The 112512-nt window shown below is 71.5% G+C and carries 105 protein-coding genes, 2 tRNA genes, 1 pseudogene and 1 riboswitch (1 of these 109 only partly in view); of the genes and pseudogenes, 34 read left to right on the top strand and 74 right to left on the bottom strand.

Going from position 1 to position 112512, the window contains the following annotated elements:
- The 3 genes from KBX26_RS11635 to KBX26_RS11625 all read right to left on the bottom strand — a co-directional run.
- Positions 1-237: the 5' end (the start) of an LLM class F420-dependent oxidoreductase gene (locus tag KBX26_RS11635; protein WP_210865418.1), read on the bottom strand. 693 nt of this gene lie to the left of the window's left edge; 237 of the gene's 930 nt are visible here — the first part of the coding sequence; its start codon is at positions 235-237; its stop codon lies off the left edge, out of view.
- A gap of 66 nt (positions 238-303) precedes the next feature.
- The gene (locus KBX26_RS11630; protein WP_210865417.1) at positions 304-1341 is read right to left on the bottom strand and encodes a hypothetical protein; all 1038 of its coding nucleotides are present in this window, start codon (positions 1339-1341) and stop codon (positions 304-306) included.
- Positions 1341-1610: a hypothetical protein gene (locus KBX26_RS11625; protein WP_030330347.1), complete on the bottom strand. Its 270-nt coding sequence runs from the start codon at positions 1608-1610 to the stop codon at positions 1341-1343. The genes KBX26_RS11630 and KBX26_RS11625 overlap by 1 nt, the downstream gene beginning before the upstream one ends.
- A gap of 535 nt (positions 1611-2145) precedes the next feature.
- Here KBX26_RS11625 and KBX26_RS11620 point away from each other — a divergent pair.
- Entirely contained in the window at positions 2146-2577 is a 432-nt protein-coding gene (locus tag KBX26_RS11620) for a carboxymuconolactone decarboxylase family protein (RefSeq protein ID WP_210865416.1), read from the top strand.
- A gap of 145 nt (positions 2578-2722) precedes the next feature.
- Here KBX26_RS11620 and KBX26_RS11615 read toward each other — a convergent pair whose 3' ends face one another.
- Positions 2723-3271 (bottom strand): TetR/AcrR family transcriptional regulator, encoded by a 549-nt coding sequence (locus tag KBX26_RS11615; RefSeq protein WP_030330349.1) that lies wholly within the window; start codon positions 3269-3271, stop codon positions 2723-2725.
- A 222-nt stretch (positions 3272-3493) separates the two neighbouring features.
- On the opposite strand from KBX26_RS11615, the gene KBX26_RS11610 reads away from it, so the two are divergent.
- Positions 3494-4918: an aldehyde dehydrogenase gene (locus tag KBX26_RS11610; RefSeq protein WP_030330350.1), complete on the top strand. Its 1425-nt coding sequence runs from the start codon at positions 3494-3496 to the stop codon at positions 4916-4918.
- A gap of 46 nt (positions 4919-4964) precedes the next feature.
- The gene (locus KBX26_RS11605) at positions 4965-6404 is read left to right on the top strand and encodes an MFS transporter (protein WP_030330351.1); all 1440 of its coding nucleotides are present in this window, start codon (positions 4965-4967) and stop codon (positions 6402-6404) included.
- A 230-nt stretch (positions 6405-6634) separates the two neighbouring features.
- On the opposite strand, the gene KBX26_RS11600 is transcribed toward KBX26_RS11605, so the two are convergent.
- Positions 6635-7654: an aldo/keto reductase gene (locus KBX26_RS11600; protein WP_030330352.1), complete on the bottom strand. Its 1020-nt coding sequence runs from the start codon at positions 7652-7654 to the stop codon at positions 6635-6637.
- Between the two features lie 172 nt (positions 7655-7826).
- Here KBX26_RS11600 and KBX26_RS11595 point away from each other — a divergent pair, with 172 nt between their 5' ends.
- The 3 genes from KBX26_RS11595 (at position 7827) to KBX26_RS11585 (ending at position 10082) form a co-directional block, all read left to right on the top strand.
- The gene (locus KBX26_RS11595) at positions 7827-8294 is read left to right on the top strand and encodes a GNAT family N-acetyltransferase (protein ID WP_210865415.1); all 468 of its coding nucleotides are present in this window, start codon (positions 7827-7829) and stop codon (positions 8292-8294) included.
- A gap of 9 nt (positions 8295-8303) precedes the next feature.
- Positions 8304-8783 carry a hypothetical protein gene (locus tag KBX26_RS11590; protein WP_210865414.1) on the top strand — a complete coding sequence of 160 codons (480 nt, stop codon included), beginning with the start codon at positions 8304-8306 and terminating at the stop codon, positions 8781-8783.
- 75 nt (positions 8784-8858) lie between these two features.
- Positions 8859-10082: an MFS transporter gene (locus KBX26_RS11585; protein ID WP_210865413.1), complete on the top strand. Its 1224-nt coding sequence runs from the start codon at positions 8859-8861 to the stop codon at positions 10080-10082.
- Positions 10083-10088: 6 nt separating this feature from the next.
- On the opposite strand, the gene KBX26_RS11580 is transcribed toward KBX26_RS11585, so the two are convergent.
- Both KBX26_RS11580 and KBX26_RS11575 read right to left on the bottom strand, forming a co-directional pair.
- Complete coding sequence (locus KBX26_RS11580) at positions 10089-10487, bottom strand: HD domain-containing protein (RefSeq protein WP_210865412.1); 399 nt, start codon at positions 10485-10487, stop codon at positions 10089-10091.
- A gap of 29 nt (positions 10488-10516) precedes the next feature.
- Entirely contained in the window at positions 10517-11692 is a 1176-nt protein-coding gene (locus KBX26_RS11575; protein ID WP_210865411.1) for an epoxide hydrolase family protein, read from the bottom strand.
- 125 nt (positions 11693-11817) lie between these two features.
- On the opposite strand from KBX26_RS11575, the gene KBX26_RS11570 reads away from it, so the two are divergent.
- Both KBX26_RS11570 and KBX26_RS11565 read left to right on the top strand, forming a co-directional pair.
- Entirely contained in the window at positions 11818-12762 is a 945-nt protein-coding gene (locus KBX26_RS11570) for an RNA polymerase sigma-70 factor (protein WP_210865460.1), read from the top strand.
- Between the two features lie 82 nt (positions 12763-12844).
- On the top strand, positions 12845-14032 hold the full coding sequence (locus tag KBX26_RS11565; protein WP_210865410.1) for an NAD(P)/FAD-dependent oxidoreductase: 1188 nt from the start codon (positions 12845-12847) through the stop codon (positions 14030-14032).
- 30 nt (positions 14033-14062) lie between these two features.
- On the opposite strand, the gene KBX26_RS11560 is transcribed toward KBX26_RS11565, so the two are convergent.
- From KBX26_RS11560 to KBX26_RS11545, 4 genes are all read right to left on the bottom strand, one after another.
- Positions 14063-14365, bottom strand: a complete 303-nt coding sequence (locus tag KBX26_RS11560; RefSeq protein WP_210865409.1) for a hypothetical protein — start codon at positions 14363-14365, stop codon at positions 14063-14065.
- Positions 14366-14517: 152 nt separating this feature from the next.
- Positions 14518-15402, bottom strand: coding sequence for a hypothetical protein (locus KBX26_RS11555; protein ID WP_210865408.1), 885 nt, complete (start codon positions 15400-15402; stop codon positions 14518-14520).
- A gap of 40 nt (positions 15403-15442) precedes the next feature.
- The gene (locus KBX26_RS11550; protein ID WP_210865407.1) at positions 15443-16162 is read right to left on the bottom strand and encodes a hypothetical protein; all 720 of its coding nucleotides are present in this window, start codon (positions 16160-16162) and stop codon (positions 15443-15445) included.
- A 94-nt stretch (positions 16163-16256) separates the two neighbouring features.
- Positions 16257-19028: a BTAD domain-containing putative transcriptional regulator gene (locus tag KBX26_RS11545; RefSeq protein ID WP_210865459.1), complete on the bottom strand. Its 2772-nt coding sequence runs from the start codon at positions 19026-19028 to the stop codon at positions 16257-16259.
- Between the two features lie 147 nt (positions 19029-19175).
- Here KBX26_RS11545 and KBX26_RS11540 point away from each other — a divergent pair, with 147 nt between their 5' ends.
- Together KBX26_RS11540 and KBX26_RS11535 are read left to right on the top strand one after the other, a co-directional pair.
- Positions 19176-19796: a dihydrofolate reductase family protein gene (locus tag KBX26_RS11540; protein ID WP_210865406.1), complete on the top strand. Its 621-nt coding sequence runs from the start codon at positions 19176-19178 to the stop codon at positions 19794-19796.
- 117 nt (positions 19797-19913) lie between these two features.
- Entirely contained in the window at positions 19914-20345 is a 432-nt protein-coding gene (locus tag KBX26_RS11535; protein WP_210865405.1) for a hypothetical protein, read from the top strand.
- An 11-nt stretch (positions 20346-20356) separates the two neighbouring features.
- Here the strand turns inward: KBX26_RS11535 and KBX26_RS11530 are convergent, their stop codons facing one another.
- Positions 20357-21064 carry a uridylate kinase gene (locus KBX26_RS11530; RefSeq protein WP_210865458.1) on the bottom strand — a complete coding sequence of 236 codons (708 nt, stop codon included), beginning with the start codon at positions 21062-21064 and terminating at the stop codon, positions 20357-20359.
- Positions 21065-21168: 104 nt separating this feature from the next.
- Between KBX26_RS11530 and KBX26_RS11525 the strand changes: the two genes are divergently transcribed.
- The 3 genes from KBX26_RS11525 (at position 21169) to KBX26_RS11515 (ending at position 23305) form a co-directional block, all read left to right on the top strand.
- On the top strand, positions 21169-21810 hold the full coding sequence (locus tag KBX26_RS11525) for a hypothetical protein (RefSeq protein WP_030330367.1): 642 nt from the start codon (positions 21169-21171) through the stop codon (positions 21808-21810).
- 107 nt (positions 21811-21917) lie between these two features.
- A complete protein-coding gene (locus KBX26_RS11520) occupies positions 21918-22709 on the top strand; it encodes an alpha/beta fold hydrolase (RefSeq protein ID WP_210862647.1) in 792 nt (263 codons plus the stop codon).
- Between the two features lie 35 nt (positions 22710-22744).
- A complete protein-coding gene (locus tag KBX26_RS11515) occupies positions 22745-23305 on the top strand; it encodes an AAA family ATPase (RefSeq protein ID WP_210865404.1) in 561 nt (186 codons plus the stop codon).
- Positions 23306-23352: 47 nt separating this feature from the next.
- Here KBX26_RS11515 and KBX26_RS11510 read toward each other — a convergent pair.
- The 4 genes from KBX26_RS11510 to KBX26_RS11495 all read right to left on the bottom strand — a co-directional run bounded on the left by KBX26_RS11510 (position 23353) and on the right by KBX26_RS11495 (position 25985).
- Positions 23353-23429, bottom strand: a tRNA-Ile gene (locus KBX26_RS11510).
- A gap of 121 nt (positions 23430-23550) precedes the next feature.
- Positions 23551-24789 (bottom strand): FAD-dependent oxidoreductase, encoded by a 1239-nt coding sequence (locus KBX26_RS11505; RefSeq protein WP_210865403.1) that lies wholly within the window; start codon positions 24787-24789, stop codon positions 23551-23553.
- 124 nt (positions 24790-24913) lie between these two features.
- A complete protein-coding gene (locus KBX26_RS11500; protein ID WP_030330371.1) occupies positions 24914-25183 on the bottom strand; it encodes a LysR family transcriptional regulator in 270 nt (89 codons plus the stop codon).
- A gap of 379 nt (positions 25184-25562) precedes the next feature.
- Complete coding sequence (locus KBX26_RS11495; RefSeq protein ID WP_156057403.1) at positions 25563-25985, bottom strand: hypothetical protein; 423 nt, start codon at positions 25983-25985, stop codon at positions 25563-25565.
- A gap of 283 nt (positions 25986-26268) precedes the next feature.
- Here KBX26_RS11495 and KBX26_RS11490 point away from each other — a divergent pair, with 283 nt between their 5' ends.
- The gene (locus KBX26_RS11490; RefSeq protein ID WP_210865402.1) at positions 26269-26475 is read left to right on the top strand and encodes a hypothetical protein; all 207 of its coding nucleotides are present in this window, start codon (positions 26269-26271) and stop codon (positions 26473-26475) included.
- A 121-nt stretch (positions 26476-26596) separates the two neighbouring features.
- Here KBX26_RS11490 and KBX26_RS11485 read toward each other — a convergent pair whose 3' ends face one another.
- From KBX26_RS11485 to lxmK, 18 genes are all read right to left on the bottom strand, one after another.
- A complete protein-coding gene (locus KBX26_RS11485; protein WP_081883761.1) occupies positions 26597-27892 on the bottom strand; it encodes a helix-turn-helix domain-containing protein in 1296 nt (431 codons plus the stop codon).
- A 309-nt stretch (positions 27893-28201) separates the two neighbouring features.
- Positions 28202-29413, bottom strand: coding sequence for a glycosyltransferase family 4 protein (locus tag KBX26_RS32970; RefSeq protein ID WP_210865401.1), 1212 nt, complete (start codon positions 29411-29413; stop codon positions 28202-28204).
- A 5-nt stretch (positions 29414-29418) separates the two neighbouring features.
- The gene (locus KBX26_RS11475; RefSeq protein ID WP_210865400.1) at positions 29419-30054 is read right to left on the bottom strand and encodes a GPP34 family phosphoprotein; all 636 of its coding nucleotides are present in this window, start codon (positions 30052-30054) and stop codon (positions 29419-29421) included.
- A 56-nt stretch (positions 30055-30110) separates the two neighbouring features.
- Complete coding sequence (locus tag KBX26_RS11470) at positions 30111-30965, bottom strand: ABC transporter permease (RefSeq protein ID WP_030330377.1); 855 nt, start codon at positions 30963-30965, stop codon at positions 30111-30113.
- Complete coding sequence (locus KBX26_RS11465; RefSeq protein WP_030330378.1) at positions 30962-31885, bottom strand: ABC transporter ATP-binding protein; 924 nt, start codon at positions 31883-31885, stop codon at positions 30962-30964. Before KBX26_RS11465 ends, KBX26_RS11470 begins: the two co-directional genes overlap by 4 nt.
- Positions 31882-33033: a nucleotide disphospho-sugar-binding domain-containing protein gene (locus KBX26_RS11460; RefSeq protein ID WP_210862395.1), complete on the bottom strand. Its 1152-nt coding sequence runs from the start codon at positions 33031-33033 to the stop codon at positions 31882-31884. The genes KBX26_RS11465 and KBX26_RS11460 overlap by 4 nt, the downstream gene beginning before the upstream one ends.
- Positions 33034-33086: 53 nt before the next feature.
- A complete protein-coding gene (locus KBX26_RS11455; protein ID WP_030330380.1) occupies positions 33087-33398 on the bottom strand; it encodes a transcriptional regulator in 312 nt (103 codons plus the stop codon).
- Complete coding sequence (locus KBX26_RS11450) at positions 33395-33871, bottom strand: hypothetical protein (protein WP_210865399.1); 477 nt, start codon at positions 33869-33871, stop codon at positions 33395-33397. The genes KBX26_RS11455 and KBX26_RS11450 overlap by 4 nt, the downstream gene beginning before the upstream one ends.
- Positions 33872-33881: 10 nt before the next feature.
- Positions 33882-36473 carry a pitrilysin family protein gene (locus tag KBX26_RS11445; RefSeq protein ID WP_210865398.1) on the bottom strand — a complete coding sequence of 864 codons (2592 nt, stop codon included), beginning with the start codon at positions 36471-36473 and terminating at the stop codon, positions 33882-33884.
- A 9-nt stretch (positions 36474-36482) separates the two neighbouring features.
- On the bottom strand, positions 36483-37379 hold the full coding sequence (locus tag KBX26_RS11440; protein ID WP_210865397.1) for a hypothetical protein: 897 nt from the start codon (positions 37377-37379) through the stop codon (positions 36483-36485).
- Complete coding sequence (locus KBX26_RS11435) at positions 37376-38011, bottom strand: flavoprotein (protein ID WP_051708268.1); 636 nt, start codon at positions 38009-38011, stop codon at positions 37376-37378. The genes KBX26_RS11440 and KBX26_RS11435 overlap by 4 nt, the downstream gene beginning before the upstream one ends.
- Positions 38008-38973 carry an LLM class flavin-dependent oxidoreductase gene (locus KBX26_RS11430; RefSeq protein ID WP_030330385.1) on the bottom strand — a complete coding sequence of 322 codons (966 nt, stop codon included), beginning with the start codon at positions 38971-38973 and terminating at the stop codon, positions 38008-38010. The genes KBX26_RS11435 and KBX26_RS11430 overlap by 4 nt, the downstream gene beginning before the upstream one ends.
- Complete coding sequence (locus KBX26_RS11425) at positions 38970-40739, bottom strand: ABC transporter ATP-binding protein (protein WP_030330386.1); 1770 nt, start codon at positions 40737-40739, stop codon at positions 38970-38972. The genes KBX26_RS11430 and KBX26_RS11425 overlap by 4 nt, the downstream gene beginning before the upstream one ends.
- Before the next feature lie 24 nt (positions 40740-40763).
- Complete coding sequence (locus KBX26_RS11420; RefSeq protein WP_081883762.1) at positions 40764-41780, bottom strand: methyltransferase; 1017 nt, start codon at positions 41778-41780, stop codon at positions 40764-40766.
- A gap of 85 nt (positions 41781-41865) precedes the next feature.
- Positions 41866-42054, bottom strand: a complete 189-nt coding sequence (locus KBX26_RS11415; RefSeq protein ID WP_030330388.1) for an LxmA leader domain family RiPP — start codon at positions 42052-42054, stop codon at positions 41866-41868.
- A 71-nt stretch (positions 42055-42125) separates the two neighbouring features.
- Positions 42126-42308, bottom strand: a complete 183-nt coding sequence (locus tag KBX26_RS11410; RefSeq protein WP_030330389.1) for a hypothetical protein — start codon at positions 42306-42308, stop codon at positions 42126-42128.
- A gap of 102 nt (positions 42309-42410) precedes the next feature.
- Positions 42411-43370, bottom strand: coding sequence for a T3SS effector HopA1 family protein (locus KBX26_RS11405; RefSeq protein WP_210865396.1), 960 nt, complete (start codon positions 43368-43370; stop codon positions 42411-42413).
- The gene (gene lxmK / locus KBX26_RS11400) at positions 43367-44449 is read right to left on the bottom strand and encodes a class V lanthionine synthetase subunit LxmK (protein WP_030330391.1); all 1083 of its coding nucleotides are present in this window, start codon (positions 44447-44449) and stop codon (positions 43367-43369) included. The genes KBX26_RS11405 and lxmK overlap by 4 nt, the downstream gene beginning before the upstream one ends.
- 529 nt (positions 44450-44978) lie before the next feature.
- On the opposite strand from lxmK, the gene KBX26_RS11395 reads away from it, so the two are divergent.
- A complete protein-coding gene (locus KBX26_RS11395) occupies positions 44979-46127 on the top strand; it encodes a class I SAM-dependent methyltransferase (RefSeq protein WP_210865395.1) in 1149 nt (382 codons plus the stop codon).
- An 18-nt stretch (positions 46128-46145) separates the two neighbouring features.
- Here the strand turns inward: KBX26_RS11395 and KBX26_RS11390 are convergent, their stop codons facing one another.
- Positions 46146-48263 carry an MMPL family transporter gene (locus tag KBX26_RS11390; RefSeq protein WP_210865394.1) on the bottom strand — a complete coding sequence of 706 codons (2118 nt, stop codon included), beginning with the start codon at positions 48261-48263 and terminating at the stop codon, positions 46146-46148.
- 158 nt (positions 48264-48421) lie between these two features.
- Positions 48422-48494, bottom strand: a tRNA-Asn gene (locus KBX26_RS11385).
- 297 nt (positions 48495-48791) lie between these two features.
- Between KBX26_RS11385 and KBX26_RS11380 the strand changes: the two genes are divergently transcribed.
- Entirely contained in the window at positions 48792-49196 is a 405-nt protein-coding gene (locus KBX26_RS11380) for a hypothetical protein (RefSeq protein WP_030330394.1), read from the top strand.
- A gap of 64 nt (positions 49197-49260) precedes the next feature.
- Here the strand turns inward: KBX26_RS11380 and KBX26_RS11375 are convergent, their stop codons facing one another.
- The 22 genes from KBX26_RS11375 to KBX26_RS11270 form a co-directional block, all read right to left on the bottom strand.
- Positions 49261-50268, bottom strand: a complete 1008-nt coding sequence (locus KBX26_RS11375) for a sugar phosphate isomerase/epimerase (RefSeq protein ID WP_210865393.1) — start codon at positions 50266-50268, stop codon at positions 49261-49263.
- Positions 50269-50480: 212 nt separating this feature from the next.
- Positions 50481-50984, bottom strand: a complete 504-nt coding sequence (locus KBX26_RS11370; RefSeq protein WP_210865392.1) for a sensor histidine kinase — start codon at positions 50982-50984, stop codon at positions 50481-50483.
- 301 nt (positions 50985-51285) lie between these two features.
- Positions 51286-53400 (bottom strand): ThuA domain-containing protein, encoded by a 2115-nt coding sequence (locus KBX26_RS11365; RefSeq protein WP_210865391.1) that lies wholly within the window; start codon positions 53398-53400, stop codon positions 51286-51288.
- A 75-nt stretch (positions 53401-53475) separates the two neighbouring features.
- Positions 53476-56334: a PQQ-dependent sugar dehydrogenase gene (locus KBX26_RS11360; RefSeq protein WP_210865390.1), complete on the bottom strand. Its 2859-nt coding sequence runs from the start codon at positions 56332-56334 to the stop codon at positions 53476-53478.
- Between the two features lie 217 nt (positions 56335-56551).
- Positions 56552-57619 carry a polyprenyl synthetase family protein gene (locus KBX26_RS11355; RefSeq protein WP_210865389.1) on the bottom strand — a complete coding sequence of 356 codons (1068 nt, stop codon included), beginning with the start codon at positions 57617-57619 and terminating at the stop codon, positions 56552-56554.
- The gene (locus KBX26_RS11350) at positions 57616-59031 is read right to left on the bottom strand and encodes an alkaline phosphatase family protein (protein WP_030330400.1); all 1416 of its coding nucleotides are present in this window, start codon (positions 59029-59031) and stop codon (positions 57616-57618) included. The genes KBX26_RS11355 and KBX26_RS11350 overlap by 4 nt, the downstream gene beginning before the upstream one ends.
- Positions 59028-60227 carry a metabolite traffic protein EboE gene (eboE, locus tag KBX26_RS11345; protein WP_210860194.1) on the bottom strand — a complete coding sequence of 400 codons (1200 nt, stop codon included), beginning with the start codon at positions 60225-60227 and terminating at the stop codon, positions 59028-59030. Before eboE ends, KBX26_RS11350 begins: the two co-directional genes overlap by 4 nt.
- Positions 60227-61084, bottom strand: coding sequence for a TatD family hydrolase (locus KBX26_RS11340; protein ID WP_030330402.1), 858 nt, complete (start codon positions 61082-61084; stop codon positions 60227-60229). The genes eboE and KBX26_RS11340 overlap by 1 nt, the downstream gene beginning before the upstream one ends.
- A 1-nt stretch (position 61085) precedes the next feature.
- Positions 61086-61694, bottom strand: a complete 609-nt coding sequence (locus KBX26_RS11335) for an EboA domain-containing protein (RefSeq protein ID WP_210865388.1) — start codon at positions 61692-61694, stop codon at positions 61086-61088.
- Between the two features lie 20 nt (positions 61695-61714).
- The gene (locus KBX26_RS11330) at positions 61715-62641 is read right to left on the bottom strand and encodes a sugar phosphate isomerase/epimerase (protein WP_210860189.1); all 927 of its coding nucleotides are present in this window, start codon (positions 62639-62641) and stop codon (positions 61715-61717) included.
- Complete coding sequence (locus tag KBX26_RS11325; protein WP_210865387.1) at positions 62638-63615, bottom strand: SCO3242 family prenyltransferase; 978 nt, start codon at positions 63613-63615, stop codon at positions 62638-62640. The genes KBX26_RS11330 and KBX26_RS11325 overlap by 4 nt, the downstream gene beginning before the upstream one ends.
- On the bottom strand, positions 63599-64762 hold the full coding sequence (locus tag KBX26_RS11320; RefSeq protein ID WP_030330406.1) for an inositol-3-phosphate synthase: 1164 nt from the start codon (positions 64760-64762) through the stop codon (positions 63599-63601). Before KBX26_RS11320 ends, KBX26_RS11325 begins: the two co-directional genes overlap by 17 nt.
- 639 nt (positions 64763-65401) lie before the next feature.
- Entirely contained in the window at positions 65402-66577 is a 1176-nt protein-coding gene (locus KBX26_RS11315) for a Gfo/Idh/MocA family protein (protein ID WP_374224275.1), read from the bottom strand.
- A gap of 54 nt (positions 66578-66631) precedes the next feature.
- Entirely contained in the window at positions 66632-67684 is a 1053-nt protein-coding gene (locus KBX26_RS11310) for a substrate-binding domain-containing protein (RefSeq protein ID WP_030330408.1), read from the bottom strand.
- 97 nt (positions 67685-67781) lie between these two features.
- Complete coding sequence (locus KBX26_RS11305) at positions 67782-68909, bottom strand: ABC transporter permease (RefSeq protein ID WP_030330409.1); 1128 nt, start codon at positions 68907-68909, stop codon at positions 67782-67784.
- Positions 68906-70414 carry a sugar ABC transporter ATP-binding protein gene (locus KBX26_RS11300; protein ID WP_030330410.1) on the bottom strand — a complete coding sequence of 503 codons (1509 nt, stop codon included), beginning with the start codon at positions 70412-70414 and terminating at the stop codon, positions 68906-68908. Before KBX26_RS11300 ends, KBX26_RS11305 begins: the two co-directional genes overlap by 4 nt.
- Before the next feature lie 312 nt (positions 70415-70726).
- On the bottom strand, positions 70727-71905 hold the full coding sequence (locus KBX26_RS11295) for an ROK family protein (protein WP_030330411.1): 1179 nt from the start codon (positions 71903-71905) through the stop codon (positions 70727-70729).
- A gap of 296 nt (positions 71906-72201) precedes the next feature.
- On the bottom strand, positions 72202-73227 hold the full coding sequence (locus KBX26_RS11290; RefSeq protein WP_210859094.1) for a YihY/virulence factor BrkB family protein: 1026 nt from the start codon (positions 73225-73227) through the stop codon (positions 72202-72204).
- Positions 73228-73291: 64 nt separating this feature from the next.
- Positions 73292-74101 carry an ABC transporter permease gene (locus KBX26_RS11285; protein WP_030330413.1) on the bottom strand — a complete coding sequence of 270 codons (810 nt, stop codon included), beginning with the start codon at positions 74099-74101 and terminating at the stop codon, positions 73292-73294.
- 33 nt (positions 74102-74134) lie between these two features.
- Positions 74135-74923, bottom strand: coding sequence for an ABC transporter permease (locus KBX26_RS11280; RefSeq protein WP_051708273.1), 789 nt, complete (start codon positions 74921-74923; stop codon positions 74135-74137).
- A 331-nt stretch (positions 74924-75254) separates the two neighbouring features.
- Positions 75255-75446 (bottom strand): DUF397 domain-containing protein, encoded by a 192-nt coding sequence (locus tag KBX26_RS11275; RefSeq protein WP_210865386.1) that lies wholly within the window; start codon positions 75444-75446, stop codon positions 75255-75257.
- On the bottom strand, positions 75437-76225 hold the full coding sequence (locus KBX26_RS11270) for a helix-turn-helix transcriptional regulator (protein WP_210865385.1): 789 nt from the start codon (positions 76223-76225) through the stop codon (positions 75437-75439). Before KBX26_RS11270 ends, KBX26_RS11275 begins: the two co-directional genes overlap by 10 nt.
- Positions 76226-76492: 267 nt before the next feature.
- Here KBX26_RS11270 and KBX26_RS11265 point away from each other — a divergent pair, with 267 nt between their 5' ends.
- Complete coding sequence (locus KBX26_RS11265) at positions 76493-76729, top strand: hypothetical protein (RefSeq protein WP_030330417.1); 237 nt, start codon at positions 76493-76495, stop codon at positions 76727-76729.
- A gap of 97 nt (positions 76730-76826) precedes the next feature.
- Here the strand turns inward: KBX26_RS11265 and KBX26_RS11260 are convergent, their stop codons facing one another.
- Entirely contained in the window at positions 76827-77366 is a 540-nt protein-coding gene (locus KBX26_RS11260; RefSeq protein WP_051708274.1) for a hypothetical protein, read from the bottom strand.
- A 244-nt stretch (positions 77367-77610) separates the two neighbouring features.
- On the bottom strand, positions 77611-78543 hold the full coding sequence (locus tag KBX26_RS11255; RefSeq protein ID WP_210865384.1) for an ABC transporter ATP-binding protein: 933 nt from the start codon (positions 78541-78543) through the stop codon (positions 77611-77613).
- A gap of 195 nt (positions 78544-78738) precedes the next feature.
- On the opposite strand from KBX26_RS11255, the gene KBX26_RS11250 reads away from it, so the two are divergent.
- Positions 78739-81072 (top strand): TRAP transporter fused permease subunit, encoded by a 2334-nt coding sequence (locus KBX26_RS11250; protein WP_282102189.1) that lies wholly within the window; start codon positions 78739-78741, stop codon positions 81070-81072.
- A complete protein-coding gene (locus tag KBX26_RS11245; protein ID WP_210865382.1) occupies positions 81069-82088 on the top strand; it encodes a TAXI family TRAP transporter solute-binding subunit in 1020 nt (339 codons plus the stop codon). The genes KBX26_RS11250 and KBX26_RS11245 overlap by 4 nt, the downstream gene beginning before the upstream one ends.
- Positions 82089-82097: 9 nt before the next feature.
- Here the strand turns inward: KBX26_RS11245 and KBX26_RS11240 are convergent, their stop codons facing one another.
- Both KBX26_RS11240 and dnaG read right to left on the bottom strand, forming a co-directional pair.
- Positions 82098-82634, bottom strand: coding sequence for a hypothetical protein (locus tag KBX26_RS11240; RefSeq protein ID WP_030330422.1), 537 nt, complete (start codon positions 82632-82634; stop codon positions 82098-82100).
- Positions 82635-84537, bottom strand: a pseudogene (gene dnaG, locus KBX26_RS11235) (DNA primase).
- A gap of 113 nt (positions 84538-84650) precedes the next feature.
- Here dnaG and KBX26_RS11230 point away from each other — a divergent pair.
- On the top strand, positions 84651-85856 hold the full coding sequence (locus KBX26_RS11230) for a low temperature requirement protein A (protein ID WP_156057408.1): 1206 nt from the start codon (positions 84651-84653) through the stop codon (positions 85854-85856).
- An 8-nt stretch (positions 85857-85864) separates the two neighbouring features.
- Here the strand turns inward: KBX26_RS11230 and KBX26_RS11225 are convergent, their stop codons facing one another.
- The 3 genes from KBX26_RS11225 to KBX26_RS11215 all read right to left on the bottom strand — a co-directional run bounded on the left by KBX26_RS11225 (position 85865) and on the right by KBX26_RS11215 (position 88508).
- Positions 85865-86713, bottom strand: coding sequence for a siderophore-interacting protein (locus KBX26_RS11225; RefSeq protein WP_030330425.1), 849 nt, complete (start codon positions 86711-86713; stop codon positions 85865-85867).
- Positions 86714-86728: 15 nt separating this feature from the next.
- Positions 86729-87994: a deoxyguanosinetriphosphate triphosphohydrolase gene (locus KBX26_RS11220; protein WP_210860063.1), complete on the bottom strand. Its 1266-nt coding sequence runs from the start codon at positions 87992-87994 to the stop codon at positions 86729-86731.
- 160 nt (positions 87995-88154) lie between these two features.
- Positions 88155-88508 (bottom strand): VOC family protein, encoded by a 354-nt coding sequence (locus KBX26_RS11215; RefSeq protein WP_030330427.1) that lies wholly within the window; start codon positions 88506-88508, stop codon positions 88155-88157.
- Between the two features lie 253 nt (positions 88509-88761).
- Here KBX26_RS11215 and KBX26_RS11210 point away from each other — a divergent pair, with 253 nt between their 5' ends.
- A complete protein-coding gene (locus KBX26_RS11210; protein ID WP_051708281.1) occupies positions 88762-89262 on the top strand; it encodes a roadblock/LC7 domain-containing protein in 501 nt (166 codons plus the stop codon).
- A gap of 43 nt (positions 89263-89305) precedes the next feature.
- Here KBX26_RS11210 and ppdK read toward each other — a convergent pair whose 3' ends face one another.
- Positions 89306-92014: a pyruvate, phosphate dikinase gene (gene ppdK, locus KBX26_RS11205; protein ID WP_210865381.1), complete on the bottom strand. Its 2709-nt coding sequence runs from the start codon at positions 92012-92014 to the stop codon at positions 89306-89308.
- A gap of 317 nt (positions 92015-92331) precedes the next feature.
- On the opposite strand from ppdK, the gene KBX26_RS11200 reads away from it, so the two are divergent.
- Both KBX26_RS11200 and KBX26_RS11195 read left to right on the top strand, forming a co-directional pair.
- Complete coding sequence (locus KBX26_RS11200; protein ID WP_374224268.1) at positions 92332-94083, top strand: beta-N-acetylhexosaminidase; 1752 nt, start codon at positions 92332-92334, stop codon at positions 94081-94083.
- 969 nt (positions 94084-95052) lie between these two features.
- Positions 95053-95715 carry a C39 family peptidase gene (locus tag KBX26_RS11195; protein ID WP_210865380.1) on the top strand — a complete coding sequence of 221 codons (663 nt, stop codon included), beginning with the start codon at positions 95053-95055 and terminating at the stop codon, positions 95713-95715.
- An 897-nt stretch (positions 95716-96612) separates the two neighbouring features.
- Here the strand turns inward: KBX26_RS11195 and dusB are convergent.
- The 4 genes from dusB to KBX26_RS11175 form a co-directional block, all read right to left on the bottom strand.
- A complete protein-coding gene (gene dusB, locus KBX26_RS11190) occupies positions 96613-97785 on the bottom strand; it encodes a tRNA dihydrouridine synthase DusB (RefSeq protein ID WP_030338204.1) in 1173 nt (390 codons plus the stop codon).
- Positions 97786-97849: 64 nt separating this feature from the next.
- Positions 97850-99229: a glycine--tRNA ligase gene (locus KBX26_RS11185; RefSeq protein ID WP_030338202.1), complete on the bottom strand. Its 1380-nt coding sequence runs from the start codon at positions 99227-99229 to the stop codon at positions 97850-97852.
- Between the two features lie 116 nt (positions 99230-99345).
- Positions 99346-99825, bottom strand: a complete 480-nt coding sequence (locus tag KBX26_RS11180; RefSeq protein ID WP_030338200.1) for a hypothetical protein — start codon at positions 99823-99825, stop codon at positions 99346-99348.
- Between the two features lie 24 nt (positions 99826-99849).
- Positions 99850-100191 carry an antibiotic biosynthesis monooxygenase gene (locus KBX26_RS11175; RefSeq protein ID WP_030338198.1) on the bottom strand — a complete coding sequence of 114 codons (342 nt, stop codon included), beginning with the start codon at positions 100189-100191 and terminating at the stop codon, positions 99850-99852.
- Positions 100192-100220: 29 nt separating this feature from the next.
- On the opposite strand from KBX26_RS11175, the gene KBX26_RS11170 reads away from it, so the two are divergent.
- The 8 genes from KBX26_RS11170 to KBX26_RS11135 all read left to right on the top strand — a co-directional run bounded on the left by KBX26_RS11170 (position 100221) and on the right by KBX26_RS11135 (position 104734).
- Positions 100221-100478, top strand: a complete 258-nt coding sequence (locus tag KBX26_RS11170) for a hypothetical protein (RefSeq protein WP_030338196.1) — start codon at positions 100221-100223, stop codon at positions 100476-100478.
- Positions 100479-100532: 54 nt separating this feature from the next.
- The gene (locus KBX26_RS11165; RefSeq protein WP_030338195.1) at positions 100533-101474 is read left to right on the top strand and encodes a metal ABC transporter substrate-binding protein; all 942 of its coding nucleotides are present in this window, start codon (positions 100533-100535) and stop codon (positions 101472-101474) included.
- Complete coding sequence (locus KBX26_RS11160; protein WP_210865379.1) at positions 101471-102232, top strand: metal ABC transporter ATP-binding protein; 762 nt, start codon at positions 101471-101473, stop codon at positions 102230-102232. The genes KBX26_RS11165 and KBX26_RS11160 overlap by 4 nt, the downstream gene beginning before the upstream one ends.
- Before the next feature lie 3 nt (positions 102233-102235).
- The gene (locus KBX26_RS11155) at positions 102236-103102 is read left to right on the top strand and encodes a metal ABC transporter permease (protein ID WP_030338190.1); all 867 of its coding nucleotides are present in this window, start codon (positions 102236-102238) and stop codon (positions 103100-103102) included.
- A gap of 42 nt (positions 103103-103144) precedes the next feature.
- Positions 103145-103444 carry a metalloregulator ArsR/SmtB family transcription factor gene (locus KBX26_RS11150; protein ID WP_030338189.1) on the top strand — a complete coding sequence of 100 codons (300 nt, stop codon included), beginning with the start codon at positions 103145-103147 and terminating at the stop codon, positions 103442-103444.
- Positions 103441-103839, top strand: coding sequence for a Fur family transcriptional regulator (locus KBX26_RS11145; protein ID WP_030338188.1), 399 nt, complete (start codon positions 103441-103443; stop codon positions 103837-103839). The genes KBX26_RS11150 and KBX26_RS11145 overlap by 4 nt, the downstream gene beginning before the upstream one ends.
- A gap of 109 nt (positions 103840-103948) precedes the next feature.
- Positions 103949-104557 (top strand): hypothetical protein, encoded by a 609-nt coding sequence (locus KBX26_RS11140; protein ID WP_210865378.1) that lies wholly within the window; start codon positions 103949-103951, stop codon positions 104555-104557.
- A gap of 9 nt (positions 104558-104566) precedes the next feature.
- Positions 104567-104734: a hypothetical protein gene (locus KBX26_RS11135; protein ID WP_167337361.1), complete on the top strand. Its 168-nt coding sequence runs from the start codon at positions 104567-104569 to the stop codon at positions 104732-104734.
- A gap of 75 nt (positions 104735-104809) precedes the next feature.
- Here KBX26_RS11135 and KBX26_RS11130 read toward each other — a convergent pair whose 3' ends face one another.
- The 4 genes from KBX26_RS11130 to KBX26_RS11115 form a co-directional block, all read right to left on the bottom strand.
- Entirely contained in the window at positions 104810-106807 is a 1998-nt protein-coding gene (locus KBX26_RS11130; RefSeq protein WP_210865377.1) for an acyl-CoA dehydrogenase family protein, read from the bottom strand.
- A 104-nt stretch (positions 106808-106911) separates the two neighbouring features.
- Entirely contained in the window at positions 106912-107415 is a 504-nt protein-coding gene (locus KBX26_RS11125) for a DUF6328 family protein (RefSeq protein WP_030338176.1), read from the bottom strand.
- 119 nt (positions 107416-107534) lie between these two features.
- Positions 107535-108284 carry a sugar isomerase domain-containing protein gene (locus KBX26_RS11120; RefSeq protein WP_030338174.1) on the bottom strand — a complete coding sequence of 250 codons (750 nt, stop codon included), beginning with the start codon at positions 108282-108284 and terminating at the stop codon, positions 107535-107537.
- Positions 108285-108313: 29 nt separating this feature from the next.
- The gene (locus tag KBX26_RS11115; RefSeq protein WP_210865376.1) at positions 108314-109135 is read right to left on the bottom strand and encodes an alpha/beta fold hydrolase; all 822 of its coding nucleotides are present in this window, start codon (positions 109133-109135) and stop codon (positions 108314-108316) included.
- A 107-nt stretch (positions 109136-109242) separates the two neighbouring features.
- Positions 109243-109347: riboswitch (TPP riboswitch) on the top strand.
- A 73-nt stretch (positions 109348-109420) separates the two neighbouring features.
- Here KBX26_RS11115 and KBX26_RS11110 point away from each other — a divergent pair.
- From KBX26_RS11110 to KBX26_RS11100, 3 genes are all read left to right on the top strand, one after another.
- Positions 109421-110008, top strand: a complete 588-nt coding sequence (locus KBX26_RS11110) for an ECF transporter S component (RefSeq protein WP_030338170.1) — start codon at positions 109421-109423, stop codon at positions 110006-110008.
- Positions 110009-110122: 114 nt separating this feature from the next.
- Positions 110123-111553, top strand: a complete 1431-nt coding sequence (locus KBX26_RS11105; RefSeq protein WP_030338169.1) for an ABC transporter ATP-binding protein — start codon at positions 110123-110125, stop codon at positions 111551-111553.
- Positions 111550-112350, top strand: coding sequence for an energy-coupling factor transporter transmembrane protein EcfT (locus KBX26_RS11100; RefSeq protein WP_030338167.1), 801 nt, complete (start codon positions 111550-111552; stop codon positions 112348-112350). Before KBX26_RS11105 ends, KBX26_RS11100 begins: the two co-directional genes overlap by 4 nt.
- Positions 112351-112512 lie beyond the last annotated feature (162 nt).

Below are 112512 nucleotides of genomic sequence, written 5' to 3'. Positions count from 1 at the left end.
GAAGGTGGCAGCGGTCATCAACGTGCCGAGCCGGATGCGGCTGGTCTCCCGGGCCAGGCCGGCGAGCGTGGTCCACGCGTCGGTGGGGCCGGGTTCGCCGCTCACGTCACCCATCATCAGGTAGTGGTCGGAGCGGAAGAACGCGCCGTAGCCAGCGTCCTCGGCGCACCGGGCGACGGCGAGCAACTGGTCGTAGGTGGCGCCCTGCTGGGGCTCGGTGAAGATCCGAAGTTCCATGATCCGAGCATAGGGTTCCCCGGTCGGCCCGGCCGGCGCTATGCCGACCGGACCTCCGGCGTCAGCTCAGACGTACGGCCGTTTGGCGTACGCCTCGCGGAGCGCCGCCAACCCGGGCGCCTTCGGCGTCAGGGTGCCCCAACCGGAGTTGAAGTAGTTGGTCCGCACGATCCGTGGTCCACGCTCGGCGTTGAGCTGGGCGATCGCCGCCGGCACGGTGGCGATCCAGGCGGCCTGGTTCGGGATCTCGGCCACCCGCACCCCCCACTCGGCAATGATCACCGGTCGGGACAGCGCCACCGGGCCGAGATCGGCCACCGCCCAGTCCTTGGTGCGACGGAACCGGGCCAGCGCGGTGTGGCTGGCGTTGGTGGCGTACGCGTTCCACTGCAGATAGTCGAGGCGGGACATCAGCGACTCCGGGTGGGTGCGCTGGAAGCATGCCCTGTCGAAACCGCCGAGCCCCACCGAGAAGGTCGTGCCGGCCGGCAGCGTCCGCGCCTTGAACCACGTGAGGATGTAGTTCATCGCCTGCACCGCCCGCGCGTCCGACTCGGCCCAGCTGTACGCCTTGCCGTCCTCGGTGGTGCCGAACTCGTGGTCGGTGTCCAGTTCCGAGGCGAGCTGGATGTTCACCCCGAAGCCGAGCGTGCGGTACTGCGACAGCGCGCGGGCCAGCAACCCGTCGCACTGCCCCTTGATCACCTGCCCGTACCCGTACGCCCTCGGCCAGGTCGTGCCGGGTCGCTGCTGGATGGTCATCGTCGGTGCCGGCACGGTGTAGCTGGTGCCGTCCACCGAGAAGCTCTGCGTTCCGTAGTTCGGGGCGCCGTAGTGTTTCAACTCCAGGACCATGTTCATCTGCACACCGGCCTTGCCCAGGTTGACCAGCCAGGGCCGGTTGTAGCCGGGGAAGATGTAGCCGTCCGCGAGGCTGCGGTACTGGGTGAGTGACCGGAAGTTGCCGCCGGCCATATCGGCGGTCGGATCGGCGCCGCCGGAGAGGTAGTAGCCGCCGAGCACGGGTTGGCCCAGGCTGTAGTCGGCGGCGGCCGTCGCGGTGTTGCCGGCGGCGTCACGGACCTGGACGGTGACCCGGGGCATCACGCCACCGACCGATACACGGCCACGGAGCCGTTGTCGGAAACCCGGGTCCAGGTACGCCCGGAGTTGTCGGAGACGGTCACGGTGAGCGGGTCGATGACCGCCGTGACCTTGACCGGCGCGCTGCTGTTGCCCTGCGCGTCGGTGACCACGATGGTGACGGTCAGCGGTTTGGTGTCGGCGTCCGAGTAGGTCACGGTCAGCAGCATCTGGTCACCCGGCGCGAAGACGGATGCGTTCAAGGCTGCGGTCGCGGTGGGAGCGGCCATGTCGGGCCCTTTCTGGCTCGGTCGCCAGGGCTCGGCGCGCGGTCGAGCGACGCCGGACCCCGGCGGGGTCCACGGTGCGAAAGGCCGGCGGGGCACGGGGGCGGCGGCACGGCCGGCGGACGGCGTTGCCTGACAGCCGACGGTGCTGACGTCCTTGTCCCGGTGGGCGGAGGCACCGCTGCGGGCGCCCGCAGGGTGTCGGTGGCAGCCTCGGCCTGTCGTACGCGCGATCGGAGCGGCAGCTGTGCCGTGACCGTCGCGGCTTCGAGGCCGGGCTGGGTGAGGGCGGCACCGGTACGGACGATCTTGTCCGAACCGGGCCGGAGGATCGGGATGTGGCCCGCCACCCGTCTACCTCCACCTGCCCCAAGAGTGCTCTACCAGGGGCTTTACCGTCTTGTCCGAATTGCGACAAGGCTCCGGTGGGGCTCGGCGCGACGGTTACTCGGGCGGCGTGCCGCGTACGGCCCTTCAGTCACGTTTCGAAATGCCAGATATCGTCTACTTCGTCCTTGTGCATGGAAGAGTGAGCACCATGACGACGAATCATCCGGCATCTGCGGCGACAGACCCGGGGTACGCCGCCGCGCTGGACACGGCTGAGCGTCTGCTGGGCTTCCGCTTGGAGCGCTTTCTTGGCGCCACCCCTGGTGAGCCAGCCAACGGCGCAGACTTCAAACGGATCGCGACGATGCACGCCTTCGGCGACGTCTGGCCGCGCACCGAGCACCTGGATATACGGACGCGGGCACTGGTGTCCGTCACCATCGCGGCGACGCTCGGTGTCCTGGAGCCCCTCCGTGGTCAGCTGCGCATCGCGCTCAACGCCGGCGCCACGAAGGAAGAGATCGCCGAAGTCTTTCTTCAGGTCGCGGCCTACGCTGGCGTAGCACGCGCGTTCGACGGCTACCAGGTCGCCGCCCAGGTCTTCGCCGAGAACCCCGAGCCCTCAGGCCCTGGTAAGTAAGGTCCCCCGCAGGACCTGATCACCCACCGCCGGGACCGTTACGCGGAAAGGCTCGTTGGGCGGCTGAACGACGAGGTGAGCGAGCCCACGCCGTGCGGGGACGGACCCCAGCGACCCATCCGTGCAGACGCTCAGTGTCTGCCCGTCAGCTTCGCCCGACGCCGCGCAACAGCGCGTCGACGACCAGGTCGGCGGCGGGTGCGGCGGCCAGGTCGGGAAAGTTTTCCGCGGTGGCGTTCACAAGTTGGTCCAGCAGCGTCCTGACCCAGCCCGGTGGCAGGTCGGCGCGGAGTAGCCCCTCGTCGGTGGCGCGCTGGATGAACCGGTCGAGCCGCTCGCCGAGTTGCTTGCTCCGGGCCGCGGCCTCGACGTCCATGTTCATCATTGGCTTGAGGACCTGGATCGACCACCGCCGGATGACCGGGATGATGCCCTCCACATAGCGGTGCAGGGCCACCGCGACCGGTGCCTCCGTCAGCCGGGCGTCGTCGAGCGCGCGCTCGGAGGCGTCGAGCTTGGCCTGGTAGACCCCGGCGAGCAGGGCCTCCCGGGTGGCGAATCGGCGGTAGACGGTGCGCCGGTCGACGCCGGCCGTGGCAGCGATCGTGGCGATGCTCGTGGCCGGATCCTGCGCGAGCAGCCGAGCACCCACGTGGAGGACCGTGTCGAGGTTACGGGCTGCGTCGGCTCTCATAGTGCCGTCAACTCTACCCCTGTGTGGCAGGTCACGCGGCTAGTTGCACACGTCGATGGCGAAACCAGAGGTAAGTGCTACGGTTCTGTGACAGCTAGACGTACGACGCGCCACATCGTTGTGCCCCTGATGATCGCGGCGCGGAACGCGTACGCGGCGGGGGCGGCAGTCCGGACGCCGATTACGAACCGGAACAAAACCTGCAATAAGGGAGTAGTCACTGTGATCGTTCACGACAAGCTCTACGTTGGTGGCCAGTGGGTAGCGCCCGCCGAGGGCGGCCTGCTCGACGTCCACTCGCCACACGACAAGTCGCTGGTGGGGCGGGCCGCCGAGGCCTCACCGGCCGACGTCGACCGAGCGGTCGCCGCCGCGCGGAAGGCCTTCGACGACGGGCCGTGGCCCCGGATGACGCCGCGGGAACGCCAGGCGGTTATCGCTCGATTCAACGAACTACACGCGGCGCGGGCCGACGAACTGGCCGCATTGATCACTTCGGAGAACGGCTCCGCGTCGTGGTTCACCCGGTGGACGCTGCACGCACTGGCGGAGCAGACCGGCGCCTACCTGAGGGCCGCCGAGGCCTTCGGGTGGGAGGAACGGGCAACCGAATCCGGCCCGCTGATCCGACGCGAGCCGGTCGGTGTGGTCGCCGCGGTCATCCCGTGGAACGCCCCGCACCAGTCGGCACTGGTGAAGATGATTCCGGCGCTGCTGGCGGGCTGCACGGTCATCCTGAAGGCGTCGCCCGAGACCGCGCTGGACGCGCTGGTGCTGGGCGAGATCTTCGAGCAGGCTGGGCTGCCGGAGGGCGTGGTCAGCATCCTGCCGGCGGGCCGGGAGACGAGCGCGTATCTCGTCGCGCACCCCGACGTGGACAAGGTCGCCTTCACCGGATCGACCGCCGCCGGGCGCACGATCGCGTCCGTGGCGGGCCAGCAGCTCAAGCGGGTGAGCCTGGAGCTGGGCGGCAAGTCCGCGACGGTCATCCTGCCGGACGCGGACCTCTCGGCCGTGGTCGAGGGACTCAAGTTCCTGTCGTTCGGCAACAACGGCGAATCCTGCGTCGCGCACACCCGCATCCTGGCCCCGCGCAGCCGCTACGAGGAGGTCGTCGAGGCCGTGAAGACCATGACGGAGAGCCTCGTCGTGGGAGACCCCGCCGACCCGGGTACGTGGATCGGCCCGATGGTCCGCGCCGACCAGCAGCAGCGGGTCCGGAGCTACATCGAACTCGGCATCTCCGAGGGGGCGCGTCTCGTCACCGGCGGTCCCGAGGTGCCGGAGGGGCTCGAGGGCGGTTACTACGTACGGCCGACGGTCTTCGCCGACGTCGACAACGGCATGCGCATCGCCCAGGAGGAGATCTTCGGACCGGTCCTCGTCGTCATCGCGTACGAGGACGAGGACGACGCGGTACGCATCGCCAACGACTCCCCGTACGGGCTCGGCGGTGGGGTGTGGACGGCCGACGTCGAGCGTGGCCTGGCGCTCGCCCGCCGGATCCGTACCGGCTTCTTCACCGTCAACGGCGCCGACCCGGGCTTCGACGCGCCCTTCGGCGGCTACAAGGGCAGCGGTATCGGCCGCGAGTTCGGAGCCGTCGGCCTGGCCCAGTACGTGGAGCACAAGACCATCGCGGTCTGAGCAGGACCGCTGTCTGCTCCCGACCACCGAGAACTGGAGTCTTTTCGTGGCTCGGACCACCACCCGTACCCCCTACCGGATCACATTCGCCGTCCTCGCGGCCGGCGCCGGTTTCTTCGCGATGCTGCAGTCGCTCGTCAGCCCGGTGCTGTCGACGATCCAGCACGACCTGCACACCTCGCAGAACACCGTGACCTGGGTGCTGACGGCGTACCTGCTCTCCGCGTCGGTCTTCACGCCGATCCTCGGACGGATCGGTGACATGGTCGGCAAGGAGCGGATGTTCGTCGTCTCCCTGGTCGCGCTCATCGCCGGCTGCCTGCTGGCCGTCATCGCACCGAACATCGGCGTGCTCATCGTGGCCAGGATCGTGCAGGGTGTCGGTGGTGCCGTCTTCCCGCTGTCGTTCGGGATCATCCGGGACGAGTTCCCGGCGGCCCGGAGCACGGCGGCGATCGGGGCGATGTCGGCCCTGCTCGCCGCCGGCGGGGGACTGGGCACCGTGCTCGCCGGGCCGATCGTCGGCGCCTTCGGCTATCGGGGGCTTTTCTGGATCCCCATGGTCGTGCTGATCGCGACGGCCGTGGCGGCGCACTTCCTCATACCGGAGTCGCCCGTACGGACGCCGGGCCGGATCAACTGGCTCGCCACCGTACTGCTGTCCGGGTGGCTCGTCGCGCTGATGCTGGCGGTCAGCAAGGCCCCGGCGTGGGGTTGGACCTCGGGTAGGGTGCTCGGTCTCCTGCTCGTCGCGGTGCTCGTCCTCGCCTCCTGGGTGATCACCGAGACCCGTTCGACCAACCCGCTCATCGACATGCGGGTGATGCGCCTGCCGACGGTGTGGACCACCAACCTGGTCGCGCTGCTCTTCGGCGCGGGCATGTTCGCCATCCTCGCGTTCCTGCCGCAGTTCGTGCAGACCCCGACGGTCGCGGGCTATGGGTTCGGGGCCAGCGTCACCGAGGCGGGGCTGTTGCTGGTGCCGATGCTCGTCGCCATGTTCCTGACCGGCATCGTCAGCGGCCGGATGGAGCGGATTCTCAGCGGTAAGGCACAACTCGCCGCGGGCTCCGCCTTCAGCGTGGTCTCGTGCGCCCTGCTCGCCGTGGCCCACGACGCACGCTGGCAGATCGTGGTCGCCTCGTCCGTGTTCGGGGTCGGCATCGGCCTGGCGTACGCGTCCATGACGAACCTGATCGTGCAGAACGTCTCGGCCGCGCAGACCGGTGTGGCGGCGGGGATGAACGCGAACATCCGGACCATCGGTGGATCGATCGGGGCGGCCGTGATGAGCAGCATCGTCACCGGCCACCTGCGTCCGGACGGTCTGCCGTACGAGTCCGGGTTCACCCACGGGTTCGAGATGCTGACCGTCACCTCGCTCGCGGCAGTGGTGGCGGCGCTTGTCGTGCCCGCCGTCCGCCGAGCGTCCCGCACGGGCGAGAGCGGTGTGGCACCGGCCCCGCTGGTCGCGCGGCGCCCGTAGGCGAGGGCGCGTCCGACCAGCGGGCGGCGGACACAGCGACCAGGCGGCTCCACCGACCCACGTACGCCTCGTACGTGTCACCGTTCGCCCACACCGGCTGCACCATCCCGGACCGATACGACAGGCCAGGGGCCGTCGGTGCTGGCGTTCAGTCGAGATGGTCGGCGGGGCGGTCTGGAGCAGCCAGACCAGCGGCGGGACCAACGGCGCCGCCCACCGCACCCGTTGGCTCAGCGACGCCGCAGCGCCGGGTCGAGCAGGGCGGGCGGGGTGTCGAACTTCTCGCCTGCGGCGAGGTCGACCCCGGGTGCGACGATCGCGTCGATCGCGTCGAGCACGTCGGCCGGGAGCACGGTGTCCGCGGCGGCGAGTTGGGCGTGCAGGTGGTCGATGGTGCGGGGGCCGATGATCGCGCTGGTCACGGCCGGGTGCGCGGTGACGAACCCGAGTGCGAGCTGGATCAGGGTGAGCCCCGCCTCGTCGGCGACGGTGGCCAGCTGCTCGACAGCGTGGAGCCGGGCCTGGTTGGCCGGGATGCTGAGGTCGAAGCGGGCGGGCAGGATCGCCGAGCGGCTGGTGGTGATCTCCCGGCCGGCGCGGATCGCGCCGGAGAGCCAGCCCGAGGCGAGCGGGCTCCAGGCGAGCACGCCGAGCCCGTACTGCTCGGTCACGGGCAGGACGTGGGCCTCGATCCCCCGTTGCAGGATCGAGTAGCTGGGCTGCTCCGTGACGTACCGGCCCAGGTGGTGCTCCCTTGCAGCCCATTCGGCCTGCACGATGCGGTACGCGGGGAAGGTCGAGGAGCCGAAGTAGCGGATCTTTCCCGCCCGTTGCAGGTCGGTCAGCGCCGACAGGGTTTCCTCGTCGCTGGTGGTCGGGTCCCACCGGTGGATCTGGTAGAGGTCGACGTGGTCGACGCCGAGGCGGCGCAGGCTGTTGTCCAACTCGGTGACGAGCCAGCGGCGCGAGCTGCCCCGCTGATTGCGCTCGTCGCCCATCGGCATGCCGGCCTTCGTGGCCAGCACGATGTCGTCGCGACGGCCGGCGATGGCTTTGCCGACCAGTTCCTCCGACTCCCCCTGGCTGTACATGTCGGCGGTGTCGATCAGGTTGATCCCGGCCTCCAACGCGGCGTCGACGATCGCCGTCGCCTCGCCCTGGGTGGTGTGCCCCAGTTTGCCGAAGTTCATTGCGCCGAGCACGAGGGTGCTGACCTGGACGCCGGTGCGCCCGAGGGTGCGGTACTGCATGACTGTTCCTCCACGGAAGGGTGAGGTGACACTGGCCCACCGGCTCTGACATCCTGAGCAAGTGGAACCACGTTCCGCTACGAACGATACGGAACGCTGTTCCGTTTGACAAGTGACGGAGGCGACGGCGGGGTGGCCGGCGAGGGCGCCGGGCCGCGACAACTTATTGATCATGGCGGACTGGGAGCTTCGGCCGGCTTCGGCGACGGACGTCGAGGCGGTGGCCGAGTTGCGGGCGGTGGTGCTGCGGGCCGACCTGGAGCGGCTGGGGCGGTACGACGACCAGCGGGTGCGGCAGCGCCTGCGGGACGGCTTCGCGCCGGCGTACACCTGGGTTGTCGAGGTGGACGGCGCGTTCGCCGGCTGCGTGGCGCTGCGACCGGACGGGGACGCCCACTGGCTGGATCACTTCTACCTGGCTCCGCGGCTACAGGGCGGCGGCATCGGCACGGCCGTGCTGCGCGAGTTGCTGGAGCGCTGCGATCGCGACGGCACCCCGGTTCGCCTGAACGTGCTGCGGGGCAGCCCGGCCCGACGGCTGTACGAGCGGCACGGTTTCACCGTCGACGCCGAGGATCCGGTGGACGTCTTCCTGGTCCGCGCGCCCAGGATGATCAGCGACGAGGGCTTGTCAATGTAATGTTGACAGATGACGTCGGAGCTGGATCGGCTCGCGGAGGTGCGCGCCGCCCGCGCTCGCCTGGACGAGCAGGAGCTGGAGATCATCGATCGGGCGCGCCACGACGGTGCGACCTGGGCGCAGATCGCGACAGCCCTCGGCCTCGGCAGTCGACAGGCCGCCGAGCAGCGGCGACAGCGGCTGGTGGCGGCGCGGTGGTCGCGGCGGCAGCAGCTAGACCTCCGGCTGCCTCCGCAGGTCGCGGCACTGCGGACGGCGGTCGCCGACCTTGCCCGGTGGATCGGCGCCGATCAGCGGTGGGACAACCGTTTTCGCCGCGCGGCTCTGGTCCGGAGCACTGTGGAGACCGCGTTGGATGCCGCCCCGGGCTCGCTGTACGCGCTGGCAGTGCACCTCGCCACCGACCTCACCGAAGCGGGCGAGCGACTGCCCGCGCCCGCCCGAACCGCGGCAACCACGATCAATGCCGCCTTGTCAACGGAGCGTTGACAGGATCGAGCAGCATTGCGCGCACTCAGCTCACGCTTGAGGATGTGAGTCACCTCGACTCAACTCGGAGCGCTCATGCGTCGCAACGCGAGCCTGTTCGTGGCGATCTCCCTGCTGTCCGGCTTCGGCAGCAGCGCGATGTCACTGGTCAACGGCATCTGGATCCTGGACCTCACCGGCTCCACCGGCCTCGCCGCCCTCGCCGGGCTCTGCGTGTACGCCCCGGTGCTCGCCGGGCCCTGGCTGGGCGGCCTGCTCGACCGGGTGCCCCGGCGACCGCTGGTCATCGCCGTCAACCTCCTGTTGGCAGCCGCCCTGCTGACCCTGCTCACGGTGCGGGGGCCCGGGCAGACCTGGCTCATCTTCACCGTCTCGTGCGCGTACGGCGTCAGCTACGTGCTGATCGACGCCGGCGAGACGGCGCTGCTGCCGTCGGCGCTCGCACCCACTGAACTCGGCGACGTCAACGGGTGGCGCTCCAGCGCGCAGGAGGGCATGAAGCTCGTCGCTCCCCTCGCCGGGGCCGGCCTCTACGCGTGGCGGGGCGGTCCCGCCGTCGCCGTGCTCAGCGCCGCGATGCCGATCCTGGTCGCCGTCCTGTACGCGGTGCTCCGGCTGCGCTGGACGCCCGCCGACCAGCGGATCGAACCCGGCGGCGGCCCGCGTACCGGATTGGTGGCCCTGTTCGGAGAGCGGGCGACACGTCTGCCGGTCGTGCTCGCCGCGGTGTCCATCGCCATGTCCGGCTTCACGACGGCGGGGATCTACGCGATCGTCGTGACCGAGCTGCGGCTGCCGACGACGTTCCTCGGTGTGCTGGCCAGCGCGCAGGGGGCCGGTTCGATTCTCGGTGGCCTGATCGTCGGCCGGCTCATCGCGGCCCGGGGTGCCGTTGCCGTCGGTGTCGCCGGCACGGCGCTGTTCGCGCTCGGCTGCCTGGCACGTTGCCTGCCGTGGTGGCCGGCGACCGTCCTCGGGGCGGTGGTGGCCGGCGTGGGCCTGCCCGCGACCCTGGTCGCGGCCGTCACCGCCGTGCAGACCCACACGCCGGCGGCGCTGCTGGGACGGGTCGCCGCGACGGCCAACACCGCGATGTTCGGACCGCTCGTCGCGGCGATCCCCCTCGGCTCCGCTGCCGTGCACCTGGGCGCCCGCCCGCCGCTCATCGTCGCCACGGCGATCTGCCTGACAGCAGCGGTGGCCGCCACGGTCACCCGTCGGTCGACGGCGCGCGGCCAGACGCCGACCATGCCCGCCCCGCCGCACCGGAAGGCCGGAACGAGCCCGGCGAGCCGCTGACCGCTGTCACCCGCGTACCGGATGGGTTGCCTGGAACGCGAGCCGAAGGTCCGCGTCGGCGGCGATCCGGTCGAGGATGTCGTCCAGGTCGAGGAAGACCGACTCGTATCCGGCGGGCTCGTGCGCGGACCCGGGACCGGACAACTCCTCCGGGTGCCGGACCTTGCCGACGTCGTGGGTGGCGGCCCCGAAGAGCACCGCCTCCCGGTCGAACGGGAGCTGCGGGAACCGGACCGCCACCGCGTCGGTGAGCTGCGCGGCGACCTCGTGCACGGCCCGCAGGTGCGCGGCGAGACGCGGCGGCGCGTGCAGGGTCTCCAGCAGGGCGACGACCTGCTCGGGCAGGGGCCGCAGCGGCGGGCCCGCGGGGGCGGTGAGGGCACGGCGCAGCGAATCGGACGTCACCGCAGCAAGGGTACGACCAGCACGCTCGATCACGTGATCGCAGCACCTGCGCGCAACGGCCGGAAGAAGGCGCGCAGGTCGGCGATCAGCAGCTCCGGCACCTCGAGCGCGGGAAAGTGCCCACCGCGATCGTGCTCCTTCCAGTACCGGAGGTCCGGATAGCGGCGGGTCACCCAGCGCCGGGACGGCCGGGGCAGCTCGGCGGGAAAGATCGAGGCACCGACGGGTACGCGGACCTGAGTGGCGTCTTCGCCGCTGATCCACCCGGACACCCGGTCGATGCTCTCCGCGTACAGGCGTGCTGACGATGCCGCCGTCCCGGTCAACCAGTACAGCGTGACCTGGTCCAGGATCTGGTCCCGCGTGAGGCCGGCGGAAGGGCCAGCGGGGTCGGTCCAGCTGATCAACTTCTCGCCCATCCAGGCGCACAGGCCGGCCGGCGAGTCCAGCAGGGCGTACCCGACGGTCTGCGGCGCGGTGCGGTGGGCTTCCGAGTACGCCGAGCTGGACACGCCGCGTCGACGCAGGTGAGCCAACGCTTGGCGCTCGGCATCGGTGAGGTCCTCGGCGGCGGCCGGGTCCGGTCCCGCGAGCGGCGGTACGAGGTGAACGCCGGCCACGTGCTCGCCGTCCAGTGCCCCGAGGAGGCTGGAGACGCTGGTGCCCCAGTCGCTGCCGGCGGCTCCGTACCGGGTGTAGCCGAACGCCGCCATGATCTCCGCCCACGCGGCGGCTATCCGTTCGATGCCCCACCCAGGGCGGATGGGTTTGCCACTGAAGCCGTACCCGGGCAGCGACGGGATCACTACGTCGAAGGCGTCCTCGGCGGTGCCGCCATGGCTCAGTGGGTCGGTGAGCGGCTCGACCAGGTCGACCAGCTCCAGCACCGAGCCAGGCCAGCCGTGGGTCAGCACCAGCGGCATCGCGCCCGGGTACGACGACCGGGCGTGCAGCACATGGATCGTCAAGCTGTCGACGGTGACGAGGTACTGCGGGACCGCGTTGAGCCGCGCCTCGGCGGCCCGCCAGTCGTACGACTCTGCCCAGTACCCGCAGAGGCTCCGCACCTCGTGCAGGGGTATGCCGTGTGTCCAGCCGGACGCCGTCGCCGCCTCGGGCCAACGCGTACGCGCCAGCCGAACACGCAGGTCAGTCAGCTCCGACTCCGGCACGTAAATTCGATAGGGCTCGACGTCGACGGGCATGCGGGTCCTTAGCTGCCGAGCGGTGCTGACGGCGACACCGGAAGTCCTCAGTCTTCCATGATCGACGCTGTCGGGTACGCCGTCGATCGGCCGGCGAGGTCGCGGGCGTGGTTGACTATCGAACCATGCCGCTCAGTCCGGACGAGGTGGAGCTGTTCGAGCGCTCCAGGGCCCGCCTGGAGGCGATCGCCTATCGCCTGCTGGGCTCGGCCAGCGACGCGGAGGACGCCGTCCAGGACACGTTCCTGCGCTGGCAGGCCGCCGAGCGGGAGCACGTCGAGACGCCCGAGGCATGGCTGACGAAGGTCCTCACCAACGTGTGCCTCAACCAGCTCACCTCGGCGCGGGCCCGGCGGGAGACCTACGTGGGCACCTGGCTGCCCGAACCGGTCCTCGCCGGGGACCGGATGCTCGGCCCCCTCGACACCGCCGAGCAACGCGAATCGGTCTCGATGGCGGTGCTCACCCTGCTGGAGCGGTTGTCGCCCAACGAGCGCGCGGTGTACGTGCTGCGGGAGGCGTTCGGCTACTCGCACGGTGAGATCGCCGAGATCCTCGGCATCACCGAGTCGAACTGCCAACAGACCTACCGGCGCGCCAAGCAACACGTCAGCGCCGAGCGGGCCCGCGCGGAGGTCGACCGGGCCACCGCCCGGAAGATCGTCGCGGAGTTCCTCACGGCGGCGAACAACGGCGAGATCCAGCGGCTGGTCGAGTTGCTGACCGACAACGTGACGAGCACCGCCGACGGCGGCGGCAAGATCCCGGCCCGGTCCGCGCCGATCGTCGGCGCACTGGCCGTGGCGAAGTTCCTGCGCGGCCTGTTCAAGCCCGCCGACGTCAAACGGGACCTGGTCGGCGGCAGCCCCGCCCTGCACGTCGCCACCGCCAACGGCGCTCCGGCGGTGGTGGTCGTGGTCGACGACCGGGTCATCGGCGTGATGTTGCTGCAGGTGACGCCCGAGGGGGTCACCGCCATCCACAACCAGGTCAACCCCGACAAACTCGGCCGCGCCAGCCGGCAGTGGTCCGTCTCCGAGCACGAGGATCCCGCCCTGCACGTCTGGTGATCCAGCTCATAGCCCGCTCCTGTCAGGAATCGGGGCGCTGTCCGGTTCAGGAAGCGACCACCACCGAGACAGGAGTGCCACCATGAAGCACCGCATCGTCGTCCTCGGAGCGGGCTACGCCGGAGCCATGGCCGCTGGGCGCCTCGCCAAGCGGTTGCACCCCGGCGACACCGAGATCACCGTCGTCAACGCCGACGCGGATTTCGTCGAGCGGGTCCGCATGCACCAACTCGCCATCGGGCAGGACCTCAAACCCCGCCCGCTGAGCGAGATCTACGCCGGCACCGACGTCACGCTCCGGTTGGCGCGGGTCACCGCCGTCGACGCCGACCGCCGGACCGTCGCGCTCGCCGACGACCACGGCACCGACGAGATCGCCTACGACACGCTCGTCTACGCCCTCGGCAGCACCGCCGCCGACCATGGCGTCCCCGGGGTCGCCGAGCACGCGTACGACATCGCCGGCAGGCCGTCGGCGCTGCGGTTGCGCGACCGCCTCGCCCACCTCGCGGCCGGCGGGACCGTGCTCGTCGTCGGCGGCGGCCTCACCGGCCTCGAAGCGGTCACCGAGATCGCGGAGGCCCGGCCGGACCTCCGTGTCGCGCTCGCCGCCCGCGGTGGTCTCGGTGATTGGCTCAACGGCAGGGCGCAGCAGCACCTGCGCGGCGTCTGCGACCGGCTCGGCATCACCGTGCACGAGCACGCCGACATCGCGCGGGTCGAGGCGACCGGCGCGCTCACCCGCGACGGTCGGGAGATCCCGGCCCAGGTGACAATCTGGACGACCGGCTTCGCCGTGCACCCGATCGCCGCCGCCACGACCCTGGCGGTCGCAGAGACCGGGCAGATCATCGTCGACGACAGCATGCGGTCGGTCTCCCACCCCGAGGTGTACGCGGTGGGCGACGCCGCGATCGCCGCGGGACCGGGCGGCAAGCCACTGCGGATGTCGTGCGCCTCGGGCATCCCGATGGCCTGGCAGGCCGCCGACGCCATCGCCGCGCGGCTCACCGGTCGGACGAAGTTCCCCAAGGCCCCGCTGCGCTACTTCAACCAGTGCATCAGCCTCGGCCGCCGCGACGGCATCATCCAGTACGTCACCGCCGACGACCGGGCCAAGCCGGCTCTGCTCACCGGGAAGCTGGCGGCCCGCTACAAGGAGATCGTCTGCGCGGGCGCCGCCTGGAGCATCTCCCACCCGGTGCTGTACCCGGTCCGCCGCCACCGCGTCGTCGCGACCCGATCGGAGATCCGCACCGGCGTGTCCTGACCCGGTCGCGGACTCCTCGGCGGAGGCTACTCACTCCTCCGGCTGTTGATCCGCCCCACCGGACTCAGCCTGGCGCCCGGCCAGCCAGACGGCGTGCTCCTTGAGCAGGTATCCGATCCAGTAGACCGCGAAGAGGATCAGGAAACACGCGAAGAACACCCCCGAGACGATGCTCGCGATGATGAGTGCTTCCCGGCCGTCGCCCGCCCCGTGCGCGGCGAAGGCAACCAGGCCCAGCACGAAGAAGAGGACCATGTAGAGCGGCAGTGTCGAACTGTCCGCCGGGTGGGACGAGCGGGACGGCCACGGGAGGCGAGGGTCGCTGCTGATCACTTGAGGAGTATCGGGGCACGCCCGGTTCGCGGCTGTCCCTGCCGGACACGCGCTGGCGCTGTCGCCGGTGACCAGCAGCCGCGGGCATGCGGTCCCGCTCCGCCTCGACCGGTGGGGTCGATCCGGAGCGGGACCGTCCGACGGCCTACCCGTCAGAACCCGCCCCATTGCCGGGCCGAGCATTTCCAGGTCTTCCCGCCATCCTGCGAAACGCAGAACACCAGGATCTTGCCGAGGATCGGCAGGTTGAGGGTGAAAAGGTGCCCCTTGGTCTTCGCGTACACGACACCGGACTTCTCCGCGATGTCCGCAAGCGCCCACCCGGGATCCGGCCCGTCCACTGTCGCCACCCGCCGCAAGGACTCGACGTCCTTGCCGTCGAGCAGTGCCTTGATCTCATCCGCCGACGGCTCACCCTCGCCGACCAGGGTCTCCACGGTGTCCGGGCCGTCGACGGCGACGCCGTTGGCCTTCTCGAAGGCAGCCTTCGTCTCGCCGATCGTGGTGCCGCCGGCCAGGTCGAGGGTGAGGATCAGGTCGCCCGTCCGGCGCGACAGCAGGCATTCCCAGATGGACTTGCCCGACGCGACGCACATCGTCAGGCACCACTCCCGGCCGTCGGGGGCGGACGACGCGAAGAGCAGTGAGGTCGCCGTCGGGCTGTCGCCGGTGCCGTCGTACGTCCCGTCGGCGAGGTCGGCCATGGTCGTGCCGAGGACGCCCCGGCTGCCCGCAATCGTGCCGACGACAGTGACACCGTCGACCTCCTTGCCGGTGGCCAGCGCTTCGAGCTCGTCGCCGGTGAGGTTCCGCCCGCCGGTGTCGACGGCCAGCACCTTGTCCAGGTCGCCGACGGGCCGGCCGGTCAGCTCCTCGAACCGTTGCAGCATCGTCCCCGGCGCACCGGGGTGGTCGGTGATCGTCGTCCGGGCCGCACCGTCGGCGGCCTGCGACGGCGCGTACGAGGCGGTCAGCCCGACGATCAGGGCGGTCGTGACGACGGTGACGCGCCTGGTGATGTCCCGCAGAGTTGTCATCTTCTTCCCCTCACTGTCTCGATGAGCACTGTCGGTCGGGCTACCAGCGGCACGTGACGATGTCGCCGACATCGTTGGGGGATCCCCAGTCGCAGTGGTCGTCGATCCACTCACCGATCTCGCCGATCGTGTCGACGATCCAGGCGAACACCGACTTGATCGCTCCCCAGAGGCTGAAGTAGACGACTGTCGTCTCGGGTGTGCCGCCGGCCTCGTCGATGATCTCCTTCGTCGACATGGCGGCGTCCGGCTTCTCGACGATGTCCAGCACCCGTACGCCGGTGTCGTCCTTGCCCGCCAGCAGCGCCGCGACCTGCTCCGGGGTCCGCTGCTTGCCGTCGTCGACCGCCACGATCGCGCGGTCGACGAACACCTCCCGGCTGCCGCTGACGGCCTGGGCGATGCCGGCGATCTCGCCCACTGTGAGGTCGTTGCCGAGCGCCGGGCCGGTGAACCGCCGGACCGACACGGCACCGGCGGGGTCGACCTGGATCTCACCGGCCGTGATCATGTCGTCGGCCGCGAAGGGCGCCCAGCCGAACGTCCACAGTCCGCCGACGCAGCGGAACGCGCCGTACTCCTTGCCTTCGGGCGCTGTCTCGGTACGGACGGTTCCGCCGCGTTCGTCGACGTGCTGGACCAGGCAGTCGGCGCCCTTCCGCGGCGGCTTGACGGTCTGGGCCACGGCGGCGGAGGACATGGCCAGCACCGTCGCGCTGGCCACCCCGATCACCGCGAGGCGGTGTGCCAAAAGACTCATCGAACGCTCCATTCCTGGTGCGGAAGAAACTGGTGTCCGAAGAGTGCCGGGCCGCGCTGAAGCGGCCCGGAAACGGCGCTGAAAGCGGGGTACGTCAGTGCAGTCGACTCGCGTCGAGCTGGTCGAGGTTGGCGCGGATCGAGTCGGCGTCGGCATCGCCGAGTTCGTCGAGGATGGTCAGGGCCCGCCGCCAGGCGGCACGGGTGGCACCGAGGTCACCGAGCGCCCGGTGGCTGCCGCCGAGGTTGACGTACGTGCTCGCCTCGGCGTACCGGTCGTGGACCTGCGTGAAGAGTTCGAGGGCGTGCTCGTAGCAGGCGATCGCCCGCCGGTCGTCACCGAGCTGGTGGTGGGCGTGGCCGAGGCTGTCCCAGGTGTCGGCCTGCCCCTGGACGTCGTCCACCTCCTGCAACATCCGCAGCGCCTCACCGCACGAGGCAAGGGCGCTGTGGTAGTTGCCGAGCAGCGCCTCCTGCCAACCGACCGCGTTGAGGGTGTAGCCCTGACCCGCCCGGTTCCCCGCCGACCGGAACAGGGCCAGCGCCCGCCGGGAGTGGGTGAGCGCCTGCTGGTGCTGGCCCTGCCGCTCCGCCAGCTGACCAAGGTTCAGGCAGGTGTGTGCTCGTCCGGCGTCGTCGCCGACGTCGGTGAACAGGTCGAGCGCCCGCCGCAGGTGGTCGTCGGCCTCGTCGTACCGTCGGAGCCGGGAGCAGGCGAGACCAAGGCTGCGGTGCGCGTGGCCCTGCCCGGCCTGATCCCCGATGCGGGACGCGGCGGCCAGCGCGATCCGTTGCGTGCCCAGCCAGTCCTGCCAGTGCCCCTGCCGGTGCAGGAAGCCGGCCATGGCCCAGGCGAGCCGCCAGGCGTGCCCCTCGAACCCGGACCGCGCCGCGAGCGGCACCGCGGCGAGCAGGACGGGAACCTCGGTGCTGAACCACGCCCCGGCGGCCGACCGGTTCCGGGGTCGTTCCGGCAGCACGCCCGCGCGGGGCGGCGGGAGACTGATCGCGCTGAAGTGCGGGTGCAGTGCGAGGTCGGCGGCGTGCGCGGTGTGCAGGCAGTGGTCGAGCAGCCGGTGCACGGCGGCCCGCTGCTCGGCCGGCGGCTCCGCCTCGTCGGCGAGGCTGGCCGCGTACGCGCGCAGCAGGTCGTGGAACGCGTAACGCCCGTACGTGTGCTCGGTGAAGAGATTCGCCCGGGTCAGCTCGGTGAGCAGCGGACCGATCGCCGGCCCGTCAGCGCCGGCCAGGCTTGCCACGGCCGGGGCGGACACGTCCGGGCCGGGATGCAGGCTCAGCAACCGGAACAGTCGGGCAGCGGGTGGGCTGAGCGTCCGGCACGACCAGGAGAAGACCGCCCGGACGTCGGTGGCCTCGTCACCCGCGTGGAAGGCGTCCAGGTCGCCCAGCTCACCGGCGACGGCGGCCAACGAGAACTGCCGGTTGGTGGCGGCTCTGGCCGCCACGATGGCCAGGGCGATGGGTAGCCGCGCGCAGCGGTCGGCGATGTCGTCAGCCGCCGCGGGTTCGGCGGCGACCTGACGCTCGCCGAGCCGACGGACCAGCATGTCGCGGGCCTCGCCAGGGCTCAGCAGATCGAGGGGCACCGGCTGGGCGCTTTCGGTGACGACCAGCGGGATGAGCTGGTCGCGGCTGGTGACGATCGCGAGGCAGTGCGGTGAGCCGGGCAGCAGCGGCCGGACCTGTTCGGCGTCGCGCGCGTTGTCCAACACCACCAACAGGCGCTTGCCCGCGAGCGTCGTGCGGTACAAGCTCACCATCGCGTCCGGGTCGCCGGGCATCCGTGCCGCCGGAACACCGAGCGCCTCCAGGAAGCCGTGCAACGCCCGCGCCGGGTCGGTCGGTGTGGCCGCCGGGTCGAAACCCCGCAGGTTGACGTAGAGCTGCCCGTCGGGAAAGCGTGTGGCCGCGCGGTGCGCCCAGTGCACGGCGAGCGCTGTCTTGCCGACGCCGGCGGTCCCGGAGACCACGACGGCACCGCCCCGCTCGACGAGCGCGTCGAGGGCGGCCAGCTCCGCGGTGCGCCCGGTGAACGTCGGTACGGGAGGAGGCAGCTGCGCCGCCACCGGCGCCACAGCGGCAGCGGCGGGTGCGGGCGCGGCGATGGCGGTGTCCTGGCGCAGGATGGCGCACTCCAGGTCCCGCAGTCGCGGACCCGGGTCGATGCCGAGGTGCTCCCGCAGGTTGTCGCGCAGCCGTCGGTACGCGGCGACCGCCTCGCCCTGCCGGCCGTCGCGGTACAGGGCGAGCATCAGCTGAGCGTGCAGGTGCTCGTCGAAGGGGTGCTGTCGGACGAGCCGTTCCAACCCGGGAAGGAGCCCCGCGTGCTCGCCGACGGACAACCGGGCCTCGACGAGCGACCGTTCGGCCTCCAACCGCAGGCGTGCCAGGTGTTCCGCCTGCTCCTCAAGCCACGCCGACCCGGCCACGTCGGCCAACGGTGGACCCCGCCACAGCGCCACCGCCGCCGTCAGGTGCTTCACCTGCTCGTGGCCGTCCGTCGACCGCCGGGCCAGCTCGATGAGGCGTTCGGCGACCTGCACGTCGGTGGAGTCCGGCCCGGTGTCGAGCAGGTAACCGGGCTGGCGCGCCACGATCGATCCCGGCTCGCCGAGCACCCCGCGCAGATAGGAGACGTGACGCTGCAACGTGTTCGCCGCGGTGGCCGGCAGGTGGTCGCCCCAGACCACATCGATGAGCCGGTCGACGCTGACCACCCGGCCCACGTGCAGCGCCAACGTCGCCAGCACCGCCTTGCGGCGCAGGCCGTTCACCGCCTGCGGACTGCCGGCGACGACCACCTCCACCGGCCCGAGCAGCCTGACGCGCACGCCAGTGCCAGCCATTGAGATCACCAGGTCAGGCTATTCCTGAGCCCAGCGAGCTCGGTCTGTTCGTCGCGCACTGGACACGATCCGCTGTCGAGCCCGGCAGCACTCGGCCCACGCGTCGTAGGCTGACCACTCGCCCCTGAGTCGTCGATGGAGAGCGCAGTGACCACACGCAGCGGCAAGGTGATCGCCGACCAGACCATCTCCGCCGACGGGTACTCGGCCGGTCACAACCAGACCGAGGAACGCCCGTTCGGCGACGACGGCGGTGACGGCTGGGGCGCGGGGCTGCACTCCTGGATGTTCGACGCCGCCGACGAGAACCGGGCCGAACTCGACCAGACCAGAGCCGCCTCAGCGGTCATCATGGGGCGCAACATGTTCGGCCCGGTGCGCGGCGCGTGGGACCGGCAGTGGAACGGCTGGTGGGGTGACGATCCGCCGTTCCACAAGCCGGTGTTCGTGCTCACCCATCACGCGCGTGAGCCGCAGCCGATGGAGGGCGGCACCACCTTCCACTTCGTCACGGACGGGATCGAGTCGGCGCTCGCGCAGGCGCGCGCGGCGGCCGGCGACGGCGACGTCCTGATCCACGGCGGCTCGACCACCATCAACCAGTACCTCGCCGCCGGTCTGGTCGACGAGCTGCGGCTGCACATCGCGCCGCTCACCCTCGGCGCCGGCGTACGGCTGTTCGAGGGTGTTCCGCCACTGAACCTCGAACAGGTGACGGCGCGGGCGGCGAGTTCGGTGCTGCACGTGACCTACCGCGTGCTGAAGTGAAGCCGTGCGCCACCGCGTGAATTGCTCCGGGGGTGGTGACGGTGGCGCGCGTCGGTCGCATCGACGGCAGCGAACGCCTGCGGCGTGGTGTGCATCGACCGTTGTAGGGTGCCCGCCGTGGGATACACAGTGTCACCGTCAGGCCGTCTGCACCTCCCGGAGTCGGAGGACGCCGCCGCGGCCATCGCCGTCCAGGCCGCGCTGGCTGAACGAGGTGACTGGTACGGGCCGGACGGGTTTCCGTCCGATGGCACGCTGGTCGACCTCGCGGAGGCGGCCCGCGCCTCCATCGTCCGCGACGCGGACTGGATCGAGTTCGGGCACGACGACGAGGGCGATCCCAAGTGGTCGGACCGGGCAACCGCCTTCTACGTCGCGATTGCACCGTTCGTTAGCGAGGGCACCGTGGAGATCGAGGGTGAGGACGGGGCCCGCTGGTCGTACACCTACGCGGACGGGCAGGTGACCCAGCGAGGTTGGAACGGGTGGGATGGGTCCGTCGAGCCGTTTGGCGACTACGTGGAGCACCCGGCCTCGGATCACTCGTAGCCGCGACTCCCTCACCGGCCGCCCGGGGTTTCGGTGAACGGATCTTCTCGGCGGGCGGTCTCCCAGACCGGTCGCTGCGGCTCGTCGTTGTGCACGACGATGTCGGCGTGCTGGGTCGGGCAGGCCGTAGCGAAGTAGAGCTGCTGAGAAGGGATGTAACGCTCGCGCCAGCGTCGTTCGACGTCGGCCCGAGGTGACACCAGCCGCTCCCGGATGACGGCACGATCCACTGTCATCTCCAGTGCCGTGGACACGAAGATGCGCAGGTCCCACCGATCGACCAACTCCGGGCGCAGGAGGAAGACGCCGTCGAAGACGAGCACGGCGTCGGGTGGGGCGGTCGTGACCGGCGGGGACAGCACAGCGTCCGCGGCGCGGTCGTAGACCGCGTGTTGGAAGCGCCGATCTCCGCCCGGCCCGAGCGGGTCGAGCAGGACCCTTTTCAGCGCGTCGTTGTCGTGGGTGTCGTGGTAGCAGCCTTCGGCCGAGTACTCGCCGCGCGGATAGCGTTGTGCTCGGGGGAAGAGGAAATCGTCGATCGAGGCGCGGATGACGTCGCGGCCCTGGTCGCGCAGGACGACGGCCAGTTCGTCGGCGAGGGTGGTCTTGCCGGCGGCGGGCGGTCCGTCGACGGCGACCCGCGTCGGGTGCGCGACGGTCACGGACCCGACCGCCTCAGCCAGGCGGTGGATCAGGTCGTCGCGGGTGCCGTGGGCCAGGTCTGCTGGTTCTCGTCTCACATCGCTCCCCCACCGTCCGTCGACGGCCCGCGAACTGGATGCGAATCCCTGTCACAGTGGGTCACATCACGTATGGTCGTCCGATGGTCGCACGGTTGCTGGCGTACCTCCGCCCCCCGCTTGTCGTCTGCGGACACGTGGTGGCACTGGTGTTGCTCGCCCTGGACGCGCGCCGTGAATGGAGTGCGTACGGGCTTGTCGTGCTTCTCCTGCTGCTTGGTGCGCTTGCCGCGATACCGGCGGCGCTGGTCGACTCGCCGAGGTTCCGGCTGGTCAGCCTGGCCGCACAGACCGTCGGAGCCGGCGTCGTCGCGTTGGGTCTGCACGACTCGGCCGACAAGCGGGCGCTCTGGGTGTACGTGCTGTCCGCACTGGTGGCGGTGGTCTCGCCGACCAGCCGGCCGGGGCTTGGCCGGATGACAGTGATCGGCGTGGGGTCGGCAGTGGTGCTCACCGTCGGCGTGTCAGCTCCGGCACTGGCCTGGGGTGGTGGTCAGCCCGAGGCGGTGGTGTGCGTGCGGCAGGGGGAATCCGCTGACGAACTGGTGCGCGAGAGCCACCGCTTCGACCCCGACGGCGTGGTAGCAGGCTTCGGGTCCGAAGGGCCGCAGGCACCGTGCCTGGAGGTGCTGTTCGATCCCGGTGCCACCGCTGGCGACGCCGCCGACGTCGTCCGCCGCTACTCCGTGGACCCGAGGGTCTCCTCCGTCAACCGGACGCGCTGACGCTGGAGGGTCGACTGGTCTGGGCGATTCCGTGGTGGGGCGGGCGGGACTCGGACCCCCACACCGCTCCCGACGCGCGGGGAACCACGGGTCTAACATCCCAGGTCATGCGTAGGTTCTTCACCGTTGGGAGTCGGACTCTTTCCTATCTGGACTTCGGTGGCCCGGGTGCTCCCCTCCTGGCTCTTCACGGGCACTACAACGAGGCGTCGGCATTCGCGCCGCTGGCTGAGGCGTTGGCACCGCAGTGGCGGGTGATCGCGCTCGATCAGCGCGGGCACGGAGCGTCGGACCGTGCCGAGAGCTATGCGCGTGACGATTATGTCGCCGACCTCGCCGCGTTCCACCGGCACCTGCAGGTCGGCCCCGTGGCGGTGCTGGGCCACTCACTTGGCGGAGTCAACGCCTACCAGTACGCCGGGCGGTACGCGGACCGGGTCACCGCGCTGATCGTCGAGGACATCGGCGCGGACGTGGACGTTGATTGGTCGTTCACGACCAGCCTCCCCCGCCACGCGCCGTCGCGCGATGCGCTGACCTCGGCACTGGGCGCGGCGGCGCCCTACCTGGAGTGTTCCTTCCGCCAGTTCACGGACGGATGGGGCTTCTCATTCGACATCGGCGACACGGTCGCGTCCCAGCAGGCACTCAGCGGTGACCACTGGAAGGACTGGGTTTCGGTGAGCTGCCCTACTCTCCTGATCCGTGGTACGCGCAGCGATGAACTGGCGGCGGACCACGCTCGCGAGATGATCGCCCGTCGCGCCGGCCAGGCTCGTCTTGCCGAGCTGCCCGCCGGTCACGTGGTGCATCACGACGCTCAGGCAGAGTTCGCCGCCGCCGTTCGCGCCTTTCTGTCCGAACTCGGGAATCGTCCCGACTCAGGATCGCGTCCATAACGCCGCCCGGTTGCTCATGCGCGTTAGGGTGCGCCGTGATCGTATGGATCAACGGCACCCACGGCGCGGGCAAGACGACGACCAGCGCGCTCGTGCAACAACTGATCCCGAATTCACGGGTGTTCGACGCCGAGAAGGTCGGCGAGACACTCATGGACATCACGCCGGGGCTGCCCGAGACGGACAACTTCCAGCACTGGCCGCCGTGGCGGCAGCTCGTCGTCGAGACCGCCCACCGCGTGCTCGACTACACCGGCGGCACTCTGGTGATGCCCATGACCGTCCTGGTCGAGCAGTACTGGCGCGAGATCAGCGGAGGCCTCGCCCAGCACGCCATACCGGTGAGGCACTTCGTCCTCCACGCCGACCAGGACACCCTCCGCAGGCGTATCGAGGGGGAACACCCCGTCCCCTCCCCGTTCCGCCTCAAATACCTTGAGCCCTACGCCGAGGCGGCCCGCACCTGGCTACATGCCGAAGCCGAGGTCGTTGACACCACGCACCTCACGCCCGCCCAGGCAGCCCAGCAGATCGTTCTCCGGGCCACCGGGGGGATCTCGGGCACGCTCCTGGCGAGACCTGAAGGCCGGCACTGACGGTCGTTGTCCGGGTCGTCGGCAGCATGGCTGACCGGGGGGACGGCTGGTGGGGCGGGCGGGACTCGAACCCGCGACCGAGGGATTATGAGTCCCCTGCTCTAACCGGCTGAGCTACCGCCCCGAACACCGCGCCGGATCTTATCCCGCTCGGCGGTCAGCAGCCAGCACCGCGCCGGCCGGCGCCCACGCCTGCGCCAGCACGATGGGCAACAGGAATATAACAGCGTGCTCAGGTACGCCTGTCAGCCGGCACGCAGCTCGTCCAGCACCGCGCCGGCGGCGCGCCAGCCGCTGGTGAGAGCGCCCTGGATCGATGGGCTGTCCCGGTGGTCACCGGCCACGAACAGGCCCTCCCCCAACGCCACCGGCTTGCGCAGTTGGCCCTGCGGTGGGGGTGCGGCGGGTAGCGCCTCGGGGACGGCGACGGTGGTGAGGTGGGTCCAGTCGGCGGTGGAGCGGCCGTACAGCCGGGTCAGCTCGGCCCGGATGGTCGGCTCGGGTGGGGCCGTCGGGCCGACCACCGAGGTGGCGATCAGGTGTCGTCCGGTCGGCGCGTATGTGGGGGCGGCGTTGCTGAGCACCACGGTGTTGGCGACGAGTTCGCGCCGGTCGCCGTCGACGAGCAGGATCGGCTCGGTGAGGGGCGGCTCGGGCGCGCTGTGGTAGTAGGTGGTGTAGCTGTGCATGCGTACCGTCGCCAGGGTCGGCAGCAGCGCGGACGCGGCGGGTGGGTCGACGGCGACCACGACGGCCCGGCAGCGGATGTCGCCGGCCTGGGTGCGGACCCGGCCCGGAGCGACCTCCGCGACGGGGGTGTCCAGGTCGAGCAGGTCGGCGGGTAGCGGCGCGGCGATGGCCAGTGGCAGCGCGGCCATCCCTTCGGCGGGCAGGCCGATCCGGCCGCGGGCGAAGGAGCGCAGCACCATTGCCAGTACGCGGCTGGAGGTGGACAGCTCCCGGTCGATGAAGACACCGGAGAGGAACGGTCGCAGCAGTTCCTCGATGAAGGCGTCGGAGAGGCCGGCGCGGCGTAACGCCGTCTCGGTGCTGGTCTCCGGCGCGGCGAGCAGCCGGGACGTGGGCAGGGTGGCGCAGCCGGTGGCGAGCGCGGCGAAGCGCAGCCGGTCGAGCAGCGAGCCGACCCCGGCGAGCGCGGTGCCGGGCCCGCCGGTCGGTTCGCGCACTGGGTTGACCAGCCGCAGCAGGTTGTCGCCCTTGCGGACCAGCACACCGGAGGTGAAGTAGCCGAGGTTGAGCTGGCCGGTGTCGAGTAGCGTGCCGAGCCGGGGGTAGGCGGTGTTGAGCACCTGGAAACCCCGGTCGATGAGGTGACCGTCGATCACGTCGGTGGCGACTCGACCGCCGAGTCGGCCGCTGGCCTCCACCAGCCGCCAGGGCACGCCGGCGCGGTGCAGTCGGCGGGCGGCGGCGAGGCCGGCCAGGCCGCCGCCGATGATGACGACGTCGACCTCAGCGCCCATGCCCTCATCCTAAGCCGATCAGCAGCGCGACCTCGGTGGTTGCCACGGACGGCGAGGAGTACGTGGACGCGAACGAACCCCGGGTTCTCGGCAGGTCCGAGGCCCCGGGGTTCGGGAGGGAACGTCAACCGGCGAGCGCCAGATCGGCGGTCGTGGCCTTGATGCCGCGCATGAGCGTGAGGACGGCCTGGACGGACGGCAGCATCAACGCGCCGGAGCGGGTCAGCGTGACGCCGGCGGAAGTACGGACGAACAGCTTCGTGCCGAGGGTCATCTCCAGGCACTTGATCTGGTAACTCACTGCGGGCTGCGAGTAGCCCAGGGCCCGGGCCGCCATGTCCATCCGTCCGTGCTCGGCCACCGCGACGAAGGCCTGTAGTTCGCGCTCGTTCACCTGATACCCCCGAATATCGACTGGCTCCGCTTGGCTTGTCATCACCAGGCAGTCATCAGAGTAATGACTTTCGTCATGCCGGTCAATACCGTCCGGCGGAAGTCCCAGCCGCATCGTGCCCGGTCAGAGCAGCTTTCAGGAAGTACACAGCCAACGTGTGGTGACTCCATCGGAGTCATGCGCTACAGGAGAGTGAGTCATAACCGATGACTGGATCGGACGAGGGCCGCCGTTGACGGTCGGTCGTCCCACACGACGACGAGGACCTCCGTCGCAGGTGGCAGTCCCACCTCGACCGGAGGTCCTCGTGATTACCGCTTGTCGGTGCCGCCCACACCCGACCTCGACCAGCGGGCCGCGGCGGCGCACCCGGCACTGGTCACCAGAGCGTCGTCGAAGCGCCGCAGGCGGTGCCCGCGCACAGCCGGGCGGTGGCGGAGGGCCGACCGATCAGGAAGGTCTGGAAGGTCGTGACGAACGACTGCGGGCTCTCGCCGGCGCACGTCACCGGCGACTCCCAGGTGGTGCCGCCGTGCTGGATCTGCACGTGGAAGCAGCCGGTGGCGGTGCCGGTCGTGATGATGCCCTTGACCGTACGCTTCTGGCCGACGCCCAGCGGGTCCTGCTGGACGGTCTGGGTGCCGCTCGCCGTGGCACCGTCATAGGCCACCTGCCACGCCAGGGGCAGCACGGACGTGGTGGCGGACGGGCGGGCGAGCGCGGGCGCGGCGACGGAGACCGCGGCGGCAGTCATCAGTACGGTCGCGGTGACCACCCGGCGGACTTTTCCTGACAGGGACATGAATTGCCTCCGAATACCGATCGATGGTTCGGGAAGCGGCGCGGCGGAAATGATGCGGCAGGTTACCGATCACATTGCCGTGCTCTCGCCGAAGCAATCTCAGCCATCGGGTGACGGGGCGGGCAACGCCATATCGAACTCTTGAAAGAGCAGCCCAGCCGCAGGCGGGGCGGCGCGCGATTTTAAGGGCAGCCGGCTGCCTTACGCCACCCCCGATCAGCCTGGCTCCAAAAAATTCGAACCAGACTCCACCGGCGCGACGCGAGCCACTAGACATAGAGGCATGACGAAGCACACCGCAGCCGCCGCCACTGACGACTCCCGCCTCGTTCGCCGCCTGGTGATGCCGGCGATCGCGTTCGCCGCGATCGCGCTCGCCGGCTCGCAGGCCACCGACGAGGCCGCGACCGACACGTCTCAGACCGGCGTCGTCGCGGTCGCCGACGCGCCGGAGCTCGCGGCCCCGGCGTCGGCCGACTGGCCCTGGTGAACGACGACGCTCGAACAGCCGGTCGCGGCAGCGAGGGAGCCGCGGCCGGCTTCGCGCCCTCCATCACCTGACGGTGCTGGAGGGCTTCTTCATGTGCCCACCGCTTGTTCACGGACCCGGCTCAGGACGCCGGGGCGTCATCCACCTCACGCCAGATCTGGACCGCCCGCCGGTACGCCGAAGCCGCCTCGGCGAGCTGAGCCGCCCGGCGCAACGAGCCGGCGGCCTCCTCGGACCGCCCGCAGCGGCGCTGGGCCCGGCCGACGGCCAGGACGAAACGCACCCGCTCGATGGCCGACAGGTCGGCCTCGTCGACGGTGCTGGCGATCTCCAGCGCCCGCTCCGGCTCGCCGACAGCCACCGCGTACCGGACCTCCAGGCTGGCGGCGGCGGACGGTGAGGTGGCGAGATCGGCGGCGGACATGGCGGCGCGGGCGGCGACCATGTGCGCGGTGATCTCCGACAGGTCGGCTTCGGCGTCCATCAGCGCGGACACCGCCGCGGCGGCGAACCGCGCCCAGTCCCGCAGCGAGGTGGTGGGGTTGGCCAGCATCTCCCGTGCCGAGCGCAGGTGCTCCAGCGACCGCTCGACCTCGCCCATCCGGGCCATCGCGATGCTCGCCACCCAGTGCGCGCGACCGGTGATGGCGGGGCTGTCCAGCTCCAGCGCCATCGCCATCATCCGCTCGACGATCCGGATCACCTCGGCCCCGCCGCCGGCGTCGCTCAGCACCGAGATGTGCACCGCGTACAGGCGAATGTGCTCGCTGCCACGGACGAACGCGGTGCTGGTGATCTCCTGCTCGGCGAGCTCGATGTGGGTGAAGGCCTCGTCGAGGCGGCCGACGTCACGGGCCGCCCCAATCAGCGCGATGCGGGCGCGCACGAGCGCCTCCGGGACGCCGGTCTTCTCGGCGACCTCGACGAGTTCCTCAAGCAGCGCGTGTCGGGCGACCCGGTCGTTGCGCTGCTCCAGGATTCGTTCCAGGGCCAGGCCGTGGCTCAGCATCGACGCCGCCTCGCCGGCTTCCCGGGCGGCACGGTAGGCGCTGGTCAGCCCCTGCTCGGCGCGGACCAGATCGCCCTGTTCGATGGCGCTGCTGGTGACCAGTTCCTGGGCGAGCCGGGCGGCCTCCACTGGCGGTCGCGCACCGTCGTCGGACGGTCGCGGCCCCGGCGTCGGCGCGGGCGCCGGGTCCAGGGCGGCGTCGTCGACCAGGGCCGCCATCGGTACGCCGAGGACACCGACCAGGTGGGCGACGACCTCCAGCGTCGGCACCCGGGTGCCGGACTCGAGCAGCGAGATGTAGGACTGGTTGACCGCACCCACGGCAAGGTCCCGTTGGGACATTCCGCGTTCGGTGCGGAGGCGTCGCAGCCGTCGCCCGAAGTCGGGCTGAGCAATCTGCGTGGCCATGCGACTACCTCGTGTGCCTTTCCGTAATCCAATACGACGCGGTCCGACGCTGGACCAGGGAGCAGAATACGCCGAGCACGCCGACGCATCGCCTCCGCCGAATGGCCCGCGCTGAATTCTGCCGGGACCATACCGGGGTACGGGAGCGGGGGCGGTGAACGCCCCCGCGAGCAACCCCGGGGGAAGGTGCTCGCGGGGGCCGGGACCCGTCACGGCCCGGAGGTGATGACTCCGGTATATGACTGGCCCCGGCTACCTGCCCGACGGGGTCCGACTGGACACCTCCGGGCGGGTCGCGCCTGCTCCCCTCTATCCCACCGAAACCGACGCAGTCCGACAAGTCGCTATTGAAGATTTCGAATCGACACCGGGCGACGACGCCTGGCGCGGTGCGGCACCGGCAGGTGAGCGGTTCAGCAACCGGTCCAGCACCCCCCGGGCCACCCGGGCGTCGAACCGGGCCGACAGCCCCGCTCCGGCCGTCGCGGCGAGGCGTCCGGCCAGCTCGTCGTCGCGGAGCAACCGGACCAACTCGCCGGCCAGCTCCGCGGCGGTCTCCCCGCCCAGGACGTCGACGCCAGCCACCAGGCCCATGCCCTCGAAGGCGATCGGTGTGCCCACCACCGGTACGCCGTACTCGATCGCCTCACCCACCTTGCCCTTGACGCCGGCGCCGTAGCGCAGCGGTGCGACCGCCACCCGGGCCTGCCGGTACATCGGTGCCAGATCGGGCACCCAGCCGTGCACGGTGACCCGGTCACCGGCCATGGCCCTGACCGCCGGCGGCGCCGCGTCACCGACCAGATCTACCGTCACCTCTGGCATCTCGGCCCAGACCAGCGGCATGATCTCGGTACACAGCCAGCGGGCCGCGTCGACGTTCGGCTCGTGCAGATAGTTGCCGACGAAGAGCACCCTCGGCGTCGACGCCCGCTGCGCAGTGGTCCGCGCCGGCCGGTGGATGTTCGACAGCACCTCGACCCACGCGTCGGGCACCAACTCCCGCAGCAGGTGACGCTCCTCGTCGGAGACCACCAGCGTCACGTCGCATTCCCGGGTCAGCAGCAACTCCACCGCCCGCATGCTGTCGGCTCGGGCCCGCAGCGCGTACCGGTCCGGGCTGCCCTGCGCGGCGGCCAGCGCCGCCTGCCGGTCGAGTCGACGAAAGTGCACATCGACCGTGTCGTACGCGACGAGGCAGCCCGGCGCGGCGTCGCGCACCCGCGCCAGCATCTGCACCGCCGGCTCGGGCCGGCAGAGCAGCGCCAGGCCGATCCGGTGCCCCTGGTCGGCGAGGAACCGGACCTGCTGCCTCCGGTCGGTGATGACACCGACGCCGACCGCCCGCAACCGGTCCGCGTACTGCCGCTCGGCCGTCCCGTTCTGCGGAAGGAACACGACCTGACGCCCGAGGGCGAGCAGCTCGTCGATGACGCGTTGCAGGCGCAACGAACCGGAGTCGCGGTCCGGTGTCGGCAGCTGGTGGTCGACGACGAGGACCAGGTCGGCGGCGGGTGACACGGCGGTCAGCTCGCGGCGAACAGAATCAGGAGCTGTGCCGTGTCCAGCCCGTGGAAGGCGTCCCGCAGCGGGCCGGACGCCCAGGCGGTCCGGGCGATCTCGGCGGCCCGCTGCCGGGTCGCCTCGTCCCGGGCACCGGGGACCGCGCCGATGCCGTGCAGGATCGTGATCAGCACGGCGGTCTCCTCGTCGGGCCGCGCGCCGTTGAGGGCCGCGTCGATCCCGGCCCGGATCTCCCGCTCCCGCGAACCGTCAGCGGTCGGGAAGCTGCGGGTCTTCACCAGGCCGAGCACGCGATTCTCCTCGACCCGGATCGCGCCGTCGGCGGTGAGCAGCTCCAGCAGCGGCTTCCAGCAGTCGTGCCCGAGGTTCTCGGCGGCCCAGCCGACCTTGGTCGGCTTCTCCCCCAGCTTCGCCAGCGCGGTGTCCAGGGCGGGGTCGCCGGTCGGGGTGCCGTCGGAGACCACCACCCGGGCCTCCCGGGCGTCGTCCGACGCGGGGATCGAGATGCGACCGGCCCGCACCAGGTCGAGCAGCACGGCACTGCCGACCGCCCGGTACCGGCGGCCGAGGTCGACGGTGCTGCGCCCGCTCTCGTCGTCGAGCAGCAGCAGGACAAGGTCTTCGGCCAGTCGGGACATGAGCACTCTCCTCGGTGGGATCGGATGAACATCGAACAGCTACGGGTGGATCAGGGTCAGGCCGCGCGGCGGCTCAGGGCGCGGTCGCGGCGGGCGGCCATCGTGGAACCGGACTCGCGGCGGGCCATCAGGCGCAGCACCACCGGCGCGGCCAGCATGCCCAGCACCGCCCAGCCGCCGAGCACCGCCACCGTCTCCCAGTGCCGCCACGACTCGCCGATCTCGGCGGCGAGGGCGCTCTCCGGCAGCAGCGCGGACCGGGCCGCCAACCCCAGCCAGTACAGCGGGAACACCTGCGCGACGACCTGCAACCAGGTCGGGAAACCGGCGATCGGGTGGAAGATGCCGGAGATGGTGGCGAGGGCGAAGACCGGCAGCATGATCAGACCGATGCTGCGCGGGCTCTCGATCAGCGAGCCGAAGACCGCGCCGAGGGGCAGCATCGCCAGCAGGCCCAGCGGCAGCAGCCAGAGCAGGGTGAGCCACCGCCCGGCCTCGCCGAGGTGCAGACCGTCGACGAGCAGCGCGCCGGTGCCGAGCACCGCGACCCAGGCGACCAGGACCATGCCGGCGACCAGCAGCACCTTGCCGATCAGGTACGACACCATCCCGTGCGGCAGCGCCTTGAGTCGCAGCAGCGTGCCGTCCTCGCGTTCGACGACGAGTTGCTGCGCCAGGTTGAGCAGGCCGTTGAAGCCGATGCACATGCTGAGCAGGCTGGGCAGGACGAAGGCCGCCACCGACACGTCGGTGCCGGCGAGCATGTTGTCGCGCAGGAAGTAGATCGGTGCCAGCAGGCCGATCAGCCACACCAGGTTGCTGCCGAGGTCCTGACCGTTGCTGAGCACCTGGCGCAGCTCGGTGCCGCCACGACTCAGGCCCTGCCGTACGGCGTTGCCCGTCACGTTCATCGTTTCGCCTCCTCGCCCGCCACCATGGACAGGTAGATCTCCTCCAGACCGGCCCGGTGCACCCGCAGGTCGTCGACCTCTGCGCCATCCTGGATCAGCTGCCGCACGAACGCGGAGACATCGGCGGTACGGGCGCTGTGCGCCCGGCCGCCGCTGGTCCAGGTCACCTCGGCCTCCCCGCCGAACTCGCGGGCCAGCTCGGCGACGGTCCCCCGGGCGGCGATCCGACCGCCGGCCAGGATCAGCACCTGGTCGGCCAACTTCTCGGCCTCGTGCAGGTCGTGGGTGGTCAGCAGGATCGTCATCCGGGCGTCGGCCAGGGTTCGGAGCAACTCGTGGAACTCCTGCCGAGCCTGCGGGTCGAAGCCGACGGTGGGCTCGTCCAGGAAGAGGACCTCGGGCCGGCCGACGATGCCGACGGCGATGTCGAGGCGGCGGCGCTGCCCGCCGGAGAGCGCGGCGATCGGCTTGTCGGCCTGCTCGGTCAGCCCGACGGCGGCCAGCAGCTCGTCGACATCCCAGGGCCGGGTCACGCCGTCGGTCGCGTACGGCCGGTAGAAGGAGCCGAAGTGCGACAGCAGCTCCCGGACCCGCCACTTGCCGTGGTCACGCCAGGACTGCAGGACGATGCCGAGCCGGGCCCGCCACGCCTCGTCGCCACGGGCGGGGTCGACGCCGAGCACGCTGACCTCACCGGCGGACCGGAGCCGGAAGCCTTCCAGGATCTCGATGGTGGTGCTCTTGCCGGCGCCGTTGGGCCCGAGCAGGGCGACGATCTGGCCTTGGGTGATGGTGAAGTCGATGCCACGCAGCACCTGCTGGGTGCCGTAGCTCATCCGCAGCCCGCTTACCCGCACCACGGGCGGCGGCTCCGCGGGGGCGGTCCGGACCGGATCCGGTGCGGTGAGAGTGCTCGTCATGCCGCGCGTCCTTTCTCGACAGGGGTTGCCCCGGCCAGGGGCAGGTGCAGTTCGATGTGGTCGGCGGCGGCGCGGGCACCACCGGCGGCGGCGATCTCGGCGCGCAGTTCGTCGAGCCGTACCCGGGTTTCGGGGCTGGTCGTGACGGCCCGCACCGCGTCGCGCACGGCTTCCGCGGCGAAGGCCCGGGGCGGGACGACCCGGCCGACGCCCAGGGCCTCGACGCGGGCGGCGGTCACGAACTGCTCGACGCCCTGCGGGACCACCACCAGCGGCACGCCCTGGGTGAGCCCTTCGAGGACGCTTCCGGTGCCGCCGGCGGTCACGAAGACGCCGGCCTGTTCCAGCACCCGCACCTGCGGCACCCAGCGGTGCACCTCGACGCCGGCCGGGAGGTCGCCCAGCGCGGCCGGATCGACTGTGGTGCCGGTGGCGATCACCACGTGCCAGCCGTCGCCGGCCAATGCCGCCGCGCAGTCGGCGAAGACACCGGGCCGGGTGTTGTACGTGGTGCCGAGCGAGACCAGGGCCACCGGGCGGCCCGGCGGGGCGGTCCAGTCACCGTCGGTGCGTCGACGCCACGGCACCGGGCCGACGAAGAGGTACGAGTCGTCCACCTGCGCGGCGTTGACCTGCAACGATCGCGGCATCGCCACCACGCACGGCTTGACGTCGGGGGCGACCCGCACGGGGGCGCCGATCTGCTCCTCGCTGCCGGAGTAGAAGACGTGGGTCGGTGAGAACTGCACCTCCGGCACCCGCCAGTGCCTCGCCAGCAGCGGTGCGTGGGCGGTGACGGTGTCGTACACGATCAGGTCCGGGCGGTCGCCCTGGTACGCCGCCGCGACCTGCGGCAGCGCGACGTCGCGTTCGCGGGCGAAGACCGCGGCGGCCTGCCGGCCGTCGTCGTCGGTGGCGAGCCATCCGCGCCCGGGGGTGCCGGGCGACGGGAACGTCGAGGTGTACGGCACCAGCGCGGCGCCCGCCTCCTCGACCAGCGCACCGAAGGCGGGTGCGGTGGCGAAGGTGACGCGGTGCCCCCGGCCGACGAGCTCCGCCACCACGCCGAGCATGGGGTTCACGTGACCGTGCAGCGGCACGGACATGAAGGCGATGTGGGCTCCGGGCGGCGAGTGGGCTGGCGTCACGGTTGTTCCCCCCTCTTCCAGGTTGGCCGCCGCCGGTGCGAACGATCGGGTCGCTACGGACGGGGGCGGTCGTCGGTCACCACGCTGTCGGCGACTCGGCGAAGCTCGGCCATGTGCGCGGTGAAGACAGTTCTACCGAGCGGTGTGAGCGCCACCCAAGCGTGGATTCGAGAATTGAATGACTCCTTGCGCACTGTCACGTAACCGGCTTCCTGCAACACTTTGAGCTGCTTGCTGAGCACGGAGTCGCTGACCGCCAGGGCGTCGCGGATGGTCGAGAACGACAGCGACTCGACGCGGCTGAGCATGGCGCAGATCTGCAGTCGGTTGAGTGGGTGGATGACCTCGTCGAAGCCGGACCTCATGCCCGCCGGCCCAGGTCACGTACGAGCGCCGCGTCGATGCGATGGCCGGCGACGATCGTGATGACGAGCATGACGACGCCGCAGACCGCCATGCTGCCGCGCAGGTCGGCACCCCATTCGAGGGCGAGTCCGAGCACGATCAGCGCGGGCAGCGCCGCACCGGCGCGGACGCTGATCCGGCGGGCGCCGGGGGTCGCGTGGTAGCGGTCCAGTGAGATGCCGGTGACGTGGTTGGCCGCGAGGTTGAACAGCAGTGGCCCGACCAGCAGACCGATGATCACGCCGTACGGGATCCACGCCCAGCCGATGGAGACCGCCGCGAACGCCCACAGCAGGGACAGGCCGATACCCAGGTGGTACCACCAGGGCGCGACGGCCCGGTCGGCGATGATCTCGCGGCCACCGGCGACCTGGACCAGTGCCTGGCGCGCTTCCTGCGGGCCTATCCGGTTCATGATTCCTCCTGTTTCCATAATGGAAAGTCTAGGCTCGACTTTCCACAGCGGCAAGTCGATAGGTCGAAAAGTCGGCGGGCGGGTCACCCAGCACGACGGTGTGACTCAGCGCGCCGAAGAGGTCCCGGGCAGCGGCGGACACGTCCACGGGTCGTGGCGTACGCAGCAGCTCGGGCCGTCGCACCACCCAGTCCAGTCCGCGCCCCGATGCCGTGGTGTGCCGCAGCGCGTCCGCCAGCCCCGCCGGTGAGTCGAAGGCCGACAGCAACTGCGCCGAGCAGTACCGGCGCACGGCCGCCAGCTCCTCCTGCGACGGCGGCTCGGCGATCAGCGCGGCAACCTCCGCACGGACCCCCGCCACCGCCTCGTCGATCCGGTCCCGCGGCACTGCCAGCCGCACGGACGCCCGCCGGTACCCGGCCAGCACGTCGCGACGCGCCACCATGACATCGGCGTGGCCCAGGCGACGACACCGCTCGGCCAGCCGGGCGGAGGTGTGCCCGCCCAGCAGCGCGGTGGTCAGATACCGGGCGGGCTCCGCCGACCCGACCTCGGGCTCACGCCCGGAGAGCGTGAGATGGACGGTGTCGCCGGCCGCCTCCCGCAACAGCAGCAGCTGCGGCCCGGGATCGTCCGGTGCCGGTCGGGCAGCGGGCCCGGCCGGCCAGCTGCCCAGGACGTCGGCGACCGGGGCGAGGAGCACCTCGGCGTCGGCGGCGCCGACGATGACCAGCGTGGCGTGCTGCGGTCGGAACACCCGCCGGTGCAGCGCGCTCGGGTCGACCGGTGCCGGCCCGGTCCGACCGGCCCAGTGCCGGCGCAGCGCCTCGTCCATCCGCTGCTGTGGGGCGACCGGCGCGGGCCGGGCCGGCGGCAGCGGTCGCCACTCCGGCAGCGGCCCGGGAACCAGCACGTCGGCCACCACGCGCAGCAACGCCGGCAACTGCGCGACCGGCGCCCACGCGCTCAGGTCGGCCCACTGGCCGTCCTGCGCCAGCTGCACCTCACCGCCGATGGCGGCGACCCGCCGGGCCGCGTCGGTGTGCGCGCCGAGGACCCGCAGCAGCTCGGCGGCCCGCCGCGGATCACGCCAGCCGTCCGGCCCGAGCGGTAGCCGCAACCGCAGCTCCACCAGCTCGGCCCGGCGATCGGGGATCGCGATGACCCGCAGACCGTTGCCGAGGCTGATCTCCCGCGCCCCGGTCAGCGTCGGCGGGACGGCCGCGCCCAGCTCGGGCAGCTGGCGCGGCCCGCCAGGGCTGGAACCGAGCTGCGCGGCGGTGCGCCGGGCCCGGCCCGGACGCCGGCCCGGCGCCCCGACCGCTGCGAAGTCCGGCCGCCGGATGGGCCGACCCTCCCCGTGCGGGCCGGCGACGAGCAGCGCGCTCGGCGCGGCGGCAAGCGCCGCAGCGGCCCGGGACACCCGCTCAGCCGAGGTGTCCGCGATCAGGCGGGGCAGGTCGTCGACCAGCTCCGCCCGACCGAACAGCAGCTCGAAGCGGCCCAGCGCGCGGCAGCGCTCCTCCAGCCGGGCATGCCGCCGGCGGTGCTGCCCGGCCAGTTCGGCAACCGCCCGTCGCACTTCGGCCCCGGCCCGCGCCGGATCGCCGAGGCCCGACCACTCGGCCGCCAGGTCGGCGACGAAGCCGTCCGGCGTCACGTCGTCCGGCAGCACGGCGGTCACCACGAAGGCATCCGGTGCCAACGCGTCGAGCGGCCCGAAGAAGCCGCAGCCGGCGCTGGCGCGTACGCCGGAGCGCGGCGGCCGCCACCGGGTGGTCATCCAGCCCAGCACCATGCACGCCACGTAGTCCGGCAGCTCGCGCAGCGGATCAGGCAGTCGGTAGCCGAGTGCCAGCGCGGTCCGCGTCGCGTCGGGGACCCGCTGACGGACCTGCCGGTCGGAGTCCGGCGGTGGCTCGGCGATCCACGGCGGCGGGTCCGCCGGCCGGGCGGGCACGCCCGCGAAGTGCCGCTCCACCAGCGGCCAGACCGCCGCCGCCGGGTGCGGGGTCACGATCGTGAGAACCGCGTTCGCGGGTACGTAGTGCGCGTCGAAGAAGGCGGCGCAGTCGTCGACCGTCAACGTCCGCAGCCTGGCCACGTCGCCGTACCCGTCGTGGGCGTTGGCGAACGACCGGAACATCACCTCGGGCAGGCCCGGCCACGGCAGCTTGCCGTACAGCCGACTGTCCCGCATGCTCTCGATCTCGCGGCCCACCTCGACGAGCTGACTGGCCAGCTCGGCGTCGGTGAACCGCGGCGCGCGCATCCGGTCCGCCTCCCGGAACAGCGCCTGTTCCAGCGCCGCGGCCGGCACCACCTGGAAGTAGTCGGTGTAGTCGGCGTGCGTGGTGCCGTTGGCCGTACCGCCGAGCGGGTGCAGGTCGTCGTAGAACCGCCCGTCCGGCAGGCTCTCGCTGCCCCGGAACATCAGGTGCTCGACGAGGTGGGCGATCCCCTCGCTGCCCGGCGACTCGGCCCGGAAGCCGGTGCCGTAGTGGACGCTCACCGCGCACCGGGGGGTCGGCCAGTGGGGCAGGAGCACCACGCGCAGGCCGTTCGGCAGCGTGCGCCGGTGCAGCGGATGAGCGGGCCGTGACCCAACCGGGACAGTCATGGGTTTTCCTCAGGAGGACAGCAGGTGCCGGGCGAACCCGGTGTATTTGTCGAAGACCTTCGGCTCCCAGCCGACGTAGCTGATGTAGTCGTGCACGTGCAGCAGCACCCGGAACGCGACGGTCTCGCGCCACCGGTCGTCGAGTTCGCGGCCGTAACCGTCGAGCAACGCGTTGATCAACAGTTGCCACGCCGGCCGGTCTCCGCCGAGATACCACTGCAACTCGACGAGCTCACCGAGGACCCAGCCGAGGTCGTAGTACCAGGGCGCGGCGCACACGTCCTCGCCGATGAGCGCGTCGGCGGCCGCCGACTCCCCCTCCGCCGGAATGAGCGAGCCCAGACCGGGCGCACCGTGGCACAGGACGCGCTCGTCGGCGGCGGCGATCTGGGCGGTGTGCTCCCGCACCCGGGCCAGGGCCGCGCCGCCGAGCCGGGAGCGCAGCAGGGATTCGGCGTACGCGCCACGCGGGTGCGGTGAGCGCCCGTTGAGCCAGCGGGTGAACCGGACCAGCCCGCGCGGCGCTCCCCCTGCCGCGACACCGGGCGGGAGCGGTTGCGCGTGCAGCTCCCGCAGCGCCTGGCCGAGCCCGTGCAACAGCGACGCCATCGCCGGCTCGGGGCCGTTGCCCAACAGGACGGCGGCCACCGAGGTCGCGCCCCGTACCCGGTAGGTGCGGGCGTCGCCGTCGGGCTCACCCACGACCCAGTGCACCGACGTCGCGCCCGGTCGTGCGGTGCCGAGCCGGCGCGGTGCGGTGCCGGTCGGCACGAACGGCGCGGGCGCCAGCGGCCCGGGGGCGCGCCGCCACCGGTAGCCACCGGCGGGTTCCGGGCGTACCGCGGTGACCAGCAGGCCGGTGCCGAAGTCCCGGCCGGCCGGCGCGGTCACTGTGGCGGTGGTCATCGGGTCGCTCCCCCGGTCAGGACCGGCACGTCCACCTCGGCCAGCTCGCGACGGCGGGCCTCCAGCCTGCGCAGCGCCTCCGGCAGTGGTGGACTCACCCAGCCGTCGTCACGGCCGGTGGTGAGGCTGCGTGCGGGCAGCGGAGGGATCAGGGCCACGTTGCGCCGCTCGGCCAGCGTCGCCCAGTGCCGCTGGAACGCCGGGCTGTCCAGGCCACCGGGCGGCAGCGCCGGTGACAGGCCGACCGGCGCGGAGGTGCACTGCATCGCCAGCAGCGCCGGGCTGTCGGCGAGCCCGAGGGCGAGCCGGGCGACGAAGTGGAACGTCGCCGGGTAGACCAGCATGGCGTCCGCCCACTCGACGTGCTCGACGTGCCGAGCCCGCTCGCAGTCCTCCCAGGTGTCGACGAGCACCTCGTGGTCGGTCCGCAGGCTCAGCGCCTGCCGGGTCACGAACCGCAGGGCGCTGGGGGTGGCGACCACTGCCACCTCCAGCCGGGGGTACGTCTCCCGGAGCCAGTTCAGCCAGGTCGGCACGTTGCTGGCCGCGGCCGAGCCGGTGATCACCAGCAGCAGCCGCCTCAGCTCCAGCTCCGGTGTCTCCAGGAACTCCAGCGGTGGCCCGGCACTCATCGCGCCACGTTCCCGAGGATGGTCTCCAGCTCGCCCAGCGTGGTCTTGGCCCCGTAGGTCACGCAGACCCCGGCCAGGTTGAACGCCACCTCGTCGGCGCCCGCGGCGCTGAACTCCTTGATGCCCTGCGTCAGCTCCTCCTGGTCGCCGTAGAGGAAGGCGCCACCCTCGACGAGGGCCCGACCGCTGGCCCGCGGGTCGTCGGCCATGTCCACGTCGATGCCCGAGCGGCTCAACATGTCGATGTAGTGCGGCAGGCGCATGTGCCCGGAGTTGCTGTTCAGGGCGAGGTCGACCGGGTCGCGGTCGGGCGTGCGCAGCGCCATCGGCACGATCGCGACCACGCGCGGCATCGGCCGCCCGGCCCGCTCCGCACCCCGGCGCAGCGCGGGCACCACGGTGTCGCGCAGGTACGAGGCCGGCGTCAGCCAGGTGATCGCCACGTCCGCGACCTCACCCGCCAACTCCGCCATCCGGGGCCGCAGCACGCCCAGCCCGATCTCGATGGCCGGGCGGGGGAACGTGCCCAGTTCCATGCCGCAGGAGAAGAACTCGCCCTGGTGGTTGACCTTGCCGGTCTCCAACAGGGACCGGACGATCGTCACGTACTCGCGGACCGCGCCGAGCTGGCTGCGGTACGGGGCACCGAGCGTGCCGCGCTGCAACGACGCGCCACCGGGGCCGAAGCCGGCCACCACGCGGTGCCCGGTGGCCACCGCCAGGGTCTGGGCGCGCAGCGCGGCGTCGTACGGGTGCAGGAACGGCATGAGGTTGACCGAGGTACCCATCGGGACCCGGAAACCGCTGGCCGCGGCGTACGAGAAGCTGATGTGGGTGTCGCCGACGTTGCCCTGCCCCTGCCAGAGGCAGGATGCCTCGCTCCACTGGGTGAGCGCGGCGAACGGCAGCAGCTGCTCGGGGCGGCGCGGCGCGAACGGCATCATGATCGAGTAGTGCGTCATGCCAGGGCTCCTGTTCCGACCAGCATCTGGCCACGGACCAGATCGGTGTAGTTCGAGCAGTTGCGCAGAAGCTCGTCGTGCGGCCCCTGACCGACGACCTCGCCCGACTGGAGGATGACCACGTGGTCGGCGTGCTGGATCGTGGAGATCCGATGCGCCACGACCAGCACGGCGCGGGTCGCGGCCAGGTCGTCGACCAGGTCACGGAGCTTCTGCTCGTTGATGCTGTCCAGGTGCGACGACGGTTCGTCGAGGAGCACCAGTGGGGCGTCGGTCAGCATGGCCCGGGCGATGGCGAGCCGCTGACGCTGACCGCCGGAGAGGTCCACGTCGCCGGCCAGGACGGTGTCCAGGCCCTGCGGCTTGCGGCGGATCTCGTCGGCCAGGCCGACGCGGTGCAGCACCGCGTACAGCTCCCCGTCGGAGAACGCCGCGTCGCCACGGCCCAGGGTGAGGTTGCGGCGCACGGTGTCCTGCACCGAGCTGGCCGCCTGGTCCACGTAGGCCACCTGGGCGCGCAGGTCGGCGAGTGGCCAGTTGCGGGTGTCCCGGCCCTGCACCCGGATGCTGCCCGAGGTGACGTCGGCGAAGCGCTGGATCAGCTCCACCGCGGTGCTCTTCCCCGCTCCGGAGAGGCCGACGATGGCGGTCAACCCCCGGGCCGGCACCTCGAAGGAGACGTCCCGCAGCACCGGCGTGCTGCCGTAGCTGAAGTCGACGTGGTCGAACTGCACCGCCGGCACCGGACCGGCCGGAACGGTGACCGGCTGCGCGGTCTCGCCGCCGGACTCCTGGGGCTTCTCGAAGAGGCCGGTGAAGCGTTCCCGGGCGACAGTGCCCATCTTCAGTGCCGTGACACCCGCCGCGATCATCATGAACGGGCCGGTGAGCTGAAGCAGGTAGAGCAGGAACGCCACGAAGTCGGCCAGCGACAGGGTGCCGGCGACCAACCGCGCGCCGCCCCCGGTGATCACCGCGACCAGTGCGATCTGCTGGCCCAGGTTGACCACCGGGGTCATCAGGGCCTCCATCCGGGCGGCGTCGATCTCGCGGCGGGCGACGGTCTCGGCGTGGGTGGCCAGGTCCGCGCTCACCGACTCCTCGGCCCGGTACGCCTTGATCACCTTGACGGCGTCGACGGCCGCGACGAACCGCTGGGCCAGCAGGCCGGTGGACTCCTGCACCGCGACGTAACTGCGCCGCAGTCGCTTGACCACCAGGGTGATCAGGCCGCCGGCGACCGCGAACGCGCCCACCGTCACGGCCAGCAGGAGCCAGTCCAGGAAGCCCATGATCACCAACGTGCCGATGGCGGTGAGACCGGCGATCGGGAGCTGGATCGGGCCGACGTCGATCAGCTTCTTGACCCGCGAGGTGTCAGCGGTGATCCGGGTGACCAGGTTGCCGCTGCCCTCGCGTCGTACGTCGGCGAGCGGCAGACGCAGCGCGTGGCCCATGGTGCGGACCCGCAGCCGGCAGATCATCCGCTGGCCCAGCCGGGAGAGCAGGAAGGTGGCGAGCGTGTTGGCCAGTGCCGCGCCGAGCCCGAAGACGATCAGCCAGACCGTCCAACGGTCGGCGGCGCCGTCGCCCAGCGTGGCGATGAGCCGACCGACCGCCCAGGGCAGCGCCAGGGTGCCGGCGGTGGACGCCAGGGCGAGCAGACCGATCAGCAGCATCGTGCCCGGGTGCCCGGTGGCCAGGTCGCGCAGGATGCGCAGCGGCCGGTCCGCTTGTTGCCGCGCCTCCGGCGGATGGTGTCGCATGGGATTCTCCGTTCGGCAGCTGTGCTAGTGGGCGGTGAACTCGATCAGGGTCCGGACCGCCGTCGCGGGGCCGCGCCAGGAGACCTGGAGGCCGGCCTCGGCGCCGAGCCGCTCGATGTCCTCGACCGTCCGCGTGGGCGCCGGCATCATCGACCGCAGCTGAAGTTCCGAGCCGGGGCCGGAGACCGGCATGGCGATGTCGGCGACCAGCACCCGGCCGGTGGCTCCGGCCGCCTCCCGGCAGCGCTTCAGGATCAGGACCGCCTCGTCGTCGGACCAGTCCGCGAGGATGGCGGAGAGCAGGTACACGTCCTTGCCGGGCGGCAGCGGGTCGAAGAAGCTGCCCTGCACCGCCGTCACCCGGTCCGCGACGTCGCTGCGCGCGAAGCGTCGACCGGCCTCCGCCGACACGTTCCGCAGGTCGAGCAGGGTGCCGTGCAGGTGCGGGTGGGCCCGGGCCAGGGCCATGGTCAGGCTGCCCAGGTGACCGCCGACGTCGATGAAACTGTCGACGCCGCTCCAGTCGTACTCGGAAATGATCTTTCCGGCGTCCCAGCGGAGCACCTGCTTGTCGAGCTCGTCGGCGGCCTCGCCCTGCTCGCGCCACTCGGCGACGAAGGCCGGGTCGGTGTTCACCGCGTCCCAGTAGTCCCGGCCGAACTCGGCGGCGTAGCCCGGCCGGCCGGTACGCACCGTGTGGTCGAGGCGCAGCAGGCTCAGCGTGATGCTGCCGATCATGCCGTCGTTGCGCAGGACCTGACGCACGCTCTGCGGATGGTCCGAGCGCAGCGGGTCGCCCAGCGGGGTCAGTGCGTACTCCCCGTCGGGGCCGCTCTCCAGGATCTTGATCTCGACCAGGTAGCGCAGCAGCGTCCCGGTCACGTCGGGGGCGCTGCCGGCGCGGTGGGCGATCTCGGCAGCGGTGGTGGCGCCGGCCGCGATGTGGTCCGCGATGCCGAGCGTGGCGGCCGCGCGGACGGCGGCCGGGACCAGAAGGTCGGTCATGGTCAACAGTTGCTGGAAGGGCGGGATCTCAGTCATCGCGGTGCACCTCGCTAGGGGTCGGCAGGGTCCGAGCGGCGGGCCGGCGGGATTCCGGCCCGCCGCTCCGGACCTGGTACTCGTTTCAGCAGCCGTCGTCGATGGTCTTCGAGACCACCTGGCCGCTCATCCAGCTGACGCCGGCGCTGACGATGGCGCAGCCGGGAGTCGTGGCGGGAGCGTCCGAGACGGCCGAGAGGTCGATGTCCTCGGCGGTGCTGTAGGTCTCGTAGCCCGCCAGCAGCTCCTCGATGTTGTTCGCCTTCTCCTGCATGTACCTCTCCTCTGTGTGCGTGGTGTTACCTGACGTCCGCCTGAGCGCGGACGGGATCGGGGAAGAGCTGGTCAGCAGGTCGCCTCGTAGGTGGCGGCGGTGAGGAAGCTGACCGCGGCGCTCGCGCAGTACCAGGTGGTCGCCGGGGCGTCCGCGACGGCGGAGACACCCAGGTCGTCGTCCGCCTCGAGGTAGGTCTCGTAGCTGGACACGAGCTCCATGATGTTGTCGCTCTTGGTGATGTCCGTGTTCACTTCTCTCTCCTTCGGGGAAGCACTGAGCTCCAAACTGGGAACGCCCCTGTTGACCCTCCCAGCAAGCGAGCTCAGGTCTTGGCGATGTGTTGTCGGTCGGTTTCAGACGGTGGTGTTGCGGGCCGGGTTGGTCGGGTCGATGCCGGCCTCCCGGAAGCGCGAGACGATCAGCGAGTCGACCCGCTGGAGGTCGTCGGCGGCCTCCACCAGTGCCGCGGCCAGGACGGTGGCGCGGTGCTGGCCGAAGCTCAGCCCCTGCCTGCCGGACCTGCCGTCGACCGGTTCCCAGGCCGTGCCGACGCCGGGGGCGATCCGCTCGACGAACACCGACGTCTCGGGGCCGGTGCCGCGCAGGCCCTGGGCCAGCTCCGCCAGGTCGGCGGCGACGTGCTGCCAGTCGCTGCCCAGGTAGACCACTATCGCGTCGCGTCGGGGATAGAGCTCCCGGGCCGAGAGCACCTTCGCCCGGTACGGCACCTGGCGCTCTTCGAGGAACGTGAGCACCTCGCGCCAGGCCTCGACCGCGTGATCCACGTCGAGGACGTTGAGGTAGACCCGCAGGACGCCCCGGGAGGTGTCCCGTTGCCGGGAACCGTCGACCAGGAAGAAGCCCGGTGACAGCGCGGCCCGCCACGGCGGTACGGCCAACCGCACCGGCTCGCCCGGGGCGTACCCGGTCGTGGTGATCGCTTCGATCGGCGCCCAGATCCGCAGGCCCTCACGTTCGACGAGGATCCGTCCGCGTCCGGCGGCGTCGCGCTGGACGGTGGACCGGACGACCGCCCCGACCTGGATCTGCCGGTGCGGCACGGCCGCGGTGAAGCGTTCCTCGAGTGCGTCCTCCCGCAACCGGGTCGGCACCTTGCCGTCCGGCTGGCCGGAGTGCAGCACGTTGTAGATCGATTCGGCGAGCAACCGGCGAAGCTCGCGGGGGAAGTCGGCGACGACCTCGCGACCACCGATCACGGCAGTGGTCCGGTCCGGGGAGACCCGGATCTGACGGACCGCGTCCCGGATCGCGGGGGCCAGTTCCCCGGCCAGTGGTTGGGCTTGCAACGTCATCGGGCACCTCCAAAGCCGAGGGTGGTGGCGAACTTCTCGGGGTTGACCAGCGCGGCGCGGCCGACGCCGGCGGCGGCGCGCTGGATGGCGGACAGCCGCGACGAGGACAGGGCGCCAGCGACCAGCCGGTCCAGCAGGTGCCAGCCGGCGAAGGCGGTCGCGCGGACCGCGAGGCCCGCATCGATGTCCGGCCGGACGTCGGTGTACGCCCGCCAGAACTCGTGCACCAGCGGCAGCAGTCGGCGCATCTTCTCGACACCGCGTTGCAGGACCAGCTCGTGGGTGAACTCGGTGTCGACGAACGCCTCGTCGCCCCGATTGGTGACCAGGTCGAGCACCGACCGGTAGACCCACTCCCCGGCGAACGCGCCGACGTCACGGGCCGGGTCGGCCAGTCGGAACTCCTCCCAGTCGGTGAGGAACAACCCGTCCTCGGCGACCAGGAACTGGTCCACCCGCAGGTCGCAGTGCGAGGGGACGCGGGGAGCGTCCCGTTCGGCGTCGCGCAGGCGCTGCACCGCGGCGATCAGCTCGGGGTCGTTCTGCAACAGCCGCCAGGCCTCGATCTCGCCGGCACTCGACTTGAGGAACACCGAGAGCGGCAGGCCCTGCAGGAACGTGACCGGCGGGAACCCGGGCGGCGACTCGTCGAGGCGCAGGCCCTCCGGTGGCGGGGTCGCGTGCAGGTGGCCGATCGCCCGGCCGACCTGCTGCGCGTGGGCCAGGCTGAAGGTCTCGTCGACCATCAGCGCGGCACCGTTCACCGCGTCGTTGATTCGTTCGAAAACGACGATCCGGTGGTCGGGGTGGCTGCCGATGAACTGCGGCCAGTGCACATTCTCGAAATTGGCCTTCGCGGCGTAGGCTTCGAAGTCGAGCAGCCTGCGCATTCTGTTCTTGGTGTCTTCGACCTGTCCGGTGAGGCGCTTGACGAAAACGTCCCGACCGCTTTCGGTGACTCCCGACCAGGCGTCGTTACGGCCGATTGGAGCAGAGACAGTGTCCCGTACGAACGGGCCGACACCCAGCTCCACCAGCACTTCGTCAACCTCGGGGACCGAGTCCAAGTCGATCGGCATCACGTGTTTCGTGACCACCGTCGCCACCTCCAACAATTCTCGGACGGGCACGCCAAGGCGCAGCCAACGTTCAGTTGAATATTCCGGCGAGGGTGCCGGACCCGGTCTTCCGCCTGCCTTTGCGACTGTCTTTCTGTCGTACCGGCGAGCGGCGTGGTTGAAGATAATCACGACCGGGTAGGACCCGGCAAGGCATCGATGTCGGGCCGTATTAAATTCGTTTCTACGGGCCGCGGCATTTTGTCCGATGTACCGGTTGGCCGAACCCGACAGGACGGCCGGTCAGCCGGCGAAACCCCAGGTCAGCGCGGATCGACGGGGGTTAAACCCCGGAATTTCCCGGGTTCCAACTTTCGCAACTGGGCGATCCGCTGGCCCAGCGACGGCGAGGCCGCCGCAACGGCCCGCTCGGATGCGCCAAAGTGGCTGGTCAGGGCCCGTCCAGCGGTCCGCGCGACAGCACCGGGCGACCGGTCGTCGGGTCTGCCACGTACCCCGAAACACTGCTGTAGACATTTATGATCTTCTGATGCAGACGACTGTGGATCGAACGGGACTCGGCAGACTCATCTCCGCGGCCGGGGGCAGCGCCGACGGCATCACGGCGGTGATCGACGACCTCGGGGCGGACGCCGTCGCCGCCACCGTGGTCCGCGAGCTGCTGCACCGGGCGGACGTGCCGGCGGGCCCCGACGTCGCCGTCCAGGTGGGACTGCGGCACGGCGACGCGACGATCCGGTACGGGCTCCAGGTCGGGTCGGCGGGGATCGCACACCTCCCCGAGCCCGTCGGGACGCCCGACGCGTCGCTGACCCAGGACCTCACCGAGGTGGTCCGCAGCCTGTTCGGGCCGCGCGGCGCGCAGTCCAGCGCGAGCCGGGTGGTCCACTGGGGGCACCTGGAGGATCCGTCGGCGTTCGACCGCCCACTGCCCGCCTACGACGTGGTCCGCCGACTCGTGGACGCGCTGGACCGGCCGTACGACATCGGCCTGGTCGAACTCTGCGTCCGCTACGGCTCCGACAAGTGGGGCCACCACACCTACCCCCGCCGGTACGAGCAGCACTTCGGCCCGCTGCGCGACCAGCCACTGACCATCCTGGAGATCGGGGTGGGCGGGTTCGGTGACCAGCACCGCGGCGGGGCGTCACTGGAGGTCTGGCGGCGCTACTTTCCCCGGGCGCTCGTCTACGGGCTCGACATCGTCGACAAGTCGCACCTCACCGACCAGCGGGTCACAGTGCTGCAGGGCGACCAGTCGTCCCCCGCCGACCTGGCCCGGGTGGTGGAGGTGATGGGCCGGCCGGACATCGTCATCGACGACGGCAGCCACGTCAGCGCCCACCTGCTCGCCTCGTTCGCCTCCCTCTTCCCCGTCCTGCGCCACGGCGGCCTGTACGTCATGGAGGACCTGCAGACGTCGTACTGGCCGACCTTCGGCGGTCGGGCCGGGACCTACGACGACCCGGCGACGAGCCTCGGGTTCCTCAAGACGCTCGTCGACGGCCTGCACCACGAGGAGATCGTCGGACGGACCCCTGCCTTCACCGACCCGGACATCGGGGGCGTGCACTTCTACCACAACCTGGCGTTCGTCGAGAAGGAGCGCAATCTGGACGGCGGAGCGCCGTCCTGGATTCCCCGGGGAGTGCGGCAGCGCGCCGGCGTGCCGGACTGACAGCGGCGCGCGAACGTCTCAACCAGCGTCGCGTACCTCCCGCTCGCCGTTCGCCCGGGACAACCGGCCCGGCCACCAGATCTTCGGCCCGATGTCGTACGCGAGCGCGGGCACCAGCAGCGAGCGGACGACAATGGTGTCGATCAGCACCCCGATCGCGACAGCGGTACCCAGCTCGACGAGCACCACAAGCGGCAGGACGGCGAGGGCGGAGAACGTCGCGGCGAGCACGATGCCGGCGGAGGTGATCACGCCGCCGGTGACGGCGAGACCGGAGAGCACCCCGGCGCGGGTGCCGCGCTTCACCGACTCCTCGCGGACCCGGCTCATCAGGAAGATGTTGTAGTCGATGCCGAGCGCGACCAGGAAGACGAACGCGAACAGCGGGAACGACGAGTCCACGCCGGGGAAGTCGAAGACGTGGCGGAACAGCAGCGCGCAGAGACCGAGGGTCGCCGCGAAGCTGAGCAGCACGGTGGCGATCAGCAGCACCGGAGCGAGCAGCGCGCGCAGCAGCAGGGCCAGGATGACCGCGATGACCACCAGCACCACCGGGATGATGACGTTCTGGTCGCGCTTCGCGGCGTCCGAGGTGTCCACGTTGATCGCGGTGAAGCCGCCGACCACCGCGTCCGCGCCGGGCACCTGGTGTACGGCGACCCGCAGCTCGCGGATGGTCCGTTCGGCGCCGTCGCTGTCGGGTGGGTCGGCCAGCGTGGCTTCCAACTGCACCCGCCCGTCGACGACCTTCGGGGCGGCGTTCGCCTCGGGTGGGCCGGTCTGCGGCCCGGTGGTGAGGGGGCGGACGTCGGCGACGCCGGGGACGTCCTTCGCGACCTGGGCGACCTGCCGGGCGGTCTGCTCGGTGGTGAAGATGGTGGCCGGGCTGCCGGTGCCGGCCGGGTAGTGCCGGGAGATCACTTCCTGGCCGTCCACCGAGTCGGTGCGCTGGGTGAAGAGGTCGGACTGGCCGAGGGTGGTGGCGCCGAGCTGGGTGAGGCCGAGCGTCAGCACTGCCAGCACCACGGCGGTGCTCAGCCAGATCGGCCGGGCGTGCCGGGCGACGAAGCCGGCGATGCGGCTCCAGATGCCGTGTTCGGCCCGTGGGTCGGCCTGGTCGGCTTCGGGCCGTCGGGGCCAGAACGCCCACCGCCCGCCGAGCACCAGCAGCGCGGGCAGGAAGGTGAGCATCACCAGCAGGGTGGCGCCGATGCCGATGGCGGCGACCGGGCCGAGCGCCCGGTTGGAGTTGAGGCTGGACAGCAGCAGGCAGAGCAGGCTGACGATGACGGTGCCGCCGGAGGCGATGATGGCCGGCGCGGCACCCTTCCAGGCGGCGCGCATGGCGTCCCAGGGCCGGTCGTGCTGGTGCAGCTCCTCCCGGTAGCGGGCGATCAGCAGCAGCGCGTAGTCGGTGCCGGCGCCGAAGACCAGCACGGTGAGGATGCCCTGGGCCTGCCCGTTGAGCTTGAGCACGTCCGCGTCGGCGAGCAGGTAGACGAAGACCGAGGCGAGGGCGTACGACATGCCGGCGGCGAGCAGCGGGAAAATCCAGAGGACCGGGCTGCGGTAGACGACCAGCAGGATGATCAGCACCACGACCAGGGTGACCAGCAGCAGTGGGCCGTCGATCGCCGAGAAGACCTCGATCAGGTCGGCGAGCAGGCCGGCCGGGCCGGAGACGTCGACGGTGAGGCCGTCCCGGTCGCCGCCGGTGATGTCGCGCAGTTGCTCGACGACCGCGCCGATCTCCTCGCCCTCGGCGTCGTCCACCGGCACGACGACCTGCAGTGCCTGGCCGTCCTCGCTCGGGATGGGCGGGGGCAGCGGGGTGACCACGCCGGGGATCTGGGCGAACCGGGCGATGTCGGCGCTGACCCGTTGCCGGTCCGCGTCGGTGATCCCGGAGCGCCGCTCGTAGACGACCAGCGCCGGGGTGGTCTGCCGGTCGACGAACTCGCCGGCGAGATCCTGGGCACGGGTCGCCTCGGCGTCGGTGGGCAGGAAGGCCGCGTTGTCGTTGGTGGCCACCTCGCTCAGACGTCCTGCGTACGGGCCGGACACGCCGCCGATCACCAACCAGGCCAGCACGACCGCCACCGCGATCAGCGTGGCCCTGCCGCCTCGTCCGGACATCCGCACTCACCTCAAGGATCGACGCATCAATCGACGCAGCGGGAGCCTCAGTCGACATCGACCATCCTGCCGGGCAGGCAGGTCCAGGGTGGGTGAAACAGGGTCACACACACGAAAACGCCCGTCGGCATCAGGCCGACGGGCGTTGGGTGGAGAAGCTCCCCCGATTGGACTCGAACCAATAACCTGCCGGTTAACAGCCGGCTGCTCTGCCAATTGAGCTACAGGGGATCGTGCACCGCCCGGAATCGGATCTCGCCGACGCCGTGCGACGGGACAAGAGTACAGGACTTTCCCCCGTGGCGGTCCAGTGGGTTACACCCGGACACCTGATGATCGACATCCGCAGGTCAGGTGCCACGACACATCGACATACAGGGTAAATCGCCATCCCGGCCCAGACATGCTTGAGCGGAGAGCAGGATGGGTAGTTAGCTGCGGACAGAGGACGCAGGCGCGAACAGGTCGCCTTCCGACGGGGCAACTCACCGGGAGGATGACGGCGCGTCAGGTACGGAAGGAGCCGCCATGCGCGGAAAGATCATGTTTCTTGGCGGGCTGGCTGCGGGATTCGTCCTGGGCGCCCGTGCCGGCCGGGAAAAGTACGAAGAGCTCGTGGTTCGGGGCCGCAAGGTGCTCGACCACCCGACCGTCCAGGAGGCGGCCGGGGTCGCGCAGGCCCAGGCCAACAAGCTCTACAGCGAGGGCAAGGACAAGCTCGGCCAGACCAAACTGGCCGAGAAGCTGGGCACCGGCAACGGCAGCACCGGCAAGCAGGAGCTGACCGCCGCCGACGACGCGTTCGCCGGCACGCCCGCCACCGTGGGCGCCAAGGCGGGCACCAGCACGGTCGGCACGACCTCCGGGTCGCCGTCGTCCACGAACCCCCGCACCAAGCCGTCCGGCTCGGGCACGAACGCCAGCACGCTCTGACCACACGCACGTACACGGGCCGGTCGCCGCAGGGCGACCGGCCCGTGGTCGGTCCGGGGTGCGATCAGTCCTTGCTGCTGAACGCCGCGTCGAAGGCGGCGCTCGGTGCGTCGAAGGCGAGCCGGCGGACGAACTGCAACGCCTCCGGGGCGCCGACCAGCCGGTCCATCCCCGCGTCTTCCCACTCGACCGAGATCGGGCCGGTGTAGCCGATCGCGTTCAACGCGCGGAAGCAGTCCTCCCAGGGCACGTCGCCGTGGCCGGTGGAGACGAAGTCCCACCCGCGGCGCAGGTCCGCCCAGGGCAGGTGCGAGGCGAGCCGGCCACGCCGGCCGTCCCCGGTACGCACCTTCGCGTCCTTGCAGTCCACGTGGTAGATGCGGTCGGCGAAGTCGAAGATGAAGTTCACCGGGTCCAGCTCCTGCCACACGAAGTGCGACGGGTCCCAGTTCAGCCCGAACGCGGGCCGGTTGCCGATCGCCTCCAGCGTCCGCTTCGTCGTCCAGTAGTCGTACGCGATCTCGCTGGGGTGCACCTCGTGGGCGAACCGCACCCCCACCTCGTCGAACACGTCGAGGATGGGGTTCCACCGGTCGGCGAAGTCCTGGTAGCCGCGCTCGATCATCGCCGGCGGCACCGGCGGGAACATCGCCAGGGTGTGCCAGATCGACGAACCGGTGAAGCCGACAACGGTCTTCACCCCGAGCTTCGCCGCCGCCCGCGCGGTGTCCTTGATCTCCTCGGCGGCCCGCTGGCGAACCCCCTCGGGCTCTCCGTCGCCCCAGATGCGGCCGGGCAGGATGTCCTGGTGCCGCTCGTCGATCGGGTGGTCGCAGACCGCCTGGCCGACGAGGTGGTTGGAGATCGTGAAGACCTGGAGGTTGTACTTCGCGAGGGTCTCCTTCTTCCGCTCGACGTACGAGTCGTCGGCGAGCGCCTTGTCGACCTCGAAGTGGTCGCCCCAGCAGGCGATCTCCAGACCGTCGTAGCCCCACTCGGAGGCGAGCCGGCAGACCTCCTCGAACGGAAGATCGGCCCACTGGCCGGTGAAGAGCGTGATGGGTCGCGCCATTGTCCTTCTCCCCTGTTGTGATGGGGATTCCCTGTGCGGACCGGGGCGAGGGGTGACCGGACGTACGCGGCGTTCGCGCGGTCACCGGTGGGTGCGGAACACACCTGGGCCCGGCGGGTTGCGCCTCCCACCGGGTCACCGGCCACCAGCACGGTCGCCGCCCTCAGCCTATTTCCGAGGTGCCCGATCGGGGAAGCCCTGGAGTCGACAGTTCATCCGATCATTTCCTCGGGGGCGGGCAGGACCGCCCGTACGGTGAAGCCCCCTCCGGCGCGCGGGCCGGCGGAGAAGGTGCCGCCGAGCCGCTCGGCGCGCCTGCGTACCCCGAGCAGACCTCGCCCGGCGACCTGGCTGCCGCCGCCTGCCGGGGCGGGCCCGGCGCCCTCGTCGCGGATCTCGATGGTGATGCCCGCGGCGTCGTAGCGCAGGCGGACCCCGACCGGAGCGCCCGGCGCGTGCCGGCAGGCGTTGGTCAGCGCTTCCTCGATGATCCGGTACGCCACCACGTCGACCGGGCCGGGCAGCGGCCGGGGTTGCCCGGCCATGCTCCACCGCACCGGTTGGCCGGCGGTGAAGCCCTCCACCAAGGCGTCGAGACGGTTCAGGCTGGGCGTCGGCTCGGACGGGTCGTCGGGCTCCTCCGCCCGGCCCAGCGCACCGAGCAGCTGATGGCCTCGCGCCAGCACCGTCCCACGCCACTGCGCGAACAACCCCATGCTGGTCAAGGTACGGCAGCCAGCTGTGAAGCGGTCGGCGGCGTCCACGCAATGTGCCGCATCCGAATGCCCCGGCAGCGGTGCGGGGATCAGCCCACACCGAGGCTCCGACTCCCCCGCAACCCCGCGCCCACGGCGGCCGGGCGAAGCGGTGATGGCGGGCCGGCGGGCGAAGCAGTGATGCCTCTGAGTCATCAGGATGACTCAGAGGCATCACGCTCGTTGGCGACACCGCTCGTCGCGCTTGTGCCGAGGCGGAGGGGCCGACGACGCGGGTCGCAGCCCCTCCGGGATCAGTCGGTCAGGGCAGGGTCCACTTCTGGTTGGCGGCGTTGAGGCAGGTCCAGAGGTGCACGATCGTGCTGTCGGCGGAGTTGTTGCCGGAGACGTCCAGGCACTTGCCCGACGACGGGTTGCGCAGGGTGCCGTCGGACTGCGCCGCCCAGTTCTGCGCGCCGGTGCCGTTGCACGTCCAGAGCTGGATCTTGGTGCCGTCGGCGGTGCCGCTGCCGTTGACGTCCAGGCACTTGCCGAGCGCCTTGATCGTCGAGTTCGGCGTCACCGTCCACGTCTGCGCCGCGCTGCTGTTGCAGGTGTAGATCTGGATCTGGGTGCCGTCGGCGGTGGCACCGTTGCGCACGTCCAGGCACTTGCCGGCGAGACCCTTGATCGGGCCGACCCCGGTGCTGCCGCCGCTCCCCTTGACCAGTGTGAAGTCGTCCACGTCGAAGAGCCCGGTGCCGCTACCGGTGAAGGTGAGATACAGGTTCTGGGTGCCGGACGGGACGTTGGACAGCGCCGTGGTGACGTTGGCGAAGGTCGTCCAACTGCCGGTGTTGGGCACGGCGACCGAGCCCAGCACCGGGCCGGTGGCCGAACCGGTGCGCACCTGGATGGTGCCGCCAGCGCCGCCGGAGACGACCCGGGACGTGAACGAGGTGACCCCGGTCAGGTTGACGCCGTTGTAGGCGGCCCAGTCGCCCGGGTCGATGTAGCCGATGGTCTGCCCGCCGTTGGCGCCCGCCTTGGTGAACGCGGAGACGCCGTTGGCCGCGCTGAACGTCTCGGCCTGGATCGTGGTGTTGCCGGTCGGCGGCGGCGTGGTGCCCAACTCCTTGATCCGGATGTTGCGGAACGAGGCGTCGTCACCGGTGCCGTGGTTCTGGATGCCGATGTGGCCGGCCAGCGATCGGACCGGGTTGGTGTTGGTGAAGTCGTTGATCTTCACGCCGTTCAGGAAGATCTGCAGCCGCTCCCCCTCGACCAGCAGTTCGTAGGTGTTCCACTCCCCCGGCGCGTTCAACGCCGCGTCGCGAGCGGCGATGTCGGCGGACTTGAAGGTGTAGACCGCGCCGGTGGTGCGGTCGGTCGCGTCGGTGGCGTCGATCTGGATCTCGTAACCGTTGTCGACCGCCGACCACGGGTCACTCGACGGTGGGAAACCGATGAAGATGCCGGAGTTGTCGTCACCGGCCAGCTTCCAGTCCAGCTTCAGCGAGTAGTTGGTGAACTGCTTGGCGTTGTACCAGAACAACCCCATGCCGCCGACCGAGGTCAGGGTGGCGTCGGAGTTGGTGAAGCTGCCCGGGCCGGCCTGTGACCAACCGGCCGTCGAGCCGTTGAACAGCGGGGTGTAGCCGGTCTCGGGCCGGCAGTCGGCCTTGCTCCGACCGGAGGCGTACCGGATGCCGCCGAGCAGGTGGTTGCGGAACGCCGGCTCCGCGTACGACGCCTGGGTGTGCCCCGCGCCGGTGTAGAAGGACCGGCCGCCGCTGTAGCTCTTGCACCAGCTCAGCGGGTGGTCGGCACCCATGCCGCCGCCGGAGTACGACGACTCGTCAAGGGTGGCCAGCACGTGCGCGGTCGACCGGGCGTTGGTGCGGTAGTTGTACCACTCGTCGGTGCGGGTCCAGGTCTGCGGCAGATGCCCGGTCGCCGCGTGGCCCCGGTCCTCCACCTTCATGTTGGCCTGCTGGATCGCCGGGTGCGAGGCGAACCACGCGCCCACCAGGTTGCCGTAGAACGGCCAGTCGTACTCGGTGTCGGCTGCGGCGTGCACACCCACGTACCCGCGACCGGAGCCGATGTACGACTCGAAGGCGGTCTGCTGGCTGGCGTTGAGCACGTCGCCGGTGGTGTTGAGGAAGACGACCGCCTCGTACTGGTTCAGGTTGCTGGTGGTGAACGCGGCGGCGTCCTCGGTCGCGGTGACGGTGAAGTTGTTCGCCGCGCCCAGGTCGCGGATGGTCTGGATGCCGACCGGGATCGCGTCGTGCCGGAAACCGGCGGTCTTGGAGAACACCAGCACGTCGTACGGGGCGTCGGCGGCGCTGGCCGGGGTGGCCGGGGTGGTACAGGCGATGACGGCGAGTGCGGCCATTGCCGCACCGAGGACGGGTCGCAGGCGTCTGCGCATATCGCTCTCCTAATTGCGGTTAGGAGGGGCCCCTCGCACCACACTAGGCGTTGTCGAAGGGCCCCTCCCGCCAGCTCAGGGCAGGGTCCACTTTTGGTTGGCGGCACCGCTGACACAGGTCCACAGGTGGACCACGGTGCTGTCGGCGGAGCTGTTACCGGAGACATCGAGGCACTTGCCGGACGACGGGTTGCGGAGCGTGCCGTCGGCCTGGGCGGCCCAGTTCTGCGCGGCCGTGCCGTTGCAGGTCCAGAGCTGGATCTTGGTGCCGTCCGCGGTGCCGGCACCCGAGACGTCCAGGCACTTGCCCAACGACTTGATCGTCGAGTTCGCGGTGACCGCCCAGGTCTGCGCCGCGCTGCCGTTGCAGGTGTAGATCTGGATCTGCGTGCCGTCGGCGGTGGCGGCGCCCCGCACGTCCAGGCACTTGCCGCCCAGGCCCTTGATCGGCCCGGTCCCGCTGGCCGGCGGCGTGCCGGTGACGAAGGTGAACGCGTCCAGGTCGTAGAGCGCCCCGGTGCCCGACCCGGCGAAGGTCAGGTAGAGGGTGGTCGTGCCGGTCGGCGGATTGCTGATCGTCCCGGTGACGGTGGTGAAGGTTTCCCAGCCGCCGGTGACCGGGACCGTGGCCGAGCCGAGCACCGTGCCGGTGGCCGAGCCGGCCCGGACCTGGAGGGTGCCACCGGCACCCGCCGAGGAGACCCGGGCGTTGAACGAGGTCACGTTGCCCAGTCGGTACGGCTGGAAGGCGATCCAGTCGCCGTTGTTGATGTCACCGACGGTCTTGCCACCCTCGGCCGGGGTCTTGCTGAACACGTTGATCCCCGACGAGGTGGCGTAGAACTCGGCCTGACGGTGCCGCGGCGGCAGCGTGTGCTGGGTGTGCGTGGTCAGCCCACCGGCGTCGGTGTACTCGGCGTCGAAGATCGCGAAGATGTTCGCCGCGTCGTCGTGCTCGCCGTCGACCGGGATGGTGATCGATCCCGAGCAACCGGTCTTCGAGGTGATCTGGTGCCCGTGCTGGTCGTGCCCGAGCACGTAGGTCATCTTGACCTTGGTGCAGTCGATGGTGCCGTCCTCCGGGTCGGTCACCGTGATGCTGTACGGCACGGTGTCCCCGAAGCTGAACAGCTGACCGTTACCCGGGTTGTTGATCGTGACCGTGGGCGCGGTGTTGCCGACGCTGATCTGCACGCTGCTGCTGCCGGTGGCGCCCTGCGGGTCCCGCACCGTCAACGTGGCGGTGTAGGTGCCGTTGGCGTTGTACGTCTTCGACGGGTTCGCCGAGGTGGAGGTGGTTCCGTCACCGAACGCCCACGAGTAGGTGAGCGCGCCGCCCTCGGGGTCGGACGAGCCGGCCGAGGAGAACGCCACGGTGAGCGGGGCTGCCCCGGACGTGCGGTTGGCGCTGGCCTTCGCGGTGGGCGCCCGGTTGCCGCCACCGACGTAGTCGAAGCGGTAGAGCGCCGAGTTGGCGTCACCGTTGAAGTAGCCGGTGCCGTAGTCGAGCACGTAGTACGCGCCGTCCGGGCCGAACGCGGAGTCCATCACCTGCTTGCCGACCCAGGGGAAGGTGTCGATGGTGCCCCGGGAGCCGTCGGCGTTGACGTGGATCGGCTTGATCCAGCCGCGGCCGAACTCGGTGGCGAAGAACTGCCCGTCGAACGACTGCGGGAACTTGGTGGTGGAGGTCGACGAGGCGTTGTACCGGTAGACCGGACCGCCCATCGGCGACTCGGAGCCACCGCCGAACTCGGTCGGGGTGCCGGCGTCGCCGGCGTACCGGATCCAGGCCGGCTGGGCCGGCGGCAGGGTGGTCAGGCCGGTGTTGCGGAACGAGTTGTTCGTCGGCCCGCCGGTGCAGTTGTACTTCGCGCCGCTGGTGTTCGTCGCGAAGTCCCACTCGTTGTACGTCTCGGTGCTGGTGTTGGTGCCGGTGCAGTACGGCCAGCCGTAGTTGCCCGGTGCGGCGACCCGATTGAACTCGACCTGGCCGGACGGCCCTCGGGTGGAGCTGGTGGAGCCGGCGTCCGGCCCGTAGTCACCGACGTAGACCACCCCGGTGGCCTTGTCCACGCTGATCCGGAACGGGTTGCGGAACCCCATCGCGTAGATCTCCGGCCGGGTCTTGGCCGTACCGGGGGCGAACAGGTTGCCCGACGGGATGGAGTACGTGCCGTTGGCGTTCACCTTGATCCGCAGGATCTTGCCGCGCAGGTCGTTGGTGTTGCCGGCGCTGCGCTGCGCGTCGTACGCGGGGTTGCGGTTGGTCCGCTCGTCCAGCGGCGAGTAGCCGGCGGACTCGAACGGGTTGGTGTCGTCGCCGGTGGACAGGTAGAGGTTGCCGGCGGCGTCGAAGTCGATGTCCCCACCGACGTGGCAGCACAGGCCCCGGTTGGCCGGCACGTCGAGCACGTCGACCTTGCTGGACTGGTTGAGCGTGAAGTCCGCGTTGAGGGTGAACCGGGAGAGCCGGTTGACGCCGTTCCAGGCCGAGAAGTCGGTGCCGGTGGCCGGCGCGTCACCGCCGGGGGTGGAGAGCGGCGGGGCGTAGTAGAGGTAGATGTACCGGTTGCTGGCGAAGCCCGGGTCGACTCCGACGCCCTGCAACCCCTCCTCGTCGTGGGTGTAGACCGACAGGGTGCCGATCACGCTGGTGGTGCCGTTGGCGTCGGTGCGGCGCAGGGTGCCGTTGCGGGCGGTGTGCAGGACCGAGCGGTCCGGCAGCACCGCCAGGGACATCGGCTCACCCATGTCGGTCACGCCGCGGGCCAACTCGACCTGCTGGAAGTCGCTGGCGACGATGGTGTGCGCCTGCGCGGGGGCCGAGCCGGCGGCGAGTGTGACAGTGCCGGCGGCGACCGCGAGCAGCAGTGCCGATCCGGCGGAGAACCATCGTCGGGACCGTTGTCTGGGAACATCCTTCTTGGACATCTGTGCTGCCCCTTCCTGACGAGTGACTGCCAGGCCGGGCGCGCGCCGTCGCGCCGGATGCCGTAGCGGTGGTGGGGGTCGATGGGTTACCGCGCCGCCGGTTCACCTCGACGAAACATTGTCGTGTTGGTCACGACACTAAGTCCCATGTGTCGATGTGTCTATATCTTCCGGCGGTTCAGCATCAACTTTCGTCGATTTGATCGAAAGTCGCCGGTCAGGCGCGTCGGTCGATCGCCTGCCCGGCCAGCTCGACCAGGGCCACGCGGGCCTCGTCGGCCACCGCCGCGCTCTGTAGGGCGGACAGCGCGGCCGCCGTCCGGACCCGGATCATCTGCTCGATCCGCTCCCGCGCGCCGGTCGCCTCGATGATCTCGCGCAACTCCGCCGCGCCCTCGGCGTCCAACGCCGGGTTGCCGAACAGCTCCCGCAGCCGGACGGTCTGCGACCGGTCGGCGGCGCTGCGGGCCAGCGCCATCATGACCGTCGGCTTGCCCTCACGCAGGTCGTCCAGGACCGACTTCCCGGTGACCGCCGGATCACCGAAGACGCCCAGCACGTCGTCACGGAGCTGGAAAGCGTCACCCAGCGGGTCACCGAACTCGCCCAGCGCGGCGATCAGCTCCGGTCCCGCGCCGGCCAGGGCCGCGCCGATCTGCAACGGTCGGGTGACCGTGTACCGGGCGGCCTTCATCCGGATCACGGTGAGCGCGCTGGCCACCGAGCCGTCCCCGACGCCCGAGACCAGGTCCAGGTACTCCCCCGCGATCACCTCGGTACGCATCAGCGCGAACACGCCGTAACCCCGGTGCACCTGCTCGGTGCTCAGCCCGCACTCGTGGAACATCTGATCCGACCACGCGGCGCAGAGGTCCCCGCAGAGCAGCGCGGTGTTGCGGCCGTACGCCTCGGGGTCACCCCGCCACGACGAGCGGGCGTGCAGGTCGGCGAAGAGCCGGTGCACCGACGGCTCACCGCGGCGGCGGTCGCTGCCGTCCAGGATGTCGTCGTGGATCAGCGCGAACGCGTGGAACAGCTCCAGGGCGGCGGCCGCCACCACGATCGGGGTGCCGTCGGCCGCGCCCGCCCCGCGCCAGCCCCAGTAGCAGAAGAGCGGTCGTATCCGTTTGCCACCGGCCAGCACGAACCGTTGCAGGGCGGTGAACACGCCACGCGGCGCGCCGTCGGGCCAGTCCGGGCCCTGCCGCTCCAGGAACCCGGCCAGTTCCGCGTCGAAGCGTGCCCGCAGTCCGCTCGTGTCGGTGGGCGCGACGGTGACCGTCATGTCCGCTCCCCTGAACCGCTCGCGCCGTCGACGCCTAATCCGGCCAGCTCCAGCAGCAGCGCCTTGACCTCGGTGGCCGCGATCTTGTCGCGGGCCGCCGTCGGGTCGGAGCAGAGCAGCACCGGGGCGTCGGCCGGGTCGTCCGGCAGCCGCCCGTGCGAACCGCGCACCGCCCGCGCGCCGGCGTCCAGGCCGACAGCGCTCATCAGGTAGCGCATGCCGAGCTTCTTGCGAGCCAGCGCGACCCCGGCCCGGGCCTTCGCGGCACCGGGGTTGGCCGGGTCGAAGAACAACTCCGCCGGGTCGTAACCCGGCTTGCGGTGAATCTCCACCAGCCGGGCGAAGTCCGGCGCCCGGGCGTCGTCCAACCAGTAGTAGTACGTGAACCAGGCGTCCGGTTCGGCCACGAGCACCAGCTCACCGGCGCGCGGGTGGTCCAGCCCGTGTGCGGCCTTGCCGTCGGCGTCGAGCACCTCGGCCACCCCGGGCAGGTTGGCGCAGAGCTTCGCCACCGCCGCGACGTCGGCCGGGTCCTTGACGTAGACGTGCGCCACCTGGTGGTCGGCGACAGCGAACGCCTTCGACGTCCACGGATCGAGGTACTCCATGCCGGCCTGGGTGTGCACCCGTAACAGCCCTTCGGCGCGCAGTAACCGGTTGACGTCCACCGGCCGGGACACGTCGGTGATGCCGTACTCCGACAGCACCACCACAGTGGCGTCCCGGGCCCGGGCGGCGTCCAGCAGTGGGCCGAGGACGGCGTCCAGCTCGGCCGCCGCCGCGGCGGCCTCGGCCGACGAGGGGCCGAAGCGTTGCAGGTCGTAGTCCAGGTGCGGCACGTAGACCAGCGTCAGGTCGGGTGACACGTCGGCGAGGATCTGCTCGGCCGCCTGGCAGATCCACCGTGACGACGGCAACCCGGCCGTCGGCCCCCAGTAGGTGAACAGCGGGAACGTGCCCAACCGCCCGGTGAGCGCGTCGTGCAGCTCCGGCGGGTCGGTGTAGCAGTCCGGCTCCTTGCGCCCGTCGGCGTAGTAGACCGGCCGGGGCGTGACAGTCCAGTTCACGTCGGCGCCCATGGCGTACCACCAGCAGACGTTGGCCACCGTGTAGCCGGGTTCGGCCCGGCGGGCGGCCTGCCAGAGCTTGTCCCCGCCGACCAGCGCGTTGTGCTGCCGCCACAGCAACACCTCGCCCAGTTCCCGGAAGTACCACCCGTTGCCGACGATCCCGTGCCCGCTGGGCGGCTCGCCGGTGAGGAAGGTGGACTGCACCGAGCAGGTCACGGCGGGCAGCACGGTGCCCAGCTCGGCCCGGAAGCCGCCGTCGGCGACTCCCCGCAGTCGCGGCATGTGCGCCAGTAGTCGGGGCGTCAACCCCACCACGTCGAGGACCACCAGTCGCCGGCTCATCGCGTCACTCCCATACTCACGGATCGCTGCGCGGTCAGGCCGAGGCCGACCAGTTCGTCGCGGGCGAAGGCCAGTTCCGCGGCGATACCGGCGGCCAGCTCCGCATCGGTGCCGGGCCGTCGGGCGGCCGGCAGCACCCCCCAGGTGTACGTCTCGACGTCGAGGTGGTCGCAGCCGGCGGTCGGACCCTCGAAGAGCGCTCTCAGGGCCGCGCGGAGCACCGGCAGGGTCGAGCCGAGCGGTTCCTCGGGCGGGGCGTGCAGGGGCACGTGGTAGTGCACCCGCCACGGGCCGGGGAGCGCCCGGTCCAGCGCCTCGTCCAGGTCGTCGGCCGCGTACGCCGGGTCGGCCGGGTCGGAAAGACCGGCACAACCGGCACCCCGGGTCTGGTGCAGGAAGCGGGGCTCCACCCAGCGGCGCAGCGCCTCGGCCCCACCCTCCGGGTCGGCGGCCTCGACGGCGGCCGACACCTGCACCTTCACCACCGGAAGGCCGGCGGCCCGCAGCCGTTCCAGCGCCTCGGCGGGCTCCTCCCAGGCGCAGGCCAGATGGGCCAGGTCGACACAGACACCCAACCGGTCGGTGTCCATTCCGGACAGCAACGCGGCGGCCTGAGCGGTGCTCTCCACGACACAACCGGGCTCCGGCTCGAAGGCGATGCGCACCTCACGGCCGGTGTCCCGCTGCACCGTGGCCAGGCCGGCGGCCAGCTGGTCCAGTCGCTGTCGCGCCGCGTCCGCGCGGCCGGTGTCCCACGGTTGCCGCCAGGCCAGCGGCAGGGTGGAGATCGAACCCCGGGCCGCGTCGTCGGGCAGCAGGTCGGCGAGCACCCGGGCCAGATCCAGTGTGTACGTCAGACGCTGCTCGGTGGTCCAGTCCGGGTGGTACACGTCCTGCTTCACCACCGGCGCCTGGAAGGCCGCGTACGGGAAGCCATTGAGGGTGACCACCTCCAGACCGCGCGCGTCCAGTTCGACGCGGAGCCGGCGGCGCAGCGTCGGGTCGGCGGCCAGCTCGGCGGCGACCGGGGCGGCCAGCCACAGGCCGAGCCCGAGCAGGTCACTGCCGAGCGCCTGACGCACCGGCAGGGCGTAGGTGTCCAGTTGGCCGAGGATGCCGGCGAGGTCCTCGGCGGGGTGCACGTTGGTGCAGTAGCCGAGGTGGACGGTCTCGCCGCCGGCGTGTCGCAGCCGCATCAGCTACCGCCGCGCAGGATCGAGTTGCCGGTCTGCGGGTCCACGGCGGCGCTGACGTCCAGGTCGCTGAGGTCGAGCCGCCCCGACTGCCCGTAGAACTCCACCGGGTTGCGCCACAACACCGTGTCGACGTCGTCGTCGCTGAAGCCGGCCGCCAGCATCGCCTCGCCGGTAGCCCGGGTCAGCAGCGGGTCGGAGCGCCCCCAGTCGGCCGCCGAGTTGACGAGCATCCGGTCCGTACCGTACTCGCGCAGCAGCTCCACCATCCGCTGCGGGGTCATCTTGGTGTCCGGGTAGATCGAGAAGCCCAGCCAGCAGCCGCTGTCCCTGACGAGCTTGACGGTCACCTCGTTGAGGTGGTCGACCACCACGCGACCCGCGTCGATGCCGGACTCGGCGACCACGGCGAGGGTCCGCTCGCAGCCGCGCGCCTTGTCCCGGTGCGGGGTGTGCACCAGCGCCGGCAGGTCGTACGCCACAGCGAGGGCGAGCTGCGCGGCGAACGCCTCGTCCTCCTCGGGCGTCATCGAGTCGTACCCGATCTCGCCGACCGCGACCACCGCGTCCTTGTCCAGGTAGCGGGGCAGCAGGTCGAGGACCGGACGGCAGCGCGGGTCGTTGGCCTCCTTGGGGTTCAGCGCGATGGTGGCGAAGTGGCGCACCCCGAACTGCCCGGCCCGGAACGGCTCCCAACCGATCAGCGAGTCGAAGTAGTCGGTGAACGAGGCCGCGCTGGTGCGCGGTTGCCCCAGCCAGAACGCCGGTTCCACCACCGCGCGCACGCCGGCGGCGGCCATCCGTTCGTAGTCGTCGGTGGTGCGTGAGGTCATGTGGATGTGGGGGTCGAAGATGCGCATGTCACGCCTCCCGGGGCAGTGCGGCGGTGAGCCGGTGGAGCAGGTCGGTGGCGTCGGCGGGCAGGTCCCGGCCGGCGGCGTGCCGTTCGGCGGCGAGCGCGGCCAGCATCGCGGCCAGTTCGCCGTCGGCCCGGGTGTCCAGGTCGGCCACCGCGGCCAGGGGGACGCCGCTGAACACGCACTTGAGCACCGCCTGTCGCCAGGCGGCCGGGTCGAGGTGCCGGGCGTACGGGCCGAGCGCGGCGGCAACCAGCCGGGTGTCGTTGGTCCGGATCGCGTCGTGCAGCAACGGCACGCCGGCGGCGCCGATCGGCAGCAGCGACAGGGCCCGCAGCACGGCTCGCCGCTCGGCCGCGTCACCGTGCTGGTAGAGGCGCTCGGCGTACTCCGCGTGCTCGCCGGGCAGGCTGGTCAGCAGCAGCACCCGGGCCGCGTCGTCGGCGGTCCAGCCGGGGGCGTCGGGCAGCGCGGCCCGGCCGCAGCGGCGGCCGACGGCGGGGAAGAGCCGGGTGATCGCGGTGGGCTCGGTGGTGACCCGGCGCAACGCCGTGTCCAGCCAGTCGGGATCGGGTACGCCTCCCAGCGCGGCCCGTAGTGAATCCGGTGTCATCCCGTCTCCTCCCCTTGTTGCTACGCAGGCACCCCAGGAATGTCTGCGGGCAGTTCGTCCTTCGTGCCGCCGGCCAGTGCGGCGGCACGCAGGAACTCGATCGACCGGGCGGCCACGGCGGGTGCGGCGTGCGAGTCGCGGGGCAGCTCGACGGCGACCAGGCCGCGGTAGCCGGCGTCGCGCAGCGCGGCCAGCACCGGCGGAAAGTCGATCTCGCCGACCCCGAACTCCAGGTGCTCGTGCACGCCCCGGCGCATGTCGTCGATCTGCACGTTGACCAGGTGATCGGCCACCTCGGCGACGCACTGCGGCACCGGCCACGGCTCCAGGCACCGGCAGTGGCCGATGTCGAGGGTGATGCCGAAGCGGGCCGGGCTGCCGAGGGCGGCGTACAGCCGACGCCAGTCGGCGATGTCCTGCACCAGCATGCCCGGCTCCGGTTCGAACCCGACTGTGACGCCGGCGGCGTCGGCCGCGTCGACCACCGTGGCACACCCGGCCACCAGCCGGTCCCAGGCGCACTGCTGCGGCACCGCCTCGGGTCGGACGCCGGCCCAGAACGAGACCGCCTCCGCGCCCAGGTCGGCACCGATCCGCACGGCCCGCCGCAGGAACTCGATGCGCCGGGTCGGGTCGTCGTGCAGCAACGTGGGGGCGTGCTTCTGCCACGGGTCGAGCAGGTAGCGGGCCCCGGTCTCGATGACCACGGCCAGGCCCAACGATTCCAGCCGGCGACCGACGGCGGCGACCCGGCGGGTGAGCCCGGGCGCGAACGGGTCCAGGTGGTCGTGGTCCAGGGTGAGCGCCACCCCGTCGTAGCCGAGTTCGGCGATGACGGCGAGCGCGTCGTCGAGCCGGTGGTTGGCGAAACCGTTCGTGCCGTACCCGAGGCGCAGCGTCGTGGCGTCGGCGGCCGGCGCGCCCGGTCGGGGCTCGGGGACGCTCATGTCGGGGAGACCTTCCGGGCCAGCCGTCGACCCAGCGGCGCGGCCGCCGCGACGGCCACCCCGAGCAGCCCTGCTCCACCGCGCGCGGTGAGGGCACCCTGGAGGGCCGGCAGCCCGGTGATCCCGGCGCCGACGGCGGCGCGGACCCGTCCGGCCGACGGGTCCCGGACAACCTGGGCCTGGGCCGCGCCGTACCGGGCGGCGTACCAGCCGGCCAGCACGGCGGGCAGCACCGCGGCGATCCCGGCCGCGCGGCCGCGGCCCGCGCTCACCCCGATCTCGCCGACGGCCTCGGCCCGGTCGGTGGCTCCGGCTCGGTCGGTGACTCCGGCCTGTTCAGCGCTACGAGCGGCGGCGCGTCGGGCCCCTGGCGCGGCGACGGCGGCGCTGGCGGCGACCAGCGCGGTGCCGGCCAGGGTGCGCATCGGCAGGGTGGCGTCGGCGCCGGTGACCTCCCGGCGGGACAGCGCGGTGACCGTCCAGGTGTGCGCGGCGACTGTCGCCGCCGCCGGCAACGCCCGGGTCAGCCGGCCGCCGGACGCGCCGAGCAACACGTCCAGGCCCCGGCAGGCGGCCATCACCGCCGGGCCGGCGGCGGTGTTCTTGGCCAGCAGGTCGTACCCCCAGATGGTGGCGGCCAGCGGCACGGCGAGCGCGGCGGCGCGGCGACCGCCCACGGCGGCGGCCAGGCCCACGCCGGCGGCGGTGAGGCCCGCCGCGAGACCGACCGCGGCGGCCGGGGTGACCCGCCCGCTCGGGATCGGTCGTTCGGGCCGCTCCTCGGCGTCCAGGCGTCGGTCGGCCCAGTCGTTGGCGGCCATGCCGGCCCAGTAGAGCAACACCGAGGCGCCGGCCAGAGCCGGGGTACGCGGGCTCAACGCGCCGGCCGCCGCGGCCCCGGCGATCACGTCACCGGGCACCGAGAGCGCCGCCGGAGCGCGGACCAGCTCGGCAAGATCAGCCAACGTTGTCATGGGCACCGTCCTCGCCGTGCAGTTGCCGGGTGAAGGCGGTCAGCCGGGCCCACTGTTCGCCGAGCGAGTGGGTGGGCGCGCCCAGCGGGTCCTTGAAGAAGAAGCCCAGGTCGACGAGCGGTCCCACCTGCCCGGCGGCGTGCGCGGCGGCGGTGAGTCGGGCCAGGTCGAGCACCAGCGGCGCGGCCAGCGCCGAGTCGCAGCCGTGCCAGGTGAACTCCATCCGCATGCCGGTGCCGAGGAAACCGGTGAAGGTGATCAGATCCCAGGCGGTCTTGAAGTCGCCCAGCTCCTCGACGAACTCGATGCGGGTGCCGCCCTGCGGGACGTAGCCCAACGTCTCACCGAGCACCCGCTGCTTGCTCTGCACCTTCGCCGCGTTCGCGGCCGGGTCGGCGAGGGTCGCGCCGTCGCCGCCGCCGAGCAGGTTGACCCCGGACCAGGAGCCCACGGCCAGGTTGCGCATCGCGAACATCGGCGCGAGCACCGACTTGACCAGGGTTTCCCCGGTCTTGCCGTCGTGCCCGGCGTACGGCAGGCGGGCCTCCTCGGCCAGCGCGGCGAGCGCCGGCAGCCGCAGCCCGGTGGACGGGGTGAAGTCGACGTACGGGCAGCCGGCGAGCAGCGCCGCGTAGCCGTAGAGGGAGCTGACCGGCAGCACCTCGTCCGGGCCGTCGAGGGCGGCGCGCAGCGCGGCCGGGTCGGCGTGCCCGGGGTGCGGTCGAGGGGCCGGCTCGGTGGCGGAGACGTTGACCACCACCACCCGGTCCAGCTCGTGCCGCTCCCGGAAGGTGGTGAGATCACGGACCACGGCGGCGGCCCGGTCGGCCTGGGTGTCGCCCACCGGTGCGGGGCGCAGCTCCTGCTCGACCACGCCCAGCTCGTCGCGGAGCGCCGCGACCAGCCGCCAGGGGATGACACCGGCGTCAGCGAGGGCCTCGGCGCGTTTGCACAGCGGAGTGGTGGCCAGGTCGTGCCCGCCGAAGACGAGGTCGGCGAAGGCCGGCAGGGCCGGGCCGCGCAGCTCGGGCAGCTCGGTGACGCAGCCGGTCGGCCCGGCCAGACCGGCCCGCAGCGCGAGCCCTCCGACGATGCTGGTGGTCGCAACGGACCCGCGCGCTCCTACCAGCCAGACACCTGTTCGCATGGTGCTCCTTCCCCGTTCACGAGGAACCGTCGGTACCGCTAAATATAGGAATATCAGAATATGTTTCGGAAAGATACGCCCCGGTTTTCCGAACAGCCGGGGTGGATGGGCCCCGTCCGCCCGTCCCGCACCGGAACAACACCGGCTTCCGACGTCGGCGTCGGCGGCGACGACGCCGGACCGGTCCCGGCAGGTGCGAGCAGACGGGGCTGGTAGGCAGGGTCGGGTCGGCGTCTCGACCCTGCCTCCCCCGCATCCGGCCGGTCGGGGCGTTGGCATGCCCCGGCCGGGCGCCTCAGGCCGCCGCGCCCACCGGAACACCGACCGGACCACGACCCGCCGGAAAGCGGCGGGCGGGCACGGCAGGGCTCGGGGTAGCGGCGGACGGTCTCATCAGGTCCTGTGGATCCTCACCGGTGGTGGCGGTCCTCCGGTGCGACCGGGGAATCCCGGTCCGGTCACACCGGACGACCGTCCTGCTCGTGCGCCACCGGGCCGTACGGCCCGGGTGCACGCTCCCCGATGCCGACCTCTGTCCCGGCCACGGGGCGCAATCCGTGGCTGGTCCCTCGCCGGTCGGCGTCGGAAAGCCCGTCGGGCGACGGCGGCGCGTTCACCGCCGTCGCGGATGGTCAAAGGTCAGACGGCCGCCGCGGTCAGCGTCGGCGCCACCTCGGCCCAGGAGGAGCCGAGCTCCGCCGAGCGCGTCACCGCGTCCAGCACCAGCTGGACCTGCAACGCGTCGGCGAAGGAGGGAGTCGGGTCGACACCGGTGGCGACCGCCTCGATGAAGTCGCGCATTTCGTGCGTGAACGAGTGCTCGTAGCCGATGATGTGGCCCGGGGGCCACCACGCCGACATGTACGGGTGCTCGCCCTCGGTCACCAGGATGCGGCTGAAGCCCTGCTCCGCGGCCGGTCGGGTGGCGTCGTAGAACTCCAGCTCGTTGAGGCGCTCCAGGTCGAAGACCACGCTCCCCAGCGATCCGTTGATCTCGACGCGCAGGCCGTTCTTGCGGCCGGTCGCGAAGCGGCTGGCCTCGTACGTGGCCAACGCGCCACCGTCGAGCCGGGCCACGAAGACCGCGGCGTCGTCGACGGTTACCGGCCCGGTGGGCGCACTGCCGCCGTCCACGGTGGCCGCCAGACCGCTCGACTCGGCCGGCAACGGCCGCTCCTTGACGAACGTCTCGGTGACCGCGCTGACGCCACTGATCCGCTGACCCGTCACGTACTGGGTCAGGTCGATGATGTGCGCCCCGATGTCACCGAGCGCGCCGGAGCCCGCCCTGTCCTTCTGCAACCGCCAGACCAGCGGGAACTGCGGGTCCACGATCCAGTCCTGCAGGTACGTCGCACGGACGTGTCGAATCACCCCTAGCCGTCCGTCGGCGACCAACTGGCGCATCATCGTGACCGCGGGGACCCGGCGGTAGTTGAACCCGCACATCGACCGCACTCCGGCGGCCCGGGCGGTGTCCGCCGCGGCGGTCATCGCCCGTGCCTCCTCCACCGTGTTGGCCAACGGCTTCTCGCACAGCACGTGCTTGCCGGCGGCCAACGCGGCGAGAGCGATCTCGGCGTGACTGTCGCCCGGGGTGCAGATGTCGACGACGTCGATGTCGTCCCGGTTGATCAGGTCACGCCAGTCGGTGGTGTACGCGTCCCAGCCGAGCCGGTCGGCGGCGTCGGCCACCTTCGCTGTGTCTCGGCCGCAGATCAACGCCATCCGGGCCCGTGCCGGCAGGTCGAACACGCGGTTCACGGTGCGCCACGCCTGCGAGTGCGCGGCGCCCATGAACGCGTAGCCGACCATGCCGACCCGCAGTTCTTTGTCGTTCGTGGACAAGGTGGGTCTCCCCCCGGTATGTCAGAACCCGAGCTTGTCGTAGCTGCTCGCGTTCTCCTTGGTGATCGTCTCCGAGGCCAGGGTCACTTCCTTGGGCACCTGCAGCTCCGTCAGGTCGCCCAGGCCCCGACCCTGCGCGATGAGCCGCGCGAGGGAGACCGCCGAGGAGGCCATCGACGGGTTGTAGGTGACAGTGGCCTTCAGCACGGTGTTGTCGGCCTTGATCGCGTCGATCGCGAGCTTGGAGCCCGCGCCGCCGACCATGAAGAACTCCGACCGGTTGGCCTGCTTGATGGCCGCGAGCACACCGATGCCCTGGTCGTCGTCGTGGTTCCAGACAGCGTCGATCTTCGGCAGCGCCTGGAGCAGCTGGGCCGCCTCGCGCTGGCCGCTGTCCGAGGTGAACTCGGCCGAGCGCCGGTTGCTCACCGTGAACCCGTAGGTGGCCAGGGCTGCCTTGAAGCCGTTGCTGCGCTCGACGGTCAGCGGGATCTCCAGACCGGCGATCTCACCGATGACCGGGTTGGCGACACCCTTGTCCTTGAGCATCTTGCCGATGAAGTGCCCGGCCGAGACGCCCATGCCGTAGTTGTCGCCCTTGATGACCAGCCGCGAGGCCAGCGCGTCGGGGAACGCCCGGTCCAGGTTCACGATCGGGATGCCCGCCTGCATCGCCTGGAGGGCAACGGCGTTGACCTCCTTGCCGTCGTGCGGCAGCACGACGATGATGTCCGGCTTCTGGGCGATCAGCGTGCCGAGCGTGGAGCGCTGGGCCTCGGAGTTCGACCCGCCGTCGACCTCCTTGAACTCCACGTCCGAGTAGGCCGCGGCCTGCGCCTTGGCGTTGGCGTGGATCGCGCCCATCCAGCCGTGGTCGGCGGCCGGCGCGGAGAAGCCGATGACGACCTTCTTGCCCGGGGCGTTGTTGCCTTCGGCGTTTCCGGCGGCCTTGGTCTGGGTGCTGGCGGCCGGAGTCTCGTTGCTGGTGCACGCGGTGAGAAGGGTGGCAGCGCCCACTGCGGCTCCACCGAAGAGCAACCGGCGGCGCGACAGGTCGCGACTGTGCTGGGTCATGAATGACCTCCTGGGAGCGGGATGTGACTTTGTGAGGGTGTGCGGGCCCCGGCCACCGTCGAAGATCTCGACGTCGCCAGGACAACGGTGCGGTGCGTCAGGTTGCGGTGGTGACCCTGTTCCGCGCGAGGAGCCGAGTGACGGACTTGAACTGGAACTGCTGGACCAGGACGGCGGCGACGATGATGCCGCCCTTGACCATGTTCTGGGCCTCGATGGAGAGGCCGTTGATGGCGAAGAGGTTCGTGATCGTGGCGAAGATGATGACGCCGAGCAGCGAGCCGACGATCGTGCCCCGGCCGCCGCTGAGCAACGTCCCGCCGATGATCGCCGCGGCGATCGCGTCCAACTCGTACAGGTTGGCCATCGCCGCCTGCGCCGAGGTGGCCTGCGAGGTGAGCATGATGGCGGCGATGCCGCAGCAGAGACCGGAGAGCGCGTAGAGCAGCATGGTGTGCCGCCGGACGTTGATGCCGGCCAACCGGGCCGCCTCCGGGTTGCCGCCGACGGCGATGGTCCGCCGGCCGAAGGTCGTCCGGTTGAGCACCACCCACCCGGCCAGCACCACCGCGCCGAGGATGTAGACGAGGATCGGGATGCCGATCACCTTGCGCGCCGCGATGTCGTTGATGAAGGTGCTGCTCGACACCTGGGTCTGCTTGTTGGAGATCGACGCGGCGAGGCCGCGCGCGGCCACCAGCATCGCCAGCGTCGCGATGAAGGGCACCAGCCGCCCGTACGAGATGAGCACACCGTTGACCAGGCCGACGCAGATGCCGACCACCAGGGCGGTGAAGATCATGCCGCCGGCGCCGTAGCTCTGGGTGGCCACAGTGGTGCACCAGACCCCGGCCAGCGCGACGATCGCACCGACCGACAGGTCGATACCACCACCGATGATCACGAAGGTCATCCCGACCGTGACCACGCCGACGACGGAGGCCAACTGGAGGATGGCCAGCACGTTGTTCCAGACCCAGTTCGGGTCGCCGTACAGGTCGGGCTTGGTGACCGCGCCGACCACGATGAGCGCGGCCAGCACCCCGATCAGACCGAGGTTGCGCTTCGCGCCGTCGCCGCCGTCACCCCGCCACCAGGAGAGCTTCCCCCCGGAGGATGCTTTGTCGCTGGCCACCGCAGTCTCCGCCGGGTCCACCGGCGGCGACTGTGCCGGAAGCTGCGGGCGCTCCGGTGTCGCGGTGGGAGTGGGAGTCGCGTCGCTCATGCCGGTGCGCCTTCCATCAAGGACCCCGCCATCACGAGGTCAAGCACAGTGTTCTCGTCGAGTTCGCCGGCCGCGGCTTCGCGGACGACCCGCCCTTCCCGCATCACCAGCACCCGGTCGGCCAGACCCAGCACCTCGGGCACCTCGCTGGAGACCAGCAGCACCCCGACGCCCTGAGCGGCCAACGCCCGGATGACCTGGTAGAGCTCAGCCCGGGCGCCCACGTCCACACCCCGGGTCGGCTCGTCGAGAAGCAGCAGTTTGGTGCCGCCGAGCAGCCACCGCCCCACCACCACCTTCTGCTGGTTGCCGCCGGACAGGGTGCGGACCGGCCGGTCGACGTCGCGGGGCCGCAGCTCCAGGGTCTCGGCGATCCGGTCCGCCTCGGCGCGTTCCTTGGCCGCGTTGGTGAAGCCGAGCCGCGCGTACCGGCCGAAGGTGGCCAGCGTGACGTTGCGGTAGATCGGCTCGCCGAGCAGCAACGCCTGGCTCTTACGTTCCTCCGGCGCCATCCCCATGCCGGCGCGAACCGCAGCGCCGACGCCGGGCCGCAGGACCTTGCCGTCCATCCGCACCGTGCCGGCCTCCGGCAGGCGGGCACCGTAGATCGTCTCCAGCAGCTCGGAACGACCGGAGCCGACCAGCCCCGCGATGCCCACGATCTCCCCGGCGCGCACGTTCAGCGAGACGTCGGCGAACTCGCCCTCGCGGGTCAACCCCTCCACCTGGAGCAGGTCGGCACCCGCCGGGTCGTCGGCCGGCCGGTCCGGGAAGACGTACTCGATGGTGCGGCCGGTCATCCGGCTCACCAGGTCGCGGGTCGGGGTGTCGCGCGCCGGCAGGTTCGCCGCCGTGGTCCGGCCGTCCTTGAGTACGGTGACCCGGTCGCCGATCTCGCGGATCTCCTCCAGCCGGTGGGAGATGTAGATGACGGCGATGCCCTGCGCGGTCAGCTCGCGGATGATCCGGAACAGGTTGCCGACCTCGTCGTGGGCCAGCACCGCGCTCGGCTCGTCCATGATGATCAGTCGGGCCTCGTGCGACAGCGCCCGGGCCATGCTGACGATCTGCTTGCCCGCCGCCGGCAGGGACCTGACCATGCGCCCCGGCGGAATCTCACCGTGGCCGAGCCGGCTGAGGATCTGCCGGGTGTGCCGGGCCATCCGGCCGCGCCGGACGAACCCGAAGCGGCGGTACTCGTGCCCGAGGAAGGCGTTCTCCGCCACCGACAGGTCCTCGACCAGGTCAAGCTCCTGGTAGATCGTGGCGATGCCGGCCTTCATGGCCGCCTGCGGGTTGGCGAACGTGGTCGGCTCACCGCGCCACTCCACCAGCCCGGAATCCGGTTGGTGCACCCCGGCGAGCACCTTGATGAGGGTGGACTTGCCGGCGCCGTTCTGCCCGAGCAGGCAGTGCACCTCGCCGGCACGCACCTCCAGCTGCACGCCGTCGAGCGCGCGTACGCCAGGGAAGGTCTTGACCAGATCGGTGAGGCGCAGGACCACCTCGCCCGCGACGGTGTCGGCGGGAGCCTCGACCAGCGGCGCCTCGGCGACGGCCTCGGCCGACGCGGTGGCGGGGTCATCCTCGGGCAGGGCCACAGTCTCCTCCTCGCTCACGACGGAATCTCGAACAGCTCACTGTGCCGGCCTCTGTTCGCGACTGCGGGGCTCGCAAACCCGGCTCACTCCTCGCGCTCACGATGCCGGCCGCTGTTCGCGACTGCGGGGCTCGCAAACCCGGCTCACTCCTCGCGCTCACGATGCCGGCCGCTGTTCGCGACTGCGGGGCTCGCAAACCCGGCTCACTCCTCGCGCTCACGAGGCTTCCCCGAAGGCGACGTCGCTCGCGAGCACCGCCGCGCCGGTGACACCGGCCCGGCCGCCCAGCTCGGACAGGACGACGGGAAGGTTGCCGGTGGCCAGCGGCAGCGACCGGCGGTAGACCACGCTGCGGATCTCGGCGAGCAGGATGTGACCCAGCTGGGCCAGCCCGCCGCCGATCACGATCATCGACGGGTTGGTGAAGCTGACCAGGCCGGCGAGCACGCCGCCGACCCGCCGTCCGCCGTCGCGGATCAACTGGATGCAGGTCAGGTCGCCCTCGACGGCGCCCTCGGCGACGTCCAGGGCGGTCACCACACCACGCAGGGCCAATCGCTCGGCGAGCGCCGGCGACGTGCCACTGCGGGCGGCGGCCGCCGCGTCCTTGGCCAGCGCGGCGCCGCTGAACAGCGCCTCCAGGCAGCCGACGTTGCCGCACGAGCACATCGGACCGTGTGAGTCGACCTGGATGTGGCCGATGTCGCCGGCACAGCCGTCGGTGCCCCGGTAGACCTCGCCGGTGAGGTAGATGCCGCACCCGACGCCGGTGCCGATCTTCACGAAGAGGAAGTCGTCCACCGAGTGGGCGACACCGCCGTGCCGCTCGCCGATCGCCATGATGTTGACGTCGTTGTCGACGACCGCCGGGCAGCCGTGCTCCCGGCTGAGCAGTTCACGCACCGGGAACCGGTCCCAGCCCGGCATGATCGGCGGTGAGACCGGCACGCCGTCACGGAAGCTGACCGGGCCGGGTACGCCGATGCCCACCGCGTCCAGTCGCTCGTACGCGCCGTCGACCCGGGCCTTGTGCAGCAGCTCGTTGACCCGTTGCAGGGTCACCTTCGGGCCGTTGCGGATGTCCGCCGCCTCGGCGTAGTGGGCCACCGGTTCGAGGCGACCGTTGACCACCTCGACGTCCATCGAACTGGCGCCGAGGTCGACGGCGGCGAAGCGCAGCTTCGGGTTCAACTCGACGAGCGTCGAGCGACGCCCACCTCGGGACGCGGCGAGCCCCGCCTCGGCGACGTAACCCAACGCCACCAGGCGGTCCAGCTCGGCCAGCATGCGTGGACGCGGCATCTGGAGGCGGTCGCCCAGCTCGGCGCGGGACACGGCCCCCTCGTCGCGGAGCAACCGCAACAGTCGCACGTGCAGGGGGTCGACGGTACGCACCGGGGAGGCCCCCTCTTCATTGGCAGCGTTCACATCGACGCAATGCCGATGTGTTGTGTCCGACACAGTAAGAGCGTTCAGCGCCGCCTGTCCAGAGCTTCAACCGTTCCGAGACCAACTTTTGTCCGAAAGAACAAAAGCTACTAGTCGATCAAGGAAAGGATCACGGACGGCCTGCGACCCCTCGCCGCCAGTTTCATCGACAGACATGCAATCGCCCCGCCAGCCGATCCTCGGGTGGCGGGGCGATTGGCGCTCTGCTGGCCTGTGCTGGCCCGGCTCCTGGCGCTGGGCCGTCAGCGGCGGCCGGCGGAGTTGCGCTTCTTGCGGAGCTTGCGATCGTCGCGCAGCTCGACGTACGGCTCGTCGTCCACCGGGTGGCCGGCGGAGATCGCGCGACCGCGTTCCAACTCCGCGTCGAACTCCGCCCCCAGCAGGATCGCGATGTTGCTCAGCCACAACCAGACCAGGAAGATGATCACGCCGGCCAGCGTCCCGTACGTCTTGTCGTACGAACCGAAGTTGCTCACGTAGAAGGCGAACAGGCCGGAGATCACCAACCAGATCACCACGGCCAGCACCCCGCCCGGGCTGACCCAGCGGAAGCCGCCGTGCCGCGCGTTGGGCGAGGCCCAGTAGAGGATCGCGAACATCAGGCTGACCAGGACCAGCAGCACCGGCCACTTGGCGACGTCCCACACCGCCACCGCCGTCGAGCCGACCCCGATCACGTCACCGACCGATTCGGCCAGGCGGCCGGTGAAGACCACGATCACCGCGCTGGCCAGCAGCAGCACCCCGATCACCGCCGTCACGCCGAGCCGGATCGGCAGCGTCTTCCAGATCGGTCGCCCCTCCGGCACGTCGTAGATGGTGTTGGAGGCACGCATGAACGCGCCGATGTAACCGGAGGCCGACCAGAACGCGGCCAGCAGACCGACGATCGCGGCGATGCTGGCCAGGCCACCGTTGCGGCCCGCGGTGTCGATCGCGCCCTCGATGATCTTCTGGATGCTGTCGTTCGGCACCGCCTGGTTGACGGTGTCCTTGACGCCCTCCGTCGCGCTCTCGCCGAGCAGGCCGAGCAGGGAGATCAGCACCAGCACGCCGGGGAAGATGGACAGCACCCCGTAGTACGTCAGTGCCGCCGCCCAGTCGGTCAGGCTGTCGTCCTGGAACTCGGTGATCGTTCGGCGGAAGGCCGCCTTCCAGCCACTGCCGGGCAGGTCGGTGGGGCTGTCCGGGCCCGCGTCGGGGCCAACGGGCGTGGTGGCCCGATCGCGATCACGCTCGCGCTGGGCGGAAGACTCGTCCGAGGCCATCGCCCCTCCTCCTGGTCGGTGGTGTCACCTCCGGTCATGCCCCGTCGACGGGCGCGGATAACCCCTAGGTGTAGAGCAACCTGGCCATTCGCCGGGAAGCCACCAGCAGGCCGAGCACCACCATCGCCAGCAGGTAGAGCACGTCGAGCAGCCAGAGCCAGCCGCCGCTGCCCAGCGTGACCCCGCGGATCAGGTGCACCGAGCGGTACAGCGGGGTGATCTCGACGAGCCAGTGCAGCACCGTCGGATAGGCCTGCGCCGGCACGAAGGTGCCGGAGAAGAGGAAGAGGGTGAACTGCGCGGAGCCCATCAGGTCGAAATCCTGCCAGCTGCGCATCAGGGTGGCGATCGTCATGCCGAGCGCCCCGAACGCGAACCCGACCAGCACCGCGGCCGGGAGGGCGGTCAGCGCGCGGGCGACGCTGGTCAGATCCAGGGCGACCATCACCCCGAGGAACGCCGCCGAGTAGGCGCCGCCCCGCAGCATCGCCCAACCCAACTCGCCCACGGCGATCTCGAACGGCCGTACCGGGGTGGCGATCATCCCGTCGTACAGCTTCATGTACTTCATCTTGCCGAAGAAGTTGAAGGTGGTCTCCGCGAGCGCCCCGGTCATCGCCGAGGCGGCGAGCATCGCCGGGGCCACGAACTCGGCGTACGAGACCAGCCGCCCGTCGGGCAGCGGCAGGTCGCCGACGAGCGCTCCGACGCCCACCCCGATGGAGAGCAGGTAGAGCAGCGGCTCCACGAAGCCGGAGAGCAGCAGCAGCCAGTAGACCGACTTCAGCGCCGCGACGTTGCGCCCGAGCACCGACGCCGACCGCCGGGACGCGGCGGAGACGTCGACCAGCCGGGGCAGGATCAGCGTGACCACGACACCCTCTCTGCTCGCTCTTCGGGTTGCTGTTCAGACGACGAGCTTGCGGCGGAACGCGCGCACCGCCAGCAACCAGCCGGCGATCGCCCAAGCGGCCAGGTAGAGCAGGTGCCCGACGATCGACCACTGCGGGGCGACACCGAGCGTGGCCGCCCGGCACAGGTCCACGGCGTGCCACAACGGCGTCACGTACGCCAGCCAGCGCAGCGCGTCGGGCAACGACTCGACCGGGAAGAACACCCCGGCGAAGAGCGTCATCGGAATGACCGCGAACCGGAACAGCATCGCCAGCCAGTTGTCGCTCGACACCGACGCGGCGTACGCGAAGGTCGGCGCGGCGACGGCCAGCCCGAGCAACGCCACCACCGGCAGGGTGGCCACCGCCCACGGCGAGCGCAACGCCCCGAACACCCCGGTGACCAGCAGGAACGCCGCGATGGTGGTGAGCACCCGGAACAGCACGAAAGCCAGGTGCCCGGCCACGATGTCACCCACCCGCAGCGGCGAAGCGCCCTGCGCGAAGTAGGTCTTGACCCACTGGAAGTTGCTGAACACCGGCCAGGTGGAGTCGCCGACGGTCACCTGGAGCGCGGTCGAGGCGATCAGCCCGGGGACCAGCCAGTCGAGGTAACGCACCCCGCCGACGCCCTGGTCGATGTAGGCGCCGACGCCCAGCCCGAAGCCGAGCACGGTCAGCACCGGCAGCAGGAACGAGGAGAACACCCCGGCCCGCCAGGTGCGTCGCAGACCCACCAGGTAGTGCTCGAACACCGCGTACGCCGGCACCCAGGGGAACCGCGCCGATCCCGCCACACTCACCCGATCACCCCGCCCACCGCGTCGTCCACCACGACCTGTCTACCCCTGGGGTACGACAGACCGCCGGTCACCCTACGACGGGCCCGCCGACGTGTCGCCCGGGTTTCGCCGCGCGCCACTCGAGGCCCGCTCGTTGATCAACTCGGGTTTCAAGAAGTCGGGGTGTCAACGGCCGCGGGTCGGCCCGACTTCCTGAAAGTCGAGTCGATCAGCGGGGCGACCCGCACCCGAGACGGGTCGGTGCCGACGGCGTCGACCGGTATCGGGAACTCCCTCCGGCCAGCGTCCACCCGAGTTCGGCCGCGGAACCGATCGGAGCGACGACCGCCACCTACCGGCCGACGGGGTCGGACCCGACGAACGCCCGCCACGCGCCAGGCGTGAAGACGAGCACCGGGCCGCCCGGGTCCTTGGAGTCGCGAACGGCGACCACACCAGGAATGTTGTCGGCAACCTCCACACAGGCACCGCCGCTGCCGTTGCTGCGGGTGCTCTTGCGCCACCGGGCGCCGGTCAGCTCCATGTCTCCGCCACTTCCGCGATCAGGTCGAGGGACTGCTGCTGCGATAGTGCCTCACCCCGGATCGACTCCCACACCTCGACCATCTGCCGCACGTACTCGACTCGGTCGATCACCTGCCCGTGGCGCTGCCCGTCGAGGAAGACGACATCCTCGCCGCTGGCTGCCGTGGCGATCACGAAGGGTCCGTCGAGCCCAGCGTACGCACCGGCGGAGAGCGGCACGACCTGGATTCGGACCCGGGGCAGGGCCGAGCTGAGCTTCACCAGGTGGCGCAACTGCTCGCGCATCACCTCCGGCCCGCCGACGTGGCGGCGCAGCGCGTACTCGTCGATGACGGCAGTGAGCAGCGGCGGCCGGGTGCGGGTGAGCACGCCCTGCCGGTCGAGTCGGGCGGTCACCTGCTGTTCGACCTCGTCCGCAGCGAACAGCCCGGCACCGGCCAGGATGGCGCGCGCGTAGCCCTCGGTCTGCACCAGGCCGGGCACGTAGACCGGCTCGAACCACCGAAGTGCGGTTGTCTCCTGCTCGATGGCGGCCCAGTCGCGGAACCACGGCACCACGGCCTCGCGGCTGATCCGCCGCTGGATGCGTTCGAACCGACCGTCAGCTGAGAACACGGCGTCACACCGGCGGGCGAAGTCGAGACTCGGCCGCCGCTCGGACGTCTCCACCTTGGCGACCAGCGCCCCGGAATAGCTCAGCGCCTCGGCCAGCGCCGTCTGCGACATGCCACTGGCGGCCCGGGCCAGCCGCAGCTCCTCGGCGAAGTGCTCCAGCATGGACGAACTCTCCACGGACAACCCCCGTACATCCTCGTACCGTGCCGGGCCGGCCGCCGTACGCGCTGGTCGTCGGCGTGCGGAACCTCCCACCGTAGTCGGATCCTCAGCAGACTGTCACGCAGCGGAACCGCTCACGGGATCGGACGGCGGGCGGAACCAGGCCGGGAGCGCCCTGTGACCCCCCGATCCGGGGCGCTCCCACCCACCCGACGGAGGTTCCCTCGTGCCACTGACCCGGTCGACTCATGACGGTGGCGGGCACTGATGCCCCGGTACCGCCCGCACGTGGCGGCCCGGCCGTCCTGGCGCTGCCGGGTCTGCGGTGCGGCGTGGCCCTGCTCGCCGGCCCGTCTGGCGCTGCTCGGCGAGTACCGCGAGGACCGGATCAGCCTGCTCATCTACCTCGCCACTGTGCACCACGAGGCGGCCGGGGACCTCGCCGGCCAGGTCGACAACGACCGGCTGTGCGACCGGTTCCTCACCTGGGCCAGAGCCCGCTGAGCGGTGATCGTTGGCAGCTCAGCAGCGCGACACGCGGCAACGGTTGCTGCTGAGCTGCCAACGATCCGAACGGGTCGACCTCGACGGCCGCCACCGGTCAGGCCGGTCGGTACGCGCGGACCAGCGCCTGCACGGCGTAACCGAGCAGCAGCACTCCCGCGCCGACGCCGACCACCAGACCGGCGGAGACCGCCGAGGCGAGGGCGATGCCGAGCCCGGCCGCCGCCACCAGGCACAGCGCCCCACCGAGCGGGCGAAGCAGCGGGTCGCGCAGCAGCGGCGCGAGTGGGAAGAAGTGCAGACCGACCACCAGGCAGACCAGCACCGGAACGTACTCGGACCAGTCGGCGGCGACCAGCACGGCGGCACCCAGCCCGGCGGCGGCGAACTCGGCGACGACGATGAGCAGGTACGGGCGGTCGGCTGCCCGGTCCCGGGGGCTGCCGGCCCCCCGGAGTCGGGCGGACAACACGCCGCCCAGCACGGCGGTGAGCAACGCGGCGATGCTTCCCACCACGAGCAGGGCGCGCAGCGGTTGCTCCGCCGCCGGCACACTGAACCAGACCATCGCGAAGAAGCCGAGGTAGAGGGCGGTGAGCCCGGCCTGACGTCGGTTGGCGGTCACCAGATCGGACATGAAGCTCCTTCGGGATACGGCATACCGCCGGTCACCTTACGGCGGCCCACTCCCCGCCCGTTCCTTGATCGACTCGGGTTTCCGGAAATCGGGCTGTCGGGCCCGCCGCGTCACCCCGACTTTCAGAAAGCCGAGTGGATCTTGGCGAGTCCGCGTCGGTACGCCGGAGATGTCGCGGCCGAGCTGGCAGCGATCAGGGGTGGGCGGTCAGTCGACCAGGGTGCGGCCGATCAGCCGTGGGTGCTCAGTCGACCAGGGTGCGGCCGGTCAGATGCAGGAAGACATCCTCCAGGCCGCTGCGCCGGACCAGCACGTTCGCCGGCTGGAGCCCCAACGCGGCGACCTCGGCGACCGCCGCGTCACCGTCGGGCACGTAGAGCAGGACCCGGTCGGGCAACACCTCGACCCGCTCCCCCAGCCCGTCGAGCTTGCCGGCGAAGGGCTCCTGCGACTCGGCGGCGAAGCGCAGCTCGACCACCTCGCGGGTCGAGTGCTGCTCGATCAACGCCCGGGGCGAGCCCTCCGCGACGATCCGCCCGCCGTCCATCACCACCAACCGGTCACAGAGCTGCTCGGCCTCGTCCATGTAGTGCGTGGTGAGCACCAGCGTGACGCCCTGCTGCTTGAGCCGGAACAGCCGCTCCCACACCAGGTGCCGGGCCTGCGGGTCGAGCCCGGTCGTCGGCTCGTCGAGCAGCACGATCTCCGGGTCGTTGACCAGCGCGCGGGCGATGGTCAGTCGACGTTTCATGCCACCGGACAGCGGCTCGACCTTGCTGTCGGCCCGCTCGGTGAGCTGGACGAAGTCGAGCAGCTCGGCGGCCCGCTCCCGAGCCGTCCGGCGGGAGATGCCGAAGTAGCGGGCGTAGACGGTCAGGTTTTCCCGGACGGTCAGCTCCGGGTCGAGATTGTCCAGTTGCGGGCACACCCCGAGGCGCGCGCGGATCGCCGGCCCGTCAGCCACCGGATCCATGTCGAGGATGCGCAGCTTGCCACCGCTGGGCGGGGAGATGCAGCCGACCATCCGCATGGTGGACGACTTGCCCGCGCCGTTGGGCCCGAGGAAGCCGAACGCCTCACCCGAGCGGACCTCGACATCGATGCCGGCCACGGCGGTGAAATCGCCGAACCGCTTCACCAGCCCACGAGCCTGAATCAGTGGTCGCCCCGAAGTCACCGCCCGACACTAACCGCCGGGTCCGACAGACCTCCACGCACATACGTCCGCACTGGCCGGTAGCGCCGGTGCCGGTGCCGGCGGTGGGGAAACGCCGATCGATGCCCCACCCGTCAGCTGATCGACGTGTATCGTCCCCCTGTGTCGCCCATCAGCTCGCCCGATGGTTCGTCGTCACCTACCCGACCAGCCAACTTGCCCGCCGACAAGAGCGCGGCGCGCCCCGGCGGCAGGCCACCCCGACCACGACCGGGAGCCGGGCCGGCGGAACCCGCCGAATCCGACGGCACCAGCTCGCCCACCAGCCCGGCGACCAGGCCCGACCAGGCCGAGCCCGACGCAGGCAAGCCCGACCAGGCCAGGCCCGACCAGACCGAGCCCGACGCAGGCAAGCCAGGCCAGGCCAGGCCCGACCCGAGCAAACCCGACCAGGCCAGGCCCGACCAGGCCGACCCTGATCCGGGCAAGCCCGACCAGGCCGGGCCGGACGTCGCCGAGCAGGCGACTCGGGACCTGGCCGCCCAGTTCGAGGACGAGAAGCCGGGCCGGGTGCTCTCCGGGCCGACCGGGCTGCTTCTCACCATCGCGGCGCTGGCGGTCGGCGCGCTCGCCCTGTGGCAGGTGTTCCAGCCCCTGTCGCAGGGCAGCAAGTATTACCTGATCATCTTCCTGGCCGGCGTCCTTCCGCTGGTCTTCCTCGCCTACCCGGCCGACCTGCGATTGCCGGCCCGCCTCCGCATCCGGCGGCGACCCGCGTCGACGCGGCCCACAGTGACCGACTGGGTGCTCGTCGCCCTGGCCGTCGCGGCCTGCCTCTACCCCATCGTGCCGATCCGGATCGGCGACGGTGGCGGCGGCTACAACGCGTTCCTCGACCGACAGGGTCTGCTGTCGCCGACGGATCTGGTGCTGGGCACCGTCCTGCTGCTCCTGCTGCTCGAAGCCTGTCGACGGACCACCGGTTGGATCCTGCCCGCCATCTGCCTGGTGTTCCTCGGCTACGGCTACTACGGCGGGTTGCTGCCGCAGTCCTGGCCGGTCGCGCACGCCGGGCTGGACTTCAGTCAACTGGTCGACGCGTTCTACAACTCCGACAGCGGCTTCTACGGCACACCACTCGACGTGGCCGCCTCGTACATCGTGCTGTTCACCATCTACGGCGCGGTGCTGGACCTGTCCGGGGCCGGGCGGTTCTTCGTCGACCTGTCGGCCGCGGCGTTCCGGCGCTCGCGTACCGCCGCCGGCCGGACCGCTGTCGCCTCCGGCTTCCTGCTCGGCACCGTCTCCGGCTCCGGGGCGGCGACGACGGTGAGCATCGGCGCGGTCACCTGGCCGCTGCTGCGCCGCGCCGGCTACCCACCGGAGCGGGCCGGCGGCATGCTGGCCGCGGCCGGTGTGGGCGCCATCCTCTCCCCGCCGACCCTGGGCGCGGCGGCGTTCATCATCGCCGAGTACCTGGGCGTCTCGTACCTTCAGGTGCTGGGCTGGGCAACAGTGCCGACGGTGCTCTACTACCTCGGCATCCTGCTCGCCGTGGAGATCGACGCCCGCCGCTCCGGCGTACGCCCGGTGGTGGTCGACGTCGGCTCGCCCTGGCGTCTGCTGGGCCGGTTCGGCTACCACTTCGCCTCGCTGATCGCCATCATCGTGTTCCTCGCGATGGGAATGTCCGCGACGAGGGCGGTCGTGTTCGCCACCGTTCTGGCCGTCGCGCTCTCCTTCCTGGACCGCACGCACCGGCTCACCCCGGGCAGGCTGGTGACAGCGCTCGTCACCGGCGTACGCGGCGTCCTCGCCGTCACCGCCGTCTGCGCCGCCGCCGGCATCATCACGGCGACCACCACGAAGACCGGCCTGGGGCCGCAGGCGGCGGCGCTGCTGATCGGCGGGGCGAAGGCGGCCACGTCGGATCCGACGCTGGTGCTGGTGCTCACCGCGCTGCTCGCCGCCCTCGCGCTCAGCCTGCTGGGCCTGGCCGTGCCGGTCACCGCGTCGTTCGTGATCGGTTGGGTGATCGTCGGCCCGGCGCTGCTCGACCTGGGCGTCACCGCGCCGGCTGCGGCGATGTTCGTCTTCTACTTCGCGGTGCTGTCCGAGGTGTCCCCACCGACCGCGCTCGCCGCGGTGGCCGCCGCCGCGGTCACCGGCGGCCGGCTGGTGCCCACCATGTGGCAGACCCTGCGGTACGCGTTGCCGGCGTACCTGACCCCGATCGCCTTCGTCATCACGCCGGCCGGGCTCGGTCTGCTCGGCATCGGTGGCGTCGGGCGCATCGCCTTCGCCGCCGTGGTCACCGCGCTCAGCGTGGCCGTGCTCGCCGTCGCCGCCGGTGGTTGGCTGCCCGGCGTGGGGCCGGTCGGCGCCCCGGAACGGCTGCTGGGCGTCCTCGCCGGCGTCACACTGCTCTGGCTCGAACCCGTTCCGGTCACCGTCGGCGCGACGCTGGCCGCCGTCGCGGCAGCGGGTGTGTTCCTGCGACACCGGTCCGCCGACCGACAACCGTCCGATCCTGTGGAGGAACAACTGTGAGACGAATCGACGTACGGCTCGCCGCGAGCCTGAGCGTGCTCGCCCTCGTCGCGGTCGGCGCCGCGGGGTGCGGAGGTCAGCAGGGCGGTGCGGCCACTGACGACGCGGCCAGTGAGGTCACCTGCGAGGTGACCAAGGAGACCCGCGTCGGCATCGCCACCGGCAACGCGACAGGCGTCTACTACGTGGTCGGCAACGCCCTGGCCGGGCAGTTGTCCGGGGCGACCGGTGGCAAGCTCACCGGCACCGCCGCCGAGACCGGCGCGTCGGTGCAGAACGTCGAGCAGCTCGTCGGCGGCCAGTACGACGTGGCGTTCTCGCTGTTCGACACGGCGGTCAACGCGGTCGAGGGCAAGGGCAGCTTCTCCGCGCCGCAGCCGGTGCAGGCGCTGGCCCGCATCTACGACAACTACACGCAGGTGGTGGTCCGCAACGACTCCGGGATCACCTCGGTGGCCGACATGCGGGGCAAGCGGATCTCCACCGGCTCGCCGAAGTCCGGCACCGAGGTGATCGCCAACCGGCTGTTGGAGGCCGCCGGCCTCGACCCGGCGAAGGACGTCCGAGCGCAGCGACTGGACCTGACCAAGACTGTCGAGGGAATCAAGGACGGCAGCGTCGACGGCTTCTTCTGGTCCGGCGGTCTGCCCACCGGAGGGCTCACCGACCTGTTCACCACGGCCGGCGACTCGGTGAAGTTCGTCGACCTCTCGCCGTTGCTGCCGAAGATGGCCGCGCTGAGCCCCGGCTACCAGGAAGGCACGATCGGGCGGGACGCGTACGGCACGGCCACCGACACCCCGACCATCGTCGTACCCAACGTGCTGTTGGTCCGCAAGGACCTGGACGCCAACGTCGCCTGCGCGATCACCCGGACGGTGTTCGACAAGCGCGACGCGCTGGCCCAGGCCAACCCGGCGGCCAAGGGGATCTCGCTGGAGAGGGCCCGCAGGACCCTGCCGGTGCCGCTGCACCGCGGCGCGGAGAAGGCGCTGAAGGACCTCGGCGCGAGCTGACCCGGCCGCTCAGACGTCGGCCGGCGCGGTGGCGGCGCGGGCCACGGCGACCAGCCGGTCGGTCTCGGCGAAAAGGGCCTCGTCGTCCGCCGCAGTGCCGGGGTCGAGTCGGACCGTCCAGGTCAGACCGTCGACCCCGGCCACGCGCCGGGCCGCGACCCGCGCCGCGCCGCCGGGCACCGGCTGGTGCTCGGTGTACGCGACCGAGCGGGTCACCCGGGCCCGCACCTGGTGCGGCAGCTCTCCCGGGTCGAGCAGCAGGTACGTCTCCGCCGGACCGTCGACGACCACCGTGTAGCCGTCCCGCTCGGCGACGGGCTCGGCGGGTGTGACGGTCAGCTCCCGGCCGGACCAGACCGCCTTGAGGATGGTGTGCCAGCCGAGCCGCTGCCCCCGACCGGGCAGCCACAACCCGAGGTTGGTGGCGACCACCACCCCGTCGCCCTCGCCGTTGCCGGCGGCCGCCCAGGCCAGCACCCGCTCGTCGGAGGTCAGCGGCGGCCGGTCGGCCGGCGGCAGCTTCGGCTTACGGCTGAACAGTCCCATCTAGAGGCCTCCCGCAGCCTGCTCGCGCAGCGCCCGGGCGTGCTGCTCCAGGGACAGCAGCTCACCGAAGGCGGCGAAGTACTCGTCCTTGTTGTTGACCGGGTTGATCCGTTGGATGCGTGACTTGAGGTCCCGGATCCGGCCGGTCACCGACCCGAACTGCACCCGGGCCATGGTGATCGACACGTAGCGCGGGTCCGGTTCGCCGTCGATCCGCAGCGGTTCGACGGCCAACTCACCGACCAGCGCCGCTGCCGCCAGGTCGTCGCAGGCGTCGCGGACCGACTCGATCCAGACCGCGCCGCCGGTCGCCGACGCGGCACCACCGGCCGCGGCGATGGCCGTACGCACCGCGACGTGCACCGGGTGGCGGTATTCGGTGGCCTCCACCGCGTCGAACATCGGCCCGGCCAGGACCGGCTGCTGGAGGGCGAGTTTGAGCGACTCCCGCTCGACCATCGACTGTGGGCTGTCCACTGCCGGCTCGGGGCGGGCCGAGGTGGGCCGGCCGGCGGGGGCGGCGTCGCGGGTGCCGGGCGACGCGGTGTTGCCGGCGGCGAGCACCGCCCGCTGCACCGGCTCGATCTCCATGCCGAGGTCCATGGCGAGCTTGCGCACGTACTCCGGGCGCTTCTCCCGGTCCTTGAGGCGGGCCACCAGCGGCGCGGCGTGCCGCATCGCCTCGACCCGGCCGTCCACGGTGTCCAGGTCGAAGCGACCGATCACGTGGCGCAGCGCGAAGTCGACGAGCGGTTCGCGGCGGGCGACCAGGTCCCGCACCGCCAGGTCGCCCTTGGCCAGCCGCAGATCGCACGGGTCCATGTTGTCCGGGCTGACCGCGATGAAGGTGCGCCCGACGAAACGCTGATCGTCCTCGAAGGCGCGCAGCGCGGCCTTCTGCCCGGCGGCGTCGCCGTCGAAGGTGAAGATGATCTCGCCGGCCACCTCGTCGCTGTCGAACAGGAGCCGCCGCAGCACCGAGATGTGGTCCGCGGCGAACGCGGTGCCGCAGGTCGCCACCGCCGTGGTCACCCCGGCCAGGTGACAGGCCATCACGTCGGTGTAACCCTCGACGATCACCGCCCGCCCCTGCTTGGCGATCTCCCGTTTGGCCTGGTCGATGCCGTAGAGCACGTGCGACTTCTTGTAGATCGGCGTCTCGGGGGTGTTCAGGTACTTCGGGCCGTCGTCGTCGTCGAAGAGCTTGCGCGCCCCGAAGCCGATCACGTCACCGGCGAGGTCGCGGATCGGCCAGAGCAGCCGGCGGCGGAACCGGTCGATCAGGGTGCCGGAGCGGGCCTCCCGGGACAACCCGGCGGTGACCAGCTCCTGGTGGGTGAAGCCCTGCTGGCGCAGGTGCTTGGTGAGCAGGTCCCACCCGTCCGGCGCGAACCCACAGCCGTAGCGCTCGGCGGCGGCCCGGTCGAAGCCCCGTCGGGCCAGGAACTCCCGGGCCGGCCGGGCCCCGGCGGTGCCGAGCTGCGCCCGGTAGAACTCGACGGCGGCGGCGTGCGCGGCGACCAGACGCTGCCGCTGACCCTGCTGCGGGCGGGGCCGCGGGGTGCCCTTGTCGTCCTCGACGTAGCGCAGTTGGATGCCGGCGCGGCCGGCCAGCCGCTCGACGGACTCCACGAAGCTGAGGTGGTCCGCGTCCATCAGGAACTTGATCGCGTCCCCGCCGGCCCCGCAGCCGAAGCAGTACCAGACGTTGCGGGCCGGAGACACGTTGAACGACGGACTCTTCTCGTCGTGGAACGGGCACAGGCCCTTGAGGTTGCCGCCGCCGGCGGACTTCAGGGTGACCGTCTCGGAGATCACATCCCCGATCGAGGTGCGTTCCCGGACCAGTGCGATGTCCTCGTCCCGGATCCGCCCAGCCATTCGCCACCCCCTCCCCGTACATCCTGCCCTGCCGGACCGACGACACGCCGGCCGGGGGACGCCGGTGTGGCGGCGGCCGCTGCCGGCTGGGCGGTTCCGACCCGCGAGCCGGGTCCGCGCGGGGACCATGACCAGATGCGCCGGGTACGGACCCAAGCCCTCCGCCTGCCGAGATGGCTGGCCGGTCTGGTCGGGCTACCCGACCAGACCCCGGGTGCGGACGAGGCCGGGCATCGGCACGCCACCTGGTTGGAACTCTTCCTCGACCTCATCTTCGTGTACGCGCTGGCGGCGGTGGTGGCCCGGCTGGGCGACGAACCGAGCCCGTCGCCGAGGGCGGTGCTGGCCGTGATCGGGCTCTTCGTGGTGGTCCAGTGGGCCTGGATGGGGCAGGTCTACTACGACACCCGCTTCGACCCGGACGACGCGCTGCACCGGGTGCTGGTGCTCGTCGCGTTGGTCGGCGCGGGCGCGATGACCCTCGGCGTCGACGAGGTGCCGGAGAGCGTGCTCCTGCCGGTCGGGTACCTGATCGTGCGGGGCGTGCTGCTCCTGCTGTACCTGCGCGCCCGTCCCACCAGCCCGATGGCCCGGATGGTCACGACGGTCTATCTGATCGGTTTCGGGTCGGGCTGGACGCTCTGGCTGGTGTCGCTGGCCGCGCCCATCGAGCTGCGCCCGGTGCTGTGGATCGTCGCGATGGTGATCGAGCTGGCCACCCCCTGGGTCGGGGTGCGCTGGCTCAACCGCTGGCCGGTGGACAACCGGCACCTGCCGGAACGGATCGGCCAGTTCACCATCATCGTGCTGGGTAGCGCGCTGGCCAGCCTGCTCTTCGCCGTGCCGGACCACCCCCCGCCACACATGATCCTCACCGCCGCGTTGGCCTTTCTGATCCCGGCGGCGGTCTGGTGGGTCTACACCACCTTCGTCACCACCCGCCTGACCCAGCGCCGACTGCGCGGCGGGCAGGCGTACAGCTACCTGCACATTCCGCTCGGCGGTGCGCTGCTGCTGCTCGGCTGGGCGCTCGGGCAGGTCGTCCGGCTGGTCGACGACAACGCCAACCGACTGCCGCTGGAGCTGCGGCTGCTGCTGGGTGCCGCGATGGTGATCTGGACGGTCTGCGGGCTCGCCCTGTACTGGCTGTGGACCCGACCGAGCGCCGCCCGGTTGGCGATCGCCGCCTACGGGGTGGTCTCGGTCGGCGTGATCACCACGACGGTGCACCAGCCGAGGCTGATGCTGTCGCTGCTCTCCCTGGCGGTCGTCGGGTACGCCGTACTGCTCAGCCGGCGCCTCGCCCGCGCCGGTCAGGAGCTGAACACGCCCGAGGGATGACCGGCGCGTCAGGCCGCCGCGGCCGGCGCCGGGACCGCTGCCTCCTCGGCCGCCACCTGCTGGTTCCAGGCGGCCTTGGTGGAGCGCCAGCCCTCGTCGTCCATACCGCGCCGCCAGTAGCCGGAAATGGAGAGCCGGTCCAGGGGTACGCCCCGCTCGCCGCGCAGCAGCCGGCGCAGCTCCCGGACGAAGGCCGCCTCGCCGTGCACGAACGCGTGCACCTGGCCGGCCGGGAACTCCAACGCCCGCACCGCCGCGACCAGCGCCTCGCCCACCGGGCGTGCGCCGCGATGCAGCCAGGTCAGCTCGACCGCCCCCGGGCTGAGCAGCTTCTGCTCCTCCGCCGGGTCGGAGATCTCCACGAAGACATGGGCCCGCGCGCCCAGCGGCAGGCGCTCGCACGCGGCGGCGATCGCCGGCAGGGCGCTCTCGTCACCGACCAGCAGATGCCAGTCCGCGTCCGGGTCCGGGGCGTACGCGCCGCCCGGCCCGAGGAAGTGCACCGGGTCGCCGGGGCGCAGCGCGGCGGCCCACGGGCCGGCCAACCCCTCGTCGCCGTGGTAGACCACGTCCACGGTCAGCTCCCCGGCCAGCGGATCCCAGCGCCGCACCGTGTACGCGCGCAGCCGGGGCCACTGCTCCCGGGGCATGTCCCGGCGGATCGCGGCGAGGTCGAACGGCTGCGGGTACGCCACCCCCGGCTGCGGGAACACCACCTTGATGTAGTGGTCGGTGAACTCGCCCACCGGCAGGCCGACCAGTTCGTCCCCACCGAGGACGAGCCGGATCAGGTGCGGGGTGGGCCGCTCGGTGCGCAGCACCCGGGCCGAGGTGACGTTCCTGGGGCGTTCCGTCATGTCAGTTAGGTTAGCCTAAGTTCGCTGGTGGCCGGTCGGGGGTGCACCAGTACCGACCAGGCGGGTGTGCCAGGTCACCGCCGCCGGGTCGGTGAGCGACGCCACCTGGTCGATCACCACCCGCAGTCGGGCCGCGTCGTCCGGGGCGGCCCGCCACAGCGGGGCGAAGATCGGGTCGAGCCCTTCCGGGGCGTGCCGGACCAACGCGGCGACCAGTTCGGCCAGCATCGTCCGCTGCCGCTCATAGCGGCCCCGGAAGCCACGGCGACGCATCACGTACCGCAGCGCGATGCCCTTGAGCAGCGCGCACTGCGCCCGGACCAGTCGGGGCACCACCAGGTCGGCACCGTAACGGCGGTGCGGGCCCGGACCGAAGCGCTCCTCGGTGGCAGCCACCGCCGCGGACACGAACAGCCCGGTCACCCCGCTGGTGGTCGCCTTCAACGCCACCTGCGCCCGGTGGCTGCCGTCGTACCCGGCGAGCGGAGCGAGCAACGGGCCAGCCAGCAGATCGACAAGGACCTCGGCCAGGTCCGACGCGGACTCCCCGGAATAGGCGGCGGCCACGTCCGCGCAGAGCGCCGCCCGCTCGTCGGCGTCGGTCAACAGCGGACGCAACGTGACGTATCCACCGTGGATGCCGTCCTCCACGTCGTGCACCGAGTACGCCACATCGTCGGCCCAGTCCATCACCTGGGCCTCCAGGCAGCGCCGCTCACCCGGCGCACCGGCCCGGATCCAGTCGAAGACGGCGGCGTCGTCCGCGTACACCCCGAACTTGCGCTCGCCCGGCCGGCGCGGCCAGGGGTACTTGCCGATCGCGTCGAGCGACGCCCGGGTCAGGTTCAGCCCCGCGGACGAGCCGTCCGGGGCGAGCACCTTCGCCTCCAGGCGGGTCAACACCCGCAGGGTCTGCGCGTTGCCCTCGAACCCGCCGCACGGCGTGGCGAGCAGGTCCAGCGCCGCCTCGCCGTTGTGCCCGAACGGCGGGTGCCCGAGATCGTGCGCCAACCCCGCCACGTCCACCACATCCGGGTCGCAGCCCAACCGGGCACCCATCTCCCGCGCGATCTGGGCCACCTCCAGCGAGTGCGTCAGCCGCGTACGCAGGAAGTCGTCAGTGCCGGCGGTGTGCACCTGGGTCTTGGTGGCCAGCCGGCGAAACGCCGCCGAGTGCAGCACCCGGGCCCGGTCGCGCTCGTACGGCGACCGGCGGTGCCCAGTGTCCTTGGGCGGCTCCTCGACCAACCGCGCGTCCGCCGCGTCACCCCTTCCGCGCATCAATTCGCTGCAGTTCGCGACTGCGGGGCTCGCAAGACCGGCTCACTCCTCGCGCTCACGGGGTTTCCGCAACTCGCGACTGCGGGGCTCGCAAGACCGGCTCACTCCTCGCGCTCACGGGGTTTCCGCAACTCGCGACTGCGGGGCTCGCAAGACCGGCTCACTCCTCGCGCTCACGGAGCACGCAGAACTCGTTGCCCTCCGGGTCGGCCAGCACCGTCCACTCGACGTCGCCCTGACCGATGTCGACGTGCCGGGCGCCCATGTCGACCAGCCGCTCGACCTCGGCTTCCTGGTCGGCGGGGCGCAGGTCGAGGTGCAGGCGGTTCTTGCGCTCCTTGCCCTCGGCGACCGGCACGAAGACCAGGCCGGGCAGGCGGTCGGCGGACTGGCGGATCTCCACCTCGTCGGGCTTCTCGGTGACCACCTGATAGCCGAGCGCCTCGGCCCACCAGCGGGCCAGCCGGGCGGGATCGCGGGCGTCGACAGTCAGGCTCTCCCAGACACTGGTCATGCAGTCACCTCTTCCCGTTCGACGCGGCGCCCAATCGGCCGTGTGCGAGGGAGCCAAGATTACGCCCGCCACCACCGCGCGAAGCACCCGCGACGCATCGACGGAAGGCACACAACCACCGATTGGCCCCCAGTTGCCAACCGATCGCCGAGGGTTACGGGCTCGCAGTCGGAAGTGGCTACCGGTAGCGTTCCCAGCGCGGAACGTGACCAGGCGACTGACACGCAGAGCCAACCGATGAGGGGTGACGCTCGTGGACGCAGACACGGTGATGGGTTCGGAGCTACGCGGGCTACGCCACCGCCGCCCCGACATCGCCGGGGCGGTGCTCGCCGGCACCGACGGGCTGCTCATCTCCAGCGACCTGCCCCGCACCGACGCCACCCATCTGGCCGCGCTCGCCGCCGCGAGTTTCGGGCTCGGTCACCGGGTGGCCGACACCGTCGGGCACTGTGAGTTCCGGGAGTCGGTGGTCTGCACCACCACCGGTTGCGTGGTGACCTACCCGGCCGGGCGCAGCGCCCTGCTGACAGTCGTCACCGGGTCGGCGGTCGGGGACCTGGAGGCGTTGCACGAGGAGGCGCGGGCGGTGGCCCGTCGGGCGGGATCGTTCCTGGACGTCCGTGGCACGGGCATCGGCGCCACCTCCGTGCCGGACGCGCACGCCCCGCTGGCCACGCGTACCCCGATGGCGACCCTGCCGGCGCAGTTGCGCCGCTCGTCCCGACCCACCTGGCGTCGCCCGCCGATCTGAGCGTCGACGGCGGCCCGGACGTCCGGGCCGCCGTCGACGTGCGTCAGCGGCTGTCCGACCCGCCGCTCTCCACGACCGCCCGACCGGCCTCCAGCCGCGCCACCGGCACCCGGAACGGTGAGCAGGACACGTAGTCCAGGCCGACCTCGTGGAAGAAGTGCACCGAGTCGGGGTCACCGCCGTGCTCACCGCAGATGCCGAGCTTCAGGCCGGGCCGGGCGGCGCGCCCCTCCTCGGCGGCGATCCGCACCAGCCGGCCGACGCCGTCGCGGTCGATCGACTCGAACGGCGAGATGCCGAAGATGCCCAGCTCCAGGTAGCGCCAGAAGAACGCGCCCTCGACGTCGTCGCGGGAGAAACCCCAGCCCATCTGGGTCAGGTCGTTGGTGCCGAAGGAGAAGAACTCGGCGGCCTCGGCGATCTGCCCGGCGGTCAGCGCCGCCCGGGGCACCTCGATCATGGTGCCGATCAGCACCTCGACCCCGCTGTCCCCGACCACCTCCGCGATGATCTTCTCGGCCTCGGCGCGGACCGTCTCCAGCTCCTGCACGGCCCCGACCAGCGGCACCATGATCTCCGGCTTGGCGACCCGACCCTGGCGGGCGCAGGTGACGGCCGCCTCGGCGATGGCCCGCACCTGCATCGCGAACAGGCCGGGGATGACCAGGCCGAGGCGGACGCCGCGCAGCCCGAGCATCGGGTTCTCCTCGTGCATCCGCCGGACGGCGGCAAGCAGCGCCTCCTCCTTGGCGACGTCCTCGCCGCGTTCCTGGGCGACCGCCACGTTGACCGCGAGCTGCTCCAACGGCGGCAGGAACTCGTGCAGCGGCGGGTCGATGAGCCGGACGGTGACCGGCAGACCGTCCATCTCGCGGAAGATCTCCTCGAAGTCGGCCCGCTGCAACGGCAGCAACGCGGCCAGGGCCGCCTCCCGCTCATCTGCGCCGCGCGCCAGGATCAGCCGCTCGACCAGCTCCCGCCGGTCACCGAGGAACATGTGCTCGGTGCGGCACAACCCGATGCCCTCCGCACCGAAGCGCCGGGCCCGGGCCGCGTCCGCGCCGGTGTCGGCGTTCGTGCGGACCGCGAGCCGCCGCTTGCCGTCGGCGTGCGTCATGATCCGGTGTACGGCCCGGACAAGCGCGTTGTCGATGTGCTCGGGGTCGAGGCTGCCCTCGAAGTACTGCACCACCTCGGAGGGCATGACCGGCACCTCACCGAGGTAGACCTTGCCGGTGGTGCCGTCGATGGACACCACGTCGCCCTCGTTGACGGTCTGCCCGGCCACCGTGAACCGCTTCGCCGGGACGTTCACGTCGATCTCGTCGGCACCGGAGACGCAGGTCTTGCCCATCCCCCGGGCCACCACCGCGGCGTGGCTGGTCTTGCCGCCGCGCGAGGTGAGGATTCCCTTGGCGGCGATCATGCCGTTCAGGTCGTCCGGGTTGGTCTCCCGGCGGACCAGGATCACCGACTTGCCCTCGGCGGCCATCTCGACGGCCCGCGCGGAGGTGAAGACCACGGTGCCGGACGCCGCGCCGGGCGAGGCGCCGATGCCCTTGGCGACCGGCTGGAAGTCGTGGTCGAGCTGGAAGCGGGGGAACATCAGCTGGGCCAGCTGCGCCCCGTTGACCCGGTGCAACGCCTCGTCCAGGTCGATCAGGCCCTCGTCGACGAGCTGCCCCGCGATGACGAACGCGGCGGCGGCGGTCCGCTTGCCGACCCGGGTCTGCAACATCCACAGCTTGCCGCGCTCGATGGTGAACTCGATGTCGCAGAGGTCCTTGTAGTGCTCCTCCAGCCGGGCCATGATGCCGAGCAGCTCGTCGTAGGAGGACTTGTCGAGCTGCTCCAACTCCTGCAACGGCACGGTGTTGCGGATGCCGGCGACCACGTCCTCACCCTGGGCGTTGGCCAGGTAGTCGCCGTAGATGCCCTGCGCGCCGCTGGCCGGGTCACGGGTGAACGCGACGCCGGTGCCGGAGTCCGGCCCGAGGTTGCCGAAGACCATGCTGACCACGTTGACAGCGGTGCCGAGGTCGGCCGGGATCCGCTCCTGGCGGCGGTAGAGCACCGCGCGCTCGGCGTTCCACGACTCGAAGACCGCCCGGATGGCCAGGTCGAGCTGCTCGCGTGGCTGCTGCGGGAACTCCCGCCCGGTGTGCTTCACAAAGATCTTCTTGTACGCGTCGACCAGCCCGCGCAGGTCGTCGGCGTCCAGATCCAGGTCGTTGTGGGTGCCCTTGGCGTGTTTGACGTCGTCGAGCGCGTGCTCGAACTCCTCGCCCGGCACCTCGCACACGGTCTTGCCGAACATCTGGATGAGACGGCGGTAGGAGTCCCAGGCGAACCTGTCGTTCTGTCCGGCCTGGGCGGAGAGCCCCACCACGCTCTGGTCGTTGAGGCCGACGTTGAGGACGGTCTCCATCATGCCGGGCATGGAGAACTTGGCACCGGAGCGAACGGACACCAGCAGAGGGTCCTGCGGGTCGCCGAGGCGCTTGCCCATCGCGTGCTCCAGCGCTTCCAGGTGCGCCTCGATCTGACCGGCGAGCCCGTCCGGCTCCCGGCCCGTCGCCAGGTACGCCTGGCACGCCTCGGTGGTGATGGTGAATCCGGGCGGGACGGGCAGACCCAGGTTGGTCATCTCGGCGAGGTTCGCCCCCTTGCCGCCGAGCAGGTCCTTGAGGTCCTTGTTGCCTTCGGAGAAGTCGTAGACGTACTTGTGATCGACGGTCTCTTGCGCTGCCACCAGAGCCTCCACAACACACGCGCCGGGATTGACACTTAACGAAGGTTCAGTTTCTTCTTCCCCGGGACGGACCGCCGGTAATCCCGGGGTCAACGTCGGTCGGTGGGCGAAGGTTAAGCGACCATCGAGTGACCTGGGACCGTTCGGTGACAATTGGCACAGCCATCACGACTATCCGTGTTCGTACCGGTTTTTGGGAACGCTTCCATGCGCACCATCACGCATCCCGGCCGAGCGTCGTACGCTTGACGCCACGCCAGCCGGTGAACCTCACTTTTGCCATAACGGACGCGAATACACCCCCCGGAGTCGCCGCCGTGTCGACCATCCCCTCCTCCGCCCCCAGCGCCGTCCCCGCCACCGACGCGGTGCCGCTGCCGACGCGGGAACCTGACGCGGCCACGCTGGCCCGGGCCGACGCGGCCACGCTGGCCCAGGCCGACGCGGCCACGCTGGCCCAGGCCGACGCGGCCACGCTGGCCCAGGCCGCCGAGCGGGCGGCGGGCGACCTGCTCGCCCCGCCGGCCCGACACCGGCTGGCCGACGTCGTCCCCGCCCCGCAGCAGGTCCAGCCGGACCCGACCGGGGACTGGGTGCTGCCGGCCGAAGCGGTCATCGTGGCCACCGCCGACCCCGCCGCGCTGGCGGTCGCCGAGCAACTCGCCCACCTCCTGCGTCCGGCCACCGGCTACCCGCTGCCGGTCACCGACGCCACCACGCCGGAGCCCGCAGGTGGCATCGCGCTGGTGCTGGACGACACCGTCGACCTCGGCGCGGAGGGTTACCGGCTCGACATCACCACCGACGGGGTACGCGTCACCGCCAGCACCGCCGCCGGCCTCTTCTACGGCGTACAGACGCTGCGCCAACTGCTACCGGCGGCGATCGAGAGCCGCGACCCGGTCACCGAACGGTGGGCGCTGCCCGGCGGGACGATCACCGACGCACCCCGGTTCCCCTACCGGGGCGCGATGCTCGATGTCGCACGGCACTTCTTCGCCGTCGAGGACGTGCTGCGGGTGGTCGACCACCTGGCCCGCTACAAGCTCAACCATCTCCACCTGCACCTCACCGACGACCAGGGGTGGCGCATCGCCGTCGACTCCTGGCCGAAGCTGACCACCCTCGGCGGGACCACCGAGGTCGGCGGCGGCCCCGGCGGGCACTACACGAAGGCCGACTACACGCGGATCGTCACCTACGCGGCCGACCGCCACATCACCGTCGTCCCGGAGATCGACCTGCCGGGGCACACCAACGCGGCGCTGGTCGCGTACCCCGAGCTGGCACCCGACAAGATCGCGCCGCCGCCGTACACCGGCACCGAGGTCGGTTTCAGCTACGTCGACCCTGCCGACGAGCGGACGTACGACTTCGTCGCCGACGTCCTGGGCGAGCTGGCCGCGCTCACCCCCGGCCCCTGGTTGCACGTCGGCGGCGACGAGGCGTTCAAGGTCAAGGGCGAGGTCTACACCGGTTTCGTCGAGCGGGTCCAGCGCATCGTGGCCGGCCTCGGCAAGACCGTCGTCGGCTGGCACCAGCTCGCACCGGCCGCCCACCTCGACGGGCGGGTCCTGCAGTGGTGGGGCACGAACGGCGAAGACCCCACCACCGCCGAGGCCGTACGTCGTGGCGCTCGGCTGATCATCTCCCCCGGCAACCACGCTTACCTGGACATGAAGTACGCCCCGGACACCCCGATCGGGCACGACTGGGCCGGACTCATCGACGTACGAAAGGCGTACGACTGGGATCCCGGCACGCACGTTGCCGACGTACCCACCGAGGCGGTACTCGGGGTGGAGGCCCCGCTCTGGACCGAATCGGTCACCTCGCTGGCCGACATCGAACTCCTGCTGCTGCCCCGGCTCCCCGCCATCGCCGAGCTGGGCTGGTCGCCCCGGGCGACCCACGACTGGAACGGCTTCCGCGACCGCCTGGCGGGCCACGGCCCACGCTGGGAGACCGCCGGCATCACCTTCCACCGCGCGCCCGAAATCCCCTGGTCCACCACACCGGCCATCCCGACACAGCGCAACGTCCCCCAAAAGGACACCACCAAGCCCTGACCTCCGCCCCGACCCGGTCCACCCCAACCCGGTCCGCCCCAACCCGGTCCGCCCCGGCACGGTCCGCCCCGGCACGGCCCGCCCCGGCACGGTCCGCCCCGGCACGGCCCGCCCCGGCACGGCCCGCCCGACGCGCCCCGGTGCGTCCGCCCAGCTGCGCCCCGGCACGTCCGCCCTAGCGCGTTCCGCCCAGGCGCCGTCCGCCCCGCCGGCTCGCCCCGTCGCGCCCCGCCCCGCCGGCCCGTCCAGGCGCGGCCCGCCCGCCCCGGTCCGCCCAGGCGCCGTCCGCCCCGCCGGTCCCCCAGGCGCCGTCCGCCCGGCCCGACCGACCCAGGCGCCGTCCGCCCGCCGGTTCGCTGAGGCGCGGCCCCGCCCCAACCCGCCCCGCCCAGGCGCGGTCCGCCCCACCCGGTCTGCCCGGCGCGGTCCGCCCAGGCGGCGTGAACGGCGCAGAACGGGCGTGATCCACTCGGGTTTCATGAAGTCGGGGCGTCCCGGGCCCCGGGACAGCGCGCTTTTCAGGAACCCGAGTCGATCATCCCGTTCGTCCGTCATGTCGGGGCATCCCGGCGGGCACCGGTGTCCGGTTTGGGTGGGGGTGTCGGGTGGTCGGGGCCACCCCGCGCGTGGAATCGGGGGCCGGGCGGGGTCGTTATACCTGGCAGACCACCGCGCCCCCGCCGGCCGGTGGAGAGCAGCCGCCGGGAACACCCGCCCGGCCACCCCGGTTACATCCCCCGCACGGCCAAGCACCACCGGCCAGCCCCGGGCACGCCGAACCAGCCAGTCCCCGAGCACCACAACAGGGCCGGCGGGCCGGCGGAATGACCCGCCACCGCGAACCGTTACACCCTGTCCCGACGCCGACCCCTCAGCGGGTCGCCGGGCCCCCGCGAACCTCCCCGCACCGCCACGCACCCCCGCGTTCAGTGCCGTGCGGTTTCCCCCGATGCAGAGGAGCACGCCATCATGCGTACCGATCTGATCCGTAAGACCGCCCTGACCGCCGCCGGTCTCGCCTTCACCGGCGGCGCCATCGCCGGCCCCGTCACCACCGCCTTCGCCGCCCCGAACACCAGCAAGCCGGCGTCGCAGACCCAAACCGACCGCAAGCCCGCCGGTGAGCGTCAGCTCGGCGTGCGCTACGAAGCCCAGCCGAACTTCTACTACTGCGGCCCCGCCGCCGCCCGTAACGCCCTGTCCGTGCAGGGCAAGGACATCAGCGTCGACGCCATGGCCAAGGAAATGGGCACCACCGAAGCCGGCACCAACTCCATCAACGACATCACCCCGGTGTTGAACAAGGAGACCGGTAAGAACGACGCCTACCGGTCGGTGGAGATCAGCACGCCCGCCGCGGATGACAAGCAGACCGACCAGCTGCGCGCCGACGTTGTGAAGACCGTCGACGACGGCCGGGCCGTGGTCGCCAACATCGCCGGCACCACCACCGACACCGACGGTGGTATCCACTCCTTCGAGGGCGGGCACTACATCAGCGTCGTCGGCTACCGCGACAACGGCAACACCGTCAAGATCGCCGACTCCGCCAACCCGAACACCGCCTCCTACGAGGTCACCGTCGAGCACCTCGCCGACTGGATCGCCACCCGCGGCTACGCCACCAGCTGACCCGCACCACACCAACACCGAAGGGCCGGACCCCACCACGGGGCCCGGCCCTTCAGCATGTCCAGGCCGCGCCCCGCGCCCCGCGCCCCGCGCCCCGCGCCCCGCGCCCCGCGCCCAAGATCCTCACAACTTCCAGGATGATGTTGCTGCCTCAGACACGCAGGAGACACCATCCTGGAAGTTGCGCGCATCATGGCAACGAGCGCCCGGGGCGAGCCCTTTGGTTGGGGTCACGGATCCTTTGGAGCTGATGTCGTAGACGAATCAGCGTCGCGACGGCATCCAGGGCATTGCGGTGGCAGCACTTGGTCCTGCTGCAAGGGCCGCACGAGGGCAACCCCGCGCGAGGGCAATACCGCACGCAGGCAACGCCGTGCGGGGGCGAGCCGCACCCAGGCGACGCCTTGCCGGGGCAACACCGTGCGGGGGCAACACCGTGCGGGGGCAACACCGTGCGGGGGCAACACCCCACCCAGGCAACGCCGTGCGGGGGCAAACCTCACCCAGGCAACGCCGTGCGGGGGCAACCCCGCCCGCAGGCAACGACGGGGTATTGGTGGCCGTAGAAGTTCGGCGGCAGCGCCGAGCAGCGCACTCCGAGCTGAGGTCATGACGAGCTGAGGTCATGACTCGTTTACGACATCAGCTCTACAGCCTGCCGTACACCTATGTCCGTCCCCCTGCGCCTGGCGCGACCTGGTTGCGCGCCCCGGCAGAGACGCGCCCCCTGCGCCCGGCGCGACCTGGTCGCGCGCCCCGGCAGAGACGCGCCCCCTGCGCCCGGCGCGACCTGGTCGCGCGCCCCGGCAGAGACGCGCCCCCTGCGCCCGGCGCGACCTGGTTGCGCGCCCCGCCGGAGACGCGCCCGCCGACGGCGACCCGTCGCGGACCGAGGGTTCAGCCGCCGGAGTCGTCCATCTCGGCGCCCTCGGGGACGGTGTCGTCGTCCCGGCTGGCCAGCCAACCGTCTGGCAGTGCGACCTTGCCCGGCGAGTTGGTGCGCCCGCGCGGCTGCCCGAGGGCGGTCACCGGGAACGGCTCCGCCGGGTCGAGCTTGCCGAGCAGGTCGTCGAGCTGGGCCAGGCTTTCGATCATCGCCAGGGAGCGGCGCAGCTCGCCGCCGACCGGAAAGCCCTTGAGATACCAGGCGACGTGCTTGCGGAAGTCGGTGCAGCCGTCGCGTTCGCCTCGGGCCGGGTTGCGCGCGCCGGCGCTGAACTGGTCGACCAGCAGTTCGGCGTGCCGCCGCATGGTCACCGCCACCTCGCCGAGGGTGGGCAGCCGCCGCTCCGGCCGACCGTTGAAGGCGGCTTCCAGGTCGGCGAAGAGCCACGGCCGGCCCAGGCAGCCGCGCCCGACGACCACGCCGTCGACGCCGGTGTGGGCCACCATCCGCAGCGCGTCGTCGGCCTCCCAGATGTCGCCGTTGCCGAGCACCGGCACGTCGAGGGCCTGCTTGAGGGTGGCGATCGCGTCCCAGTCGGCGGTGCCGGAGTAGCGCTGCGAGGCCGTTCGCCCGTGCAGGGCCACCGCGGCCACGCCGGCGTCCTGGGCGGCGAGCCCGGCTTCGACGTACGTCAGGTGGTCGTCGTCGATGCCCTTGCGCATCTTGACCGTGACGGGCACCCCGGACGGCGCCGCGGCAGCCACCGCGGCCCGCACCAGCCGCGCGAAAAGCCGGCGCCGCCACGGCAGCGCCGCGCCGCCGCCCCGCCGGGTGACCTTGGGTACGGGGCAGCCGAAGTTGAGGTCGATGTGATCGGCCAGGTTGCGCTCGACGACGATCCGCACGGCGGCGGCGGTGATCTCCGGGTCGGTGCCGTAGAGCTGGAGGCTGCGGGGCTTCTCGTCGTCGCCGAACGCGATCATGCGCAGCGTCTTCGGGTTGCGCTCGACCAGCGCCCGAGTGGTGATCATCTCGCAGACGTAGATGCCGCCGCCCTGCTCACGGCAGAGCTGGCGGAACCCGACGTTGGTGATCCCGGCCATCGGCGCGAGCACGACAGGCGGCCACACCTGGTGCTGGCCGAGAGTCAGCGGGCGCAGCGCCGGCACGGTCGAGGCAGTCACCGCACAAGTGTACGGGGCCCCGACCGGCGCTGATCGCGTCGGCCGAGGCCCCGTGGGCGGAGTCTCAGCAGCCCGGGAGTCGCTCGATCAGGTAGCGCTCGACCTGGTCCAGGGAGACCCGCTCCTGGGCCATGGTGTCCCGGTTGCGCACCGTCACGGCGTTGTCGTCCAGGGTGTCGAAGTCGACGGTGACGCAGAACGGGGTGCCGATCTCGTCCTGCCGGCGGTAGCGGCGGCCGATCGCCTGCGAGTCGTCGAACTCCACCACCCAGCGCTTGCGCAGCAGCGTGGCGAGGTCCTTCGCCTTGGGCGACAGCGCCTCGTTGCGGGACAGCGGCAGCACCGCCACCTTGACCGGGGCGAGCCTCGGGTCGAACCGCATCACGGTGCGCTTGTCCACGCCGCCCTTGGTGTTCGGCGCCTCGTCCTCGTCGTACGCCTCCAGCAGGAAGGCGAGCACCGCCCGGGTCAGACCGGCGGCCGGCTCGATGACGTACGGCATCCACCGCTCGCTCTTGCTCTGGTCGAAGTACGACAGGTCGACGCCGGAGTGCTTGCTGTGCGTGGAGAGGTCGAAGTCGGTGCGGTTGGCGACACCCTCCAGCTCGGCGAACTCGGTGCCGCCGAACTGGAAGCGGTACTCAATATCCACAGTCCGCTTCGAGTAGTGCGACAGCTTCTCCTTGGGGTGCTCGTACAGGCGCAGGTTGTCCGCCGAGAGGCCCAGGTCGAGGTACCAGTTCCAGCGCTCCTGGAGCCAGTACTCGTGCCACTGCTCGTCGGTGCCCGGCTCGACGAAGAACTCCATCTCCATCTGCTCGAACTCGCGGGTCCGGAAGATGAAGTTGCCCGGGGTGATCTCGTTGCGGAACGACTTGCCGGTCTGCGCGATGCCGAACGGCGGCTTCTTGCGGGCGACCGTCTCGACGTTCTTGTAGTTGACGAAGATGCCCTGCGCGGTCTCCGGGCGCAGGTAGTGCAGCCCTTCGTCGCTCTCCACCGGGCCCAGGTAGGTCTTCATCAGGCCGTTGAACATCTTCGGCTCGGTGAAGGTGCCCTTGTTGCCGCAGTTGGGGCAGTTCAGCTCCGACAGGGAGGTGAGCGGCTTGCCGTGCTTCTCGGCGTACGCCTCCTCAAGGTGGTCCGCGCGGAACCGCTTGTGACAGAACTGGCACTCGGTGAGCGGGTCGACGAACTCGGCGATGTGGCCGGACGCCTCCCACACCTTCCGGGCCAGGATCACGGCGGAGTCCAGGCCGACGACGTCGTCGCGCTGCTGGACCATGGTCTTCCACCACTGCCGGCGGACGTTCTCCTTGAGCTCCACGCCGAGCGGACCGTAGTCCCACGCCGATCGGGTGCCCCCGTAGATCTCACTGGAGGGGAAGACGAAGCCTCGGCGCTTGGCGAGGCTGACGACGGCGTCGATACGGTCGGCTGGCATGTTTCCTCCTACGCCGGCTGGCGGTCGGCGGGGGCGAGATGTGGATGGAACGGTCGGTTCGGGGACCACGGTACGACGATCGACCCCCCGAGCCCCAGCAGAATACCGGGGACGGGTCAGCTGACCTCGCAGACCTCCACGCCGCCGGTCTGACCGTCCTGGCCGAGGCTGACCTGTTGCCGCTCCCGATCGCCGCCGGCAAGAGTCACGTCGACCGGCACGGTCAGGTAGGTGGTGTCCACCTCACCCACCCGGAACGCGGTCACCTGCGGCTCGGCGGCGGCGCGCCGCTCGAACTCCGGCCGGGACTCACGCCGCTGCGCGTCGTCGCAGAGCTGGTCGTACGCCCGCCCATAGTCCCGCTCGACCAGCGCCTGGTAGTAGTCGCCGGTCACGGTGCGGCCCTGTTCCCGGATCGCCTGGACTCCGCTGACGGCCAGGCCGACGACGGCGGTGCCACCCCCGCCGCAGCAGAGCGCCACGGCGAGCGCGCCGACGCCGAGGCCGATCCAGAGCCGGGTCCGGCGGCCCTCGGTGGGGGGCGCGGCGAACGGCGGAGCCACCCCGGGACCGGGTGGCGGGGCGGGTGCGGTCATAGGAGCAGCGTAGTGTCCGGCGGCTCAGCGGTAAGGACCCGCGGCCCGATCACTCTCGGCGACGACCACGGCCCCGCCGGGGGCGGCGGTGGCCAGTGCCTCGTAGGCGGAGGGTTCGTCGATCGACTCCGCGAGCAGCGGTACGGCGCTGACCTTGACCTCGAAGGCGCCCAGGGCCCGCCGGTAGGTGCCGACCGACTCCCATTCGGTGACCAGTGACCAGTGCCGGGGGTCGTCGAGTGCCCGGACCAGTTGACCGCGCAGGTAGCCGGGCCGGGCGGCCAGCGCGGTGAGGGCGGCGTGCGCCCGTTCGGTGAAGTCGTCGGCGGTATCGACGTCGACCACGAACCGGTTGGTCACCAGCACCGGGGGTTCCTCCTCGTAGAGTCTGTGGGATGCAGCGTACGCAGCGCCCTCTGCTCGCCCGGTTGGCCGGGGCGAACCCGACGTCGGTGTTCCTGCTCACCCTGGTGGTGGTGCTGGTGGCGTTCTTCACGCCCGGGGTGATCGGCGGGCTGCTGACGCTCGCGCTCGCCGGGGTCCTGATCGCCCTGTTGGCGACGACCTGGGCGGTTCAGGCGCCGCAGACCCGGCTGATCCGGCTGGTGATGCTCACCCTGCTGGTGACGGTGGGTCTCGCGAAGCTCCTCTGACATGCAATCATGCGTTTTTGACAATCATTATCGTTGCCACGGACAGTTGACGACATGACCAACCGCACCACGTACCGTGTCCTGGCCGCCGCGACCGCCCTGCTCACCCTGGCCGCCGGGGCCGGCTGTTCCTCCAGCGGCGCCGGCGCCGACCCGCAACGAGTCGACGTGGTGGCCGCGTTCTACCCCCTCCAGTTCCTGGCCGAGCGGATCGGCGGCGACGCGGTCCGGGTCACCAACCTGGCCAAGCCCGGCGCCGAGCCGCACGACCTGGAACTCAACCCGAGCCAGGTCGGTGAGGTCAGCGACGCCGAGCTGATCGTCTACCTCAAGGGGTTCCAGCCGGCGGTGGACGACGCCGTGGCCCAGAACGGCGGCGACCGGGCGTTCGACGTGACAAGCGTGCAGCCGCTGCTGGACGCGTCCGCCGGCGGCCACGACCACGAGGGCGAGGAGGGGCACACCGAGGAGAGCGGCGGCAAGGATCCGCACGTCTGGCTCGACCCGACCCGGTTGGCCGGCATCGGCGACCAGCTCGCCCAGCGACTCGGCACTGCCGACCCGGACCACGCCGCCGACTACACCGCCCGGGCGGCGGCCCTGCGCGCCGATCTGACGACGCTTGACGACGAGTTCAAGCACGGTCTGGCGACCTGCCAGCGGCGGGAGATCGTGACCAGCCACGCCGCCTTCGGCTACCTCGCCGACCGGTACCAGCTCGACCAGGTCGGCATCACGGGACTGAGCCCCGACGTCGAGCCCTCGCCGCAGCGCCTCGCGCACGTGATCGAGGAGGCGAAGGAGCACCAGGCCACCACGATCTTCTTCGAGACCCTGGTCAGCCCGAAGGTGGCCGAGACCATCGCCGGTCAGGTCGGCGCGAAGACCGCCGTGCTCGACCCGATCGAAGGGCTCGCCGCCGGCAGCGACGGGGACTACCTTTCGGTGATGCGCACCAACCTGCGGACCCTGCAGACCGCCCTGGGCTGCTCGTGACCTCACCTGTCATCACCGTCGAGCACGGGGTGGTCGGCTACGACGGCCGCCCCGTGCTCCGGGACATCTCGCTCACCGTGAGCGCGGGCGAGGTGGTCGCGATTCTCGGCGCCAACGGCTCCGGCAAGTCCACCCTGATCCGCGCCGTGCTCGGCCTGGTGCCGATCAGCGCCGGCTCGGTCACCCTCTTCGACCGGCCGTTGCGCCGTTTCCGACAGTGGGCGCGCATCGGGTACGTCCCGCAGCGCCTGGGCGCCGGCGGCGGCGTGCCGGCCACCGTCCGCGAGGTGGTGGCCTCCGGCCGGCTGGCCCGTCGAGGGGTGCTGCGTCCGCCGGGTCGGGCCGACCGGGCCGCCGTCGACGCGGCGCTGCGCGCGGTCGGGCTCGCCGACCGGGCCGGCGACCCGGTGTCCACGCTCTCCGGCGGCCAGCAGCAGCGCACCCTGATCGCCCGCGCCCTGGCCGGCGAGCCGGAGCTGCTGGTCCTCGACGAGCCGACCGCCGGGGTGGACGCGGCCAGTCAGGAGGCGTTCGCCGGCGCGCTGCGCGACTTCGTCGCCCGTGGCGGGACCGTGCTGCTCGTCGCCCACGAGCTGGGCCCGCTGCGCCCGGTGATCAGCCGGGCCGTGGTCGTCCACGAGGGTCGCATCGCCCACGACGGCGCGGTGCCGGACCCGGCCGGCCACCACGCGGAGCCCGACCACGACCACGTGCACCCGCACTGCTACGACGAGCCCGCCGGGCTGTGGAGCAACTGACCCATGGAACTCTTCCAGTACCCCTACATGCAGCGCGCCCTGATCGGCGCGCTGGTGATCGGCCTGGCCGCGCCGGCGCTCGGCATCTACCTGGTGCAGCGCCGGCTGGCGTTGATCGGCGACGGGGTGGGGCACGTGGCGCTGACCGGGGTTGGGGCGGGGCTGCTGCTCAACCGCTCACCGGTGCTGGTGGCGGTGATCGCCGCCACCATCGGCGCGATCGCCATCGAGATCGTCCGCGCTCGCGGGCGTACCTCCGGTGATCTTGCCCTGGCCCTGCTCTTCTACGGCGGTATCGCGGGCGGCGTACTCCTGGTCGGTCTTTCCGACGCGACGAGCGCGAACCTGAACGCGTACCTGTTCGGGTCGCTGACCACCATCTCGCCCGCCGACCTGACCACCATCGCGGTGCTCGGCGCGGCGATCCTGGTCACGATGATCGCGCTGCGCCCGGCGCTGTTCGCGGTGAGCCACGACGAGGAGTACGCCCGGGTCTCCGGCCTCCCGGTCCGCACGCTGAACCTGCTGATCGCGGTCGCCACGGCGGTCACCGTGACCATCGCCATGCGGGCCGTCGGGGTGCTGCTGATCAGCGCGCTGATGGTGGTGCCGGTCGCCACCGCTCAGCAGGTCACCCGGGGTTTCCGCAGCACGATGGCGGCCGCGATGGCGCTCGGGTTGTTCGCCGCCGGCTCGGGTGTCTGGGTGGCGGCCACCGCGGACACCGCGCCGGGCGCGTCGGTGGTGCTGGTGGCGATCGCCTCGTTCCTGGTGGTGGCCGTGGCGGGCGGTGTCTGGCGGGTGGTGCGCCGCCGCACGACGCCGACCGCCGCACCGGCACCGGAGCCGCACGAGGTCGTGCTGAGCTGAGCCTGCGCGGTGGACGTCGGTGGTATTGGTTACCGTTGCAGGATGACCAGCGCGACGGGCTACGACGGATTCGACGGGGCCAGCGAGTTGCTCCGCGCCCTGTCCGCGCCCATTCGGCTGGCCATCGTCAGTGAGCTGGCCGGCGGCGAGCGGTGCGTGCACGAGCTGGTCGAGAAGCTCGGGGCCGCGCAACCGCTGGTCTCACAGCACCTGCGGGTGTTGCGCGGAGCGGGCGTGGTGCGCGGCTCCCGCCGAGGTCGGGAGATCGCCTACAGCCTGGTCGACGAACACGTCGCGCACATCGTGGCGGACGCGGTCAGCCACGCCGGGGAGGGATCATGAGCGAGAGCGGCGCCGCGGTGCGCAACACCCGGCAACGCTCGGCGGTGAGCGCGCTGCTGGGCGAGATGGAAGGCTTCCACAGCGCTCAGGACCTGCACGCGATGCTGCGCCAGCGCGGCGAGCGGGTCGGCCTGACCACCGTCTACCGCACCCTGCAGGGGTTGGCCGACGCGGGTGAGATCGACGTGATGCGCCCGCCGGGCGGCGAGCACCTCTACCGCCGGTGCAGCGAGGGGCACCACCACCACCTGGTCTGCCGGGTCTGCGGTCGTACCGTCGAGGTGGCCGGCCCGGCAGTGGAGAGCTGGGCCGACCGGGTCGCCGCGCAGCACGGCTACGCCGACGTCAGCCACACGCTGGAGATCTTCGGCACCTGCCCGACCTGCCCGCGCTGACCGGCAGCGCCGCCGCTGGCGCGACGCTCCGGTGCGGTCGGCGGCCGGTCGCGTGCCGCGCTCACATCACTGCTGCACGGAGCGGGACGTTCGTGGCACGCTGGCCGGCGTGAAAATCTATGCCGATCGGTTTCCGACCGCCGTCCGTCAGGTGCTCACCGACCTGCTCGTCGTCGTCTGGGTGTACGCGGCGATCCGCGGTGCGCTGTGGCTGCACGACCTGGTGCAGAAGCTCGCCGTACCGGGGCAGAAGCTGGAGGGCGCCGGTAGTGGCCTCGCCGACAACCTGGGTGACGCCGGCAGCAAGGTCGGCCGGGTGCCGCTGGTCGGCGACGAACTCACCGCCCCGTTCCAACGCGCCGCCGACGCCGCCCGATCGCTCGCCGACGCCGGCCGCGATCAGCAGCACCTGGTCGACCAGTTGGCCCTCGCCCTGGCCATCGCGGTGCTGATCTTCCCGCTCGGCATCGTGCTCCTCGGTTGGCTGCCGTTGCGGGTCCGCTGGATGCGCCGGGCCGGGTCGGCGGCGAAGCTGGCCGCCGGGCCGGCCGGTCGGGACCTGCTCGCCCTGCGCGCGCTGGCCACCCAGCCGCTCGGCCAGCTGACCCGGATCGGCCCGGACCTCGCCGAGGCGTGGCGTCGCGGCGACGACGCGACTGTCGACGCCCTGGCCGCCTTGGAGCTGCGCCAACTCGGCCTGCGCGGTCGGGGCCGCTAAGGTCGTCGGGTGTTCTACTTCCTCGTCGTCATCGCCGTCCTGCTGCTCGGCTACGCCGCCGTCCTGGTCTCCTTCGTCCGCCGGGGCAAGAAGATCCCGCCTGCGGCGTACCTGGCGCTGGCCGGGCTCAACGGTCTGATCCTGGCGGGGGTGCTGGCCTGGGCGGTCTCCCGCTGACCAACACCGCCGGCTCGACCGGTCGACGACCCGCACCGCCGACCGGCACGGCGGCCAGTCGGCGCGGCGCGGCGCTCACGGCTTCGGGGGGATGCGGCGACGGACGTCCTCGGCGGTGGACGGACCGGGCGACCAGCGGGCCACCCAGGGCAGCTCCTCGGACGGGGTGAGCACACCCTCCTCCAGGCCCGCGTAGCGGCCGGCGAGGATGCGCTTCGCGGCGGCGGTGTCGACCGAGTCGGTGTTGTCCCAGAGTGCGGCGAACAGGGCGTCGACCCGCACCCGCGCCTGCCGGCAGAACAGGTCGGCCAGTTCGACGTTCTCCGGGCGGCTGTCACGTTCGGCGGTGGCCCGGACGCAGACCGCCGACATCGCGAACAACTCGGCGCCGATGTCCACCACCCGGCCGAGGAACGCCTGCTTACGTTCCATCTTTCCCTGCCAGCGGGACATCGCGTAGAACGTCGACCGGGCCAGCTTGCGCGAGGAACGCTCCACCTGGCGCAGGTGCGCGGCGAGCGGGGCGAACTCGGCGTACGCCGAGGGGGTCTGCCCCCGGCCCACGGCGAGGGTGGGTAGCCACTTCGCGTAGAAGGCGCCCGCCCGCGCGCCGGCGCGGGCCTTGCGGCCCAGCCCCGCGTCCGGATCGATGATGTCGCCGGCCACCGACAGGTGGGCGTCGACCGCCTCCCGCGCGATCAGCAGGTGCATGATCTCGGTGGAGCCCTCGAAGATCCGGTTGATCCGCAGGTCGCGCAGCATCTGCTCGACGGCGGCCGGGCGTTCGCCACGGGCCGCCAGCGAATCGGCCGTCTCGTAGCCGCGCCCGCCCCGGATCTGGACCAGCTCGTCGGCGATCTTCCAGGCCATCTCGCTGGCGTACAGCTTGACCAGCGCCGCTTCGATCCGAATGTCGTTGCGGTCGTCGTCGGCGAGCAGGCAGCAGAGGTCGAGCATGGTCTCCATGCCGTACGTGGTGGCGGCGATGAAGGACAGCTTCTGCGCGACCGCTTCGTGCTCGCCCACCGGTCGACCCCACTGGACCCGGTCGGCGGCCCAGCCACGGGCCACGTTCAACGCCCACTTGCCGGCGCCCACGCACATCGCCGGCAGTGAGAGCCGGCCGGTGTTCAGGGTGGTCAGGGCGATCTTCAGCCCCTTGCCCTCGCCGCCGACGACGTTCTCGGCGGGGACGAACACGTCGTGGAACCGGGTCAGGCTGTTCTCCAGGCCGCGCAGGCCGATGAACTCGTTGCGCCGTTCGACGGTGATGCCCTCGCTGTCGCCGTCCACCACGAACGCGGTGATCCCGCCCCGGCGGCCCTCAGTGGCCGGCACCCGGGCCATCACCACCAGCAGGGTCGCCACGATGCCGTTGGTGGCCCAGAGCTTCACCCCGTTGAGCCGGTAACCGGTGCCGTCCTCGGTCGGCTCGGCGACGGTGGCCAGCCGGGCCGGGTCGGAGCCGACGTCGGGCTCGGTGAGCAGGAACGCCGACACCTCACCGGCCGCGAGCCGGGGCAGGAAGCGCTGCTTCTGCTCGGCGGTGCCGAACATCTTCAGTGGCTGTGGCACACCGATCGACTGGTGGGCCGAGAGCAGCGCGCCGATGGCCGGGCTGACCGAGCCGGCCAGCATGAGCGCCCGGCAGTAGTGCAGGTTGCTCAGCCCGAGCCCGCCGTACTTCCGGTCGATCTTCATGCCGAACGCGCCGAGGTCAGCCAGGCCGTGGAACACCGAGTCGGGTATGGAGCCGTCCCGTTCGATGGCGGCGCCGTCCACCTCGGAGGCCAGGAAGGCGCGGAACCGACCAAGGAACTCCTCCGCCCGGGCCACGTCGTCCGGGTCGGATCGGGGCCACGGGTCGATCAGGTCGAGCCGGAAGCGGCCGAGGAACAACTCCTTGCCGAAGCTGGGTCGGTCCCAGGTGGACTCTCGGGCGGCTTCGGCGACCTGCCGGGCCTCCTTCTCGGAGACCTGTCCGGCTTCCGCGGGCAGTGGCGCCGCGGCCTGGGCGGTGGCTTCGGAGTCGGGGCCGTCCGGTGCCGGTCGGCCGTTCTGCGTCGTGGTCACGGCTGCCCCCTCGAAGTTCGGTGCGGCTGCGTCGACGTGTGCGACTACCGTCACGCTACCCCCGGTTGTTACCCGGGGGTAGCGCTGCGTGCGGATCGGTGCGGTCAGCGGCCGTCGATCGTGTCCGGGTCGTCGTCATCGTCGTCGATGTCGTCCTCACCCCAGTTGCGCCGGGCGAACGGCAGGATCATCCAGAACGTGAGGAACCACAGCCCGGTCAGGGCGCTGAGCAGGAAGGCGATCGGCCGGTCCAACACGAAGTCGGTGATCAGCAGGACGGCGCTGACCATCGCGATCAGCATGAAGGCGAGACCGCCGGTGGCCATCCGGTGGGCGAACCGCACCAGTTCGGGCTTACGCCCCTGCCGGAAGAGCGCCCGGTGGAACGCCACCGGCGAGATGATCATCGCGGTGGCGGCGGCCGCCGCGAGCAACGCCACGATGTACACGTCGCGTTGGAACTCGCTGGTCCTGGTGAACCCGTTACTGAACGGCAGGGTGAGCAGGAACGCGAAGAGGATCTGAACGCCAGTCTGAGCGACCCGCAACTCCTGCAGCAGGTCGGCGAAGTTGCGCTGCCAACGCTGCTTCTCGGTCTCCTTGGACACGCGCTACCTCCGGTGAGACGCTACTGCCGGCGGTCCCGGCCGCCGGCAGCAACGCCAATGCCCCACCCGGCCGAGCGCGAAACAGGTTCACGACATCGGCCGTTCATCGCGTGGCAACGTCAGGACCCGCGTCGGATGCGGCCCGCGTACCGGGCTTCCAGCTCGTTGTTGTGCGCGTCGCCGTCGGGGATGTTCGCCGACAGGTAGACCGGGGGCCGCTGCCCCGCCGCCAGCAACCGCGCCACGACCTCCACCGTCACCTGCTGGGCCAGCAACGCCGCGGTGATCGAGGAGACCGCGCCGACCGCGCCACCGCCGGGCAGGGGCAGCGTCGCGTCGCCGTACGGGGCACCGTTGTCGAGCACCACGTCGGCGAGGTCGCTCAGCTTGCGCCCCGACGGGTGCCGGGACGTCATCCGGCCGGAGTGCTGCGCCGAGGTGATCGCCACCAGCCCGTGACCGTGCTCCTTCACCAGCGTGGCGAACTCCACCATCGCGCCGTTGACCCCGGAGTTCGAGGCGAGCACGAAGACGTCGGTGGGGCGAACCGGGGCCAGCTCGTAGAGGCGGTGCGCGACGGCCGGGTCCCGCTCCAGCAGCGGGCCGAGCCGGTCGGCCGGCTCGCCGCCGATCAGCACCAGGTCGCGCAGCGCGATCCGGTTGGTCGGCACCAGACCACCCGCCCGCCCGGCGATCTCCATCGCGAGCGCCTCCGAGTGCCCGGTGCCGAACGCGTGCACCACGCCGTCGGCCCGGACCGCCTCGGCGATCAGGTCGGCGGCCCGCCCCACCGCCTCCCGCTGGCTGGCGGCCACCCGGCCGATCGTCTCGGTCACCACGGCCAGGTAGTCCTCGGCACTCACCGTCATACGTCCTCCGTCGTTCGATTGCCTGCCACTTAGCCGGCCCGGGCCAGGATCGCCTCGGCGAGTGGGGCCGGCGCCTCGTCCGGGATCCAGTGACTCACCCCGGACAGCCGCACGAAGCGGTAGTCCCCGATGACGTTCGGCGCGCACGCCTCGGCGGCGGTCCGGCCGATGGCGACGTCCCGGTCGCTCCAGACGTACGTGGTGGGCACCGTGACCGGGCCGACGCCGGCCAGGTCGGCGCGGGACATCGCCCGGTACCAGTTCAGGGCCGCCGTGAGCGCCCCCGGCTCGCGCATCGGGTCGGCGTACCTGTTCACCCGGGACGCGTCGCCCACCCCGCCGAGCAGCTTGCGCAGCGCGGCGGCGTGCCACGCCAGCAGCACCTTCTCCGCCTTGTCCGGCTTGCGGAACAACGCCATGTACGACGAGCGGGCCTTCTGTCCGCTGTCGGTGCTCAGGGCGTGCGCCATGGCCGCCGGATGCGGCACGGACACCGCGGTCAGTGTGTGGACCCGGTCGGGGTGCCGGGCGGCGACCGCCCACGCCACCACCGCGCCCCAGTCGTGGCCGACCAGGTGCACGGCGTCCAGCTCCAGCGCGTCGAGCACCGCCACCACGTCGGCGACGAGTTCGGGGATGCGGTAGTCGGCCACCGCCGTGGGCCGGGCGCCGGGCGAGTAGCCGCGCTGGTCCAGCGCGTACGTGCGCAGCCCACCCGTGTGCAGCCGCGGCACCACGTCGTCCCACTCACCGCTGTGCTGAGGGAAACCGTGCAGCAGCAGGACGGGCACGCCGTCCGGTGGACCGTCGACTGTCACGTCGAACGTGAGGCCTCGTGCATCAACCCGCATGATCGGAAGCGTACCCAGAAGACGGTGGGCCGGCCGCTCCCGCAGGTCAGGCGCATGCCCTGCTGGGCCCACGACCCGGGTCGGTGTTAGCGTCACCGAGACAACTTCATATCCGACAGGGGAGCGCACAGCGCTGAGAGTGCGGGTACGCCCGCAGACCCTCGAACCTGATCTGGGTAATGCCAGCGCAGGGAGTTCGGTCGACCTCCAGCCGCGCCGCAGTCCGGTGCCACCGGACGCGGCGTGCGTCTTCTCCTGGTTCTCTTCGTTGAACTGGGAGCAATCATGGACAACACCACCAACCGTTGGCGCACCATCGACATCGTGGTCGCCTCGGTGATCGCGGTCGCCTTCGGCGTCATCTTCTGGGCCTGGGGCCTGGTCTGGAGCGCCACCGAGGGCGCGTTCGCCTTCTTCCCGCCGGCGCAGACGCTGCTCTACGGCGTCTGGTTGATGCCGGCGGTGATCGGTGGGCTGGTCATCCGCAAGCCCGGTGCCGCGCTCTACTGCGAGACCGTGGCCGCGGTCCTGTCCGCGCTGCTGGGCAGCCAGTGGGCCGGCACGGTGATCCCGCAGGGGATCGTGCAGGGCATCGGCGCCGAGCTGGCCTTCGCCGCCTTCCGGTACCGGTCGTTCCGGCTGCCGACAGCCGTGCTCGCCGGCGCGCTGACCGGTCTCAGCGCCGCGTTGTTCGACTTCTTCGTCTGGAACGTCGACTACGCGCTGGCCGACTACCGCATCCCGTACGCGCTGCTCACCGTCGTCAGCGCCACCGTGATCGCCGGCGCGGGCGGCTGGCTGCTGACCAGGGCCCTGGCCAACACCGGCGTCCTGGACCGCTTCCCGGTAGGCCGAGACCGCGCCCTGGTCTAACCCCCACCCGATGGCGTTGATCAAGAGGTTTGCGTCAACAGAAGCCGGTTTTCTGACGCAAACCTCTTGATCAACGTGGATGAGGCGGGGCTGGACAGGTTGGGAGGGGGTTCGGTGGGCGCTGTGGTGTTGCGGGGGTTCGGGTGGCGGCACGCCGGGCGGCGGGCCTGGGCGCTGCGCGGGGTCGACCTGCGCATCGAGGTCGGGGAACGGGTGCTGCTGCTCGGGCCCTCGGGGGCCGGCAAGAGCACCCTGCTCAGCGCGCTGGCCGGGCTGCTTCCCGACGACTCCGGCGAGCAGGAGGGCACCGTCGAGATCGACGGGCTCGACCCGCGCAAGGGGCGGGAACGGGTCGGCGTCGTCTTCCAGGACCCGGAGACCCAACTGGTGATGGCCCGCTGCGGCGACGACGTCGCGTTCGGGCTGGAGAACCGGGGGGTACCTGCCGACGAGATCTGGCCCCGGGTCGACGAGGCCCTGCACCGGGTCGGCTTCCCGTACCCTCGGGACCGCCGCACGGCGGCGCTCTCCGGCGGCGAGCAGCAACGCCTCGCCCTGGCCGGCGCGCTGGCCCTGCGCCCCGCCCTGCTGCTGCTCGACGAGCCGACCGCCAACCTCGACCCGGCCGGGGCCGACCTGGTCCGGCACGCGGTGGCCGGCGCGCTGGACGTCGACACCACGCTGATCCTGGTTGAGCACCGGGTCGCCGAGGCGTTGCCACTGGTGGACCGGGTGGTCGTCCTGGAACCGGGAGGCGGCGTCCGCGCGGACGGCACCCCCGAGGCGGTCTTCGCCGCCCACGGCGCCGCCCTGGCCGCCGAGGGCGTCTGGGTGCCCGGTCACCCCATCACGCCCCGGGCCGCCACCGCCGGGCCCGGGGAGCTGTTGCTCACCGCCGACCAGGTCGGCCTGCCACCCCGGCTGGGCGACACCAACCTGTCGGTACGCGCCGGTGAGGCACTCGCCGTACGCGGACCCAACGGTGCCGGCAAGTCCACCCTGGCGTTGCTGCTCGGCGGTCTGCTCCGGCCGGGCAGTGGGCGGGTCACCGCGTCCGCCGAACTGGCCGGCCCGGACCACCGCACTCCCCCGCATCGCTGGCGGGCGCCCGCGCTGGCCCGGCGGATCGGGTCGGTCTTCCAGGATCCGGAACACCAGTTCGTCACCAGCACCGTCTTCGACGAGCTGGCGCTCGGCCCACGCCGCACCGGTCAACCGGAGGCGGTGGTCAACGAGACGGTGGCCGGGCTGCTGGAACGGCTGCGGCTGGCCCGACTCGCCGCCGCCAACCCGTACACCCTCTCCGGTGGTGAGGCGCGGCGGCTGAGCGTGGCGACCGCCCTGGCCACCGCGCCCCGCCTGTTGATCTGCGACGAACCCACCTTCGGCCAGGACCGGCGGACCTGGCGGGAGTTGGTCGACCTCTTCGCCGACCTGCGCGACGCCGGGCACGGGGTGGTCACCGTCACCCACGACGCGGACTTCGTCGCCGCGCTCGCCGACCGCACCGTCACCCTGCACCGCGCCCCGGACGACCATCGATGATCAGCATCGAGCCGGTCGCCGCGCCGGACGCGCCGTTGGCCCGCCGCAACCCGGTGGCGAAGGTCGCCGCCGCACTCGCCTTCTCGTTCATCCTGCTGGCCACCCTGGACCCGGTCGCCCCGGCGATCGCCATCGCCCTCGAACTGGCCGTGCTGCCGCTGTTCGGCATCCGCTACCGGGTACTGGCCCGACGGGCCTGGCCCCTGCTGCTCAGCGCCGCCGGCATCCTGGTCACCCTGGTGCTGTTCGCCGCCGACCGGTCCGGTCGGGTCCTGCTGGACGCGGGGCCGGTGCTGGTGAGCACCGGCGTGCTGCTCACCGCGCTCGGCCTGGTGCTGCGGGTGTTCGCGGTGGCGCTGCCCGGCGTGATCGTGTTCGCGACCACCGACCCCACCGACCTGGCCGACGCGTTGATCCAGAACGCGAAGGCGCCGGCCCGGTTCGCCATCGGGGCGCTGGCCGCGTTCCGGCTGGTGCCGCTGCTCGGCCAGGAGTGGCAGATGATCAGCATGGCTCGGCGTGCGCGCGGCGTCGACGCGGGACGCAATCCGGTGGCGAAGCTGCGGCTCTTCACCTCCACCGCGTTCGCCCTGCTGGTAGGGGCGATCCGTCGAGGCACCCGGCTGGCCGTGGCGATGGACGCGCGTGGCTTCGACGCCGGCACCCCCCGTACCGTCGCCCGCCGGCAGCACTTCACCCGCGCCGACGCGCTCCTCATCGCCGGGGCCGTCATGCTCGCCGCAGCAGCCCTGACCACGAGCATTCTCCTAGGCACTTTCCGCCCCCTGATCAGCTGACCCCACCCGCCGCGCGCCGCGCACTCACCGCGCGGCGCCGCCCGGCTCTGGCGCCTGCCGGCGGCAAGATCCGCACAACATCAGGGATGTAGTGGCCTCGCTGCCGACGGAGACCACTACATCCCTGATGTTGCCGTCACCACCCACCACCCACCACCCACC

This window comes from Micromonospora sp. C97, assembly GCF_018070385.1.
Taxonomy (GTDB): domain Bacteria; phylum Actinomycetota; class Actinomycetes; order Mycobacteriales; family Micromonosporaceae; genus Micromonospora; species Micromonospora parva.
This window is presented reverse-complemented; position numbering and strand designations above follow the sequence as displayed.

Bases quoted from the DNA above. Each gene is read 5' to 3' on its own strand.
- KBX26_RS11365 (WP_210865391.1), bottom strand. From the start codon at position 53,400: ATGCGCAGACGCCTGCGACCCGTCCTCGGTGCGGCAATGGCCGCACTC.
- KBX26_RS11100 (WP_030338167.1), top strand. From the start codon at position 111,550: ATGATCAGCATCGAGCCGGTCGCCGCGCCGGACGCGCCGTTGGCCCGC.
- KBX26_RS11550 (WP_210865407.1), bottom strand. From the start codon at position 16,162: ATGAGTCTTTTGGCACACCGCCTCGCGGTGATCGGGGTGGCCAGCGCG.
- KBX26_RS11180 (WP_030338200.1), bottom strand. From the start codon at position 99,825: ATGACCGCACCCGCCCCGCCACCCGGTCCCGGGGTGGCTCCGCCGTTC.
- KBX26_RS11450 (WP_210865399.1), bottom strand. From the start codon at position 33,871: ATGGAAACAGGAGGAATCATGAACCGGATAGGCCCGCAGGAAGCGCGC.
- KBX26_RS11445 (WP_210865398.1), bottom strand. From the start codon at position 36,473: ATGACTGTCCCGGTTGGGTCACGGCCCGCTCATCCGCTGCACCGGCGC.
- KBX26_RS11155 (WP_030338190.1), top strand. From the start codon at position 102,236: ATGGAACTCTTCCAGTACCCCTACATGCAGCGCGCCCTGATCGGCGCG.
- KBX26_RS11325 (WP_210865387.1), bottom strand. From the start codon at position 63,615: ATGACAACGTTGGCTGATCTTGCCGAGCTGGTCCGCGCTCCGGCGGCG.
- KBX26_RS11505 (WP_210865403.1), bottom strand. From the start codon at position 24,789: ATGGGCGCTGAGGTCGACGTCGTCATCATCGGCGGCGGCCTGGCCGGC.
- KBX26_RS11170 (WP_030338196.1), top strand. From the start codon at position 100,221: ATGCAGCGTACGCAGCGCCCTCTGCTCGCCCGGTTGGCCGGGGCGAAC.
- KBX26_RS11145 (WP_030338188.1), top strand. From the start codon at position 103,441: ATGAGCGAGAGCGGCGCCGCGGTGCGCAACACCCGGCAACGCTCGGCG.
- KBX26_RS11310 (WP_030330408.1), bottom strand. From the start codon at position 67,684: ATGACCCAGCACAGTCGCGACCTGTCGCGCCGCCGGTTGCTCTTCGGT.
- KBX26_RS11545 (WP_210865459.1), bottom strand. From the start codon at position 19,028: ATGGCTGGCACTGGCGTGCGCGTCAGGCTGCTCGGGCCGGTGGAGGTG.
- KBX26_RS11305 (WP_030330409.1), bottom strand. From the start codon at position 68,909: ATGAGCGACGCGACTCCCACTCCCACCGCGACACCGGAGCGCCCGCAG.
- KBX26_RS11555 (WP_210865408.1), bottom strand. From the start codon at position 15,402: ATGACAACTCTGCGGGACATCACCAGGCGCGTCACCGTCGTCACGACC.
- KBX26_RS11630 (WP_210865417.1), bottom strand. From the start codon at position 1,341: ATGCCCCGGGTCACCGTCCAGGTCCGTGACGCCGCCGGCAACACCGCG.
- eboE (WP_210860194.1), bottom strand. From the start codon at position 60,227: ATGCGGCTGCGACACGCCGGCGGCGAGACCGTCCACCTCGGCTACTGC.
- KBX26_RS11615 (WP_030330349.1), bottom strand. From the start codon at position 3,271: ATGAGAGCCGACGCAGCCCGTAACCTCGACACGGTCCTCCACGTGGGT.
- KBX26_RS11215 (WP_030330427.1), bottom strand. From the start codon at position 88,508: ATGACCAGTGTCTGGGAGAGCCTGACTGTCGACGCCCGCGATCCCGCC.
- KBX26_RS11590 (WP_210865414.1), top strand. From the start codon at position 8,304: ATGACGTCGGAGCTGGATCGGCTCGCGGAGGTGCGCGCCGCCCGCGCT.
- KBX26_RS11435 (WP_051708268.1), bottom strand. From the start codon at position 38,011: ATGAGTGCCGGGCCACCGCTGGAGTTCCTGGAGACACCGGAGCTGGAG.
- KBX26_RS11390 (WP_210865394.1), bottom strand. From the start codon at position 48,263: ATGTCCGGACGAGGCGGCAGGGCCACGCTGATCGCGGTGGCGGTCGTG.
- KBX26_RS11115 (WP_210865376.1), bottom strand. From the start codon at position 109,135: ATGCGGGTTGATGCACGAGGCCTCACGTTCGACGTGACAGTCGACGGT.
- KBX26_RS11165 (WP_030338195.1), top strand. From the start codon at position 100,533: ATGACCAACCGCACCACGTACCGTGTCCTGGCCGCCGCGACCGCCCTG.
- KBX26_RS11360 (WP_210865390.1), bottom strand. From the start codon at position 56,334: ATGTCCAAGAAGGATGTTCCCAGACAACGGTCCCGACGATGGTTCTCC.
- KBX26_RS11525 (WP_030330367.1), top strand. From the start codon at position 21,169: ATGGTCGCACGGTTGCTGGCGTACCTCCGCCCCCCGCTTGTCGTCTGC.
- KBX26_RS11585 (WP_210865413.1), top strand. From the start codon at position 8,859: ATGCGTCGCAACGCGAGCCTGTTCGTGGCGATCTCCCTGCTGTCCGGC.
- KBX26_RS11320 (WP_030330406.1), bottom strand. From the start codon at position 64,762: ATGCGAACAGGTGTCTGGCTGGTAGGAGCGCGCGGGTCCGTTGCGACC.
- KBX26_RS11260 (WP_051708274.1), bottom strand. From the start codon at position 77,366: ATGTCCGATCTGGTGACCGCCAACCGACGTCAGGCCGGGCTCACCGCC.
- KBX26_RS11355 (WP_210865389.1), bottom strand. From the start codon at position 57,619: ATGACGGTCACCGTCGCGCCCACCGACACGAGCGGACTGCGGGCACGC.
- KBX26_RS11565 (WP_210865410.1), top strand. From the start codon at position 12,845: ATGAAGCACCGCATCGTCGTCCTCGGAGCGGGCTACGCCGGAGCCATG.
- KBX26_RS11415 (WP_030330388.1), bottom strand. From the start codon at position 42,054: ATGCAGGAGAAGGCGAACAACATCGAGGAGCTGCTGGCGGGCTACGAG.
- KBX26_RS11120 (WP_030338174.1), bottom strand. From the start codon at position 108,284: ATGACGGTGAGTGCCGAGGACTACCTGGCCGTGGTGACCGAGACGATC.
- KBX26_RS11495 (WP_156057403.1), bottom strand. From the start codon at position 25,985: ATGTCCCTGTCAGGAAAAGTCCGCCGGGTGGTCACCGCGACCGTACTG.
- KBX26_RS11315 (WP_374224275.1), bottom strand. From the start codon at position 66,577: ATGGTCGGCTACGCGTTCATGGGCGCCGCGCACTCGCAGGCGTGGCGC.
- KBX26_RS11150 (WP_030338189.1), top strand. From the start codon at position 103,145: ATGACCAGCGCGACGGGCTACGACGGATTCGACGGGGCCAGCGAGTTG.
- KBX26_RS11465 (WP_030330378.1), bottom strand. From the start codon at position 31,885: ATGACGAGCACTCTCACCGCACCGGATCCGGTCCGGACCGCCCCCGCG.
- KBX26_RS11425 (WP_030330386.1), bottom strand. From the start codon at position 40,739: ATGCGACACCATCCGCCGGAGGCGCGGCAACAAGCGGACCGGCCGCTG.
- KBX26_RS11470 (WP_030330377.1), bottom strand. From the start codon at position 30,965: ATGAACGTGACGGGCAACGCCGTACGGCAGGGCCTGAGTCGTGGCGGC.
- lxmK (WP_030330391.1), bottom strand. From the start codon at position 44,449: ATGCCGATCGACTTGGACTCGGTCCCCGAGGTTGACGAAGTGCTGGTG.
- KBX26_RS11370 (WP_210865392.1), bottom strand. From the start codon at position 50,984: ATGGGGTTGTTCGCGCAGTGGCGTGGGACGGTGCTGGCGCGAGGCCAT.
- KBX26_RS11625 (WP_030330347.1), bottom strand. From the start codon at position 1,610: ATGGCCGCTCCCACCGCGACCGCAGCCTTGAACGCATCCGTCTTCGCG.
- KBX26_RS11485 (WP_081883761.1), bottom strand. From the start codon at position 27,892: ATGGCCACGCAGATTGCTCAGCCCGACTTCGGGCGACGGCTGCGACGC.
- KBX26_RS11475 (WP_210865400.1), bottom strand. From the start codon at position 30,054: ATGTCCCGACTGGCCGAAGACCTTGTCCTGCTGCTGCTCGACGACGAG.
- KBX26_RS11520 (WP_210862647.1), top strand. From the start codon at position 21,918: ATGCGTAGGTTCTTCACCGTTGGGAGTCGGACTCTTTCCTATCTGGAC.
- KBX26_RS11375 (WP_210865393.1), bottom strand. From the start codon at position 50,268: ATGGCGCGACCCATCACGCTCTTCACCGGCCAGTGGGCCGATCTTCCG.
- KBX26_RS11330 (WP_210860189.1), bottom strand. From the start codon at position 62,641: ATGAGCGTCCCCGAGCCCCGACCGGGCGCGCCGGCCGCCGACGCCACG.
- KBX26_RS11430 (WP_030330385.1), bottom strand. From the start codon at position 38,973: ATGACGCACTACTCGATCATGATGCCGTTCGCGCCGCGCCGCCCCGAG.
- KBX26_RS11620 (WP_210865416.1), top strand. From the start codon at position 2,146: ATGACGACGAATCATCCGGCATCTGCGGCGACAGACCCGGGGTACGCC.
- KBX26_RS11225 (WP_030330425.1), bottom strand. From the start codon at position 86,713: ATGACGGAACGCCCCAGGAACGTCACCTCGGCCCGGGTGCTGCGCACC.
- KBX26_RS11350 (WP_030330400.1), bottom strand. From the start codon at position 59,031: ATGAGCCGGCGACTGGTGGTCCTCGACGTGGTGGGGTTGACGCCCCGA.
- KBX26_RS11490 (WP_210865402.1), top strand. From the start codon at position 26,269: ATGACGAAGCACACCGCAGCCGCCGCCACTGACGACTCCCGCCTCGTT.
- KBX26_RS11600 (WP_030330352.1), bottom strand. From the start codon at position 7,654: ATGCAGTACCGCACCCTCGGGCGCACCGGCGTCCAGGTCAGCACCCTC.
- KBX26_RS11405 (WP_210865396.1), bottom strand. From the start codon at position 43,370: ATGACGTTGCAAGCCCAACCACTGGCCGGGGAACTGGCCCCCGCGATC.
- KBX26_RS11230 (WP_156057408.1), top strand. From the start codon at position 84,651: ATGCGCCGGGTACGGACCCAAGCCCTCCGCCTGCCGAGATGGCTGGCC.
- KBX26_RS11595 (WP_210865415.1), top strand. From the start codon at position 7,827: ATGGCGGACTGGGAGCTTCGGCCGGCTTCGGCGACGGACGTCGAGGCG.
- KBX26_RS11440 (WP_210865397.1), bottom strand. From the start codon at position 37,379: ATGACCACCGCCACAGTGACCGCGCCGGCCGGCCGGGACTTCGGCACC.
- KBX26_RS11110 (WP_030338170.1), top strand. From the start codon at position 109,421: ATGGACAACACCACCAACCGTTGGCGCACCATCGACATCGTGGTCGCC.
- KBX26_RS11335 (WP_210865388.1), bottom strand. From the start codon at position 61,694: ATGACACCGGATTCACTACGGGCCGCGCTGGGAGGCGTACCCGATCCC.
- KBX26_RS11195 (WP_210865380.1), top strand. From the start codon at position 95,053: ATGCGTACCGATCTGATCCGTAAGACCGCCCTGACCGCCGCCGGTCTC.
- KBX26_RS11455 (WP_030330380.1), bottom strand. From the start codon at position 33,398: ATGAGGTCCGGCTTCGACGAGGTCATCCACCCACTCAACCGACTGCAG.
- KBX26_RS11340 (WP_030330402.1), bottom strand. From the start codon at position 61,084: ATGCGCATCTTCGACCCCCACATCCACATGACCTCACGCACCACCGAC.
- KBX26_RS11220 (WP_210860063.1), bottom strand. From the start codon at position 87,994: ATGCGCGGAAGGGGTGACGCGGCGGACGCGCGGTTGGTCGAGGAGCCG.
- KBX26_RS11275 (WP_210865386.1), bottom strand. From the start codon at position 75,446: ATGGAGCTGACCGGCGCCCGGTGGCGCAAGAGCACCCGCAGCAACGGC.
- KBX26_RS11290 (WP_210859094.1), bottom strand. From the start codon at position 73,227: ATGGCCTCGGACGAGTCTTCCGCCCAGCGCGAGCGTGATCGCGATCGG.
- KBX26_RS11380 (WP_030330394.1), top strand. From the start codon at position 48,792: ATGCGCGGAAAGATCATGTTTCTTGGCGGGCTGGCTGCGGGATTCGTC.
- KBX26_RS11575 (WP_210865411.1), bottom strand. From the start codon at position 11,692: ATGCCCGTCGACGTCGAGCCCTATCGAATTTACGTGCCGGAGTCGGAG.
- KBX26_RS11570 (WP_210865460.1), top strand. From the start codon at position 11,818: ATGCCGCTCAGTCCGGACGAGGTGGAGCTGTTCGAGCGCTCCAGGGCC.
- KBX26_RS11185 (WP_030338202.1), bottom strand. From the start codon at position 99,229: ATGCCAGCCGACCGTATCGACGCCGTCGTCAGCCTCGCCAAGCGCCGA.
- KBX26_RS11420 (WP_081883762.1), bottom strand. From the start codon at position 41,780: ATGACTGAGATCCCGCCCTTCCAGCAACTGTTGACCATGACCGACCTT.
- KBX26_RS11240 (WP_030330422.1), bottom strand. From the start codon at position 82,634: ATGGGACTGTTCAGCCGTAAGCCGAAGCTGCCGCCGGCCGACCGGCCG.
- KBX26_RS11270 (WP_210865385.1), bottom strand. From the start codon at position 76,225: ATGCTGGAGCACTTCGCCGAGGAGCTGCGGCTGGCCCGGGCCGCCAGT.
- KBX26_RS11265 (WP_030330417.1), top strand. From the start codon at position 76,493: ATGCCCCGGTACCGCCCGCACGTGGCGGCCCGGCCGTCCTGGCGCTGC.
- KBX26_RS11395 (WP_210865395.1), top strand. From the start codon at position 44,979: ATGCAGACGACTGTGGATCGAACGGGACTCGGCAGACTCATCTCCGCG.